The organism is Streptomyces sp. NPDC107562, from assembly GCF_055657325.1.
Genome location: NZ_JBVKBE010000005.1, coordinates 172,225 through 267,645, shown reverse-complemented (window position 1 = coordinate 267,645; position 95,421 = coordinate 172,225). Strand labels below are relative to the sequence as shown.

Genomic DNA, 95,421 nt, shown 5'->3' with positions numbered 1-95,421 from the left:
ACATGGTCCCACCCCCACCCCTAATCCAGAGGGGGGAGGGTAACCAAGAGCTCCCGGGGAGTGGGCACAAGAAAGAAAAGGTGGGAAAACTGTTGTTGGGGTGGGCCTTTTTCTTCCCCCCCCCCCCACGCCCGGGTCCCGCGGGGCGACGGATCAGCGCCGCTCGGGCAGGTCGCGCTCGGCCGGAAGCGACTGCGTGTCCCGCGCCGGCGCGGTGGCGGTGCGCGCGGACGGCGCGGGCGCCGACCGCTTCCCGCAGAACGCGGCCTCCAGCGTGTCACCCAGCGCCGTGTTGGCCTCGCCGCGGTTGGAGGTGTTCGCCGTCGCCGACAGGCTGCGACGGCCGTCGCGGGTCGAGAAGGCGTAGGTGTAGTAGCCCTGCACGGTGCCGGTGTGGCCGTACACCCGCGTACCGCAGGACAGGTCGTAGCGGCGCAGACCGAGACCGTAGAAGCGGGTGTCGGTCGTGTCCGTCGGTGTCACCGTCGTCATGGCCTCCAGCGTGGCCCGGGACAGCAGCCGGCCGCGCATGAGCGCGCTGGTGAAGGTGTTGAGGTCGGCGGGGCTGGAGATGACGGCGCCGGCCGACTGCGCCCAGGACACGGTCTGCTCGGTGGAGTCCACGAGCGGCGCGCCGGCCTCGTCGGGGTGCAGATAGCCCCGGACCCGCAGACCCTTGATACGCGTGTCGGGATGCACGTACGAGGTCTGACGCAGCCCCAGCGGCTTGATGACGCGGCGCTGGTAGGCGTCGGCCACCGGACGGCCCGTCAGCTTCTCGATGAGCATGCCGACGACCACGAAGTTGGTGTTCGAGTACTTGTACGCGGCGCCGGGTTCGGTGGTGGGCGGCTCGGCGAGGGACAGGTCGAGAAGCTCCTGGTAGCTGAAGACGCGGTGGCGGACGGCCTCGAAGCCGGGCACGGTGTGCTGGAACATGGCCTCGGTGTAGTCGGCCAGGCCGCTGCGGTGGGTGAGCAGGTGACGGACCGTGATCCGGTCGTCGGGCAGCAGCCCCGGCAGCACGTCGTTGACGGGCCGGTCCAGCTCCAGCCTGCCCTCCTCCACCAGTTGGAGCAGCACGACGGCGGAGAAGGTCTTGCTCACGCTGCCGATCCGGAAGCGCGCGTGGATGTCCATCGGCGCCCCCGATTCCCTGTCGCGGACTCCGACGGCGCGGCTGCGGACCCCGTCCGGCGCGCTGTAGCGCGCCATGGCGCCCGGAGCGCCCTTGGCCATCGCCGCGTTCAGGGCCGCGACGACCCCGTCCATGTCCGGTGCGGGGGAGACGGGCGCCCCGGCGACGGTACGGGCCGCCGGAGCGGCCGACGCGGTGGTGAGAGGAGCGATTCCCCCGACGAGGGCGGTGATCACGGTGACGCCGACGGTCAGACGTCGGCGTGGCGACAGCAACACGATGAATCCTCGTTTTCTTCCTCGGTTGATGCGGTGGATGCCGCTGTTTCGGCTGTGTGCCGCGCGCACGAGGTGGTCGGCCACGCGCACGCATGGGTCAGGAGTGCCTGAACTCGGCCTCCGGTTGCAGAAACGCGACGCGACCTTGAAAGGACACTCGGCACCACCGGACCGGTGCCGTGGCGGCGCCTGGAGCGGACGACATGACGCCCCGTCAGTGGCCGACGGCGCCTCACATGGGCCGCATCCGACCCATTGACCCCCTGTGAAGCCGGAACCTACGCTGTGCGACGTATCCCAGAAAGCGCTTTCTAGATCACGGTCCGCATACCAGCACCGGGAGCGCACATTGAGCAGTCATCACACCCGGCTCCGCCGAAGAGTCCTCTTTCCCGCCACCGTCGCCACGGCGCTTCTCGCGCTTCTCGTCGGATTAGGGCTCGCCGCGCCCCCACGGGCGGAAGCGGCCGCGGCCTACCGGGTCCTGGTCTTCTCCAAGGTCACCAACTTCACCCATGACTCCATCCCCGCGGGGATCGAGGCCATCGAGAAACTGGGCAGCGAGAACGGCTTCGAGGTCGAGGCCACCGACGACGCCGCCGCCTTCACCGACGCGAACCTCGCGCGCTTCCAGGCGATCGTCTTCAACAACACCAACTCCACGCCGGAGTCCGGCGATCTGCTCGACGCCGCGCAGCGTGCCGCGCTCCAGAAGTACGTCCGTGGCGGTGGGGGCTGGGTCGGGCTGCACGCCGCCTCGGCCAGCGAGCGCGACTGGACCTGGTACGAGGGACTCGTCGGCGCCATCTTCGACAAGCACCCCGCCGTCCAGACCGGGCGGGTCAAGGTCCTCGACCAGGCGCACCCCTCCACCAAGGGCCTGCCCGAACTCTGGGAGCGCTCCGAGGAGTGGTACAACTGGCGCACCAACCCCACCGGCAAGGTCCACACGCTCGCCCAGATCAAGGTGCGCGACGGCATCACCGGGCTGGACGAGGGCGTCGACCATCCGTGGTCCTGGTGCCAGAACTACGACGGCGGGCGCTCCTGGTTCACCGCCGGCGGCCACGACAAGGCGGCGTTCACCGAGGAGCCGTTCCTGAGGCATCTGCTCGGCGGCATCCAGTGGGCCGCGGGCGACAAGCCCGGAGACTGCACCGCCACCAAGACCGGCGCCTTCCAGCGCACCCCGCTGGCCACCAGCGATCTCGCCGACCCCTTCGAACTGGCCGTGGCGCCCGACCGGCGCGTGTTCTTCATCCAGCGCACCGGCAAGGTCAAGGTGATCGACCAGCAGACGCTCAAGGTCACCACCGCCCTGGACTTCGCCTACACGCCCGAGATGACGAGCCAGTCCGACGGCCTTCTCGGCCTGGCTCTGGATCCGGACTTCGCCGAGAACCACTGGCTGTATCTCCTGAACTCCGACAAGACCGAGAAGCAGATCAACCTGTCGCGGTTCACGGTGACCGGCAACACGATCGACCCCGCCTCGGAGAAGCGGCTGCTCGCGATCCCCACCCTGCGCGGCGAGGGCAGGGCCAACTCCCACATGGCCGGCTCGCTGACCTTCGACAAGCACGGCGACCTCTACATCGCGACCGGGGACAACACCGACCCCTTCGCCTCGGACGGCTTCACGCCCATCGACGAGGGCGCGGGCCGTCGCGCGTGGGACGCCCAGGGCACCTCGGGCAACACCAACGACCTGCGCGGCAAGATCCTGCGCATCACCCCGCAGGACGACGGGACCTACCGGATCCCCGAGGGCAACCTCTTCGCGCCGGGGACGGACAGGACCCGCCCCGAGGTCTACGCCATGGGCATGCGCAACCCCTTCCGGATCACGACCGACCCGCACAGCGGCGCGCTGATGGTGGCGGACTACGGTCCCGACGCCCGCGAGGCCAAGGCGGACCGCGGCCCGGAGGGCACGGTCGAGTACACCCGCATCACCAAGGCAGGGAACTTCGGCTGGCCGTACTGCATCGGCAACAACACCCCGTTCAACGACTACGACTTCACGACGAAGACGTCGGGTCCGAAGTTCGACTGCGCCGCCCCGGTCAACAACTCGCCCAACAACACCGGGCTCACCCGGTTGCCGCCCGCCCAGCCGGCCACCGTCTGGTACGCCTACTCCGCCTCGCCCGAGTTCCCCGAAGTGGGCACGGGCGGCGGCGGGCCGATGAGCGGTCCGGTCTACGACTACGACCCGGAGAACACCTACCGCACCAAGTTCCCGGAGTACTTCGACGGGAAGTGGCTCAACTACGAGCTCACCCGGACCTGGTTCAAGGCGTTCTCGTTCCAGCAGAAGGACCAGACGTTCACCGATCCCCGCTTCGCCCCCGTGAAGGCCGGTGATCTGCATTCCATCAACGGGATCTTCGGCGACATGAAGTGGAACCAGCCCTTCGACGCCGACTTCGGGCCCGACGGCGCCCTCTACGTCATCGACTTCGGTCTGGGCAGCGGCACCGGCCGCGGCGGCAGCAACGAAGGGTCGGGCATCTACCGCATCGACCATGTCGGCGACGACCGGCTGCCGGACGCCAAGGTGAGCGCCACGCCCGACAGTGGCAAGGCGCCGCTGAAGGTCCAGTTCTCCAGCGCCGGTTCGGGCCTGCCGAGCGGCACACCCATGACGTACGCCTGGGACTTCGACGGCAACGGCACCACCGACTCGACGGTCGCCAACCCGACCCATGTCTACCGGACCGTGGGCCGCTTCACCGCCCGGCTGACGGTCACGGCCCCCGGAGACCTCAGCGCTCTCGCCGTCACCGACATCACCGTCGGCAACTCCCGGCCCGAGGTGACCATCCAGCAGCCGCCCAACGGCGGGATGTTCAGCTTCGGCGACACCATCCCGTTCAAGGTCAAGGTGAAGGACCGGGAGGACGGGGAGATCGACTGCTCGCGGGTGGTCGTCCAGTCCCAGCTCGGCCATGACTCGCATCTGCATCCGCTGGACAACTACACCGGTTGCGCCGGCGAGATCCGCACGGACGCCGGCGACAGCCACGGCCCCGGCCAGAACCTCTACTACGGCATCACCGCCCAGTACGAGGACAAGGGCGCGCCCGGGGCGCCGGCGCTCACCGGTTCCACCTCGCTCACCCTGCGCCCCGCGCTGCGCGAGGCGGAGCACCACACCTCCACGGGCGGCGCCCACGAGGGCGTGGTGGTGGCCGACCGCGCCGACGCCTCCGGCGGCAAGCGGCTGACGGAGATCGAGGACGGCGACTGGATCCGCTTCGATCCCGTGCACCTCAAGGGCATCGACTCGGTGACCGTCGGCGCGGCCTCGGGCGGCCTCGGCGGAACCGTCGAGTTCCGCTCCGGCTCACCCACCGGCTCGCTGCTCGGCAGCGTGAACGTGCCCAACACCGGGGGCTGGGGCAACGTCGTCTCGCCGACGACACCCCTGAAGTTCGCGGGGATCACCGCCCCGTTGTACGTGGTCTTCTCCCACCCGCAGTGGGCCGCCGACAAGCCGGACCTGCTCGCCCTGGACTGGCTGCACTTCAACGGGCGTGGCGTCGAGAAGCACCCGGGCACCAAGGTCACCGTGAAGGCGGCTCCGGCCTCCGGCGCGGCCCCCCTCGCGGTCCAGCTGACCAGCACCGTGAAGCCGCTCGCCGACCGCACCGTCGCCTCGTACCACTGGGACTTCGGTGACAACACCAGGCCCACCGGCCCCGAGGGCGCGACAGCCACGCACAGCTACGCGAGGCCCGGCACGTACACGGCACATCTGACCGTCACCGACGACAAGGGCGACACCACCAGCGCCTTCGCCCGCGTCACCGTGAGCTGAGGCAGGAACGGACATGAGAGCAGCTGACATGAACGGCACACGACGCGCCTTCCTCGCCACCGCACTGGGCGCGGCCTCGGCGACCGCCCTCGGCGCACCCGCCCAGGCCGCCGAGACGGGCCGGTGCCGACGGCGCATACCGCCGTCCGGCATCGGGATGCACCTCTACACCATGCGCACCCCGCTGGCGACGGACTTCAAGGGCACCCTCGCCCGGCTAGCGGACATGGGCTATGCGACGGTCGGCGTGAGCGGCCGGCACGGCAACAGCGCGGCCGCGATCCGGAGGATGCTGGACGAGACCCGCCTCAAGGCGGTGCTCGAACACGTCGGGTACGACATCGTCCGCGGCAGCGGCCTGCCGCAGGCCTTGGAGGACATCCACACCCTCGGCGCCAAATGGATCGTCGTCCCGAGCCTGCCCAGCGCCATGCACACCCCGGCCGGGTTCCGCGAAGCCGCCCGGGAGTTCAACAAGGCCGGTCTCGCCGCCCGCGAGGCCGGTCTCGGACCGCTCCTGTTCCACAACCACGGCCTGGACCACGAGGTCGTCGAGGGCGAGAACCTCTACGACATCCTGTTGAAGGAGACCGACCCGCACCTGGTCGGATTCGAACTCGACGTGTACTGGGCCGCCAAGGGCGGGGCGGATCCCCGGTCGCTGTTCCTGCGCCACCGCCGGCGCTTCCCCGCGCTGCACGTCAAGGACATGGCCGTGAACGGTGACTTCGCCGACGTCGGTTCCGGTGTCCTCGACTTCCCGTCGATGTTCGAGACGGCGGACAGCGGCGGCGTGCGGCAGTGGCTGGTGGAGCACGACGCGCCGGCGGACCCGTTCGCCACCGCGCTGAACAGCTACCGGTACCTCTCCCGTCTGCGGTACTGACGGCACTTGTACGCCACTGGGCCTCGCACCCTGGCAAGGAGGGGTGCGAGGCCCAGTGGCGTGAAAGGGTGCGCCGACCCGAGGACCCGCGTCAGTCCGCGGCGGAGGCCGCCCCCAGCAGATGCCGGACACGGGCGGTGGCCTCGCGGAACTCCGGGCGTCCCATCGTCTCGGTGTAGTCGCGCTCGGCCGGCAGCCCCACCTCGATGATCTCCGTGACCGTGCCCGGCCGCGGGCTCATGACCACCACCCGGTCGGCCAGGTAGCAGGCTTCGGAGATGGAGTGCGTGACGAGCAGCACGGTGGTGCCCGTCTCCCGCCAGATCCGGTTGAGTTCCATGTTCATCTGCTCACGGGTCAGCGCGTCGAGGGCGCCGAACGGCTCGTCCATCAGCAGCACCGGGGGCTCGTGCAGCAGCGCCCGGCACAGCGCCACCCGCTGCTGCATACCGCCGGACAACTCGTGCGGATAGGCGTCCTCGAAGCCGTCGAGACCGGTCATGGCGATCAGCTCGTCGACCCGACGCCGGGCGGCGGCGCCCGGCATCCCGCGCATCTCGGCCTGGAGCAGGATGTTGCGGCGCGCCGACCGCCACTCCAGCAGGGCCGCGCGCTGGAAGACGTAGCCGATGTCGTGGCGCGGGCCGCGTACCTGCTCACCCGCCAGCCGAACGTCCCCGGCGGACGGCCTCAGCAGGCCCGCGACCAGCTTCAGCAGGGTGGACTTCCCGCAGCCCGAGGGGCCCACGAGGGCGACGAACTCGCCGGGTGCGACATCGAGGGAGACGCGCTCCAGCGCGGTGACGTCCCGGTTCTTCGTCCGGAAGCGGACCGCCACGTCGGAGAGTCCGACCGCCGGCCGCCGCTCGTCCTTGTCCAACTGCACAGCGGGCTCCCGCACCGTCGTCTCTCTCGCCATCGTCATCCCTTCATCGCGGTGGCGCTGTCCCAGTACTCCGCCACGGCCTTGGGGCTCTGGACCAGGCCGGCCTCGGCGAAGACGTCGATCGTCTGCTGCCAGTCGGCCTCGGTGTTCACGCCCGGTGCCTTGCCCTCGGTCGCCGGGGTGTGCAGCAGCGTCAGGGTCGTCCTGAACTGCTCGGACAGCACCTCCTTGGGCGGGAGTTGTTCGCTGGCGCCCTCCATCGCGGCGACGGCCGGGTCGGGGGACTTCTCGGCGGCGGCGAAGGACTCGCTGACCGCCTTGGCCATCCGGGCGGCGACGTCCTTCTCGGTGGTCAGGAAGCGCTGACCGGCGATGAGGCCGTTGGAGTAGAAGTTGAGCCCGTGCTCGGAGAAGCGCAGATACGCGACCGGCTTGTTCGCCTTGTTCTGCATGGTGGGGCCCTGGTCGCTGGCGTAGCCGAGCAGCCCGTCCGTCTTGCCGGAGATCACCGCGGCGATCTTGCCCGCCGGGTCGGTGTTCTGGACCTTGACGTCCGACTCCGCGAGGCCGTTCTTCTCCAGGAAGATCGGGAACGTCTTCGAGAGCGCGTCGCCCGCGGTGCCCGCGATGGTCCTGCCCTTGAGGTCGGCGGGGGACTCGATGCCCTGCGACGCGAAGAACTGCACGGAGGACGGAGTGGTCTGCAGGAAGACGCCGAGGCTCTTCACCTTGACGCCCGAGTCGACGCCGGAGAGCACCGCGGGGGTGTCGGCCCAGCCGAAGTCGGTCTGGCCGGCGCCCGTGGCCTGGACGGTCTTCTGGGAGCCCTGGCCGGCCTGGATGGTGAGGTCGATGCCGTGCTTCTCGAAGATCTTCTGCTGCTTGCCGTAGTAGAACGGGGCGTGTTCGCCGTAGGGATACCAGTTGAGGGTCAGGGTGACCTTGTCGAGCTTCTCGCCCGACTCGCTGGTGCTCTGGTCCGAGCCGTCCTCACCGCAGGCCGTGGCGACCAGGAGCAGCGGAACGAGGCCGATCAGAAGTCTGCGCGCAGTCATGGCTGGTCCTTCTCGTCAGCGTGGGTCGTGCGGGGTCAGTAGGCGGTGGTGACACCGGAGTCCCGGCGGCTGGCGTGCCACGGGAGGAGCAACTTCTCGGCGATCTCGACGAGGATGAACAGGACCACGCCGATCAGCGACATCACGAGCAGTCCCGCGAAGAGCATCGGGGTGTCGAGGTTGCCGTTGGCCTGGAGGATGACGTAGCCGAGCCCCTCGTTCGCGCCGACGAACTCGCCGACGACGGCGCCGGTCACGGCGAGGGTGACCGCGACCTTGAGGCCGGAGAAGAGGTGGGGGAGCGAGGCGGGGAAGCGGATCTTGACGAAGGTCTGCCAGGAGTTGGCGCCCATCGTCGACGAGAGCTGGAGCATCTCCGGGTCGACCGCCTTGAGTCCGGTGACCATCGAGATCACCACGGGGAAGAAGGCGATCAGCACGGCGATGAGGATCTTCGGGGCGATGCCGAAGCCGAGCCAGACCACGAACAGCGGGGCGATGGCGATCTTGGGGACGACCTGGGCGAAGAGCAGGATCGGGTAGAGCGTCTTCTCGACGGTCGACGAGTAGACCATGATCACCGCGGCGGCCACACCGACGGCGACGGCGATGAGGAAGCCCAGCAGCGTCTCGTAGGTGGTCACCCAGGTGTGCTGCCAGAGGTAGTCGCTCTTGCCGGTCAGGACGTCGAGTGTCGCGCCCGGTGAGGGGACGAGATAGGGCTCGACCAGTTCGGCCGCCGCGATCACCCACCAGGCGCCGAAGCAGGCCAGCAGCAGCGCGAACGGGCGCCAACTTCGCTCCAGGGCCCGGGTGATCCGCTCTGCGGCTCCCGGCTTGTTCCGCTCGGCAACCCCCGTCGCCTTACCGGGTGTTGCGTTCATGACGCTCTGGCTCACGGGTCGATTCCTCCGGTTTCCGGAGCGGTGGGGAGGAGCTGTGGTCCGGGATGGTCGGAAAACGCTTTCAGAAAGCGCTTTCTGATAAGGTGTGGCCACGCTAATGACTGCCTGTGCGCACGGTCAATAGGTCGTCCCGAAGTTTCGGGGGTGCGGTGAGAGAACGGCATGCAACACCCGTCCATGTGACGCTCGACGTCGTCGCGCGTGAGGCCGGCGTCTCCCTGGCCACGGCCTCCAGAGTGCTCAACGGGACCACGCGGGTCCGTGAGGACCTGCGCCAGCGGGTGCGCGCGGCCGCCGACCTGCTGGGCTACATCCCCAACGCCCATGCCCAGGCGCTGGCCAGCGCCTCCAGCAACACCGTCGGGCTGATCTGCCACGACGTCGGCGACCCGTACTTCGCCGCGATAGCCGCCGGAGTGATGCGGGCCGCCGCCGAGCAGGACCTCCTCGTCATGCTCGCCAGTACCTTCCGCGAACCCGAGCGGGAGATCGCGTACGTCTCCACGCTCCGCGCGCAGCGGGCCCGCGCGATCCTGCTCATCGGCTCGGGCATCCAGGACCGCGCCTGGGAGCGGGCCCTCGCGGCCGAACTCGCGCCGTACGTCCGCGCGGGCGGCCGGGTCGCCGTGGTGAGCCGGCACCGCAGCCTGCGGGTCGACGCCGTACTGCCCGAGAACCGCGCCGGCGCGGCGGCGCTCGCGCGGGCCCTGCTGGACCTCGGTCACCGGGAGTTCGCCGTGCTCAGCGGACCACCCGAACTGACCACCGTCTGCGACCGGCTGACGGGGTTCCGCGAGGGCCTCGCCGCGGCCGGCGTCAGGCTGCCCCGGGAGCGTGTCGTGGAGGGCGCCTTCACCCGCGACGGCGGATACGCGGCCGCGCGCGAGCTGCTCACCCGCTCCGGCCGGCCGACCTGCGTCTTCGCCGTGACCGACGTGATGGCGGTCGGGGCACTCGCCGCGTTCCGGGAGCAGGGCGTCCGGGTGCCCGAGGACATGTCGCTGGCCGGTTTCGACGACATCCCCCTCGTGCGGGAGCTCTCACCGCCCCTGACCACCGTCGCCCTGCCCCTCGCCGCGATGGGGCAGCAGGTCATGGCCCTCGCCCTGCGCGAGCCGTCCGGCCCGCGCTCGCGCGTCCTGCGGGCCGGCGGCGAGGTCGTACTGAGGGCCAGCACGGCGCCACCGCCTGTCGACTCCGCGCGGGAGAGGGCGGGTTGAGCACCGCGGGCGCCGCCTGACCTGGGCTGCTGCGTTCTGCGGGTCAGCATGGTGTCATCGGTCCTCGATGCCCTGCGGGAGAGGGCGTGTTGAGCATCGCGCGTGCCGCCTGACCTGGGCTGCTGCGTTCTGCGGGTCAGCATGGTGTCATCGGTCCTCGATGCCCCGTGGGCGAGGGCGGGTTGAGCACCGCGCGTGCCGCCCGGGCCGCGCTTGCGCGTGCTGCGGGCCGGCACGGCGCCGGCGTCCGTCGATCCCCCTTGAGACAGGGCGTTGTGCGCATCGGGCGAACCGGCCGGCGTGCGCCGTCGGTGCTCCCGGGCTCGGTGGGCGCGTCCGTGGCAGCGTGGCGCGAGCCGTGCCGTCGCGCAGTCGATCGATCCCGCCATGCCCTGCCTCCAAGTCGTCGCATCGCGCCGGACTTTGAACACATCGATGACAAAGTATGGACATGACAAGCAGAAGTCTCCTACCTTTGCGGCGCAACCGCAGGCTCCGCCACGGAAGAAGACCGGAACGACATCCGGCACGGTCCGGTCCCCAGCCCAGGAGGACCAATGCGCCCACGCCTGTTCCCCGTCGTCCGAAGACACCTAATTCCGCTGCTGACGTCGGCCGTCCTTGCCACCGGTGCCCTGGCCGCCCCGGCGGCCGTCGCCGCTCCCGCGGACATCCCGCCGCAGGAACCAGGGGTCACCCTGCGCGTGTTCGACGTGCAGACCCCGCTCAGCGAGTTGTGCGCCCTCAAGCCGGGACAGACCCCCAACCACGACAAACTCATGCCGACGGTCGACTGGTCCACGTCCGACGACTTCGGCGGGCTCGACGACCGGTTCGTCGCGGAGGCGACCGGCTACCTGGTGGCGCCGAGCGACGGTTCGTACGTCTTCCGCCTCACCAGTGACGACGGCTCACGTCTCTCGCTCGACGGCGAAACCGTCATCGACCACGACGGGCTCCACGGGGCCGAGCCCAAGGACGGCGTCGTCCATCTGACCGCCGGTTCGCACCCGCTGCGCATCGAGCACTTCGAGCGCGACGGCGGGCAGCGACTGCAGCTCTCCTGGAAGCCCCCGGGCGCCGCCGACTTCACCGTCGTGCCCCAGGAGGCCCTGAGCACCGACGCCGGGGTGGTCCGCGTGACCGCGCCCGGCCGCAAGGAGTGCGAAGGGAACGGGGACACCCCCGGCGACGGCCTGCCGCTCACGTCCGTGCGGCCCGACCTCACCCTCACCGACCTGCGCCCTGAAGGGTTCGAACCCCAGGTCAGCGGCATGGACTGGCTGCCCGACGGACGCCTGGCGATCAGCACCTGGGGCGGCAGCAACAACGTGGCCGGCGAGGTGTACCTGCTGGACAACGTCACCGGCGCCACGAGCCGTGACAAGGTCACCGTCGAGAAGGTCGCGACCGGGCTGCGCGAGCCCATGGGGATCAAGTACGTCGACGGTTCCCTGTACGTCTCGCAGAAGCACGAGCTGACCCGGCTGGTGGACCGGGACGGCGACGACGTGACCGACGAGTACCGCACGGTGGCCACCTGGCCCTACGGAGGCAACTTCCACGAGTTCGCCTTCGGCCTGCTCTACCGCGACGGCTACTTCTACGTGAACCTCTCCGTCGCCATCGACTACGGCGGCGCGACGACCACCCCGCAGCCGGCGCCGGGCCGGGGGACCACGTACAAGGTGAGCCGGAAGACCGGCAGGATCAGCCCGGTGGCCGGGGGCCTGCGCACACCCAACGGCATCGGATGGGGGCCGGACGGCGGTCTGTTCACCACCGACAACCAGGGTGGTTGGCTGCCTTCCTCGAAGCTGGTCCAGATCAAGCAGGACCGCTTCTTCAACCACTACACCGAGCCCGCCGGTCCCTTCGAGGACTCGCCCGTGACCGCGCCGGTGCTCTGGCTGCCGCAGAACGAGATCGCCAACTCGCCCTCCACGCCGCTGTATCTGAGCAAGGGCCGGTTCGCCGGGCAGATGCTCATCGGCGACGTCACCTACGGCGGACTCCAGCGTGCCTACCTGGAGAAGGTGAAGGGGCAGTACCAGGGCGCCGTCTTCCGCTACACCCAGGGCCTGGAAGCAGGCGTCAACCGGATCAGCCTCGGTCCCGACGGGGCGATCTACGCCGGCGGTCTCGGTGCCGACGGCAACTGGGGCCAGGAGGGCAAGCTCAGGTTCGGTCTGCAGAAACTGACGCCCAACGGCGGCAACACCTTCGACGTCAAGACCATGCGCGCCGTGCCCGGCGGCTTCGACCTCACGTACACGCAGCCGCTCTCCACCGAGACGGCCGCCCAGCTCGCCGAGCACTACCGGGCCGAGCAGTGGCGCTACACCCCGACCTCCGACTACGGCGGCCCGAAGATCGGTGAGGAACGGCTCGCCGTACGCTCGGCGACGCTGTCCGAGGACGGCCGCACCGTCCGCCTGCGGCTGGACGGCCTGGAGTCCGGTCATGTCGTGCATGTGCGTTCCCCGCGGCCCTTCACCTCGGCGTCCGGCGAGTCCCTGTGGAGCACCGAGGCCTGGTACACACTCAACGAGATCCCCGGAGAGCAGCCGCCGCCCGCGACCATGTACGAGGCGGAGGAGGCCCGCCTGACCGGCAAGGCCGGCATCAACACCGACCACGTGGGCTACTCCGGCAGCGGGTTCGTCGACCGCTACGCCACCGAGGGCAAGGTCGGGACGGCCTTCGACGTCACGGTCCCCACGTCGGGCTCCTACGACGTGAACCTGCGCTACTCCAACGGCCCCAACCCCTTCCAGGGCACCAAGTCCCTCTCCCTGTACGCCAACGGCGAGAAGGTGCGGCAGACCGAACTCCCCTCCACCGGTGACTGGGACTCCTGGTCCACCCGGACGGAACGCCTCACCCTGCGCGCCGGCCGCAACGAGATCGCCTACCGGTACGACGCGGGCGACACCGGTCACGTCAATCTCGACCTGCTCACCGTGCGGCCGCACGGTGCCCCGGTCACCCTCTTCGACGGGACCGCCGCCTCGCAGGCGCAGTGGCTGCACCCCGACGGCCGCCGGACGGCGTGGCCGCTGACCGACGAGAAGGCGATGGAGGTGTGCTGCGGGGACCTCCGGACCAAGGACGCCTACCAGGACTTCGCGCTGCACGTGGAGTTCCGGGTCCCGTTGCTGCCGCCGGACGTGACCGGCCAGGACCGGGGGAACAGCGGCATCTACCTCCAGGACCGCTACGAGCTCCAGATCCTCGACTCCTACGGTGACACCACGCTGGACACCAACGAGGCAGGCGCGTTCTACCTGAAGAAGGCGCCCGACGTGAACGCGGCGACGGCACCGGAGACTTGGCAGACCTACGACATCGTCTTCCGTGCGGCGCGCTACGACGACAGCGGCCGCAAGATCGCCGACGCCCGGGCGACGGTCGTGTGGAACGGCAAGAAGGTGCACGACGACGTCGTGATCGACGGTCCCACCGGCTCGGGCCGGCCGGAGACGCCCGCGGCGGGGCCGATCCGGTTGCAGGACCACGGGAACAAGGTGCGGTTCCGCAACATCCGGGTGCAGCCCCTGGGGTGACCCGCGGCCGCCCTTCGAGGCGCCCGGGGCCGGCGGCAGCCACCGGCCCCGGGCGCCGAGCCGCGCGCGCCGCGGTCAGGCGCGGGCGCCGCCCCCGGTGTCCGTGGAGTGCAGCAGGCGCAGGAACGCCTTGACCCCGGCGATGATCTCCTGGTCGTCGGTGAGACGGTGCACGGTGGCCTCGAACTCCCGGGCCAGCGAGGCAAGTCCGCGCTCGGTCTCCTCGGCACGCTCGTAGGTGCTGACCGCCAGCGCGTCCACCGTGCGGCGCACCTCGGCCAGGGCCCGGTACTGTTCCTCGGCCTTCTCCTCCAGGACCCGCGTCCCGGCCTCGGCGCGGTCCAGCCGGCCGCGCAGTTCCACCACGTCGTCCCGCGGATGGGTGACGTCCTTGAGGAGAGTGCCCAGACGCCGCCGGAGCTGGCCGAAGTAGGCGCCCGCCGGCCGGAAGAAGGTGCTCAGCAGGAAGAACGCGGCGAACCAGTACCCCGTGAACTCGCCCGTGGCCCAGGTGACCGCGAGGACGACCGCCGCCGTCAGCAGATGGCCCGCGACGGCCGTCCGGAGCATCGCACGGGCGATGCGGCCGGCCTCGGCGTCCCGGGCGGGGGAGACCTCGATGCCCTTCTCACGGCTCACCCTGATCTCGGCCAGCACCGCGTGGGCACGGAAGTACAGATTCCACGGCAAGGTGAGAAGGAGCAGCAGCCACAGAAGACTCAGCACGCCCGCCCCGACCGCGAACACCACCTTCGGCGGCGCCCCCGCCAGATGGGCGAGGACCAGTGCACCGACTGCCGCCCCGACTGCCGTCACCGCCGCAAGAAATCTGCCCACGCCCACGCCCCCGCCTCCTGGCCGCCGCCCCCGCCGCCTTCCGGACTCCGGCTTCCGCGCCGGAGTCCATGGAGCCATCGTCGCGGACCCGGCGCCGGCCGGCATGAGTAGCCGTACTCAGGACGTCCCGGGCCGAGGGGCCCGCCTGTCCTTGCGCTGCTCCAGCTCCTCGTCGTCGACCAGGACGAGCATCGGCTTGTCGGGCTCGCACATCATCGTGACGACGAACCGGCTCGGCATGTCGTCGCGGTTGTTGCCGTCCTGGTAATGGATCACGTCGCCGCCGGGCTCCCAGAACGTCTCCCCGGCCCGGACCACCCGTTCGGGCTCACCCTCCAGTTCGAACAGCATCTCGCCCTCCAGGACATAGCCGAAGGCCGGTCCGAAGTGGCGGTGCGGGGGTGTGCCGGGGTCTCCCGGGGGAAACTCGACGAGCAGCGTCATGACGTGTGCGCCGTCCGGAATCGAAGGCGGTTTCGCTTCCTGGATGACGGTCACCGCGGTCTTCCAGGCCTCGGATCGCTGCCCCTGGCTCCCTGGAGTGTGTGCATCCGGTCCATTGTTCGGCATCACGCGACCTCCTCTCCGCACTGCACAGCGCGGGTGGGACATATCACCACAGACTACTATTTTTCTGTATAGCCTAGCCATCAGAAGGGTGTGGTCATGAAGTTCACCGTCCTCGGGGGAAGCGGCCTGATCGGCTCGCAGGTGGGGCAGCGGCTGGGGGAGGGAGGCCACGAGGTGGTCTCGGCCTCGCTGTCCAGCGGAGTCGACGTGATCAGCGGAAAGGGCCTGGACGAGGCGTTGCAGGGCGCCGACGTGGTCGTGAACCTGACGAATTCCCCGGCCTTCGACGACACCTCCATCGCCTTCTTCGAAACGTCGATGGGCAACGTCCTGTCTGCCGCCGAGGCAGCAGACGTCCGCCACTTCGTGATCCTCTCGATCGTCGGTGTGGATCAAGTGCCCCAACTCGACTACTACCGGGCCAAGACCGTCCAGGAGAACCTGCTGAAGGAAGGGCGCACGCCCTACTCGATCGTGCGGGCCACGCAGTTCTACGAATTCGTCGACGCGATCATGTCCTGGACGGCCGAAGGCGACTCCGTCCGTCTCCCGTCCACTCCCGTGCAGCCGATGGCCTCCGCGGACGTCGCGGCGGCGGTCGCACGGGCCGCGTCCGAGGCTCCCTTGCGGGGCACGCGCAGCGTCGCGGGCCCCACGGTCTACCCCCTCGACGAACTGGGGCGCATCACGCTGGCGGCGCACTCCGACGAGCGTCAGGTGGTCACCGACGAGCAGGCCGGCATGTTCGCCGTGGTGGAAGGAGACGTGCTGACGGCACCGGAGGGCGCCGACCTGGCCGCCACGACCTACGAGGACTGGATGCAGCGGCAGCAGCAGCGGTAGGGGTACCGCAACCGCATCCGTCCGTACCTGCCAACAGGGTCACACGGTGGTAACACCCTGCGCACTGGTTGTCTCGCGAGCCATGAGGACCTCGCGGACGTCGGCAACGAGGCCGCGCGCGGCCTGACCGACACCGGCGACACTCCTGACCTCCCGAGGGCGTCTCGCCGCTACGAGCGCCTGGCGCGGTAGAGACCCCGGCCCGTCCGGCGGATACGGGAGGTGCCGACGAGACGGTCAAGGGTGCTGCGGACCGCGTTGATGCTCCCGCTGTCGGTGTCGCGTCCGAGCGCCGCGGCGACGTCGCGGGCCCGTACGTCCGCCTGCCCGACCGTGGCGAAGTACTCGAGGATCTGCTCGGTGAGCTGGCCGTACTTCCGCTGCCCGTCGGCGTCGGCACCGGCACCGGCGTCCGCGTCGGAGCCGGCCCCGGTGGAGATGTCCGGGCGGACGGACTCCTCGGCGGCGGTCAGGTCCGGCTGCGCCTTCGTGGGCGCCGGCGCCACCTCCGCCGAGTCCCGCATCACGGCCTCGATCGCGCTGAGCGCGCGCTGGACGGAGCCGAGGTGCGCCACGACCGCGGCCAACTCCCGCTCCAGGGCCTGCTTCTGCAACTCCAGGCGGGCCAGGTCCTTGGTGAGGCTTTCAGCGGTGACCGCGATGGGGTGCGGCGCGCGGGTGCCGGAGACCATGTGTTCCTCTCATTCCCGACCCATTGTGTCGCGTCCCTGATGACTCGTCCTGCGGTGCTGCTCGGCCGTGCACCGCAATGGGCTTCTTCATCATAGGCAATACGGCACCTCGGAAGACAGACGATGCGCGCGCACGCACGACACGGTGCCGCGCCCACGGGGGCCTCACCCCGCTGACGCCCACTTGGTGGGAAAACGTTGTCACAAAAAGTGCATGTGCCTGGTCAAAGATGCAGACGTGACGGATCGGCCATGGCTGGGGCCGATCCAGGCCAGGAACGGAGACAGCAGGACGATGCACCTCGAGACGTCCCCCGAGGAAGGTTCCCTGGAGGAGGCCGTTTCCGTCTTCGTGCACTGCCGTCCCCGCCTGTTCGGCATCGCCTATCGGCTGCTGGGAAGCGCGGTCGAGGCGGAGGACGTCGTACAGGAGGTATGGCTGCGGTGGCAGCGGACCGACCGGGCGGCGGTGGTCAGCCCCGTGGCGTTCCTGTCGACCACGACCACGCGGCTGGCCATCAACGTGGCCCAGTCCGCGCGCGTGCGCCGCGAGACCTACATCGGACCGTGGCTGCCCGAGCCCATCGACACGAGTGGCGATCCGCTGCTGGGCGCCGAGCGGGCCGAGGCTCTCGAACTCGCGCTGCTTCTGGTCCTGGAGAAACTGAATCCCACCGAGCGCGCCGCGTATGTGCTGCGTGAGGCGTTCGACTACTCCTACGAGGAGATCGCCGAGGTCCTTCAGCTCACACGTGTCAACGTACGCAAGATCGTGAGCAGGGCGCGCAGGCATCTCGCGGCCGAGGGGCGCAGGACCGTCGGCAGAGAGGAACACCGACGGTTCCTCGAGGCCTTCGTCTCCGCGTCGGAATCCGGGGACGTCGCCGGGCTGGAGGCGTTCCTGGTGCCGGATGCCGCCCGCCCCGACCTCGACACCCCGACGCCGCCCCCTCGGCGCTCCCGTCGCGGCTTGCGCACATGACGTCCGCGCGGCGGCTCAGCGCGTCGCCTCGCCGTCGGGATCACGCCAGGTCCGTAGCTTGTCCGGATTGAGGATGACGTAGAGCTGCTGGATCCGGCGTCCCGCGACGTCGAGGCTGATGACGGCGGCGACCTGCCGGTCGGAAAGGACCACGAGCCCGGTCCGTCCGTTGATCGCCCGGGTCTGCAGACCGGTGCGCGGGCAGCGGGGCAGCAGCGTCATCAGGGTGCGTGCCACCTGCCGAGCGCCGTGCACCGGTGTGACCAGGGCCCTGACCTTGCCGCCCCCGTCGAAGACGGCCGTGCAGTCCGGCGTCAGCACGGCCACGAGGAGCACCTCGTCCCCCCTGAGACAGGCCCGCAGGAGCGTGCGGGCCACCTCGTCGTGCCGGTCCGCGGACGAGGGCGGGGAGCGTCGGCCGCTGGGGCCCCCGGACGCCAGGCCGGCCGGGACGGTGCGCCGCGGCTGCGCGGCGGTGCCGGTCGGCGCGTCCGGCGCCACTCCGAAGACCTCGTCGAGCAGGAGCGCCGCCCGCTCGGCCGGGGCGAAGGACCCGAGCGCACGGCGCATCACGGCACCCACCTCCTGCCCGGACGTCTTCTCCGACGGTGCCGCCGGCCCCTCCCCGGGCCCGGGCCCGGTCCCGGTCCCGGTCAGCCGCGCGCGGCAGATGCCTTCCGCGACGTCGGCGAGCCACGAACCGGGCGCCTCGATCCGCGCACGCGCCGGACCGGGCAGCTCGTACCACCGCCGATAGGTCTCGTCGATGACGCTCTCGGCAGCACCGGTGCTCCCCAGCACGCGGTAGGCGAGCTCCAGCAGCCGCCGTCGCTCGTCGAGCAGCTCCACGATCGTCATCGCCTCGTTGATGCGGTCCATTCGGCATCCTCCCTCTCTCGTACGGCGCTACGCCGCAGCCGGGAGTCCATGGAGACTCGGTCGGCAACATGCTCGTCCCACAGGGGAGACCGGACGCCCGCGACCCTTGTGACATCCGCGCGAGTCACACGGTGGAAGATGCCAGGAGAATCAGGTGTCACACCTTCTGGGGATGATCTGTCCCCTTGCACGGAAGCAACGCGCGGGTGCGGACCCCCAAGGCCCGCACGGCACGCTGCGGCACACGCCCCGAAAGGCCCGTCATGAGCAAGCAGTCCCGCTATCGACACGTCCGTGTTCCGCTCGCCCTGGTGACCACGGCGACCGTCGCCGCCGCGCTGGTCACCACGGCCGACGACGCACCCCCGAGGCCCTTGCCGGGCAGCGGCAAGCCGACCGTGGTGCTGGTCCACGGAGCGTTCGCCGACTCCAGCAGCTGGAACGGCGTCGTGGAGAGGCTGCGGCGCGAGGGGTATCCGGTGGTGGCGGCGTCGAACCCGCTGCGCAGCCTGAGCGGCGACGCCAGATATGTGCGGGAGCTGCTCGCCGGCATCGAGGGACCGGTCGTGCTCGCCGGGCACTCCTACGGTGGGGCGGTCATCAGCAATGCCGCCGTGGGTGCCGACAACGTCAAGGCACTGGTGTACATCGCGGCCTTCGCCCCGGACGAGGGGGAGAGCGCGTTCGGCCTGGGCACCGAGTTCCACAGCACGTTCACCGACGCGCTGCGCCCGCCCGTGCCGGTCACCCTGCCCGACGGGTCCCAGGGCGTCGACCTGTACATCGACCAGGACAAGTTCCCCGAGCGGTTCGCCGCGGACGTTCCGGAGCGCACCGCCACGCTGATGGCGCTCACCCAGCGGCCCGCGACCGACGTCGCCCTTCAGGAGCGGGCGGACCGGCCCGCTTGGAGGACCATCCCCTCCTGGTACCTGGTGGCCACCGAGGACCGCAGCATGCCGCACGCCGCCCAGACCTTCATGGCGAAGCGTGCCAAGGCGCGCACCCTGGAAGTGCGCGCGTCGCACGCGGTGAACGTCTCCCGCCCGGACGACGTCGTCCGCGTCATCCGGGACGCGGCGCGCTCGGTGCGCTGACGCCGGGGCGGCGGGGAAGGAGTGACACGGTGTCACGCACCCCCGCCGCCCGCGCGTCTCATTCCTCGACGGCGGGCGGTTCGGCCCCGGAGCGGGCCAGTCGGTGCAGTGCGTCGGACACGGACAGCATCTGGTCGTTGATCTCCGCGATCGCTCGGTGCAGCTCGTTGACCCGGGTCTCGAGTTCGGCGGCCTTGGCGGTCAGCGCCTCGATCGTGGCCGTGAGCGCGATGCGGTTCTCGCGGGACGTGGGTATCACTCCGTGGCCTCCTGGACGCCGCGGGCCGGGGGTGGCCCCCGCCGCCGGGCGGGGGCCACCGCTGAGGACGCCTCTACCGCTGCTGCGCCAGCCAGTCGGCGAACCGGGTCTCGGCGATCTGCGCGTCCGGGCCGGGAAGCAGGCTCGTCTCCTCCAGCTCGGAACCGAAGTACGGGGCGTGTACGTCCGCCTCGACCTTGCGGGGGTCGCTGTGGGGAGCGAGTCCCTGCTCGAGGAACTCCTTGAAGCCGAAGGCCTCGGGGCCGGCGATCTCCACCGTGCCGTTCAGCGGCGCCCCGGCGGCCGTGCGGGCCACGGCGGTGGCGACGTCGTCGGAGTACATCGGCTGGATCTTGGCGGCCGGGCAGCGCACCGTGTCGCCCTCCGTCATCGAGTCCGCGATGGCCGTCACGAACTCGAAGAACTGCGTGGCGTGGACGATGGAGTACGCGATCCCCGACGCCTTGATGAGCCCCTCCTGCGCCAGCTTGGCGCGGAAGTAGCCGTTCTCCTCCAGCCGTTCGGTGCCCACGATGGAGAGCGCGACGTGGTGGGTCACTCCGGCCTCCGCCTCCGCCACCAGGAGGTTCGCGGTGGACGTGCGGAAGAACTCCATGACGGCGTCGGGCTCGAACGAGGGGGAGTTCGACACGTCGACGACGACCGAGGCGCCCTTCAGGACGTCCGCCAGACCCTCGCCCGTCAGCGTGTTGACGCCGGTGTTGGGGGAGGCGGCCACTGCCTCGTGACCGTGGTCGTTGAGCTTGCCGACGACCTTGGAGCCGATGAGGCCGGTCCCGCCAATCACTACAACCTTCATGTAATTACCTCGAAAATGCTTGATGGTGTGTGCACATGGACTGCGCGTGCGGCACGCCCACGCGCTCCGTACAGGGGAAGGACAGCGCACCGACCGTGTTTGTGACAGGTCGGCCGAACCGGCCGTCTACTCGACGAGCTTGCCGTGGGTCGAGACCTCGTGCATCAGGGCGGAGATCTCGTCCGGGACGGCGGGGATGGCCTCGCGGGTGACGCCCGTGCTCGGCGACCACACCAGGTTGACCCGCATCTCGGGGTCCATGTCCGGGTAGTCGCTGCGGTTGTGGCAGCCGCGGGTCTCGCGGCGCTCCAGCGCCGCCTCCAGGGTGGCCCGCGCGGCCAGCGCCGCGGCCTTGAGGTCGAAGGCGTGCGCGAGGTCCTGGAAGCCGGCGATGTCGGGATGGACACCGATGTCGTCCATCCGCTTCTCGATCGCGCTCAGCTCGGCCAGCCCGGTCCGCAGCCCCTGCTCGTCGCGCACGACGCCGGCGTGCTCGGTCATCGTGTTGCGCAGGGCGCGCTGGAGCGCGCGGACGTTCTCGTGCCCGTCCGCCGCGAGGAGGCCGTCGACCTCGGCACGGGCCTCGGCCACCGCGGCCGCCGACCGGGGCTGCGCCGTCAGGGAATCCGAGTACGCGGCGGCCGCCTGACCGGTGATCCGGCCGAAGACCAGCAGTTCGATCAGGCTGTTGCCGCCGAGGCGGTTGGCGCCGTGCAGTCCGCTGGAGGCCTCGCCGATGGCGTACAGACCACGGACGTCGGTGCTGTGGTCCTCGGGCCGGACCCAGACCCCGCCCATCGAGTAGTGCGCCGTGGGCGCGACCTCGATCGGCTCGCGGGTGATGTCCAGCATCTGCAGGTCCAGGAGCGTCTGATAGACCCGCGGGAGCCGGTTCATGATGGTCTGCCGGGGGAGGTGGGAGACGTCGAGCCACACTCCGCCCTTCTCCGTGCCGCGACCCTCCTTGATCTCCGTGTAGGACGCGAGGGCCACGCGGTCGCGGGTGGAGAGTTCCATGCGCTCGGGGTCGTAGCGGTCCATGTACCGCTCGCCGAGCGCGTTGCGCAGGATGCCGCCCTCGCCGCGCGCCGCCTCGCTGACCAGCGTGCCGGCCGCGTTCTCCGGCTCGATGATCCCGGAGGGGTGGAACTGCACCAGCTCCGGGTCGCGCAGCCGCGCCCCGGCCTCGACCGCGAGCCGGAAGGAGTCACCGGTGTTCTCGTCGCGCCGCGAGGAGGTGCGCCGCCAGATGCGGGTGTGGCCGCCGGCCGCGAGGATCACCGCGTCGGCGTGGATCAGGTAGCGCTTCCCGTTCGTCAGGTCGAACCCGTACGCCCCGAAGACGGCCCCGTCGTGGACCAGCAGCCGGGTGATGTACACGCTGTCCAGCATGGGCACCTTGAGCTGGGCGGCCCGCGCGACGAGCGTGCGCTGGATCTCCAGGCCGGTGTAGTCGCCGGCGAACGCGGTGCGGCGGAACTTGTGCGCGCCGAAGAAGCGCTGCGAGATGCGGCCGTCCTCCTCCCGGGCGAAGGCCATGCCGTAGCGCTCCAGGTCGTCGATGCCGCGGGCGGCACCCTGGGTCACGATCTCGACCGTGCGGGGGTCGGCGAGGAGGTAGCTCTCCTTGAGGGTGTCGGCGGCGTGCTGCTGCCACGTGTCCCCGGGGTCCATGGTGGCAAGGGCCGCGTTGATGCCACCGGCCGCGAGGGCCGTGTGCGCGTCCTCCTTGGGGCGCTTGCCGACGGCGAGGACGTCGACACCGGCCTCGGCCAGCTCGATGGCCGCCCGCAGGCCGGCTCCGCCGGTGCCGATCACCAGCACCATGGTGGAGAGACGTTGTTCGGTGAGAGACACGATTGCTCCGATCGGCTTGTTGGTCACCCTGTACGACCGGACGATCGGCGAATCTGTGACAGTCGAGCGGACGTCCGGCGCGCGGGCCGGAGGGCCAACGGCCGTCAGCCGACGAGAGCGTCCAGCGGGACACCGGGGTCGCGGAGGCGGGCGTCGTCGACATCGGCCCGGGAGAGCACCAGGTCGCGGATGTCGTCGATGACGTCCCACACATTGACGTTCATACCCGCCAGCACCCGGTTCCCCGACATCCAGAAGGCGACGAATTCCCGTGCCGCGGTGTCGCCCCGGAAGACGACGCGGTCGTAGCCACCGGGTGCGACGTAGCCCGTGTACTCCATGCCGAGGTCGTACTGGTCGGTGTAGAAGTACGGCAGCCTGTCGTACACGGCGTCCTTGCCGAGCATGCTCTGCGCGGCCGTCGCCGGCTGGTTCAGGGCGTTGGCCCAGTGCTCCACGCGCAGGTGGCGGTCCAGCACGGGGTGGTAGGCGTTGGCGACGTCGCCGGCGGCGTAGATGCCGGCCTCCGAGGTCCGCAGGTGGGCGTCGGTGACGATGCCGTCGCGCACCTCCAGGCCCGCTTCCTGCGCGAGGCGCACGTTGGGGGTGATGCCGATGCCCACGACCACCGCGTCGGCGGCGAGGTGGGTGCCGTCGGCGAGCCGGACGCCGTCCACCCGGCCGTCGGACCCGGTGAGCCGCTCGACCTCCGCGTGCGGGAGCAGGCGTACGCCGTGGTCCCGGTGCAGCGCGGCGAACACCTCGGCGGCCTCCCGCCCGAGCACCTTCAGCAGCGGCAGCTCCGAGTGTTCGAGCACCGTCACCTCCGCCCCGGCGGTCCGGGCGGCCGCGGCGGTCTCCAGCCCGATCCATCCGCCGCCGATCACGACGATCCTCGCCCCCTTGGTGAAGGCGGCCTTGAGGCGCTCGCTGTCCCCGACGCGCCGCAGGTACAGCACGTTGTCGAGGTCGGCACCGGGCACGGACAGCCGGCGCGGGGACGAGCCGGTCGCCAGGAGCAGCCCGTCGTATCCCAGCCGGCGCCCGCCGTCCAGCTCCACCTCCTTGGCGCGCGGATCCACCGCTCGCGCGTGCGTGCCCAGCAGCAGCTCGACGTCGTGCTCCGTGTACCAGTCCTCGGAGTGCACGAAGATCGAGTCCCGTTCCTCCTTGCCCAGCAGATAGCCCTTGGACAGCGGGGGCCGGACGTACGGCCGCTCCCGCTCGTCGGCGACGACGAGGAGCGGGCCGTCGTGGCCCTCCTTCCGCAGCGCCTCCGCCGCCTTGCCCGCGGCGAGGCCACCGCCGACGATCACGAAAGTGTGCGCAGGGGACATGATGTTCCTTCGTCTCAGTTCCGCGTGGTTGATGCGTGTCGCTGCGAGCCGTAGCTGTGAGAATCATCCGTGAGACAGCCTCGGCGCGCCCCCTGTGACCGGTCGTCCGTCATGGCGTCCGGTCCTCGGTGGCGGTCTGCGGTGCGCGGACCGTCGGCACGGTGACCACCGAGACGTCCCCGGTCAGCAGCCGGTGCACCGGGCACCGGCCGGCCACCGCGAGCAGCCGTTCCGTCTGCCGGGGATCCAGGTCGCCGGTGAGCGTGACGCTCTTGACGATCTGCCCGGCCGCGTCGAACCGCACGTCGAGGTCGACCCGGTCGAGAGGCCACCCCTGGCGGTCCGCGAAGGCGCGCACCGCCATGGAGGTGCACGACCCGAGCGCGCCGAGGAGGACCTCCATCGGAGTGGGCCCCGTGTCCGCGCTCAAGGGCTCGGGCTCGTCGGCCGTCAGGCTGTGGGGCCCGATCGCGAGGGAACGGGCGAGACGCCGGCCCTCACGGACCGACACGGGGCGTCCGGACATCAGTCCGCCTCTCGGGGTGGGGGTGCACCGCTCGGGTCGGTGAGCACCGCGGAGGACGGCGAGGGCGCGGGGAGGCGGCCGGCTCGCCACCAGTAGGACAGCTCAGACGCCGCCCGTGTGACAGCGCCGGGTGCCGCGCGGCGGCGGAAGGAGCCCTGAGACGTCACGCCGCGGCGTTGCACGAAGGGGGCGGCGATGTCGTTTCCCGGGCATCCGGTGGCCGCGCGTCCGCCCGGACCGAACACGGGGGAGCGGTGGCTCACCGGGCGCGCGGGGTGACTTCCTGTACGTACCGCTGGGCGGCCCGCGCGCGTTCCGGAACGCGCGCCCCGCGAGGAGTGCGACGAGACGCCCGCCCGGCCGCGACCGGGCGGGCGTCTCGCCGCCGTCAGACGGAGGGGGTCCCCGTCACGCGCGCCATGACCTCCGTCGTGCCCGACGGGACTTGAAGGAGCGTGCCGAGTTCCGTCGGCTCGGCGGACGCCGTCGACCCGGCGTCGAGCCGTGCCTGCGCGCCGACCAGCAGGACCCGCCAGGACCCCGGGGCGCCCTCGGCCGCGACGTGGACCACGTCACCGTCGCGGCGGACACGGAACACTGCGTCCGCCCTGCCGTCGGAGGCCGGGACGGTGGTGACGGTCGTGACGCCGTCGGCCGGCACGTGGACGCGCAGGGTCACACCGTCCGCCCAGTCGTAGACCGCCGAGTCGTCGCTCGCGCCGAAGGGGATCACCGAGCCGGGGCGGGCGAGGAGGGGCAGGCTGTCGAAGCCGTACCGCTCGCGTCGCCACCCGGGGCCCTCGATCCGCTCACCCGACAGCACATGGGTCCAGGTGCCGGCCGGCACGTAGTACTCGACCTCGCCGTCGGGCGAGAAGACGGGCGCGACGAGCAGGTCGCCGCCCAGCATGTACTGCCGGTCCAGGGTGTGGCAGGCGGGGTCGTCGGGGAACTCCAGCACCATGGCGCGCATCATCGGGGTGCCGTGTTCGGCGGCCTGCCGTGCCGTGCCGAACAGGTACGGCATCAACCGGTGCTTCAGACGCGTGAAGTCGCGCGTGACCGCGACCGCCTCGTCGTCGTAGTCCCACGGCACCCGGTACGACTTGCTGCCGTGCAGCCGGCTGTGCGACGACAGCAGCCCGAACTGCACCCACCGCTTGAACACCTCGGGTGTCGGCGTGCCCTCGAAGCCGCCGATGTCATGGCTCCAGAAGCCGAAACCGGACAGTCCCAGCGAGAGTCCGCCGCGCAGCGACTCGGCCATCGCGCCGAAGTGGGACTCGCAGTCGCCGCCCCAGTGCACGGGGAACTGCTGGCCCCCGGCCGTGGCGGAGCGGGCGAACAGCACGGCCTCGCCCGCGCCCCGGGCCTCGGTGAGCACGTCGAAGACGGTCTGGTTGTAGAGCTGCGTGTAGTAGTTGTGCATCCGCTCCGGGTCGGAGCCGTCGTGCCAGACCACGTCGGTCGGGATGCGCTCGCCGAAGTCGGTCTTGAAGCAGTCGACGCCCTGTGCGAGAAGCACCCGCAGCTTGTCGGCGTACCACTCGCGCGCGTCGGGACTGGTGAAGTCGACCAGGGCCATGCCCGCCTGCCACAGGTCCCACTGCCACACGTCGCCGCCCGGCCTGCGCACCAGGTGGCCGAGGCGCTTGGCCTCCGCGAAGAGCGGGGACTTCTGGGCGATGTAGGGGTTGATCCACACGGAGACGCGCAGATCGTGCTCCTCCTTCAGACGCCGCAGCATGCCCTCCGGGTCCGGGAAGACGTCCGGGTCCCAGACGAAGTCGCACCACTGGTACTCGCGCATCCAGAAGCAGTCGAAGTGGAAGACGCCGAGCGGGATGTCGCGTTCGGCCATGCCGCGCACGAAGCGGTTCACCGTCTCCTCGTCGTACGAGGTCGTGAACGACGTCGACAGCCACAGGCCGAACGACCAGGCGGGCGGCAGGGCAGGGCGGCCGGTCAGCGCCGTGTAGCGGTCGAGGATCTCCTTCGGCGTCGGGCCGTGCACGACGAAGTACTCCAGCGACTGGTCCTCGACGCTGAACTGCACCCGCCCGACGGCCTCGGAGCCGATCTCGTAGCTGACCTTGCCCGGGTGGTTGACGAAGACGCCGTAGCCCCGGTTGGTGAGGTGGAAGGGGACGTTCTTGTAGGCCTGCTCGCTGGCGGTGCCGCCGTCCGCCTGCCAGACGTCCACGGTCTGGCCGTTCCTGACGAACGGTGTGAAGCGCTCGCCGAGCCCGTAGACCAGCTCGCCGACGCCGAGCGAGAGCTGGGCCAGCGAGTGGTGCGCGCCGTCACCGGTGACGGCGAAACCGGTGCCACGGGCCTCGGCGGAGGTGAGGACCCGCCCGTCCGCGACGAAGTCGAGCCGCCAGGGGGCGGAGGTGTCCACGCGCAGGGACAGCTCGCCGGCGCTCAGTTCCAGCAGCGCGCCGTCCCGCGTGACCTTGGCCGCGTGACCGGGTTCGGCGTGCAGCGCGAAGTCGGGGCCGCGCTCGGCGGCGCCCGCGTGATGGGTGGCGCGGACGCCGATGACGCCCTCGGTCGGCGACCAGCACTCGACGGTCAGCAGGGGGCTGTTGAGGGTGTGGCCGCGATCGGTCACATGGCGTACGGGTGCGTAGAGGGTGAACCGGTCGTCGGTGGCGTGGACGTCGGCGACCTCCGCCGCGTACGACGCGCGCACGCCGTCACGCATCAGCCAGTAGCCGTCGGTGAACTTCATCAGGTGTTCCTCGTGGTGGCGGTGTCAGGGGCGCCGGTGCGGGCGCGGTGCGCGGCGATCAGCTGCCGGTACCAGTGGTAGCTGTCCTTGGGGATGCGCCGCAGCGTGTCGTAGTCGACACGGACGATGCCGAAGCGCTGGTCGTAGCCGCGGGCCCACTCGAAGTTGTCGAGCAGCGACCACACGTAGTAGCCGCGGACGTCCACGCCGGCGCGCAGGGCGGCCGCGAGAGCCTCCAGGTGGCTGCGCAGGTACGCGACCCGGTCGTGGTCGCGGACACGGCCCTCGGCGTCGACGGTGTCGGCCTCCGCGGACCCGTTCTCCGTGATCAGCAGGGGCGGCAGCGCCGGATAGCGCTCCGCCAGGTCGACCAGCAGGTCCGTGAAGGTGTGCGGGACGACGGGCCAGCCCATCGTGGTGTGCCGCACGTCCTCGCGCCACGTCTCCCTCGCCCGGACGTCGACGGCCGTCCGCGTGGCCGGGTCCGGGTCCTTGTAGGGGGCGTCGGCGACGGTGATGGGCCGGTAGTAGTTGATGCCGACGAAGTCGAGCGGTGCGCCGACGAGGTCGAGGTCGCCCTCCTGCCGAAACGATTCGCCCGACTCCAGGAGCTCCCCCCAGGTCTCGGCCTCGTGCGCCGGATAGCGCCCGGCGAACAGCGGCTCGAACCACACGTCGTTGTGCAGCGTCCCGACACGGCGTACGGCGGCCAGGTCGGCCGGCGTATCGGTGGCGGGCAGCAGCCGGTCGGGGTTGAGCGTGATCCCGACCTCCTTGACGCCCGCCGCACGCAGCGCGCGCACCGCGAGCCCATGGCCGACGAGGAGATGGTGGGCCGCGGCGAGCGCGCCACGGCCCTCGCGGGCACCCGGCGCGTGGCCGCCCGCCGCGTAGCCGACGAAGGCGCTGCAGAACGGCTCGTTGAGGGTGATCCAGCGGTCCACCCGGTCGCCGAGCCGGTCCGCCACGACGGCCGTGTACGCGGCGAAGCGCTCCGCGGTCTCGCGCACCCGCCAGCCGCCCCGGTCCTCCAGGGCCTGCGGCAGGTCCCAGTGGTAGAGCGTGGCGGCCGGGGAGATCCCGGCGGCGAGCAGTTCGTCGACGAGCCGGTCGTAGAAGTCCAGTCCCGCCGCGTTCACCGGGCCCGAGCCGGTGGGCTGGACGCGCGGCCAGGCGAGGGAGAAGCGGTAGCTGTCCACGCCCAGCTCGCGCAGCAGGGCGACGTCCTCGCGGTAGCGGTGGTAGTGGTCGCAGGCGACGTCGCCGGTGGCGCCCCCGGCGACACGGCCGGGTTCGCGGCTGAAGGTGTCCCAGATGGACGGGCCCCTGCCGTCCTCGTCGTACGCGCCCTCGATCTGGTAGCTGGCCGTGGCCGCGCCGAAGAGGAAGCCGTCGGGGAAGCCGGGGAAGCCCGAGAACTCGGGCGACTCGGGCGACTCGGAAATACTCAAGGGAGGAACCGTCCTACTTGACCGACCCGCCGGTGATGCCGGCGGCGATGTACTTCTGGGCGACGACGAGCAGTACCGCGGCCGGTACGGCCGAGAGCACGGCGGTCGCCATCACCGCGCCCCAGTCGCTGACGTGCGCGCCGACGAACTGGTAGATGCCGAGCGTGATCGGCTTCACGTCGTCCGTGGTGTTGAGCGTCAGCGCGAAGATGAAGTCCGACCAGGCGAACAGGAAGGTGAACAGGCCCGCCGTGATCAGGGAGTTGCGGCTCATCGGCAGCACGACGCGGACGAACGCGGTGAAGCGGTTCGCCCCGTCCACCATCGCGGCCTCCACCACCTCGGTGGGGATCGAGACCATGAACGCCCGCAGCAGCACGATCGCGAACGGCAGCCCCAGCGAGGCGTCCGCGAGGATCAGCCCGAGGTACGAGTTGACCAGCCCCAGCTCCGCGTACGCGCTGTACATGGCGTTGGCGATGACGATGCCCGGCACCATCTGGGTGATGAGCGTGGTGAAGACGATGCCCTGGCCGCCCCGCAGACCGAACTGGGCGAGGCCGTACGCGGCGGGCGCGGCCAGCGCCAGGCACACGACGACGGCGCCCAGCGCCACCCCGAGGCTGGTGAGCAGCGATCCGCCCTGGGTGCTGAGGGCGGTGTCGAAGTTGCCGAAGCTCGGCGACGTGGGGAACCACCGCGTGGCGGCGATGCTCGACTCCGGCTGGAGCGCGGTGTTCAGCATCCAGTACACCGGGAAGAGCAGCACGGCGAGGATCAGCAGCGCCGCGGTGGTGTTCCAGGCGGAGCGCAGCCGGACGGAGCGGGTGGGCCGGTTCTCCGGCGCGGTCGTGGATCGCTTCATGTCGGTCACTTCCCCTTGCCGAAGTCGGCGCGGTTGGCCCGCAGGTACAGCACGGCGAAGACCGCGCTGATGAGGATCAGGACATTGCCGACGACGGCGCCCTGGCCGAAGTCGAGCTGAAGGAAGGACAGCTGGTAGGTGACCGTGCCCAGGGTCTGCGTGGAGTCGGCGGGACCGCCCGAGGTGAGTGCCAGGATCAGGTCGAGGATCTTGACCGTCGACATGAAGCCCAGCACCAGCACCACGGTGATCACCGGCCGCAGCATCGGCAGGGTGATGCTGCGGAACGTCCGCCAGGGGCCGGAGCCGTCCAGCGACGCGGCCTCGTACAGGTCGCGCGGTATCTCCTGGAGTCCGCCGTAGAGGATCACCATGTTGAACGGGATGCCGATCCAGATGTTGACCAGGACGGCCGACAGCAGCGCCACACTCGGACTGCTGAGCCACGGGACACCCTCCGCGGGCACCAGACCGACGGCGTGCAGCACGGTGTTGAGCATGCCGTGCTCCTGGTCGAGGATGCGGCGCCACACCACGGCCGAGACCACCATGGGCACGAGCCACGGCAGCAGCAGCACGGCACGGACGAGCCCCGAGAGCCTGAAGCGCCGGGAGAAGAAGACGGCGAGGGCCAGGCCGATGGTGAACTGGCCGAGCAGCGAGCCGACGGTGAAGAGCAAGGTGTGCCACAGGGCGTCGCCGAACAGCTCGTTGGCGAAGACGGCCCGCCAGTTGTCGAGGCCGTTGAAGGGGGCCTCGCCGGTGAAGTACGTCTTGGGTGTGTAGTGCTGGAAGCTCATCACGATGTTGTTGACGAGCGGATAGCCGAAGAACAGCGCCATGTAGGCGAGGGCCGGCGCGACGAACAGCCAGCGCAGCAGCGACCGGTGCCGGGGAGCCCGGCGCGGACGCGTGCGTGTCCTGCCGGTGGCCTCGGCGGGCGCGATCGAGGTGATGGTGGTCATGGCCTGCTCCTCACTTCCCCGCCGAGGCCTGCTGCTGCGCCCGGTGCAGGGCCTGCTCCGGACTGGTGCGCCCGGTCAGCACGGACTGGAAGGCGCCGGCCAGCGCGTCACCGACGACGGGCCATCCGGTCCCCACCTGCGCGGTGCGGGACCGGGCCGTGGTCACCAGATCGGCGAAGGCGGCGAGCTTCGGGTTCTGCGCCGCGTACGCCCGGGCGGCCGCCGCGCGGGTGGGCACGTTGTTCACGGACTCGCCCCACTGGAGCTGGTTCTGCTCGGAGTTGAGGCAGTTCAGCAGCGCGCCCGCCCTGTTCTCGCGGTCCGGGTCGTCCTCGTTCTTCGGCACGGCCATGACGGTTCCGCCGATGGGCGGGACGGCGGCCTTGCCCGCCTCGGGCACGGGGATGCTCGCGACCGCCCAGTCCACGTTCTTCTGGGCGCTGAGGACCGGCACCTGCCAGGGGCCGTTGATCATCATGGCGGCGCGGCCCGCCACGAACTGGTCGTTGACGTCCTGCTGGTTCCAGTTGACCACCGACCGCGAGGCGGAGCCGTCCGTCACGAGGTCCTTCCAGAGCTGGAGCGCGGCCTCGCCCCTGCCGTTGTCGAGCTTCGCCTCGTCGCCGCCGGCGGACCAGAAGAAGGGCAGGAACTGGTACACGCCGTCCGCGTTGGGGCTCGCGCTGAAGGCCATGCCGTACGTGTCGCCGGCGGTCAGCTTCTTCGCGGTCTCCCGCAGCTCGGCCCACGTACGGGGCGGCTTCAGCCCCGCGTCCTTCAGGAGCTCGGTGTTGTAGATCAGGGCGAGCGAGTTGACCGATCGGGCGACGCCGTACTGCACTCCGTCGTACGAGCCGAGGGAGGTCGCGCTCGCGGAGAATCCCGACGTGTCGACGCCGGCCTCCTTCAGCGGGCGCAGCCCCTCGGTCTGCGCGAACTGCGGCAGCTCCGAGCCGTCGAGCTCCAGGATGTCGGTCAGGGAGTCGGAGGACGCCATGCGCAGCGCCTTCGAGGCGATCTGGTCGGCGGGCACACTGACCTGCTCCACCTTCACGCCCAGGGGCTTGGCGCAGCGGTCGAAGAACTGCTGGTTGGCGGTGTGCTCGGCGGTGTCGGTCGCCGAGTTGAGCACGGTGACGGTGCCCGGGTCGGGCTCCGCGGCGCAGCCGGTCAGGCCGAGCGCGGCGGTGGCGCACGCGAGCGTCGCGGCGAGCGCGGGGACGCGCGCGCCTCCGGCTCTCACGGCTCGTGCTCCGATGCGTCCTGCTGGGGACGGCATGGTCGTGTCTCCCTTACATGTGCGGCTCTGGACATGCAGTGCTCCGGCGTGGGCCGGTCGGGTAGGCCGCCCCGTCGGTGCGGGACGGCCCGCCCCCTCAGCCGGTGGCCGGCGGGGCGATGGCGGGTCCGGCCATACGCGGCTGGATCCGGTGGTACGGCGCTTCGCGCGACGGGTTCGGGGCGGCTGCCTCGTCCCTGTCACGTGTCGTCGTGGGGAGCGGGTCCGGGGGCGGCGTCGTGGTGGCGGAGCGGAGCTCGACCGCTTCGACGGCGAGTCGGGCCACGGCCGCGGACATCTCGGCGACAGGGAGGTCGATCCGGGGCAGATGCCGTAGGCCCAGCTCGTCGGGGAGGCTGCCGACGAGGACGACGGACAGGTCGTCGGGGATGTGCCGCCCGGCCGAGGCCACCGCGTCCAGCAGGTGGGGGAGGAGGATCAGGTGCTGGACGACGAGCGCGGTCGGCGCGGGAGTGGCGAGGAGCGCCTCGCGCAGTCGGCGCCCGAGGACGTCCGGATCGCGGTGCGAGGAGACCACGCGCACCTCGGCGCCCGTCTCGCGGGCCGCGCGCCGGGCGCCGTCGAGGCCGTGCAGCGCGTAGCCGCGCCGGGCGGCGATCTCGTGTTCGGCGGACGACAGGAAGACGATCCGCCGGTGGCCGGCCGCCGCCGTCTCCCGCAACGCGAGGGCGACGGCGGCCTCCCAGTCGAGATCCGTCCACGGCAGTCCGGCGTGGCCGTCATGGCCGAGCAGCGCGGCGGGGAAGCCCAGTTCGCGCAGGACCTCCATGCGGGGGTCGCGCTCCTCGACCGCCATCAGCACCGCGGCGTCCGCCAGCCCGCTGCGGGCCACCCGGCGCAGGCCGCCGACGCCGTCCTCGTCGGTGATGAGCAGCACGTCGTGGTCGTGACCCCGGGCGGCGTCGGTGACGTCGACGGCGAACCGGCCGTCGATCGCCCGGTACTCACCGGGGACGCGGGGCACGGCGAGCGCCAGCACGCGGGTACGGGCACTGCGCAGCGTGCGGGCGCTGGCACGCGGGTGATAGCCGAGCTCGTCGATGGCGGCCTGGACCGCCCGCCGGGTGTCCTCGGAGATCTTGCGTGAGCCGCTCAGCACGTAGGAGACGGTGCTCGGTGCGACACCCGCCCGTTCGGCGACGTCCTTGATCGTGGCCATGTCCCGCCCCTGTCCACCCGTACAGCTCTGTCGGGTTCGGATTGTCGAATCGATTCGACAGCGGAGCGCACGGAGTACGTCGAATCGATTCGAGGATGGGCGAGACTGTAGGCGGGGGGTGCGGGCGAAGGCAATACCTTGCCGCGCACATCACGTTTAGTCTGCTTTGCCGGAACTTGCCGCGTGTGAGGGTGTCAGGGTGAGACGCCGAGCAGGTCGAGGGCGCCGAGGACGGCGCGTTCGAAGGGCTCGACGGACTGCTCGGCGCGGGCCAGCGCGTAACCGCCCTGGACGACCGCCGCCAGCGCGGCGGCGGTCCGCTCCGGTCGCAGGCTCGCGTCCAGTTCGCCCGCGGCCTGTGCCTCGGTGATGGCCCGGGTCAGGTGGTCGCCGAGGACGCCGAAGGTCTCCCGGACGGGTTCGCGCAGCGTCTCGTCCGCGACGATCTCGGGATCTCCCGCCAGCCGCCCGACACTGCATCCCCGCAGCACGTCCCGTTCCAGCAGCAGGTAGGCGACGATCCGCTCCAGTCCGGTGCCCTCCCCGGTGAAGACCGCGCGGATCTGGGTCTGCATCAGCTCGGCGCTTCTGCGTTCGGCGGCCAGCACGAGGTCGGGTTTGCCGCTGAAGTGGTGGTACATGCTGCCCTGCCCGACGCCGGAGCGCCGCAGGATCGCGGTCGGGCTGGTGCCCAGGTAGCCGCGGTCCCAGAGCAGTTGACGGGTGCCTTCGACGAGGCGGTCCCTGGCGTTCGGGGTCTTCTCCACGAGCCCACCATACATACATGTATGTATGGTGGGCGATGGCGAGGCTGTTCGGCCCGCCGGACCACCGGGAGGACACATGGCGCGCGGGAATTCGGTCGAGATCGTGGAGGCGTTCTGGGAGCAGGTGTGGAACGCCCACGATCCGGACAAGGTGGACGACTTCGTCGTCGAGGACTTCGTGATCACCAACGCCGGCGTGGACATCCGAGGGCGCGAGAACTTCAAGGCGTGGATCAGGGCCTTCCTCGGCCAGGTCGACGACCTCCGGCTGGAGGTGACCGAGACCTTCCAGAACGAGGACGGCAGCAGGGTCGCCTCCCGCTGGCGGCTGCACGGGCGGAACAACGGCGTGCTGGGCTCCGAGCCGGACGGGCGACCGATCTCCTTCACCGGCACCGCCGTGTGGGCCGTGCGCGAGGACGGCAAGCTTCTGCACAACTGGGTGGAACGCGCGAGCTGGGAACTGTTCCAGGACCTCACGGCGAAGCGGCCCTGAGGTGCCCTGCGGCGACCTAGCGTGCGCGAAGGCTCCCGAGGACGGCGACGCGTCCTCGGGAGCCTTCAGGCACTGAGCGGGCCGGGAGAGGTCAGGGGAACTGGACGATCTTGGACGGAACGGTGTCCGTCCCCGAGGTCCCCGCTCCCGTGTCGTTGATCACGTGACGGTACTGGCCCTTGCCGCCGAGCGAGATCACCATCAGGTGGCGCATCCTGATGCCCGGCTTCACCGGCACCTGGAAACCGTGGTGCTGCACGATCGTGTCGTCGGACGTGTAGTTGCAGTAGCTGCCGAGAGCCCAGGCCTCGTGCTCGTTCACCGTGTCGGCGACCTTGTAGGCCGCGTAGCCGACGATGCCGTCGTGGGTGATGGCGGCCTCGTCGGGGGCGTCGTACGCCTTCTCGTTCTGGAAGAAGATCGTGCGGCCGCGCTCGCCGTTCCAGAGCACGTCGTACTTGTTGAAGTGCTCGACGAACAGGCCGGTGGTCAGCACGTCGTCGCCGTTGACGCGCAGGCCGTAGTCCGCGCGGTTCGTCTCCCAGCCGACGCCCTCCCCGTGGTCGGCGCGCCAGATCCAGGTGTGGTCGATCAGGACGTCGTCGCTGTTGACCACCACGGAGTTGGTGGCGAGGCCCGGACCCGCGCCGCCGATGCGGACGAACACGTCCTGCATCGTGGTGGGGTCGGCGGAGTGGTCCGCCGACGAACCGGCGGGGCCGATCTGCAGCAGCGTGTCCGAGTTCCGCGCGCCGGCGTCGATCAGGAAGCCGGCCAGCCGGACCCCGTCGACGTCCGCGACGTGCATGGCGTCGATGCCGCCGTCCGGGATGATCGTGGCCAGACCGAGGCCCAGCACCACGGTGTCGGCGCGGTCGATCTGGATGGTCCGGTCGATGTGGTAGACGCCCGGCGTGAACAGCAGATGCAGCCCCTGGGCGAGCGCGGCGTTGATGGTCGCGGCCGTGGCGCCGGGCTTGACCACGTAGAACTGGTCCAGCGGCAGGGAGGTGCCACCGGCGTTCGCCGGCCAGGACACACCGCGCGAATTGGTGCGCTTGGCGGGCACGAAGACCTTGTAGGTGCTGCCGTCCAGGTACAGGAACGGCTTCTCCCGCGAGATCGGGGTGGTGTCGAACGTGGTGTAGGGCCCACTGGCGAAGTCGGTCGCGGGTGCGCCCTCGACGCCGGTGAACGTCATGTTCCACACGCCGTTGGTCCAGCCGCCGACGGAGCTGTCGCGCGTGTACCACTGCTGCTGCGAGTAGGGGCCGACGGTGCCGTCGATCTTCGAATCGGCGATGTAGCCGCCGGAGGCCCAGCCGTAGCCGTTCGGGGCGAGGTTGAGGCCGCCCTTGACGTGGATCCGGCGGAAGGGGGCCGCCTGGGCGACCGCCCACCGGTTGGTGCCGCTGACCGGGTTGATGGCGAGGTTCTCGGCCGAACGCCAGAAGTTCTGGGTGGCGTTGCCGTTGAACCAGCCCGCGTCCACGGTGATGTCGCCGTTGATCTGGACGTCGTCAGGGTTGAGCCCGAGCCCGGAGACCGAGGTGTAGAAGCCCAGTTGGGCGTTGATGCCGTTGTAGGTGCCCGGCTTCAGCAGGAACTGGTAGCGGCCGCTGCCGAACTGGCTCTCCTCCTGCTGCGCGAAGACCTGGTCGAACTTCTGCTGCAGACCGGGGGTCGAGGGGTCCACCACGATGACGTTGGGGCCGAGGTCACCGCCGCCCTGGATGGGTCCGGTGCCTCCGGAGGCGGTGTGCACCCCCACGTCCCACAGGGAGTAGCCGTAGCCGGTCGCGCGGGCCGCGCCGAGGATGCGCACGTAGCGGCCGGAGCCGTTCACCTCGTACGAGGTCTGCCCGCCGGTCGCGCCGGTGACCTCCTTCAGCGTCGTCCAGTCCTGCCCGTTCGCGGAGGTCTGGATCCGGAAGTCCCTGGCGTACGCGGCCTCCCAGTTCAGGTCGACCTTGCACAGGTCGCGCACCGAGCCGAGGTCCACCTGGACCCACTGCGGGTCGGAGGACTGGCTCGACCAGCGGGTGCCGCCGTCACCGTCGAACGCGGCCGAGGCCGGCGTACCGGCGTTCTCGACGGAGGAGGCCGAGGCGGGCCTGCCACGGGCGGCGTCGGCGCTGTCGCAGGTCGCGGGCGGGGTGCCGTCCGTCGTACCGAACACCTGGAACTCCCACAGGGAGTAGCCCCAGGGGGTGGCTCGCGTGAGCCCCTGCATCCGTACGTAGCGGGCCTGACCCGAGACGTCCACCGTGTCGACGGCGCCGTCGCCGCCGGTCACCGTCCCGGCGTCTCGCCAGGCGGCACCGTCCTGGGACAGCTGGATCTTGTAGTCCTTGCCGTACGCGGCTTCCCAGTCGAGCACGACACGGCTGACGGAGGCCGTGACGCCGAGGTCCACCTGCAGCCACTGGTCGTCGCCCGGGGCGGAGGACCACCTGGTGCCCCGGTCGCCGTCCACGGCGTTGCGCGCGGGCGTTCCCGCGTTCTCGTCGGACGAGGACGTGACCGTCCTGCCCTGGGACAGCGGGGTCTCGGCGGCCGCGGCGGGCAGGTGGCCGGGGAGGGTGACGAGGGCCGCGGTCGCCATCAGCGCGACACCGAGTGACCTGCGTCTGAGGCGTCTCGTGCGAGTCGTGTGTCTCATGCGTCAGCTTTCTACGGGTGGCCGATACGGGGCGGTGCGGGTGCCGACGATCAGGTGCCCGCGGCGCGCGGTGCGCGCGGCGGTGCCCGGGCGAGATGCTGGTGAATCACTCGCCTGAGGGCATGCCGAAGAAGCAACGCGGCTGCGGGGCCTCTTAGTTCAGGCTTTGATTTAAGTGGTGAGGCAATGGGTCGGCAAGCCCCCGGACGTAAATCGCCGTGAGCTACGGGGGAATTGGCACGGCGCGTGCGTGCGGTCGGACCTCTGGGACCGTGCCGTGATGGCGTCGGCGTCAGACCTCGTGCGGGGCGAACAATTCGAGGTGGCCGCAGCGGGCGCAGCGGTAGGCGTCGATCTGGAAGCGCGGACGTCCCTAGCGCTTGGCTCCACCGAAGATCCCGCGCTCCAGCGGCCCCGGGATCCACCGCGAGAAGCCGCTCGCGTGGTCACCGCCGTCCTCGATGAACCCGGGTTGCAGATCGCCGGCCTGGCACTGGCTGCACTTGATCTCCACGCAGGCACTGTACGTCAGCCACCGGCGGACGCGACGGGCGGAGGCACCGGGTTCACGGCGCCTCCGCCCGTCATTCAACTGCCCTTACCGAGCAGGAGCGTTCAGCGCTCCAGACGGGTCAGGTAGTCCTCCCGCAGGGCGTCGAGGATGTCGGCGGCGTCGCCCAGGTCCGCCTGCCGGCAGCGGCGCGACGCCGCCGTCAGGCGGACCGTCGCGTCCTTGAACCGGCCCAGGCCGTTCCCCTCGATCAGGGCCGCGACACGGACCGCTTCGGCGCGCGGCACCTCGCCCTGCTCCCCGCCCCTCTCGTGCGCGGCGACGGCCGCCTCCGCCGCGGCCAGGGCCTCCGAAAAGCGCTCGGCCTCCGCCAGCACGCGGGCGCGCCGGTAGTGCACCGAGCCGCTCTCGTACCAGACGGCGACGCTCTCGTCGTCGTCGTCGAGGGCGTCCAGGACTACGTCGGCCCGCGTCAGGTGGTCCAGGGCCGTGTCCAGGCCGTCGGCGCCGCGGGCCGTCATGACCAGACGCGCGAACTCGCAGAACATGTGCAGGATCAGGGAGGGATTCGGCGCCTCGGCGTGCGCGGCGAGGGCGCGCCGGTACGCCGTGTCGGCCGCGTCCCAGCGGTCGGCCATCGCGAGCGTCACCGCCGTCTCCGCCGCCACCAGCGTATGGGTCGCGCGGTCCTCCTCCCATGTGGCGACGGTGTCCGCCAGACGCAGGAACTCCTCGGCGGAGGCCAGGTACTCCGCCAGCTCCCGCAGTCCGCGCGCCAGCGTCAGCCGGGCCTGGGCGTGCAGCCGTTCGTCCAGGGAAGCGGCCGCCTCGTCGGCGAGCACGGACTCCAGCACGGCGACGGCGTCGGCCTGCTGTCCACTGCGCGCCAGGACGTCGGCGAGCTGCAGCCGGATGTCGGCGGCCTCGTCGTGATCGCCCTTGTGGTCGTGGCGCGTGGCCGCCTCGGACAGATGGCGGACGGCGGCGCCGAAGTCCCCGGTGTGCGAGGCGGCGTGGCCGAGCAGCGCGTACGTCGCGGCCAGCGGGAACTCGACGTCGTCGTGGCGGACCGCGTCCCCGATCACCTGGTGCAGCAGCTCCGCGGCCGCCTCCGGCTCGTCCTTGCCGAGGAACAGCTGGGCGAGCAGGGCGCGCGGGCGCATGGCGCGCCAGGGCCGCCCGGAAGCGGCGATGTCCTCCAGAGCCGCCCGCAGTTCCGTCTCGGCGCGTGCGACGTCGCCCTGCCGCAGGGCGACGTCCGCGACGAACTGCCGCGCGTTGGCGACCTGGTGCGGCAGGGCCAGCCGCTCCGCCTCGGAGTGCAGTCTGCGCGTGCACTCCTCGAACCACTCCAGCGTGGAGTCGGGCACCTGCGGCAGCCGGCGCAGCACCTCCCCGTAGGCGGCGTAGGTGCAGGAGTGCAGCGTGGCGAGGTACTCCTGCGCACGCTCTGCCGCCGCGTCGGCTCCGTACGCGGCCTCCCCTTCCCCCCGTGGCTCGCCTGTCAACGGCGCCTCGGTCCGCAGCCGCTCCGCCTCGCCCAGCGCCTTGTCGACACCGGCCCGGACGGCGTCCGGGTCCGGCCGGCCGGTGCCGGGGGCCGCCTCGTCACCGTCCGACTCGGCGAGGGTCGACCTGGCGAGGGCGTGGGTGCGGGCGGACAGGGCCTGCCACGGCATCCCGAGCCGCTCGAAGAGCGCGGCGGCCTCCTCCAACGCGGCGACACTCTCCGCGTCGCGGTCCTCGTGCGAGAGGATGCGCGCCCGGTGCTCCGCCAGTTCCGCGTGCAGCAGGTCCCGCGGGCCGAGTACGTCCTCGTGCGTGGCGGTGCCGTCGGCCACGCGTTCCGCGATGCGGCTCCAGAGCCGGACGCCCCCGGGATGCCCCGTACTCGACTTGCGCCGTGCCTCGCGCACCAGGGAGGCGAAGTCCTCGGGAACGTCCGTCGTGGTCGCGGTCGGGACGGCGGCCGGTGACGCCGTGGACGGCGCGAGCGTGCGGGCGGTGGACGTCCGCAGACCCAGCGGCAGGGGCTCGTCGAGCAGCGGACGCCGGGCCAGGCGCAGCCCGCGGCGGTCAGCGGTGGCCGTGGTGCCGCCCCGCCCGTCGAAGGCGGCGGTGAGCCGGTCGGCCTCCGAGCGGACGTGCGTGAGGAGTTCGCCAGCCGTCCAGGTCCGTCCGGGCGGTCCGGCGACGGGCGTACCGGTGTGCCCGTCCTCGACGAGCCGGGCGAGCAGCACCTCGACACCGGTGAGGAAGCCCAGATGGTCCAGCGGCGCGCCGGTCGACTCGAACAGGGGGCGGTTCTCGGCGAGTATCTCCAGCCCGCGGCCCTCGTTGCGCGACAGCGCGCAGAACTCCACGTGCAGACCGACCTCGTACTGCATGCCGGTGTTGCCGCGGACCCGCCGGTAGCCGGTGAGGTGGTGGGAGCGGGCCTCGTCCGCGTGGCCGGCGCGCAGCAGCGGCAACAGGGCCCGCGCCTGGCTCATCTGCGGCTCCTCGGTGCAGCCCGCGGAGCCGGCGAGGACGGGACGCCAGGTCTCGAGCGCGGCCGCGTCGTCGCCCGCCCGCACCGCGTGTTCCGCGAGGTGGCGGATCTCGCAGGCCTCGCAGTCGCTGAGGTCGGTGCGCGGCCGGGTGACCCACAGGTCGTAGGCGTCGCTGACGCCGTCGCCGGTGTGGGCCGCGACGTGGTAGCGCATCGCCGCCACCGGCTGCATGTCGTGGTCCGCCGCCTCGTAGCGGTCGCGCATCCGGTCGATCCAGCCGTGGATGGTCTCCAGGGGCACGTCAGGGACCTGGAGCAGGGAGGTAGTCACCCACTTGAAGCGCCAGAAGACCTGGCGGGCCTCCCACTCGCTGAAGCACTCGGGGGCGGTGTCCCACAGCTTGAGCAGTCGGGCGAAGACCACGGGCGACTTGCGGTGTTCGCCGGTGAACTCGTACGCCGACATGAGCTCCAGCAGCGCCGTGACGAGGACGTCCGGCTTGTCGAAGGGCTCCGCCGCCTCGACGAGCTCCTCCGCGGTGATGGTGCGTGGCAGGCCGTGCGGCCGGTCGTGGTTGTCGCGCAGCGCCTCGACCACGGCCTCGGGGGTGTCCAGCATCTACAGTTCCTTCCGGGGCTCGGAGCCGGGTGCCGCCGTGCCGGGGTGGTGCATGGCGTGGGTGAGCAGGCCGATGAAGGCCCGGTTGAGCAGGGCGCTCTCGCTCGCCCGCAGCGGGCGGCGGCTGAGCAGCAGGGCCTGGCCGTACAGGGCCTCGGCGGTGGTGACCGCCAGGCCGTGCTCGTTGATCGTGATGGCCTGGCGGACCAACGGGTTGAGGTGGTTGAGGACGAGCTGGGCGCGCGGCGTGTCCTGGCGCAGCGAGCCCAGGATGTCCGCCCACAGCCCGTCGCTGTCGGAGGCGAGACTCGACCTGCTCCGCTCGTGGCGCGCCTCCCGGTTGTCCAGGAGCAGCGCGGGCGCGGTGACGGGCTGGAAGTCGCGCAGGACGACGTCGCAGTCGTGCACGCCGATCGTCTCCCTGGCGATCGCGAGGAAGGCCGCCGCCCGCAGTTCGGCGCCCGGGTCCACGGCGTCGAGGTGGGCCGTGACGGTGGCCGGATCGAGGTCGGTGACGGCCGTGCCGGGCCGGATCTCCGGGAGCCGGTGCACCAGATCGCGGTCGTAGGTGTAGCCGCCGTTGACCACGCCGAGTCCGGCGGCCGAGGCGATGGGGGCGACCTGACGGAACTCCTCGACGCTGCGCGTGACCAGCAGCGTCGGATGCGTCCGCGCGAACTCCTCCAGCGTGACGTTGCCGTCGGTGGTCTCGAACGGCAGCCAGGGCAGCACGATGCGCAGCAGCTCGTCGTCGTAGCGGGCCAGCGCCTTGACCGCGAGGTGGTGGGTGTCGATGAAGCGGTGCAGCAGCGACGGGTCGCTCGCGGCGAGGCCGGTGAGCCAGTCGCGGATCCGCTCGCCCAGCGCGTCCCGTACGGCGGACAGGGTGCCGTCCTCGTACAGCGCCTCACGGGAGGCGGTCGGGCGCAGACTGGTCGTGTCGACGACGCAGCGCACGAAGAACGCCCAGTCCGGCAGCAGTTCGGGCGCCTGGTCGCTGAGCAGCATGCCCTTGAGGTGCACCCGGTGACCCGCGCGCTGCGCCGGGTTCACGGCGGTGGGCAGGACGTAGGCGACGCCGCGCAGCCCCGCCGCCGGGAGGTCGAGCTCGATGGTGTCGAGCGGGGTGAAGTCGAAGAGGGTGCGGCAGTACGCGGTGAGTGCCTCGCGGCGGGCCAGGGGGGAGCGGTGGTCCTGCTCCCACGGCGGCGTCTCGTTGACCCGGTGGGTCTCGCCGCGCGGTCCGACGACGGTGACCTCGTGGCGCAGCAGGGACCCGTAGTGCCGTGCCAGGGCGACGACCCGTTCGGGGCTGGTCCACTCGGCGTTGTCCGCGCGTGGCGTGAGCCGCACGGTGGTGCCCGGCTCGGGCACGGCCGAGGCGGGCAGGGCACGGATCGTGTAGCGGCCGTCGGAGTGGCCACGCCACTCGACCGCGGGCGCCGAGGGGTCGGAGGCCGTCCGGCTGACGACGCTGATCTCGTCGGCGATGACGAAACAGGCGAGCAGCCCGATGCCGAACTGGCCGATGAAATCGCCCCGGGCGGCGTCGAGTCCGGCACCGTCGAGGGAACCGTCCGGGGTCCGCTTGGAACTGCGCCCGATGGTGGCCAGGAACCGGTGGACGTCGGCCTCGGTCAGACCGATGCCGGTGTCCGTGACGGTGATCGTGTCACCGGTGCGCACGGTGATGGCACCGGGCGCACCGGGGTCGGCGGCCTGCCGGGCGGTGATGGCGTCGACGGCGTTCTGCAGCAGCTCGCGCAGATAGACGCGAGGGCTCGAGTAGAGGTGGTGGGACAGAAGGTCGACCAGGCCGCGCAGGTCGACCTGGAAGGTGTGAGCGGTCTCGGACTGAGGCACCTGAGGACGTCTTTCGATGGGCGCGTCGGCGCCGTGCGGGCGCGGACGCGGACGAGTGGGGTACGGCGAAGCGGTGCGGTGGGCGGCCGGGGCGGCCCGGAGTGAAGTGCCGTCGCGCGCGCGGCGGTACGGGCGTGCCCGGATCTCTCCGCACGCGCCCGCGGTCCACCGGGCGCGTGCCCGGCGCTCGCCGGGCTCGCGCGCGGATCTCACCGTGCGCGGCGGCGGGCGGGAGCCCCTCCCTCAGCGCCCGACCGCCGCACGTTGCTTCCGGTAGGCCGAGGCAGGGTCGGAGCCGTGCAGGTAGCTCCAGGGGAACTCGGTGACCCGGCCGTCGGTCGCCGCGAAGCACTCGCGCGCGCCGACGCGGTCCCCGGCCAGCGAGAAGGCCATCGCGAAGGCGTTCAGAACCTGGTTCCAGCTGCCGCGGCGTACGAAGTCCGGGTGCCGGTACGAGTGGCCGGCGGCCTCGCGCAGGGACAGCACCACCTCGGGCCGGCGCATGTAGGCGGCGTCCGGACCCGCATCGAGGGACAGCCACTGCTCGATGTGCGCGACCGGGACGAGCAGCCCCAGCAGCGTGCCGCCGGGCGCGCCGAACACGGACGCGCGCGCGAACGCGTGCATCTCCTCGTGGGAGCCGCCCCACTTCTCGCAGATCTGCTGCAACTGCTGTTGGTGGGCGCCCAGATGCTCCGGATCGCGTCGTACCGTCGCCTCGAACCGGCGGCGCGCGAGGACCTGGCCGACCTGAAGGCCGCGGCCGGTGATCTGGAGGCCGTACCAGGGCGAGACCCACCGCGGCTCGCGCTCGGCCACCTCGTACAGCCACTGCTCGGCCGTGCGCAGCCGGGCGTGGAACACCTCGAACTGCTCACGGGAGACGTCTGCCGCCCGGGCCGCCGTCCGTGCCTCCCAAGCCCAGCTGATGTGGCGGATCCCCGCCACGAGCCGGGCGAGGGTCGCCTCGGACTCCGTCTCCGCGTCCAGCGCCTTCGTGATCCACTGCTCCACGCCCGCGGTGTCGGCCACGGCCCACAGCAGCTCGGTCCGTCCCTCGCTCTCAGATCGTGCTGCGAGCACCTGGCGCACCGAGGCCCAGTCCGCCGCTTCAGCGGCCTGGCGCACGCGCGCGACGTCCGGGTCGCCGGAGTCCTTCTGCAGCTGTGCGCCGGGCCGCCCCGCCCATTTCCCCAGCGTGAGCCCCAAGTCCCGGAGCAACGCCATGTCCCCACCCCTTGCTCTGTCCTGACACGGGGGGTTGATGATCACCGCCCGTGGACGTAGTGATTATCACGTGCCACGGACATTCGTACATCCGTTTCCCTCGGGGTGATCGGGCTCCTGAACCGCCCACCCGTCCCGCTGGGCGGACACGCTGTCCAGGAGCATCTCCAGGGCGGTCGGGTACGCGCTGGTGTTCATGCGGACGGCCAGAAAGGGCGCCGCCTCGGCGATGCGAGGGTAGGCGGTCGCGGGCAGGGTCGCGTACGTCGAGCGCCACATGCCCTCGTCGGAGCGCAGCGACTGCTGCGGCAGGGCGAGCGACGCGGCGTCGAGGGCGGCGAAGGCCAGGGTCTGGTCGATGAACGCGTGGTAGATGCGCACCGTGTCCGGCGAGGGGAAGCCGGCCGTGCGCAGGATGTCCAGGATCGCTTCGTCGGCGGCCAGTTCGTTGGCCCGCCCCGAGACACGGCCGGCGGTGAGCTGGGCGGCCTGGGGATGGGCGGTGTACGCGGCGTGGATACGAAGCCCCACGTCGCGCAGATCCGCCCGCCACCGCCCGGTGGGCCTCCAGCCGTCCAGCGCCTGCCCGATGAGCCGGTCGCCGATGGCGAGGACCAGCTCGTCCATGCCCCGGAAGTAGCGGTACAGCGCGCTCGGGTCGCAGTCGAGGACCAGACCCAGACGGCGGGCGGTGAGCCCCCCGCTGCCGTGTTCGCGCAGCAGAAGCAGGGCGGCATCGACGAACAGGGTGTCGGACAGCAGGGTGCCGCTCCTGGTGGGGCGGCGCCGCCTGCGGTGTTCCTCGCGGACGACGAGCTTCGGCACCTCGGCTCCTCCGGGCGTCTCTTATGCCAACGTGGTTGACCTTACGTGTTCGCAGCGCCTTTGATTCCGGCCGGGGGCCCCTCCGTACCGATGGATGCTCGACTGAGAGGCGAAACTGATCATGCGCGTACTTCTCGTGGGAGCCGGTGGCGTGGGCACGGCGATCACCCGGATCGCGGCCCGGCGGCCGTTCCTCGACACCATGATCGTGGCCGACTACGACCGCGCACGCGCCGAGGCGGCCGTCGCGTCCCTGGGGGAGCGGGGCGGCCGCTTCCGTGCCGAACAGGTGGACGCGCAGGACGAACAGGCCGTCACGGCACTGCTGCGCCGCCACGGGTGCGACGTCCTGCTCAACGCCACGGACCCGCGCTTCGTGATGCCGCTGTTCCAGGCGGCGCTCGCGGCCGGCGTCACCTATCTGGACATGGCGATGTCGCTGTCCAGGCCGCATCCCGAGCGCCCCTACGAGGAGTGCGGCGTGAAGCTCGGCGACGCGCAGTTCGCCCAGGCCGACGAGTGGGTGGAGCACGGCGCGCTGGCGCTGGTCGGCATGGGCGTCGAGCCGGGCCTGTCCGACGTCTTCGCCCGCCACGCGGCCGACGAACTCTTCGACCGGATCGAGGAGATCGGCATCCGCGACGGGGCCGACCTCACGGTCGACGGACTCGCCTTCGCCCCGTCCTTCAGCATCTGGACGACGATCGAGGAATGCCTCAACCCGCCGGTGGTCTACGAGGCGGAGCGGGGCTGGTTCACGACCGAGCCGTTCAGCGAACCCGAGGTGTTCGACTTCCCCGAGGGCATCGGACCCGTCGAGTGCGTGAACGTCGAGCACGAGGAGGTCCTCCTCGTCCCACGGTGGATCGACGCCCGGCGCGTCACCTTCAAGTACGGCTTGGGCAGCGAGTTCATCGACACCTTGAAGACCTTGCACCTGCTGGGGCTCGACCGCACGGAACCCGTCACCGTGCCCGGCCCCGGGGGTGCGGTCGCCGTCTCGCCCCGGGACGTCGTCGCGGCGTGCCTGCCCGACCCGGCCACCCTGGGCGAACGCATGCGGGGCAAGACCTGCGCCGGCACCCTGGTGCGCGGCCTGAAGGACGGCGAGCGGCGCGAGGTGTACCTGTACCACGTCGTCGACAACGAGTGGTCCATGGCCGAGTACGGCTGCCAGGCCGTGGTGTGGCAGACGGCGATCAACCCGGTCGTCGCCCTGGAACTCCTCGCGTCGGGCGCCTGGACCGGCAAGGGCGTCCTCGGCCCCGAGGCCTTCCCCGCCCGCCCCTTCCTGGACCTGCTCACCGAGTACGGGTCCCCGTGGGGCATGCGGGAACAGTGAGGGCCCGCGCCTTGCTCGCGCCTCTGTCCGACCACGGAACACCAGGATGTTCCTCTTGCCGTGGCGCTGACGGTGAGCGATCCTCGGCCGGTGGCGGGACAGCGGAAGAGGCGTGAACGGCAGGGGAGAGGGCGGTGGGCCGCCGACGGTCCGGCGCCCGGGGCCGGTCGCTGGGAGGTGCTGCTCGAGACCCAGGACGAGGCGCGATGGCGGGATCACCTGCGTGGCCTGCGTGCCGCCGGAGGCCGGATCGACTGGTCCATGACGCGGATCGACGTGTGGTGCGGTCGGCAGGTCCGGCCGACCACCTACCGGCTGAGCCTGTTCGTGCCGCGCACCGTGCGCGAAACCCGTAGTTCCGTGAGGTAGCGCTTGGTGACGCGGCCCTCGTGGCGGCGGTCGATCAGCGCGGCGACGCACTCCAGCAGGCCCTCCCGGGCGGCGGGTGGGAGGGCCCGGTGGCCGGAGTAGGTGCGCAGGACGTCCAGGTACTGGGCCGTCGTGTACGTCGACTCCCATGTGTGGCGCCGGGTGTCGACGGGACCGAAACGGCCGCTTCGCGCGACCTCCTCCGCGTGGGACGAGGTGTCGACGTCCTGTGCGGCGGGAAGCCGCAGCCCGGGTGGTGTGGCCGGGTCGAAGCGCTCGTAGCAGTGCTGGACCTCGGCGAAGAACTCCTCGCTGCCGCCGGCCACATGCTGCGTCGCCACCACGGCGAGCGCACCTCCGGGCCGCAGCGCGTCGGCCGACCTCACCATCCGGACCGCCGGATCGATCCAGTGGAAGGCGGTCGCCGAGACGACCGCGTCGAACCGCTCGGCCGGCAGGGGCCAGGTCTCGAAGTCCGCGGTCACGATCTCCACCGAGTCGAACCGGGCCAGGTGGCGCCGGGCCACCGCGGCCATGCCCGCGCCCAGTTCGACCGCGGTGACCCGGCACCCGCGCTCGGCGAGCGGCAAGGTCGCCTTGCCGGTGCCCGCCCCCACCTCCAGGACGCGGCAGCCGGGGCCGACGCCGGCCAGTTCGGCGAGGTCGTCGAACACCTCCCGGGGATACCCGGGCCTGGCCCGGTCGTACAGCTCCGCGTCCTCGTCGAAGGTACGGCTCAGCCGGACCCGGCGCGTCTCGTCAGGCGTGTCGTCGCGCATGCCAGGCACGGTAGATCCTCCGGGAGCAAGGAGAGCCCCACCGACGCCCTCCACACGCCACTCGGCACCACGCGCCAAGGGGCCCGCCCCCCGGAGGGCCGAGCCCCGGAGGGCCGAGAGCCAAGCCCCGGGGGGACTCTTGCCGGATGGCGAACCTGCGGACAGCCAAGCCCCCGGAGGGCCAAGCCCTGGGGGCTCCAGCGCGGTCGGCACCGAGCGCGCCGGAGGGCCGACCGCCGGAGAGTCAAGCCCCCGGGAGGGCCGAGCCCCGGGAGGGTCGAGCCCCGGGAGGGCCGAGCCCTGGAGGGCCGAGAGTCGGTAGAGCCGAGCCCCGGAGGGCCAAGCCTCGGGGGGCTCCAGCGCGGCCGGCACCAAGCGCGCCGGAGGGCCGACCGTCGGAGAGTCAAGTCGCGGAGGGTCGAGCCCCGGAGGGCCAAGCCCCCGGAGGGGCAAGCGCCGGAGGCCTGAGAGCCGAGCCCTGGAGGGCCGAGCCCTTGGAGGGCCGAGCCCTGGAGGGCCGAGAGTCGGTAGAGCCGAGCCCCGGAAGGCCAAGCCTCGGGGGGATCCAGCGCGCCCGGCACCAAGCGCGCCCGAGGGCCGACCGTCGGAAAGTCAAGCCGCGGAAGGTCGAGCCCCGGAGGGGCAAGCCCCCGGAGGGGCAAGCCCCCGGAGGGGCAAGCGCCGGAGGCCCGAGAGCCGAGCCCTGGAGGGACGGACTCTTGCCGGAAGGCGAAGCTCCGGAGAGCCAAGCCCCGGGAGGGCCGGGTCCCGGAGGGCCGACTGTCGGAGGGTCGTAAGATCGAGAGCCGTGCCCGGGAGGGCCTTTCGCCCCGAGGCGAAGCCCCGGAGAGCCGAGCCCGGAAGGGCCGTGCCCCGAGAGAGCCGAGCCCCCGGAGGGGCTGGTGTCAAAGGGCCCCGCCTTACGCCGCGATGACGGCGACGCCCGTCCTGCCTCCGTCGACGTCGACCACGGTCCCGTGCACGAAGGCCGCCTCCTCGCTGGCCAGCCAGACCACGGCCCGCGCCACGGCGTCCGGAGTGCCCACGCCACCGGCGGGGGTCCCCTTCATCATGATCTCGCCCGCGTGGGGCTCGCTGCCCGGGGGAGCCGGAGGCAGGATCACACCGGGCGAGACGGCGTTCACGCGCACGCCCGCCGGCCCGAACTCCGCCGCCCACGCCCGGGTGAGCGTCTCCATGGCGCCCTTGGTGGAGCTGTAGAGGGCGCCGAGCGGAACGCCCAGCCGCGCGATCCACGACCCCAGATTGACGATCACCCCGCCGCCGGCCTCCCGCATCCCCGGGACGACGGCGGCGGTCAGGAAGAACGGCGCCTTCACGTTGACCGCGTAGACCTTGTCGAAGGTGTCCTCGTCGGTGGCCACGGTGCCGGGTGCCGGATAGATTCCGGCGTTGTTCACCAGGATGTCGATCCGCCCGCCCAGGGTTTCCCGCGCGCGGTCGGCCAGGTCCTGCGAGGCCCGCCTGCTGCCGTCGAGGTCCGCGGCGAGGAAGTCCGCGCGGCCACCGGCGGCGCGGATCCTGTCGGCCGCCTGGGTCCCTCGTTCCTGATTCCGCCCGGACACGATGACGTGGGCCCCTTCTGCGGCGAACGCCTCGGCGATCGCCAGCCCGATGTTGCTGGTCGACCCCGTGACCAGCGCTGTCCTGTCCCTCAGCCGTTCGCTCATGACGCCCGTCTCCTTCTCGTTCCTCGACGTGCGGACCACGGTGCCTCGCGAAAAATGGACCGGCAAGTCCAGACGCGGCGGGCATAAAATGGACCTTCTGGTCCAGATGGGCAGGCGAGAGGAAGCAAGATGCCGCACGCACCGACCGCGAAAGGACGGGCCACCCGGGCCCGCATCGTCGAGGGGGCTGCCGAGGTCCTGCGCGAACAGGGTGTCGCCTTCACGACGCTGGACGACATCCGTGGCCGCACCGGCACCAGCAAGAGCCAGCTCTTCCACTACTTCCCCGAGGGCAAGGACGAGCTGCTGCTGGCGGTGGCCCAGTTCGAGGCGGACCGTGTCCTTGAGGACCAGCAGCCCCATCTCGGACGGCTGGACTCCTGGGAGTCCTGGCACCAGTGGCGGGACCTGGTGGTGGAACGTTACGAACGCCAGGGCGACCACTGCCCCTTGGGGTCACTCTTCCTGCAGGTCGGGCGATCCCGCCCCGGAGCCCGCGCGATCGTCACGGAGCTCATGCGTCAATGGCAGCGGCAACTCGCCCGCGGCATGCGGGTCATGCAGGCGAACGGCCTGGTGTCGCCCGTCCTCGACGTGGACCGTTCGGCCGCCGCGCTGCTGGCGGGCATCCAGGGAGGGGTGACCATCATGATGTCCACGGGCGACTCCACCCACCTCAAGGCCGCGCTCGACACCGGCATCGCACACCTGCGGGCGGCGGGTTCCGGACAGGGCGACCGGTGGTAGCTGCAAGATCATCTGACATCGCAGATGTTCGCCGCTACGCTCACATCACGACCAAACTCTGCACCGAACTCATTCTGAAATGATCAGTTAGTGATCGTCTAGCGATTCATCGTACTGTTCCTGGCAGTTCGCAGAGACAGGGAGTTGACCCCCATGCACAACCAGGACGCGGCCTCGCCCGACGCGGGTGGCGAGCGGCTCGTCGCCGGGCGGTACCGACTGCTGTCCGTCCTCGGTGAGGGCGGCATGGGCACCGTGTGGCGCGCCCGCGACGAGGTGCTCCATCGTGAGGTCGCGGTCAAGGAGGTGCGTGCCGCGGTCGAACTCCCCGCCGAGCGCACCGCGCGGATGTACACCCGGCTGGAGCGGGAGGCGTGGGCGGCGGCGCGGGTCAACGCCCGCGGCGTGGTGACCGTCTACGACGTGGCCACCTTCGACGGCCGGCCCTGGATCGTGATGGAACTGGTCCGGGGCCGCTCCCTGGCCGATGTGATCGCCGCCGAGGGCGCCATGGCGCCGAAGGAGGCCGCGCGCATCGGTGTCGAGGTGCTGGCGGCGCTGCGCGCGGCGCACGGCGCGGGCGTGCTGCACCGTGACGTGAAGCCCGCCAACGTCCTGCTCGGTGACGAGGGCCGGGTCGTGCTGACCGACTTCGGGATAGCCACCGTGGAGGGGGACACGGCGCTGACGCTGACCGGCGAGGTCGTCGGATCGCCCGAATACCTGGCGCCGGAGCGGGCGTTGGGACGGACGCCGGGCACGGCTTCCGACCTGTGGTCGCTGGGCGCGCTGCTCTACACGGCCGTGCAGGGCCGTTCGCCGTTCCGCCGCACGACGGCACTGGCGACGCTGCGCGCCGTGGTGGACGACGAACTTCCGCCGCCGCACCGGGCGGGAGCGCTCACACCGGTCATCGAGGGCCTCATGCGCAAGGACCCCGAGGCGCGCATGACCGCGGAGCAGGCCGCGCGGGAACTGCACCTGGCCGCGGGGGAGCCGGCGCTCCCCCCGGAGCCGGACGCCACCACCGACGCGGCCGTCGCCACGACCACCGCCGTCGCGACGAGTTCGGCCACGGCCGCCGTCACGGCCGGGGTGACGGCGGCGGTCACGGCGGCGCAGGAACTGCCGACCGCCGTGTCCGCCACCGGAGAGACCGTGCCGATCCCGGCCGCCGAGGACACGACGGCCACGGTCGCCGCGAGCGGCACGACGGCGGTCACCCCCGCGACGGGGCGTCCCACTTCGGCGCAGGAACTCCCGACCGCCGTGTCCGCCACCGGGGGGACCGTGCCGACCCCGGCCGCCGAGGACACGACGGCCGTCACCCCCGCGACGGGGCCCTCGGCGACGGGGCATTCGGCACCGGGTCGGCCCACGTCGGAGGAGCGTACGGCGGTGTCGGCCGCCGCACCCGGCGGGACGGCGACCGCGCCGGTGCCAGGGGTCTCGGCGGCGCCCGCCGCGGCCGTGCCGTCGCCGATGCCCTCGTTCGGGCCGCCGCCCGCCGGGGCGGGGTTCGGGCCGGTGATCCCGCCGCCGGGCCCCGGCTTCGGGCACGGCACCGGCGGCGCGCCGGCCCCCGCGCGGCGCAACCGTCGTACCGCGTACCTGATCGGTGCCGGAGCCGCCGCGCTCGTCCTGCTCGGCGGCGGCCTGACCTACGCCCTCATGGGCGACGGTGACGGGGACGCGGACGGCGGGAAGGGGGGCAGCGCCTCGCAGCCCGTGTCGGTGACAGTGGCGGGCAACGCGACCACGTACGACGGGAGTTGCCCGCCGGGCGACGGCCAGGAGCCCTGGTTCACCGCGACGTTCACCACCACCCGGCCTCCCGTCCAGTTCTCGTACCGGTGGGTCTCGGAGAACGGCTCGGTGGTCGACCGGCAGTGGCGGACGCTGACGATCCGGGAGGGCGAGCCGACGACCCGGCAGGAGACGGTGCGGCTGTCGACGTATGCGCAGGAGGGGACGCTGCAGAGCGCGATGGCGGTGGAGATCCGGTCGCCGTTCGACGCGAAGTCCAACTCCGTCCCCTTCTCGGTGACCTGTCGGCCCGACGGCGCGTGACCTCGCGCGGCGACATGTCGCACATACTTCAACCAACCTGGCTTTTCCCTAAGGAGTTTCCGTGTTGTCGGTCATCGTGGGACGCACCGGTCCCTTCGCCGGTCAGAGCGTGGTCCTCGGCGACGCATCGCTGACGTTCGGGCGCAAGAGTGACAACGACGTCATCATCGTCAGCGTCAGTGCCTCCCGCCTGCATGCCGAGATCGTCACGGAGAACGGCGCCTACGTGCTGCTGGACCGCGACAGCAGGAACGGCACCTATGTCAACGACAAGCGCGTCACCCGGCACGAGCTGACGCCCGGCGACACCATACGCATCGGCGACGAGACCTTCCTGTTCGAGACGCAGGAGGCCGTGGAGACGGTCATGGACCTCTCCCAGCTCGCCCTGCCCCGCGCCGGCGCCGCCGTGGACCCCGGCGTGCTGCGGGTCACGGTGAGCGGCGGCGGCCCGGTCGGCCTCGCCTTCGCCCTGCTGCTGGAGGAGGCACTTCGCGGGCGGGTCTCGGTCACGGTCTACGACGGCCGGTGGATCCGCAGCGGCACCGACGTGGTCTGGAAGGACGAGACGCACGGCAACGTCCGCCGCCAGCAGGTCGTCACCGTCCAGAGCCGGCAGTACCTCGCGCTGACGGAGGAGATGGGGGAGGCGCTGTTCGGGGACGGCCACTTCTCCGAGATGTGGCCGCTGGGGCCCGACTCCGTGAACGGGCGGCCGCCGCGCAACATCCGCATCGCCCACGTCGAGGACCGGCTGCTGGAACTGGCCAACACCAAGTCCGCGATCCGGCTGGTCCCCAAGCGGTTCGACCCGGCCGAGCACGAGCACCTCGTCGCCCGCGACCATGTGCTGGTGATCTGCGAGGGCGGGCGCTCCCGCACCCGTGAGCACTTCGCGGACCGCTTCGGCGCCGCCGACGCCTCCATCTACTCCCTGGACGGGGAGCACCTCCAGGACGTGGTGCTGGGACTGCGGGTCAAGTCCCGCCTCACGGACCCGATGAGCGTCCTGCTGACGGTGGCGCAGAACCGCTTCCTGCTCAACTCGCTGCGCGGCGAGGGCTTCCTCAACATGCGGCTGACCCGCGAGGAGGCGCGCAACGTCATCGGAATCGACCCGGTGCGCCAGGTCTTCGAGGAGTGCATCGCGGCCCGGCCGTGCGTGATGAGCCGTCAGGAGGACAACGAGTTCGTCTGTCCGACCCACGGCACGCTGTTCCTGCCCGCACTGCTGCGCAGCTCCCCGCTGTGGAAGCGGATCCAGGAGGGGCTCCGGCTCTTCGGTGTCGCCGAGGACGACCTCAGCGCGGTCACCTCGTTCCGGCTCGACATGGTGCAGCGGCCGCGGTTCACCGCCCAGCTCACCCGTCCGGCCGCCGACCGCCCCGGGACGTACGGCTTCCTGCTGGGCGACGCGGCCAACGCCATCCACTTCTGGCCCGGCCGCGGCCTGAACAGCGGTCTGGCCTCGGCCCTCTCGCTGGCCCGTTCCCTCAGCCGCGTCTGGCAGGGCCGCCCGCTGCGCGACGCGGACTTCATCCGCCACGAGGCGGCGATGTCGATGCTCCAGTACCGCCACAAGAGTCGCGCGTGGAACGCGATGGTCACGACGGACGAGCGAGGCGTCACCCGAGCGATCAAGGACATCATCGACGGCAGCATGGACGGTGCGCAGGGCCCGGTGGCCGGCGTCGCGGGACCTGCCGCCGGGACTCCCGGGGGCGCCGTGCCCACGGGACCGGCGGAGCAGGACCTGGAGCTCCTGCTGGACCGGTTGCGGGCGATCAGGGACCGCCTCGCCGCGCGTCTGCCGGGCCTGCCCGACGACGAGGAACTGCGGGCCCACCTCTCCGTGCTTGCGCCCGCGACCCTGCGCACGCTCCAGCAGAGCGGTGCGTGGGACACGCTGATCGTCGGCGGTGAGGAGGCGGACATCGACATCTTCTACCAGCAGGACGCCCCGGTCTTCGTCCCCGCCACCCCCGCGGCGACCGACCAGCTCCTGGACCCCCGCACACCGGCCTGACGACCTGCCCCTGCCCCGTGACCGGTGCCGCGCGCTCCGGCGCGCGCCCACGGGGCGGGCGGGCTCCGGCTGATCACGGGGCCGGCGGGCGCGGCGACGATCAGGCGGGCGAGGAGCGCGTTCGCGGATCGCTGTCCGGAGCGCGGCCGGACGCCCCCTGCGCGCTCAGCGCCGGCCCGCGTGCCGGCTCGAAGTCGCCACGGTCCTGGTGGAAGAGCGGCAGTTCCACCCGCAGGGTGGTGCCCGCGGAGCGCGGACTGTCGACGCTCATCCGGCCGCCGAGCGCCTCCACCCGGTCCTTGAGCCCGACCAGGCCCGTACCCCCGTCGAAGTCGGCACCCCCGACACCGTCGTCGCGGACCGCCAGGTGCAGCACCGTCTCGTCCTCCGCGACCGTGACCGTGACGGCCGTGGCGCGGGAGTGTTTGACCACGTTGGTGAGCGCCTCCGATATGACGTAGTAGCCGCTCACCTGGACCTGCTTGGGGAGGTTCCCCACGGTGTGGACCGCGAGGTCGACCGGTATGGGGCAGCGTCGCGCCAGCGCTTTGAGCGCCGAGACGAGACCACCGGTCGCGAGGACCGAGGGGTGGATGCCGCGCGCCATCTCGCGCAGTTCCTCCGACGCGCCCGTCAGGCCGTCTCCCACGTCACGCAGCCGCGCCCGCAGCTCTTCCAGTTCCGGCGGCACCATGTCCTGCGTGGAGCCCACGAGCAGCACCAGCGACACCAGACGCTGCTGGACGCCGTCGTGGAGGTCACGCTCGATGCGTCGGCGCGCCTCGTCGGCGGCGTTGACGATCCTGGCCCGCGAGGCCGACAGCTCGGCGCGTGCCTCGGCGTTCTCCACGGCGGTCGCGACGAGTTCGGTGAAGCTCGCGATCTTCGCCTCGGTGTCCCCGGGAAAGGGCTTGTCCTTGGTCGTGGACGCGGCGATGACCCCCCACAGCCGCCCGCCGACGGTGACCGGGCAGCCCACCGAGGAGCGGATGCCCTTGGCGCGGGCCTCCTGCGCGATCGGCCCCGTGGCCCCCGCGAAGCTCTCGATCCGCACCGGCCGGCCGCTGTGGCGCACATTGCGGGCGACGCTCAGCCCGCTCAGGTCGAACCGGGTGCCCACCCGCAGCGGATCGGACTGCCGGTTGCGGCTCCAGGCGGCGACGCCCGTGACGGTTCCGTCCGCCTCGTAGCGCTCCATGCGGGCCACGTCGGCTCCGCAGAGCAGACCGACCTCGCGGGTGACGGCCTCGAAGACCTCCGAAGGGGGACACGAGCGGGCGACCAGGGTCGCGACCTGGCGCAGCGCCGCATGCTCCTCCGTCAGGCGCTGCGCCGCCCGCAGGGCCCGCCGCATCCGGGCCGCCAGATGCCCCACGACCAGCGCGGTCAGGACGAAGACGATCAGGGCGACGATGTCCTCGGAGTTGGCGACCGGGAACGCCTGGAACGGAGGGACGAACAGGTATCCGTAGACGAGGACGCACAGGACCGACGTGATCAGCGCCAGTCCCGTCCCCCAGACGACGGCCACGGGGAGGACGACCAGCAGATAGAGCACCGAGAGGTGCAGTGAGGCAGTGTGCGGCCGGAGAAGTGCGATGAACCCTGTCATCGCGGCCACCATGATCACGCTGGCGAACAGCCGGTTCGACCACCGTAGACCCGGCGAGCGGATCCAACGCCGTCCCATCCGATCGCTTCCCTGGCCGACAAGAACTGACGTAATTACCCAAAGTATGACATACGCGGGTAATCCCAAGTCGGCCGGTGCGGGACGGGAGGCGTCACCATGCGTAGGCGATGTCCGCCCAGTGGACGGCGCGTCCCGCTTCGCGGCGGTCGCCGTGGGCGGCGGCGAGCTGATCGATGATCAACAGCCCTCGGCCGTGCTCGTCGTCGGCGAGGTTCGCCGCCCAGTCGTCGCAGGCAGGACCTCCGTCCGAGACCTCGACGTGCACGCGTCCGGTGTCGTGGTTGCAGCCGAGCCCCATGCACAGCGGCGGTTGCGCGTGCTGTACGGCATTGGCGACCAGTTCCGAGACGGTCAGCAGGACGGAGTCCGCGACGTCGCCGACGACGCCCCACCCGCTCAGCAGTTCCTGGGCGATCGTCCGCGCCTCCCCGGCGGCCTCCGGAAGGTGGGCCAGGGCCCAGGGGCGGGCCGACGTCTTTCCGCTGTGGTCGTGCGTCACTGCCATCACCTCCTTCCTTCGACGGCGCCGCCCGGCTCGGAGGTGCCGTCCGTGCCATGTGTTCCCATGGTCACTTCCGCCACCCCCGGATGTCTTCCAGGCCAGCGCCCAACGTGTGTACCGGTCAGCGGGAAGGGCGTGGCGCGGCGCACACGAATGCGGCGCGAACGGCTGTGAATACAGCTAGCAGGGATGCCGCCGAGGTACCGCCCTGGGATTCTGTACGCATGCTGCGCTGCCTGATCGTCGACGACAACGACTACTTCCTGAGTGCCGCTCGCTGCCTGCTGGAGCGCCAGGGAGTCAGCGTCGTGGCCGTGGCGTCCGACGGCGCCCAGGCAGTGCGGCTCGCGGAGCGGCTCAGGCCGGACGTGGCGCTCGTGGACATCAACCTCGGCGCCGAGTGCGGCTTCGACCTGGCCGTGCGGCTGCAGGGCGAGGCCGGACCGGCGGCCCTGGTGGTGATCCTGATCTCCAGCCACTCCGAGGACGACTACGCGGACCTGATCGAGGCGAGCCCCGCGGTGGGCTTCCTGAGCAAGACGGCGCTGTCCGGCGACGCGATCGGAGCGCTGCTCGCCGGCGCGCACGACAGTCATCGGCGCGGCCCGGTCAACGGGCCTCCAGGAAGGTGATCACCGCTCGGACACGACGGTGGTCGTCGTCGGTCTCCGGCAGGTTCAGCTTGGCCAGAATGCTGCGCACGTGCTTCTCCACGGTGCCCTCGGTGACCCACAGCCGCCGGCCGATCCCGGCGTTGGACCGGCCCTCGGCCATGAGCTCCAGCACCTCCCGCTCGCGGGCGCTGAGCACGTCCAGCGGATCCGACCGGCGACGCACGGACACCAGCTCCTGCACCAGTGCGGGGTCCACCACCGAGCCGCCCCTGGCGATCCGCTGCAGCGCGTCGAGGAACTCCCCCACGTCACGCACGCGGCTCTTGAGCAGATAGCCGATGCTGCGGCCGCTGGCCAGCAGCTCCATCGCGTGCTCCACCTCGGCGTGCGCCGACAGGACGAGGATGCCCATGGTGGGGAACTCGTGCCGGATGGTGCGTGCCGCCTCCAGCCCCTCGGTGCTCTGCCCCGGCGGCATCCGGATGTCCACCACCACCAGTTCCGGTGTCACCTGCCGGACCACGTCGAGCAGCTGCGGCGCGTCGGCGGCCTGACCCACCACCGTGCAGCCCGAACGCTGCAACAGGCTGGCCAGCCCTTCCCGCAGCAGTACGTCGTCGTCGGCGAGGACGACCCGCAGATCCGCCGCGGCCGGTCCGTCCTCGGACGGCCCGTCCCCGGCGCTGGTGGCTCCTGGCGTCATAACCACATTGTCGGCGAGCCTCGGCGGGTGGGCACGCGGCGAGGCGCCGAGCCGCACGCGTGAACGCGCCGGGACACGACTCAGGGCCGGTCGGTGGAACCGACCGGCCCTGACGGGAGAGCGGGACCCTCACCCGCCCTTGGATGCGCTCAGTGGCCGCCGCCGCCGTGGCCGCCGCCCCCGTGGCCGCCACCGCCGTGACCTCCGCCGTGACCTCCGCCGTGACCGCCGCCATGGCCGCCACCGTGGCCTCCGCCGTAACCACCGTGGCCACCGCCGTAGCCGCCGTGGCCACCGCCGTAACCCCCGTAGCCACCATGACCGCCGTAGCCGTAGCCGTCGTGCCCGTAGCCGCCACGGTCGTGGTGGTAGCCACCGTCGTAGCTGCTGTTCCACCAGTTGCCGTCGCCGTCGTCGTGGAAGTGACGGTTCGTGGTGACGGAGGCGCTGTGCGCCTCCGAGGGGACACTGGCGGCACTGGCGGCTCCGACCCCTGCGAAGCTCAGGGCTGCCACGGCGACAGGAACGGAAGCCAGGCGCGCGATCTTGGATGCCTTTGCGTTCATGATGAGTCCTTCCAGAAACGGAACAGTCTGTGCTGCGGGTCGTTTCTTCGGGCGCCGTGGCGCAGCCGCAGCAGCACGTGATGCTGAGCCTGCGGTGGCGGCTACTTCACCGCCTCCGCGGTCGGCAACCGAACTGCCTCCAGCTTTGCGCTCGCAGGGAGAGGTGTCTTTGAAGCCAGCGGTGGTTCTCGCCTACCGCTAGCAGGAACCGCCCGCGCGCGGGCGGACGCGCAGCACGCCGGTCAGCAGAGGCAGGGTGAACTCGCCGCGGGCGGTCTCCGGCCTGCTCGCGAGGAAGGCGCGGATCCGGCCCAGCGTGGCGTTCCGTTCCTCGTCCGGCATGACCAGCAGCCCGGCGCGCGTCCCGAGGGTCGCGACCAGGGAGTCGGCGGTACGGAGCTGCCCGTGCGGGAACTCGGCCCGCTCCGGCGAGCCGAACCGGGCGGCCCCGGTGGTCTTCGGAAGGTGTGCCTCGGCCGTCTCCGCGCGCCAACTCGACGGCGTGTCACGCGCTCCCACGACCGCGCTCCCGCCGATTCTCGCGAGCCCGGCGACCCAGTCGACCCGGTCGTCCATGAGGTTCCACAGGCCGGCCAGGACGCCGCCGGGTGAGAGGACCCGGGCGATCTCGGGTCCCGCGACGGCCATGTCGAACCAGTGCATGGCGTTGCCGGCCAGCACGGCGTCGACGGACCCGTCCGGCAGGGGGATCGCCTCGGCACTGCCCGGAAGGGCCCGGACGGCGGGGAGCGAGCGGCGCAGCGCGGTGAGCATCTCCGGGTCGGGTTCGACCGCGACCACCTCGGCGCCCGCGGCGGCGAGCGTGGCGGTCAGTTTGCCGGTCCCGGCGCCGAGGTCGAGGACACGGGGGCCGGGCGCGGGTGCGAGTGCCCAACTCACCGCTGACCGGGCGTAGTCCGGACGGTGCGCGGCGTAGGCGCCCGCCGCCGCGCCGAACGACGAGGCGTGCAGCAGCCGCTCCTCCTGATCCACGCGGCAACGCTACCGACGCCACCGCGGGTCGACCAGGGCACGCACCCAAGTCCGTGGGCGTCGGCGGACGTTGACCGTCTCAGGCCTCCAGCAGCGGTAGATCGGGAAGCAGCTTCTCGATGGTGATGGGGAAGTCGCGGACACGGATCCCGGTCGCGTTGAACACCGCGTTCGCGACCGACGCGCCGGCCCCGCAGATGCCCACCTCACCGACGCCCTTCGCGCCCAGCGGGTTGGCCTTGTCGTCGTACCCGTCCAGGACGACCGCGTCGACGCCGGGGATGTCGGCGTGCACCGGCACCAGGTAGCCGGCGAAGTCGCGGTTCACGAAGGCGCCCGAGCGGGGGTCGACCACGGCCTCCTCCTCCAGGGCCGCGCCGACGCCCCAGATCATGCCGCCGATCAGCTGCGAACGGGTCGTGATCGGATTGAACACGCGGCCCACCGAGAACACGCCGAGCATCCGCCGCAGCCTGATCTCGGCGGTGTCCGCGTCGACGCCCACCTCGGCGAAATGCGCCCCGTAGGTGTTGATCGAGTACTCGGAGTAGTTCGGGTCGTCGCCCATGAAGCGGACCTGGCCCTCCGCCTCGAACCCTTCGGGACCGCTGCGCGCGACGATCTCGCCCAGGTCGTCGAGGGCCCCGCCGATGCGCACGCCGCCGCCGTGGAACTCCGCGCCCGTCGGATCCAGGCCGTGCAGGGGGGAACGCTCGTCACCACACGCCGCCTCCACCAGCTTCGTACGCAGTGCCGCGCACGCCCGGTCCGCCGCGGTGCACGAGTTGGTGGCGCCCCACGAGCCTCCGGACCCCCAGCTGGTGGGGAAGTCGGAGCGCCCCAGTTCCACGCGCACCCGCTCCAGCGGGAGTCCGAGCCCCTCGGCGGCCACCTGGGTCAGGATCGTGTAGGTGCCCGTCCCGATGTCGGTCATGTCCGTGAGGACGACCGCCTTGCCGTCGGCATCCAACCGGACGCGCACGGTCGTCGGCCCCTGGAAGTGGCCGCGGATGGCGGCCGACATGCCGTACCCGATCAGCCAGCGCCCCTCACGGCGGCCGGCCGGCGTCTCCGGCCGGTCCTCCCAGCCGAACCGGCGCGCCCCCTCGCGCATGCACTCGACCAGATGCCGGTCGCTGTAGGGCACGTCCCGCTCGGGATCGACGGCCGGTTCGTTGCGGATCCGCAACTCCACCGGGTCGATCCCGAGCGTGTGGGCCAGCTCGTCCATCGCCGACTCCACCGCCAGCATGCCCGGCGCCTCGCCCGGCGCCCGGACGTCCGTCCCCCGCGGCAGGTCCAGTGCCGCCAGCCGGTGGCTGGTCAGCCGGTGCGGCGCGGCGTAGAGGCTGCGGGTGGTGGCGGCCGTCTGCTCGGCGTACTCGACGTCCGGGTTGGTGTGCATGGTCACGTCGTGGGCGATCGCCGTCAGCCGACCGTCGCGCTCGGCGCCCAGCCGGACCCGCTGGCTCGACGTCGGGCGCATGCCGACGAGCTGGAACACCTGCTGACGCGTCATCGCGATCTTGACCGGGCGGCCCAGCTCGCGGGCGGCGATCGCCGCGAGGATGGTCTCGGAATGGATGCCCAGCTTGGAACCGAACCCGCCGCCGACGAAGGGCGTGACGACGTGCACGCGCGCCGGGTCCATCCGCAGCGTGGCGGCCACCGAGGCCTGCGCCGCGTCGACGATCTGGGAGCTGACGTAGACGATCAGGTCCTCGCCGTCCGGGGCGGCCATGCACGAGTTGGGCTCGATCGGCAGCGAGAACTCGTAGGGCGTCGTGTACTGCTGGTCGAGCTGGACCTCCGCGGCGGCGAACCCGGTGTCGAAGTCACCCACCGCGGTGTCCGTGGGGATGCCCGCGTTCACCACCTTGGGGATGTACACGTCGTCCTCGAACTCACCGAAGTCGAAACGCCCGCGGCCGGTGCTGTAGGTGACGTCGACGAGATCGGCCGCGGCCCGGGCCTGCTCGAAGGTCGTCGCGACCACCAGGGCAACCGGTTCGCCGTGGTAGTGGATGTCGGCGCCGGTCATCACCGGCTGGGCGCGCCAGTACTCGAAGGGGATCGACTCGTCGCGCGGGCCCTGGACCGGCGCGTTGAGGTACGTCATCACCCACAGCACGCCCGGCGCGCGCTCGGCGTCCTCGGTGTCGATCCGGCTGATGCGGCCCTTGCCGATCGTCGAGCCGACGATGAAACCGTAGAGCGGTTGGCCGGCCTCCCAGTGCTCGTAGGCGTAGGTGGCCCTGCCGGTGGCCTTCAACGGTCCGTCGACGCGGTGCACGGCGTGCCCGATCATGTCGCCTCCTCAGCTCGCCCCGGCCACCTGCGCCAGCGTGCGGCACAGTGTGCGTCCGGCCAGGTCGATCTTGAAGTCGTTGTGTCCCCGCCCCACCGCGTCGCGCATCGCCTCCGCGGCCGCCGCGCGATACGTCGCCATCGTCGCCGGACGGCCGATCAGCGCGGCCTCCGCCTCGGGGGAGCGCCACGGCTTGTGCGCCACACCGCCGAACGCCACGCGCGCCTCACTGATCATTCCCTGATCGGTGGTCGACATCAGGGCCGCGACGGAGACCAGCGCGAACTCGTACGACGCCCGGTCGCGCACCTTGCGGTACTTCTGCCGCCCAGGTGGGGGCGGGGGCAGGACGACGGCCGTGATCATCTCACCGGGCCGCAGCTCGTTCTCGATGTGCGGCGTCTCGCCGGGCAGCCGGTAGAAGTCCCCGATGGCGACACGGCGTACCGCCTGCTCGGCGTCGACCAGTTCGATCTCGGCGTCCAGCGCGGCCATCGCGACGGCCATGTCCGACGGATGGGTGGCGATGCAGGAGTCGCCGGCGCCGAGGATCGCGTGGCTGCGGTTGAACCCGCCGATCGCCGAGCACCCCGATCCGGGATCGCGCTTGTTGCAGCCGGCGGCGGTGTCGTAGAAGAACGGGCAGCGTGTGCGCTGCAGCAGATTGCCGCCGGTGGAGGCCTTGTTGCGCAACTGACCCGACGCGCCCGCGACCAGCGCCTCCGACAGCATGGGGTAGCGGGCGCGCACGCGCGGATCCCCGGCCACCACCGAGTTGACCGCCTGCGAGCCGATGCGCATCGTGCCGTCCGGGAGATCCTCGATCTCCCGCAGCGGCAGCCGGCTGATGTCGACCAGATGACTGGGCGTCTCGATGCCGAGCTTCATCAGGTCGAGCAGGTTGGTGCCGCCGCTGATGTACTTCGCGCCGTTGCCGGACACCGAGGCGACGGCGGACGGTACGTCCGTCGCGCGCTCGTAGGTGAAGGACCTCATCGCGGGCCACCTCCCGCCGTGCTGCGGATGGCCGCGACGATGTTCGGATAGGCGGCGCACCGGCAGATGTTGCCGCTCATCCGCTCGCGGATCTCCTCGTCGGTCAGGGCGACCTCCGGCGCGGCCACGTCGGCGGTGGCATGGCTGGGCCACCCCGCCTCGACCTCGGAGAGCATGCCGACGGCCGAACAGATCTGGCCCGGTGTGCAGTAGCCGCACTGGAACCCGTCGTTCTCCACGAAGGCGCGCTGCATGGGGTGCATGGCCTCCGGGTCGCCCAGACCCTCGACCGTGACGACCTCGTCGTCCTCGTGCATGACGACGAGCGACAGGCAGGAGTTGACGCGCCGGCCGTTGACCAGCACGGTGCAGGCACCGCACTGCCCGTGGTCGCACCCCTTCTTGGTCCCGCTCAGGTGCAGATGCTCGCGCAGCGCGTCGAGCAGCGTGGTGCGCGGATCCACCTCCAGTTCCCGCACTTCGTGGTTGACGCTCAGCCTGACCGCCGAGACGGGGACCGAACCGGCCCGGTTCGGTCCCGTGGCGTCCATGTCCGCTTCGCTCATCGCGGCCCGCCTTCCTCACTAGGTGCGGGTGTGTGCTGGACGGTGCCGCCGCTCCTGGCAGCGCTCGAGGCGGCCCGGCGCCGGCGCCGGGCACGGTCCTCCGTCCCAGGCTCTCGCGAAACTCACCGCGCCGCGCGTCGGGGCCGACGCGTCGCTCGACGGTGGGTCGCGGCCGGGGACCCGAACGGTCCCGCGACGAGTTCCGGCCGGGGCCCGTCGCCGCGATGAGTTTCGGCCGGAGCACCGGTCTGTTCCGGTGACCGTCGCGGATCGCCGTACGGCGCTGCCTGGCACGAGAGACCACGGAGGACACCATGACGACCCCGCCGGACGCCCCGGACACCCCCCTGCCCGGCCACCCGCCCGTCGTCGACCTGGCCACGTGGCAGGCCGCCCGTGACGAGCTTCTGGTCCGCGAGAAGGCCCACACCCGGGAGGGCGACGCCCTCGCGGCGGCCCGCCGCCGGCTGCCGATGGTGGAGCTCGACGGGAAGGTGGAGGTGGTCGGCCCCGACGGCCCGGTGCCGTTCCTGGACCTCTTCCAGGGCCGCGAGGAGCTCGTGGTCTACCAGCACATGTGGTACGACGGCGCGCCGCACCAGGGGCAGTGCGAGGGCTGCACCACCACCGCCTGGCATCTGAAGGACGCCGTCTACCTCAACGCCCGCGGCGTCTCGTTCGCCGTGCTGACCACGGGCCGCTGGGAGGAGGTGGCGCCCTATGTCGCGTTCATGGGCTACACCCAGCCCTGGTACTCGGTGCGCGACGTGGAGGGGCCGGTCGGCGGGCCCATGGGCCACCTCACCAGCTTCCTGCGTGTGGGGGAGCGCGTGTTCCTCACCTACTCCACGACCGGACGAGGCAACGAGCGGGTCAACGGGTCACTGGGCCTGCTCGACATGACGCCCCACGGCCGCGGTGAGCGTTGGGAGGACAACCCCGAAGGCCGGCCCGAAGGGCAGGCCCCGTGCTGGTCCTGGCGCTCCGACGCGGACGGCGACGCCACGTGGGGCCCGACCAGCCGCCCCGTGCCGCAGTGGACCCGCCCCGGAGCGACTCCGGTCGAGAGCCTGGGCAGGCAGGGCCGTTGTCACTGACACCCGCCCATGCGGGCGGGCCCGGTCGTGCGACCGGGCCCGGGTGCGCGCGTCGGTGCCGCTGTGGTCAGCCGAACTGGCCGGGCTGGTAGCTGCCGGCGGGCTGCTGGTTGATGACGTTGATGCGGTTGTAGGCGTTGATGACGGCGATGAGGGAGATGAGGGCGGCGAGTTGGTCCTCGTCGTAGTGCTTGGCGGCGTTGTGCCAGGCTTCGTCGGTGACGCCGCCGGCGGCGTCGGCGATGCGGGTGCCTTGTTCGGTGAGTTCGAGGGCGGCGCGTTCGGCGTCGGTGAAGACGGTGGCTTCGCGCCAGGTGGCGACGAGGTTGAGGCGTTGCTGGGTTTCGCCGGCGTGGGTGGCGTCCTTGGTGTGCATGTCGGTGCAGAAGCCGCAGCCGTTGATCTGGCTGGCGCGGATCTTGACGAGTTCCTGGGTGGTGGTCGGCAGGGTGGATTCCGTGACGACCTTGTTGGCGGTGTTGATGTGGCGGAGCACCTTGCCGGCGAAGGCGTTGCCGAAGAAGTTCAGACGCGGTTCCATGGGGATCTCCTGGTCGGGTACCGGGTACGCAGTTCAGACAGGGCAGCCCCACCGCCTGTGACGACACGAACTGTGGTGTGCGTCACGTGCTCGACGAAGTCCCCGTGCTCGCCCGGACTCACTGGGTCTGATCCACCGGCCGGACCAGGATCTCGTTCACGGCGACGTGTTCGGGCTGGGTGACGGCGTACAGGACCGCGGCGGCGATGTCCTCGGACCGCAGGGTGCGCATGGACGCCGCCATGTCCCTGGCCATGGCCCGCATCGTCTCGTCGGTGATGTGGCCGGTCAGCTCCGTCGAGACGAATCCCGGCTCGATCACGACGACGCGTACGCCCTCCTTCGTGACCTCCTGGCGCAACGCCTCGGAGAAGGCGTTCACGCCGAACTTGGTCGCCGAGTACACGCCGCCCGCGGGGGACGCCGTGCGGCCCGACGTCGAGGAGACCTGCACCACCGTCCCCTTGGAGCGCAGCAGGTGGGGCAGCGCCGCGTGGACCACGTACATCGAGCCGAGCAGGTTGGTCTCCACCATGCGCGTCCACTCCCTGGTGTCCGCGCCGAGGATCATGCCGCTGAGCATGAGGCCCGCGTTGTTCACCACGACGTCGAGCGCGCCGAATCGCCCGACGGCTTCCGTGACCGCGTCCTGCACCGACCCCTGGTCGGTGACGTCGAGCGCGAGCGGCAGCAGCTCACCGGGGGCCTCCTTCGCCAGCGTCTCCAGCCGGTCGGTCCTGCGCGCCCCGGCGACCACCTTGGCGCCCGCCTCCGACAGAGCGAGGGCCGTCGCCCGGCCGATGCCCGACGAAGCGCCGGTGACCAGGGCGACTTTTCCTGTGAGTGTGCTCATTTCGACCTCCGAGATACGTGGCTGCGCCGGGCGCTCCGAAGGAGGGCCACGGGCGGCGCGGCAGAAGATGACCGATGGGTCATGTTGAGCGTAGCACCCAAGATGACCCGTCGGTCACCTTGCTGGTAGGCTTCTGCGCACGGAGGAGGAGGACATGACCGGAGCCACGACGCCTGCCAACCCGAGGTCGGACATGGTGCGTAACCGGCGCCTGCTGCTGGCCGCCGCCACGTCGGCGTTCGCCGAGCGGGGGATGGACGTGTCGATGGGTGAGATCGCCCAGCGCGCCGGTGTCGCCAAGGGCACCGTCTTCCGGCACTTCGCATCGAAGGACGACCTGCTCGCGGCGATCATGCTCCAGGTGCTCGACCAGCTGCTCGACGCGGCGGAGCGGCTCGGCTCGGCCGACGACGCGGGGGAGGCGCTGCGGGAGTTCATGACCGTGGGAGTGGAGACGCTCGCCGCCGACCGGGCGTTCTGCGAAGTGATCGGACGGCCGTCGTTGCAGCATGCCGAGGTGCGGGACGCCATCGGCCGCCTCTGCGGCGTGGTGGAGACGCTCACCGTCCGCGCCCGGGAGCAGGGGGCGATCCGCGACGACGTCACGGGAACGGACATCGTCCTGCTCCTCGGTGGCATTCACCAGACGGCGGAGCCCCTGCTGGCCACGCAGCCACAGGCCTGGCGCCGCTACCTGGCGCTGGCCTTCGACGGCCTGAGCGCCGCCGGCGCGCGCACCCTGCCGCACCCGCCCCCGGGGCGCCTCGACCTCGGCGATTCCCCCTCCGCCCCCGCGAGGTGACGGACTCCGCCCCCGCGAAGTGACGGACGGCGTCCGCCGAGTCGCGCCGCCCGTCCGGAGTCGGCCCCGCGGCCCGCCGCAGGCCGTCGCTCAGAGGTCGAGGACGACCTCGGTGGTCGGTGCGCTGCAGCAGACCAGGACGGTCCCGGGCTCGGGGAGTTCGAGCGGTGGGGTGGTGTAGGTGACGTCGCCCGCCACGAGCGGGGTGACGCAGGTGTGGCACACACCGGTGCGGCAGGACCAGCGGGTCGGGATGTCGCAGGCCTCGGCGAGGTCCAGCAGCGAGGTGCGAGCGGCCGACCAGGGTGCGGTGATCCCGCTGCGGGCGAAGGTGACGAGGGGGCCGGCGCCCGGGGGGCCGGCGGGCTGATGCGGACGGGTCGCGGCGGTGGCGGTGACACCGGGATTGACGGCGGTCAGGGCGCTGAACAGTTCCGAGTGGATCCGCTCGGGGCGCAGGCCGTGGTCGCGCAGGAGGCCGCTGAGGCCGTCCATGAAGGAGGTCGGCCCGCAGAGGTAGGCGTCGGCGTCGGCCGGAACGCCGAGGGCCGTGAGCGAGGCGGCGGTCGGGCGACCGAAGGAGATGTCCGCTTCCCCGTCCCGGCGGCTCTCGGCGGTGTAGAAGACGTGCTCGTGCGCGTCGGGGAGTTCTGCCAGCAGCCCGCGGGCCTCCTGCGCGAAGGCGTGCTGGGCCCGGTCGCGGGCGACGTGGATCCACCACACGGGCCGCGGGTCCCGTGCGGCGGCGAGGTGGTGCAGCATGGCGAGCACAGGAGTGACACCGATTCCCGCGGAGGCGAGGACGACCGGCCGGTCGCTCCCTTCGAGCACGAACGTGCCGCGCGGACTCGCGACGTCCACGAAGTCACCCGGGTGAAGCGCGGCATGAAGGTAACCGCTGACCTTCCCGTGCGGCTCGTGCTTCACGCTGATGCGGTAGGTGCTGGTCGTGGGCACCGAGGACAAGGAGTAACTGCGCACCTCAGGGGCGGCGCCGCCGACCGGGAGCCGGAGGGACAGGTACTGTCCCGGGCGGGCCTCGGGCAGGGGCGGGCCGTCGCTGCCGTCGGTGCTGTCGAGGTAGATGGACGAGACGGTGGGGGTCTCGGGGACGATACGGGCCACGCGCATGGTCCTGAACCCGGGCCATCCCGGCGGCTGTCCCGACTGCCCGGCCTGCCCGGACTGTCCGGCGGCGGCCAGCTCGCGGAACGACTGCTGCCAACCGGGGCTGAGGGCGGGGATGTTCAGTGCTCTGCGCAGCGTCTCGGGATCACGGCCTGGCAGGTAGAGCAGCGCGTCCGTGTCGGCGACGCTGAGTTCTTCGGGACCCCTGCGGGTCAGGGTGACGGCGTCGCCGGCCTGCACGCGGCCTTCTGTGATCACCCGCAGATAGAAGCCGGGCCGGTGGTGGGCGACCAGCAAGGAGGCCATGGCCGGTTCGCCCAGCCGCATGCCGACGCGGTAGCAGGTCACCCGGGGCTGGGTGACCTCGAACTCGGCCTCACCGATGCGGTACCGGTCGCCGATGCACACCTCTTCGTCGGGCAGGCCGTCGACGGTGAAGTTCTCGCCGAAGCTCCCGAACGTCAGATCGTCGCGGCCCAGTTGCTTCCGCCAGTACTCATAGGACTGAAGCTGGTAGACGAGCACGGCCCGGATCTCGCCGCCGTGCCCGGCCAGGTCGCCTTGACCGTCGCCCTCGACGTTCAGGCGGCGGACCATGCGCGGCCCCTGGACGGGTGCTTTCCACGCCCCGGTGCGGACGGTCCTTCCCTGCCAGGAAACGTCCTGGGGCATCCCTACGTTCACGGACAGCAGCGTTGCCATCGCGGACCTCCTGCGGGGTGGTCGGCCGGGGTCTGCTCCCGGGCGTGAACTGCTAGTCGGGCACGGCCCCCTTGGTGCGCTGATAGTGGCGTCGGGCCTTCATGCGGTTGCCGCAGACCGCCATGGAGCACCAGCGGGCCATGTTCGTCTTGCTGCGGTCGATCAGGAAGAGACGGCACTCCGGATTGGCGCACGGCCGCAGCCGGTCGGGCTGGGTCTGCCGCGTCTCGTTCCACGCCAGCACGGCCTCGGCGGCCAGCCGCCGCTCGGCGGGGGCGTCCAGCTGCCACGACACCCCGTCGGAGGACACGTGCGGGCGGGAGACGACGCCCTTCAGGAGCGGCGCCAGCGAGGTCGCCGGGAGACTGCCGCGCACCACGTCCTGGAGGGTCTCGCGCGCCCGCAGCAGGTGGCGCAGCTCGTCCACGGTTCCGGTGCCGCCGTGGGCCCGCTGCCATCGCTCGGCCGCGTCCGGGTCCGCCAGCGCGTCCCGTACGACGCCGCCGATCAACGGCGTGCTGTTGAGGAGCTCCAGCAGGGTCTCCTGCTGCTCGGGGTCGGCCACCGCCATATCTCCTAACCAATCACATCTACTGAGCAGGTTACATGACCACACCACGGTAGACACCTTGTGGGCCTAACCTCTGTGACCATCTTGACAGGTTAGGTCGGGTGTGCTGCACTGAAAAACATAACCACCGAAGCGCGAGAAAAAGGTTAGAGACATGATCTCACCGGTTCACCACCGCACCGCCACCGTCGACGGTCTCGACGTCTTCTACCGCGAGGCAGGCGACCCGGGAGCGCCGGTCGTGGTGCTCCTCCACGGCTTCCCGACCAGCTCACACATGTTCCGCCGGCTGATCCCGGAGCTCGCCGACCGCTACCGCGTGATCGCTCCCGACCACATCGGGTTCGGACAGTCCGCGATGCCCACCCTGGAGGACTTCCCCTACACCTTCGAGGCCCTCACCGACGTCACCGACGGACTGCTCCAGCAACTCGGTGTCGACCGCTTCGCGATGTACGTGCAGGACTACGGCGCCCCCATCGGCTGGCGGCTGGCCCTGCGGTCCCCGGAGCGCGTCACGGCGATCATCACCCAGAACGGCAACGCGTACGAGGCGGGCTTCGTCAAGCCCTTCTGGGACGGCGCCTTCGCCTACGCCCAGGCCCCCGGCCCGGACACAGAGGGACCCATGCGGGCCGCCCTGACCCCCGAGATCACCCGCTGGCAGTACCTGAACGGTGTCGCCGACCCCAGTCTGGTCAGCCCCGACAACTGGGTGCACGACCAGGCGCTCCTGGACCGTCCCGGCAACGACGAGATCCAGCTCAAGCTCTTCCGCGACTACCCGACCAACGTGGACCTCTACTCGCGGATCCACCAGTACTTCCGCGACTCCCAGGTCCCGCTCCTGGCGGTCTGGGGCGCGGGCGACGAGATCTTCGGCCCCGCCGGCGCGGAGGCGTTCCGCGACGATCTCCCCGATGCCGAGGTCCGTCTGCTGGAGTCCGGGCACTTCGCCCTGGAGAGCCATCTCGAGACCATCACCGAGCACATCCGCGACTTCCTCGCACGCGCCCTCGTGTGACGTACCGGGCATGAGGGCGGTTCGCGGACGCCTCGGGGCACCGGACCTCGCGCACCCCCCCTGCCGCCCCTTTCGCCCCCGACACCCCAAGGAGCACGCCATGGGACTGTCCTGGCAGCAAGGCCCCCTCGCCCCGGGGACCGTCGGGCACTTCCTGACCCCGGCCCCTCTGCCCGAACGCCTCCTGTTCGCCGAGCGGTTGCGCCGCCGCATGCGCGTCAGGTTCAACGACATCTGGATCGCCGACAGCGAGCAGGTGACGCTGCTCCACGAACCGGGCCGCTACCCCGTCGCCTACTTCCCCCACGCGGACGTCGGGGCGGAGGCTCTGGTCGCGAGCGGCAAGGTCACCCGGCACCGGGACCTCGGCGACACCACCTGGTACGCGGTGCGCGCCGGTGACCGTACGACCGAGCGCGCCGCCTGGGAGTTCACGGGGCTGCCCCCGCACGCGGCCGTCCTCCAGGGTCATGTCGCGTTCGCCTGGCGGGCGATGGACGCCTTCCACGAGGAGGACGACCGCATCCTGGGACATGCCGCGGACCCCTACCACCGCATCGACATCCGCAACACCTCCCGCGTCCTCGAGGTCCGTCTCGGCGACACCGTGATCGCCCGCTCCGAACACCCCCTGGTGCTCTTCGAGTCGGGGTTCGCCCCACGCTGGTACGTCCCGCGCGCCGACATCGACGAGAGCCGGTTGCGCGCCGTCGGCGGCCGGACCTTCTGCCCCTACAAGGGCCTGTGCGACTACTACGACATCGGCGAGGCGCGCCGCGCCGCGTGGACGTACCGCACCGCGTACCGGGAGGTCGACCGGATCGGCGACCTGGTGTCCTTCGAACCGGACAAGGTGGAGGTCTCGCTCGACGGCAGGCCGCTGCTTCTCGAACCCGGTCAGCACGTCGTCCCGCACGGCATCGACCGAGGCCTGGACGTCGACGAGGCCGGCTGAGGCCCGCCGCCCCGACGGCCGGCCGGATCCCCTGGGAGCCACCTCCCGTGCGCCTTTCGTGCAACGGCACGCCCCGAACGTGCAGGAGTTCACGCGCCCGTAACCCGCACACTCGGTGGCCAGGCACAACCGTGATCCGACCGACACGCGGAGGCGATGGACCATGCGGGCGTTCGTGCACACTTCCCATCCGGCACGGGTGATCTTCGGTCCCGGTACCGTCGGGGCACTCGCCGAGGAGGTACGCCGCCTCGGCGGTACCCGGGTGCTGCTGCTCTCGGGCCCGGCGCTCGCGGACGCGTCGGCGCGCGTCCGGGCCGGCCTCGGCGGTCTGCTGGCCGCCGAGTTCGACGGCGCGGCCATGCACACGCCGACCGACGTGACGGAAGCGGCGCTCGCCGTGCTGAGGGAGGCGGACGCGGACTGCCTCGTGTCCGTCGGCGGCGGCTCGACCACCGGCCTGTCCAAGGCGCTCGCCGTGCGCACCGGGCTGCCCCAGGTGGTCGTACCGACCACGTACGCCGGATCCGAGGTCACCCCCGTGCTGGGGGAGACGCGCGACGGCCACAAGGTCACCCGCTCCTCGCCCGCGATCCTGCCGGAGACCGTCGTCTACGACGTGGACCTCACGCTCTCCCTGCCTCTGCCCCTGTCGATCACCAGCGGTGTGAACGCGCTGGCGCACGCCGTGGAGGCGCTCTACTCCGCCGACGCCGACCCGGTCACCGACCGACGGGCCCTCGACGCGATCTCCCTCATCGGGCGGTCCCTGCCCCGGCTCGCCGCCGACCCCGGGGACCAGGAGGCGAGGGCCGACCTGCTGCAGGCCGCCTGGCTCGCCGGCACCTGCCTCGCCACGGTGGGCATGGGCCTGCACCACAAGCTCTGCCACACCCTCGGCGGCAGCTTCGGGCTTCCGCACGCCGAGACGCACACCGTGATCCTGCCGCACGCCATGGCCTACAACGCGCCCGCCGCCCCGGAGGCCATGCGCCGCATCGCCCGGGCACTGGACGTGCCCGACGCTCCGAGCGGCGTGTACGACCTGATCGCCTCGCTCGGCGGACCGGCCTCGCTGCGTGAGCTGGGCATGCCCGAGTCCGAGCTGGGCCGCGCCGCCGAGCTCGCGGCCGCGACGCCGTACCCCAACCCCCGGGAACTGACGGCCGCAGGACTGGAGAGCCTGCTGTCCGACGCCTGGCACGGCCGTCGGCCCCAGGAGTCCCACACCACCGACGTCACGACGGCCCGGCTCACCGAGCAGGTCGTGGCGAGCTTCGCCGGCGCGCCCGACGCCCGGGTCCGCACCCTGCTGACCGGCCTCGTACGGCACTTGCACAGCTTCGTGTCCGAGCAGGACGTCACGGACGCGGAGTGGCAGTACGCGATCGACTTCCTGACCCGGACGGGCGAGCTGTGCGGCCCGACCCGGCAGGAGTTCGTGCTGCTCTCGGACGTGCTGGGCGTCTCCAGCGCCGTGGACCTGCTGACCAACTCCCGCACCCCGGACACCACCCCGTCCGCGGTCCTCGGCCCCTTCTACGTGGAGGGACCGCCCGAGGCCGCGCACGGCAGCGACATCTCCGGCGGCCTGCCCGGCACCCCGCTGTGGGCGGACGTCCGCATCACCGACACGGCCGGTGTCCCGGTCAAGGACGCCGTCGTCGACGTCTGGCAGTCCAACGAGGACGGCTTCTACGACGTGCAGCTGCCGGACCTGGACGGCCCCGTGCTCCGGGCGCGGCTGCGCAGCGACGCCGAGGGGCGACTGACCTTCTGGTCGATCCTGCCCTCGGAGTACCCGATCCCGCAGGACGGGCCCGTGGGACAGATGCTCGCCGCGGTGGGCCGCCACCCCTACCGGGCGCCGCACCTGCACTTCATGATCGACGCACCCGGCCACCGCCGGCTCGTCACCCAGCTGTTCGTGGCCGGCGGCGCCTACCTCGACGGCGACACCGTGTTCGGCGTGAAGGACCAGCTCGTCGTCGACTTCGCCCCGCAGACCGGGCCCACCCCGGACGGCCGCGCCGTCGACGGGGAGTGGCGCCGCCTGGACCACGCCTTCCGCATCGCTCCCCTTACCGACTGAACGAGGAGACGGCCACCCATGACCCGCACGGACACCTACGACACCGACGTCCTCGTCGTCGGCAGCGGCCCCGCCGGAGGCTCGGCCGCCCTGATGCTGGCCACCTACGGCATCCGTACCCTCCTCGTCACCAAGTACGGCTGGCTCGCCAACACTCCCCGGGCGCACATCACCAATCAGCGGACCATGGAGGTCCTGCGCGATCTGGGCGTCGAGTCCGAGGCACTGGCGCACGGCAGCCCGTCCCACCTCATGGGGGACACGGTGCTGTGCACCGCGCTCACGGGCGAGGAGATCGGCCGGATCCGCAGCTGGGGCACCGGGCCCGGCTCCCTGACCGAGTACGCGTCGACCAGCCCGTGCGAGATGATCGACCTGCCGCAGACCTACCTGGAGCCGATCCTCACCACCAACGCGGCGGCCCGCGGCGCCAAGGTCCGCTTCGACACCGAGTTCCTGAGCCTCACCCAGGACGAGGACGGCGTCACGGCCCTGCTGCGCGACCGGGTGCGCGGCGACGAGTTCACCGTACGGGCCCGCTACGTGATCGGCGCCGACGGCGGACGCAGTACCGTCGCCGAGCAGATCGGCCTCCCCATGGACGGGCGCATGGGCAAGGCCGGCAGCATGAACATCGTCTTCAAGGCCGACCTCGCCCAGTACTGCGCCCACCGTCCCAGCGTCCTGTACTGGGTGCTGCGCCCCGGCGCGGCGACCGGCGGCATCGGCATGGGCCTGGTCCGCATGGTGCGGCCGTGGAACGAGTGGCTGCTGGTGTGGGGTTACGACATCGAGCAGCCGCCGCCCTCGGTGGACGAGGAGGAGGCGCGCCGGATCGTACGCGATCTGATCGGCGTCCCCGACCTGCCCGTGGAGATCACGTCCACCTCCCTGTGGACCGTCAACCACACCTACGCCTCGGCCTATTCGTCCGGGCGGGTGTTCTGCATGGGCGACGCCGTGCACCGTCACCCGCCGTCCAACGGACTCGGCTCCAACACCTCGGTCCAGGACGCGTACAACCTGGCCTGGAAGCTGGCCATGGTGGTCCGCGGCGAGGCGGAGCCGGAACTGCTGGACAGCTACTCGGCCGAACGCGCCCCCGTGGGGCGGCAGATCGTGGAACGCGCGAACCTCAGCCGCGACCAGTTCGGACCGGTCTTCGACACGCTCGGCGTCGGCGCGGACAGCGACGAGCAGGGCATCGCCGAGGGAATCGCCACCCTGCGCGCGGGCACGGCCGAGGGCGCCAAGCGCCGCCGCCTGCTGGAGGACGCCATCCAGCTCAAGAACTACGAGTTCAACGCGCACGGCGTCGAGATGAACCAGCGTTACGTCTCCGGCGCGGTCCTCGCCGACGACGCGGCCGCCGCCGAGCACTGGGAGGACGACCCGGAGCTGGTGTCCCGTCCCACGACCTGCCCGGGTGCCAAACTCCCGCACGCCTGGCTCGTGGACGGCGAGGGCGAGCGGCTCTCCACCCTCGACGCCGTCGGCAAGGGCGAGTTCACCGTGCTGACCGGGCTGTCGGGCGGGGTCTGGGAGGCGGCGGCGGACGCCTGCCGCGACGAACTCGGCATACCCCTGCGCCTCGTACGCATCGGCGACGACGACTCCCGTGACGCCTACGGCGAATGGAGCAGGGTGAGCGAGATCGCCGAGGACGGGGTGCTGCTGGTGAGACCGGACGGCTATGTGGCCTGGCGCCGCGGCGCCGCGCCGGGGGCCGCCCCGGAGGCACGGGACGAGCTGCGTGACGCGCTGCGCCGGATCCTGGGGCGGTGACCATGGACAAGCAGGTGGCCACGGCCGCGCAGGCGCTGGCCGACGTCACGGACGGACAGTCCTTCGCCGTCGGTGGGTTCGGACTGAGCGGTGTCCCGGAGGTACTCGTCGGCGCGCTGTACGAGTCCGGAGCGCGCGACCTCACCGTCGTGTCGAACAACTGCGGCGTCGACGGCCGCGGCCTCGGCGTGCTGCTCGCGGCACGTCGCATCAGCCGCGTCACCGGCTCCTACATCGGCGACAACAAGGAGTTCGCCCGCCAGTACCTGGCCGGTGAACTGGAGGTGGAGCTGATCCCGCAGGGCACGCTCGCCGAGCGCATGCGGGCGGGCGGCAGCGGCATCCCGGCGTTCTTCACACCCGCGGGCGTCGGCACCCCGGTGGCGGACGGCGGCCTGCCGTGGCGCTACGCCCCCGACGGCTCCGTCGCGGTCGCCTCACCGCCCAAGGAGGTGCGCGTGTTCGACGGCGTCGAGCACGTCCTGGAACACGCCGTCACCACCGACTACGCCCTCGTCCGCGCCGCCCGCGGCGACCGGCACGGCAATCTCGTCTTCCACCGGGCGGCCCGCAACTTCAACCCGCTGGCCGCCATGGCCGGCCGGATCACGGTGGCCGAGGTGGAGGAACTGGTCGAGCCGGGCGAACTCGACCCCGACGAGGTGCACCTGCCCGGCGTCTTCGTCCAGCGTGTCGTCGCGCTGACCCCGCAGCAGGCGGCCGACAAGGGCATCGAGAAGAGGACGGTACGCGAGCGATGAGCTGGAGCAGACAGGAGATGGCGGCACGCGCCGCACGCGAACTGCGCGACGGCGCCTACGTGAACCTCGGCATCGGGCTGCCCACGCTGGTGGCGGACTTCCTGCCGCCGGGCGTGGACGTCGTCCTGCACTCCGAGAACGGGCTGCTCGGTGTCGGGCCCTACCCGGCGCCGGACGAGGTCGACCCCGACCTGATCAACGCCGGCAAGGAGACCGTGACGGTACGGCCGGGAGCGTCGTTCTTCGACTCCGCGCTGTCCTTCGGCATGATCCGCGGCGGCCACATCGACACCGCCGTCCTCGGCGCGCTCCAGGTCTCGGCCCGCGGCGACCTGGCCAACTGGGCCGTCCCGGGAAAGATGATCCGGGGCATGGGCGGCGCCATGGACCTCGTGCACGGCGTGGGACGGGTCGTCGTGCTGATGGAGCACTGCGCCAAGGACGGCAGCTCCAAGATCGTCGAGGAGTGCACGCTCCCGCTGACCGGACGGGCCTGCGTCGACCGTGTCATCACCGACCTGTGCGTCCTCGACGTCACCCCCGAGGGACTCGTACTCGTCGAGACCGCCCCGGGCGTGACGACGGACCAGGTCGTCGACCGCACGTCCGCATCCCTCATCGTCAGGAGCCCCCAATGATCGAACGACCGCGTGATGTGTACATCGTCGACGCCGTGCGCACCCCCTTCGGCCGGTACGGCGGCGCACTGTCCGGCGTACGCCCCGACGACCTGGCCGCCGGCGTGCTGCGCGCCCTCGTGGAACGCAGCCCCGGCCTGGACCCGGCCCGCATCGACGACGTGCTGTTCGGCAACGCCAACGGCGCCGGCGAGGACAACCGGAACGTGGCCCGGATGGCCGTCCTGCTGGCAGGCCTGCCGGTCGGCGTGCCCGGCGCGACCGTCAACCGCCTGTGCGGTTCCGGTATGGAGGCCGTCGTCCAGGCAGCCCGCGCCATCGCCCTCGGGGACGCCTCGGTCGCCGTGGCCGGCGGCGTCGAGTCGATGAGCCGGGCCCCGTGGGTGCTGCCGAAGCCGGACCGGGCCTTCCCGGCGAAGGACCAGCAGCTCCACTCCACCACCCTGGGCTGGCGCATGGTCAACCCGAGGATGCCCCAGGAGTGGACGATTCCGCTCGGCGAGAGCGCCGAACTGGTGGGCGCCAAGTACGGCGTGACGCGCGCGGAGCAGGACGCCTTCGCCCTGGCCAGCCACCGCAACGCCGCCGCCGCGTGGCGCGAGGGCCGCTACGAGCGCGAGGTCGTGGCCGTCGACGGCGTGGACCTGCCGCGCGACGAGAACATCCGCGACACCACCTCCCTGGAGGCACTGGCCAAGCTGAAGCCGGCCTTCCTGCCCGAGGGCACCATCACCGCGGGCAATGCCTCGCCGCTGAACGACGGCGCGTCCGCCCTGCTCCTCGCCGACGAGGAGGGGCTCGCCGCGATCGGCCGCGAACCGTTGGCCCGGGTACGCGCGGCGGCGGTCACGGGCATCGAGCCGCAGTACTTCGGCTTGGGCCCGGTGGACGCCATCCGCAAGGTGCTCGCCAAGGCGCGGGTCGACGCGTCCGACCTGCGCACCGTCGAACTGAACGAGGCCTACGCGGCCCAGGTGCTGTCCTGCCTGGCGGCGCTCCCCGAACTCGACAGGTCCGTCGTCAATCCGCGGGGCGGCGCCATCGCCATCGGACATCCGCTGGGCGCCTCCGGGGCCCGAGTGGCGGGTGCGGTCGCCCACCAGCTGGCCGCGGCCGGCACGGGCACCGGTCTGGCGGCGCTCTGCATCGGAGTGGGTCAGGCGCTGGCGCTGGTGCTGGAACGCTGAGCGGGGGAGGGCGGTCCTCGCCGCCCTCTCACCCCTGGCGGCGCACCACGGCCGGGGTGGTGTCCATGCGCGCGCGCATCACCCGGGTCAGGTGCTCCTGATGGGAGAACCCGCACTCGATGGCCACCTGCCCGATGGGCGCCGACCCGGTGCGCAGCAGCCGGCACGCGTGTTCCAGGCGAAGGCCGAGCACGTACTGGTGCGGGGACTGCCCGGTGCTGGCGCGGAACTGGCGGGTGAACTGACTGACGCTGAGCGACGCGACGGCGGCCAGATCCGCGATCGGCAGCGGCTCGGCGAGGCGCTCCCCGATGAGGTCTTGCACGGCGGCGAGCTGCCGGGCGGAGAGCCCGGAGCGTACGGGGACCCGCGCCGCCGGGCGGGCGGCGTGCCGCCGGGCGAGCTGCGCGGCGAGCATGCCGGTCAGGTGGTCCACGTAGGTGCGGGCCGACGGCTCCCAGCGGCGCACCGCGACGTCCAGCGCGATCACGAGCTGCTCGGCGAGCGGATCGGTGGCGCCGAGTTCCTCGGACAGCTCGACGGTCCGCCCCTCATTGGCGTCGCGCAGGGCCTGGTCCGTCAGATAGGCGTGCACCGTGTCCAGGGGGCCGCCCAGCTCGACGCTGAGCTCCCGGCCGACCGGCTGCAAGAACAGCCCACCGGCCGGAACGGTCCGCGACCGGGCCGCGCCGCCCTCGCCCCGGCGCACCGTGACCGGCCCGCTGAGGTGCAGGATCAGCAGATGCGTGGGAGCGGGCGCGAACGTAGCCCGGTAGGACTGCTCCGTCTGGGCGGAGAGGTAGAGGTGTTCCCACCCGAGCCCCGCGCTGCTGTACCGGGGCCGCACACCGGGCAGGCGCAGCATCCCCACCGTGTCGGCCAGGCCGAGCTCTGCCACGGTGCGACCTCCTCGGGCACCCACAAGCTTGTTGAATGATGAAGTATAGCGCCGCCCGGTCGGAGCGATCGCGCAGAGCCTCCCGTACTGGATCAAACTGGACAGAACATCCGGCGACACAGCGGAGGCGCGGCGATGCGCGGCGACGACGAGTACGACGACGAGTACGGCGACGACGAGTACGAGGAGTCGCAGCCGTACGAGGAGTCCGAGCCGTACGACGGCGCACGGGGGGCGGCCGACGCGGAGCCCGACGTCTTCCTCGACGTCCCCGTGCTGAAGGTCGAGGAGATCGACCTGGACGTCGACGATCTGCGGGCGCGGGTCTCGCTGCAGGCCGAGGTACTGGACCTGCTGAAGCTGAACGTGGGCGCCGACGTCTCGCTCGGCCGGGTGCACCTCGGCATCTCGGGCGTCGAGGCGCAGGCCCAGCTCAGGGTGCGTCTGGACAACGTCGCGACGATCATCAACCGGGTGCTCACCACCCTCGACCGCAACCCGGAGCTCCTGCGTGAGCTGGCGCGAGGAGTCGGGTCGGCCGTGCAGGACGTCGGTGGCGGGGCCCGGCAGGCCGTGGGCGAGCTGGGCACGGGTGCCGGACGGGCCGTTCAGGACGTGGGGCAGGGCGCCGGTGCCGCCGTCCAGGACGTGGGCCGGGGTGCCGGGGGCGCCGTACGGGACGTGGGCCAGGGTGTCGGCTCGGTGGCGAAGGACGTCGGCGAGGGGGCCGGAAGGACCCTCGGCGAGGTGGGCGGCGCGGCGGGGCGCGCGGTGGAGGACGTCGGTCAGGAGGCGGGCGGGACCGTCGGAAGGGCGGGCGAGGAGGTGCGCGACACCGCCGAAGGCGCGGTGGAGAGCGCCACGGGCCTGACGGACACCGCGGACGAGGCCGGCCGCGAACGGAGCACCTCGCGCAGAGCGGCGCAGGACCGAGGTGGCGTCACCCGGAGTCAGGGCGGCGCACGTCCGCGCAGGGTGCGCGGCGAGGACGGGAAGCTGCCGCCGCGGACCAGTCGCCGCCGCACCGCCGACGACAGCGAGGAACCGCCCTGAACGGCGAGCGCGCGGCCGGAGCGAGGGGCGGAGGACATCTCGTTCCGGTCGGCAATCCACGCGGAGCGGCTCCGCTTCACGGCGGAGCCCCGCACCTCCGTCCGTTTCCCGGGCACCGGGGAACGGGAGTCGACGAGCCGCAGTGACCGGACGAACCTCCCCGAGAGGGTCGTCCCCGGTCAGGAGTACGAAGGCGTCACTGTCGCCTACCACCTCGCGACCCGGCTGACCGGTGAGCAGAGGCGAGGCACCGGCGGCCCCTCCGGTTGAGCGGCCGCACCGGCCACCGGAACCGTCCACGGTTCACACGCGGGGGCGCACCTCGACAGCCGCCTGGTCGTAGGCGTGGTACGAGAGCGGGTCGGGCTCGATCAGCAGCACCACCCAGGAACCGCCGCGCTCCCACACCTCGTACCTCTCGGCGCCGTCGGGCCGGTACGAGGGTTCCGCGAGGGGCTCGCCCAGCCGCGCCCGCAGCAGCTCACCCGCCCGCAGGTACTCGGCCTCGAAGTCCGCCGCCGATGCCTGCGGCAGGCAGTCGGCGCGGGCGAAGAACGGGCCCTGTTCGCGCTCCCACTGCTCGGGGTCGCCGGGGTCCGCGAAGAACGCGAACGGCAGGAGCACGAAGCAGTCCGCGCGGCAGGCGGGGTGCTCGCACGCGACGTCGGGCCCCTCCTCGCAGCCCGGCCACTCCCCGAGCAGCAGCCACCAGTCGTCCACCCCCTCGTCCCCGGCGACCGGCCACGCGTCCAGCCATCCGATGACGATCTCGCCGTCCTCCTCCATGTGCCAGCCGTTGCGGACGAAGGCCTCCTCGTACGCCCGACGGCTCCACGGCAGGTCCGCGAGCGAGATCATGCGTTCCACCAGGTCGCCGTCGAGCGGCCGTCGCGTCATCGCCATGGCGACGAACGTACTGGAGCGGCTCCCGGGCGCCCCAGGCACCCCTTGCGAACCGCCCACAGGCTTCACATAAGGTAAGGCTCGCCTAATTGTTCAAAGCTGAATCACAGCAAGGAGCGCCCCATGTCCCGTCGACGCCGCGGCCCAGCGGTCGTTGCCCTCGCCCTCGCGGCCGCGCTCTCCCTCACGGCGTGCGGCAGCGGTGCGTCCGGGAAGGACGACGGCACGTCCGCCGCCGCCGGATCCGGCACGAAGGACTCGAAGTCGGTCGCCATGGGCGGCGAGGACTTCGCCGACGCGGCGCGGAAGACCGCCGAACTCGGCACCGACGCCAAGCCCGGCGAGTGGCCGCGCACCCTCACCCACGCCATGGGCACCACCGAGATCAAGGCCCGGCCCGAGCGCGTGGTCGTCCTGGACGTCGGCGAGCTGGACAACGTTGTCTCGCTCGGCATCAAGCCCGTCGGCCTGGCGCCGAGCGAAGGCTCCCCGGAACTGCCCGCGTACCTCAAGAAGGACGCCGGGACCCCGGCGAACATCGGCACCATCAACAGCCTCAACCTGGAGGCGATCGCGGCCCTGAAGCCCGATCTGATCCTGGGCAGCCAGCTGCGCGCCGCCGCCTCCTACGACGAGCTGTCGCAGATCGCGCCGACGGTCTTCTCGATCCGCCCCGGCTTCCCGTGGAAGGAGAACTACCTCCTGAACGCCGCCGCGCTGGACCGCACGGCGCAGGCCGAGGCGAACCTCGCCGCGTACGACAAGCGCGTGAAGGCCCTCGCCGCCGAACTGGGCCCCGACAAGCCGACCGTCTCGATGGTCCGGTACATGCCCGACGGAGTGGTCCGGCTCTACGCCAACAGCTCGTTCATCGGCACGATCCTGAAGGACCTCGGCATTCCGCGGCCCGAGAACCAGGACATCGAGGACCTTGCCGCCGAGGTCAGCGCCGAGAACATCGATCAGGCGGACGCCGACTGGATCTTCAGCGGCGTCTACGGCGACCCGAAGGCCACGGACAAGAGCAAGGCCCAGGGCAACCCGCTGTGGAAGAACCTCACGGCGGTCAAGGCGGGTCACGCCTACGACGTGCCGGACGAGACCTGGTACCTGGGGCTCGGCGTCACCGCCGCCGACGCGGTGCTCGACGACCTCCAGAAGTACCTGGCCGGCTGACCGACCCGCGCACGAGAGAGTGAGCCCGGCGGATGTCGCCACCCACCCCCACCCGTCGCCGGGCCGCCTGGCTGCTGGCCGGTGCCGCGATGCTGCTGCTCGCCGTGCTGCTGAGCCTCGCCGTCGGCAGCCGCCAGATCGCGCCCGGTGAGGTGCTCCAGGCACTGCTGCACGGCGGCGGCAGCGACGACGCCCAGGTCGTGCGGGCGTTGCGGGCCCCCCGCACGGTCGTGGGCGTGCTCGCGGGCGTCGCCCTCGGGCTCGCCGGCACGGTGATGCAGGGCCTCACCCGCAACCCCATCGCCGAACCGGGCATCCTCGGTGTCAGCCAGGGCGCCGCGGTGGGGGTGGTGTGCGCGATCGCCTTCTGCGGCGTGCACACGATCAACGGCTACGTCTGGTTCGCGTTCGCGGGCGCCGCGCTGGCCGCGGTGGGCGTGTACGCCGTCGCCAGTGGCGGACGCGACGGGGTGTCACCGGTCAAGCTCGCGCTGGCGGGCGCCGCGATGAACGCCTTCCTCGCCGCCCTCGTCTCCGGGATCGCCACCACCAACGCCCGTGTCCTCGACGAGTTCCGCTTCTGGCAGATCGGGTCGATCAGCGGGCGCGGCAGCGAGGTCGCCGGCCAGCTCTGGCCGTTTCTGCTGGCCGGCCTGCTGCTGGTCGCGGTGATGGCCCGGGGACTGGACGCCCTCGCCCTCGGAGACGATGCCGCGAAGGCCCTCGGGCACGACGTGGCGCTGACGCGCCTGCTCGGGGCGCTGGGCGCGACCGTGCTCACGGGTGCCGCGGTGGCCGCGGTCGGCCCGATCGCGTTCGTCGGCCTCGCCGTGCCGCACATCGCGCGGGCGCTGGTCGGCACGGCGCACCGCTGGGTGCTGCCCATGGCGGCGCTGCTCGGGCCGGTGATGATCCTGGGGTCGGACGTCCTCGGCCGCGTCGTCTTCCCGCCCTCGGAGGTTCCGGCGGCCGTCATGACCGCCCTGATCGGGGTGCCGTTCCTCATCGCGCTGGTCCGGCGCCGGACGGTGGTGGCCGCATGAGCCGCACCGAGGTCGACGCCGGGCTCCCCGGACATCCCGGGACGCGCCCCAGCGGGCCCGTGGTCCGCCCGGCCGGGCACGCCGTGCTGCGCGGTGGCCGCGCCAGCTTCCTGCTCCATCGACGGGCGGTCGTCGTCGCCGCGGCGCTGTCGGTCCTGCTCGCCGGCGCGGTGGTGGCGTACCTGTGCGTCGGCGAGTCCTTCGTGCCGCCCGCCGAGGTGGTCCGCGTGCTGTTCGGGCGGTCGAGCCCCGACGAACTGGTGGTGGGGACGCTGCGCCTGCCGCGGCTGGTGGTCGGGCTCCTCGCCGGAGCCGCGTTCGGCCTGGCAGGCGCGCTCGTGCAGACCGTCGCCCGCAATCCGCTCGCCAGCCCCGACGTCATCGGCGTCACGCACGGCGCCGGAGCGGCGACCGTCGCCGCACTGGCCTTCAACGCCGTCGCCGCCGACGCCCTTCCGTACGTGTCCGTCGCGGGTGGCGTCGTCGCCGCCGTGCTGGTCTACGCCTTCGCATGGCGGCGCGGGCTCCAGTCCTCCCGCTTCGTGCTGGTCGGCATCGGTGTGTCGGTGGCCCTCGGCTCGTTGACGCAGCTCTTCCTCACCAAGGGCGACTACCTGGTGGCCCAGCAGGCGAAGGTCTGGCTGACCGGCTCCCTCAACAGCCGCGGTTACGAGGAAGCAGCCCCGCTCGCGCTGGTCATGGCGCTCGCGGTCCCCGCCGTCCTGTGGGCGGCTCGGGCCCAGCGCGGCGCCTCGTTCGACGACGACACGGCGACCGCCCTGGGCGTGCGTCTGAACCGGGTGCGGCTCGGACTGACCGCGCTCGGTGTCGTCCTGGCGTCGGTGGCGACCGGAGCGGTCGGCCCCGTCGACTTCGTGGCCCTGCTGGCCCCGCAGATCGCGCGCCGGCTCACTCGCACGGCCCAGATCCCGCTGCTGTCCTCGGCGTTGACCGGCTCGCTGATCGTCGTGGTCGCCGATCTGCTGGGCCGCCGTATGTTCTCCCCGATCGAGCTGCCGGTCGGCGTCCTCACCGCCGCGGTGGGCGCTCCGTACCTGATGTGGCTGATCGTCCGCACCCGTAGCCGTTCCGGAGGCACCTCCTCATGAGCCGTCCGCCCGTCAGCCGCCTCTCGGCGCGCGATCTGACCCTGGCGTACGAGGACCGCACCGTGGTCGAGGGCCTCGACCTGGACATACCCGACGGCAAGGTCACCGTCGTCGTCGGTCCCAACGCCTGCGGCAAGTCCACCGTCCTGCGCGCGCTGGGCCGGCTTCTGAAACCCCGTGGGGGCTCGGTCCTGCTGGACGGCGCCGAGATCGCCGAGGTCCCCGGCAGGCGGATCGCGCGGACCATCGGTGTCCTGCCGCAGTCCCCGACCCCGCCGGACGGCATCACCGTCGCCGACCTCGTCTCCCGTGGCCGCCAGCCGCACCAGAAGTGGTGGCAGCAGTGGTCGGAGGCGGACGAGCGGGCCGTCGCCGAGGCGCTGGCCCGTACGGACACCGCCGACCTCTCCGACCGTCCGGTGGACGAACTGTCCGGCGGCCAGCGGCAGCGCGTGTGGATAGCCATGGCCCTGGCGCAGGACACGGAGCTCCTGCTGCTGGACGAACCCACGACCTATCTGGACATCGCCCATCAGGTGGAGGTCCTGGACCTGGTCCGCCGGCTCAACCACGAGCGCGGCCGTACCGTCGTCGCCGTCCTGCACGATCTCAACCAGGCCGCCCGTTACGCCGACCACCTCGTCGCCATGAAGGCCGGCCGGATCGTCGCCCAGGGGCCGCCGGACGAGGTCGTCACCGCCGAGCTCGTCGAAGACGTCTTCGGCCTCTCCTCGGTCGTGGTGCCCGACCCCGTCACGGGCGGCCCGCTGGTCGTGCCCACCCGCACCTGGCAGCCCGCGTCCGCGGGCTGATCGCCCGCCCCTCGGGGAAGCCCGCGCCGCGCGGCCCTACCCGCCCCCACCCTCGTCGGACGCCGCGATCGCCGCATCGATCAGCGCCACGGCGATGGCGCGCGCGTGGGCCGCGGGTTCGGTGCTGTTGAGGGCGGTGCCCCGCGCCGCCGCGCCGTCGTAGAGGAGCGCGAGCTGCTCGCCGAGTTCCTCCGGCGCACGGGCGCCGGCCCGGCGTGCGAGGTCGGCGAGCCGCCGGGCGAACTCGCTCTTGTAGGCGGCCGCGAGCCGGTGGGCCGGGTGCTCCGGGTCGGGGATCTCGACGGCCGCGCCCAGGAAGGGACAGCCGCGCAGCGGCTTGCCCGACACGTCGGGTCGGTGGTCGAAGACGGCGAGGAGCTGTTCGCGCGGACTCGGGCCGCCCTGCGCCGAGGACGAGCCGTCGGGCAGCAGCGCGTCCTGGAGACCGCTCAGGTAGGCGTGGACCAGGTCGTCCTTGCCCGCGAAGTGCGCGTACAGCGTGCGCTTGGAGACGTTGGCGACCGTGCACAGCTGGTCCATGCCGGTCGCGTTGACCCCTTGGGCGATGAAGAGATCGGTGGCCGCCTTCAGGATCCGCTCCCGGGCGCCGCGGCCACGGCGGCGTGCGGGGGAGGGTGCAGTGCTCATGCTTCGAGGATACCGATCGTTTTACTTAAGCGGAGTCCTCCGCTAGGGTCGGAGGCTCAAGTAGACCGATCGGTGTGCTTAAGGGCGGATGCGCCCGTGCGGCACCTCCGTGTTCTGGAGCAGCAGTCATGACCTCACCCCCACCGGCGGCACGGGCCGCGGAATCGGCGACGCGGCCTCAGGTCCCCGGACTCCGCGACCGCCGGACGCCGTCCGCGGGACTCGTGCTCGCGGTGCTGGCGACCTCGGTGTTCCTGTCCGCCCTGGACGCCTTCGTCGTCAACGTCGCGCTGGCGCCCATCGGCCAGGGGGTGGGGGAGACGTCGCTGTCCCGGCTGAGCTGGATCCTCAACGGATACGCGATCGTCTACGCCGCCCTGCTGGTGCCCGCCGGCCGCATGGTGGACCGCTACGGGCAGAAGGCCGGCTTCCTGCTCGGCCTGGGCGTCTTCACCGCGGCCGGCCTGGGCGCGGCCCTCAGCGGCAACCTGTGGGTGCTGGTCGCCTTCCGCTTCCTGCAGGCGGCCGGAGCGGCCGTCCTCACGCCGGCGAGCCTCGGCCTCGTCCTCGCCACGGCGCCACCCGGCAAGGCCACCCGGCACGTGCAGATCTGGGCGGCCAGTGGATCGCTGGCCGCGGCGGCCGGCCCCGTGGTCGGCGGCCTGCTCGTCCAGGCGGCCTGGCAGTGGATCTTCCTACTGAACCTGCCGATCGGGATCGTCGCCCTGGTCATGGCCGCGCGGTTGCTGCCCGCCGGACACCGGGGGGCCGACGGGCGCCTGCCGGACCTGCTCGGCGGGGCGCTTCTCGTGGTCGCGATCGGTGCGCTGGCGCTGGGCCTCGTCCAAGGTCCCGAGTGGGGCTGGGGCGCGGGCGCCACCCTTGCCGCCTTCGCGGTGTCCGCGAGCGCGCTCACGCTGTGCCTGCGCAGGTCCGCCCGTCATGCCGTACCCGTCGTCGATCTGCACCTGCTGCGCGACCGCGCGTTCGCCTGGGCGAACATCGCCGTCCTGCTCTTCTACGCCGCCTTCGCCATGCAGCTCCTCGGTATCACCCTGTGGTTGCAGCAGGTGTGGCACTGGTCGGCGATCGAGACCGGCCTCGGTGTGGCCCCCGGCCCGGCGATGGTGTTCGTGGCCGCCCTGCTCGGCCGGCGCCTCGCCCGGCACATGCCGACGGGGATCGTCGCCGCCACGGGCGCGGCGCTCGTCGCCCTCGGCACGGCCTGGGTGGCCCTGCGCGCGAGCGCCTCCCTGGCCTACGCCACCGATGTCCTGCCCGGCTGGCTGGTGGCCGGCGTCGGCGTGGGCCTCGCCCTGCCCACCCTGATCTCCTCCGCCACCTCCCACCTGCCCAAGGACCGGGGCGCCACCGGCAGCGCGATCGTCACCATGGCGGGACAGGTCGGCACCGTCCTCGGTGTCAGTGTCCTGGTGGTCGTCCTCGCCGCCACCGGATCGGGTGGCCCGGCCCACTCCTTCTCCCTGGCCTGGTGGACCTCCGCCGCGGTGATGACCGTGAGCGGCCTCGCGGCCCTGGGGATGACACCTCGCCGTCGGCACACACCCTGATCGGCGAATCCCGGGCCCGACGGTGCGAACACGGGGGGCTCACCCGTCGGTGAAGAGCAGCTCGAAGACGCCTTCCAGGCGCCGGGCCAGTTCCTCCTCGTCGGCCCGCACCAGTGCCGTGTCGCCGATGACCTTGCGCATCAGCCAGACCCCGGCGATCACCGACAGGGCCAGTCCGGCGCGTTCCCGGACGTCCTGGCCGTCCAGTCGCTCCGCCAGCCGCCGCCCGACGTGGCGCTCGATGCCCTGCCGCATGATGTCCGCGCTGCGCTCGTTGGGCGCGGACAGCAGCATCAGCAGGAACGGGTCGAGGTGCTCGGCCCCGGGTGCCGTCCGTTCCACCAGCGCCCGGGCCACGTGCTCGCTCATCGCGCCCGGGTCGTCCGTGACGACGGTGGGCGGCGCGAAGGACGCCTCCACCACCTCGGTGAAGAGCTGCTCCTTGGAACCGAAGTAGCGGTTGACCAGCATGGCCGTCACCCCCGCGGCGGCCGCGATCTCCCGCACGCCGACACCGTCGTAGCCGTGCCGGGAGAACGCCTCCGTGGCGGAGCGGAGAATGGCCTCACGAGTGGCGGCGGAGTTCCGGGGCCGCCTGGCGGCCGGGCCGCCGACGGGCGTCGCGGGCCGTTCCTGTTCCATGCTGCGCAGTCTAACCAGGCGGGTGAGCCATGGTCTACAAGCGTATACATCATGCCCGCGGCGATGCTCAGACCGCGGAGCGGACGGTGCCGCCGTCCACGCGGATCGTGGCGCCGCTGATGTAGTCGGCGTACGGGCCGGCGAGGTAGGCGACGACACCGGCGATCTCCTCCGGGCGGCCGAAGCGGCCGATGTCGTTCGGAACGACCTCGCCGGAGGCGTTGTGCTCGATCTCCTCCCACGACTCGCCCCAGCCGTGCTCCGGCGCGAGCGTGGTGAGCAACTCCTGCACCGCGTCGACGAGGATCGCGCCGGGGGCCACCACGTTGGACGTCACTCCGGTGTCCTTGAGCTCCCGCGCCAGGGAGACGGCCAGGTTGTGTCGTGCGGCGAGAGTGGCGTTGTAGTGCGGCAGGGCCGCGGTCGGCTGGGTGGCGAGGCCCCCGCCGATCTGGATCACCCGCCCCCAGCCGCGCTCCCGCATACCCGGCACCAGCCGCCCGATCATCCGGACCGCGGACACCACGTTCACCTCGTAGGCGCGGATCCAGTGTGCCGAGGTGGCCTCGGCCCAGCCGATGTGCTCGTACGCCCCGGCGTTGTTGACCAGGATGTCGACCTCGCCCGCCGCCGCGGCCACGGCGTCCGCGCCCTCGTCCGTGGCGAGGTCGCCGATCGCGACGGCGACCGCGCCGGTCTGCCGTGCCACCTTCCGGGTCCGGGCCTCGTCGCGTCCGTGCACGACGACGTCGGCGCCCTCCGCCGCGAGCAGTCGCGCGATCGCCTCGCCCAGCCCTGAACTGGAGCCCGTGACCAGGGCCCGCCGGCCGGTCAGATTCAGGTTCATGATCCTGCCCTTCTGTCCTGTCTACGACTGTAGACATTGTAAGTCTACATCCGTATACAACGTGGCGAAGGCTCCGCCGGGCTCACCCCCGGGCGAGCTCGGCGAGTGCGTCGCGCCGGGCGGGTGCCCAGCCCAGCTCGCGCCGGGCCCGGGCGCCGGTGAGCCGCTGGTCGAGCGCGAAGGCCTCGGCAATGGGCCCCATCCGCCGGACGGCCTCCTCGACAGAGAGGGATGCGACCTTGCCCGGACATCCGGCGGCCCTGCTGAGGGCGAGGGCGATCTCCGCCAGCCGGTGGTGCGCGCCGTCGTCGACCCCGGCGTAGACGGAACCGGGACGGGCGTCGAGCGCCAGGACGTACAGCTCGGCGATGTCCTCGACATGGACCAGAGCCCAGTGGTTGGAGCCGTCCCCGATACAGGGCACGGCGCCGGCGGCGCGCCCCGGCTCGACGAAGAACGACTGGGCGAGCCCGCCCGAACGCCCGTACACCAGGCCCGGCATGACGACCACCGGACGCCCCCCGGTGGCGGCCCGGGCCAGCACGCGCTTCTCGTTCTCCAGCCGCCAGGCGGTGAGGGGCGGCGGACGCAGCGGGGCGTCCTCGTCGACCACCCCGTCGGTGTCGCCGTACACCCACACCCCGCCGGTGTGCACGTAGGGGCGGCTCCCCGCGCCGTCCTGGAGTGCCTCCGCCGCCGCGCGGTCGACGTCGGCGGTGCCCTCGGCGTAGTCGGCCCCCAGGTGGATCACTCCGTCGGCCCGGCGGGCGGCATCCCTCAGGACGTCGAAGTCCGTGAGCGTCCCCGCGACCGGCGTGGCGCCGAGGTCCGCGACGGTACGCGCGGAGTGCTCGCTGCGCGCCAGAGCCGTCACCTCGATGCCGTGCCGGACCAGCGCCTGAACGGTGAAGCGGCCGATGTAGCCGGAGCCGCCCGTGATGAATACCTGCATCGTCCTCACGGTCCCTTCGCGAAACGGCGGGATTTCCGCCGCTCGTCCATGCTCGGACCGTGTCGTGGACGGCGTCCAAGACCTATTCCGTCAGCGGTGATGCCCTCAGGGCATCAGTACTGGGCCGCGGCGACGTCCGCGAACTCGGGCAACAGCGCGGAGCGCCGTCCGGCGCTCCAGGCGAGGCAGACCTCGCCCGGGCCGATGTCGTCGATGGGGACGTGGACGACATCGGCGTGCGTGTAGTAGGTGGCGGTCGACAGGGGAAGGACCACGACACCCCCCGAGGTCGCGACGTGCTCCAGTTTCTCCTCGACGCTGCGGAAGAGCGGCCGTGATCCGGGCGCCACCTCGGCGCCGGTCCGCTCGGGAAGGTCGCGCCACTCGGGGACGGCGTCGGGATCCTGCAGCAGGCGCTCGGCCGCCAGCTCCGCGACGCCGATGGACTCCTTGCCCGCCAGGCGATGCCGCGCCGGCAGGACGGCCACGCGGGGCTCCCGGAAGAGCGGGCGCAGCGTCAGGCCCCGATGCTCCACCGGGAGCCTCACGTAGCTCACGTCGACCGAGCCCTCGTGCACCGTCCGGACCTGCGTGTCCCAGGACGTCCGCACCACCTGCACACTCAGCTCGGGGTGCCTGGCGGCGAAGGCGCGCACCGCGCCGGTCACGGTGATCCCCGGCATGAAACCGACGGTGAACGTCGACGCGCCCTGCGCGGCCCGCCGCACGCGCAGGCCCAGCGCCTGGGCATGCGCCAGCAACGGCCGGGCATCCTCCAGGAGCTGGTGCCCGGCGGCCGTCAGTTCGGTGGACTGCTTGTTCCTCGCGAACAGCTGTGCGTGCAGTTCGCGTTCCAGGGCCCGGATCTGCCGGGAGAGCACCGGTTGCGTGATGTGCAGACGCTCGGCGGCGCGTCCGAAGTGCAGTTCCTCGGCGACCACCACGAAGTAGCGCAGCTTGCGCAGATCGACATCCACTGCCACTCCTACCGTGCGGACGCCATGCCCCCAGGCTAGTCCCCGCTCGTGGTCGCCTCGGGTCCGGGCGCGTGCGAGCATGACCGAACGGGGTCTGGGGGGGGTCGGCCGCGACCTGGGCGCAGGAGCAGGTCGCCGCGGTCCGTGACGATCCGGCGACGCGCATCGCCCTCGTGGGGCGTTGCCACCACGGCCCGTTCGGCAACGCCCCGCGGCATCTGCCGTACCGCCGGGCGGCGATGTCCTTCATGCGGTGGCAGACCCGGCGGGGACTGCTCCGGCCCCCGACGAGCGAGCGCCCGGCAGTTCCTGGTGGCACCGTGAACGGCATGTTCCGTGACGGCTGTGAGGCCGTGGCCGTGAGCGGGGCATGTCCGGGCCGGCCTCGTCCCGGGCGCACGACGGCAGCGTGGCGGACCTGGCGCACTCGGGGAGCGCTTCTCCATGAACGTCGGCTCCGCCGGGTCCTGCGCACCCACGCCCTCGTGGCGGCCACGCATGGTCGTTCGAGGACCTCGGTGTCCGGCGACCACCGCGTTCCTTCCTCGTTCGCACGGCTCGTAGGGTGCTGCCGCCGGAGCGCCACGGGTGAGCCGGTCGGAGTCCGGACGACCCGTCACCGGCCTCCGTTACGCCTCTCGGTACAAGGAGACACAGGTGGAAGACGAGACGCCGAGCATGGACGTGACCCTGTGGGCCACGCTGGACGAACAGGCCGTCGTCCCCGGCGGAGATCTCGTCGTCCAGTGGTTCCGCACGGCGCTGGACCGTCTGGTCCCCTCGGAAGGGAACGTCGACTCGCACGGGCTGGTGACGGAGTCGATCGGCGGTGGCCGCGAACTCCGGGTCCAGGACGTCCGGGCCGACTGGCCCGTGTTCGCCGAGGCGTTGCGGCCGCTGCCGTTCTACGCGTCGGCAGGCTTCCACGTGCCTGCCGAGGACGAGGGCGTCTGGATCGACGACGTCGCCCGCGTCGGCGCCGTCCAGGTGGACCGCGGCAGTCGCACCGAACTGTCCGCTGCGCTCCGGGCCGGTGAGAGGATCGACGACCCAGCGTTCTGCGCCGGCCTCGTCGACTTCCTGGCCGTGGCGCTCGACGGAGCCGATCCGGCCTTCGTCCGGGTGGACCACCTCAACTTCCACGAGAGCACCGATCTGGAGGCCGCGCTGAGCCGCTCCCGGCGCAGGTCCCGCAGGGAGTCCCGCAGCCTGCTGCGCGGCTACTCCTGGGTCACGGGAGTCCCCGGAGAACTGGCCGCACGGCTCGGAGGCGCAGCGGCCCTGCGGGCGACGGGCGCGTTCCACACCGTGCGGGAGCTGCGCGGCGGCGGCGTGCTGCTCCAGGCCTGCGAGACGCTCGCCGGCTACGACGCGCACCGTATACGGGCGGTGTTCCGCGCCCTGGCACGGGTGCTCCCGCCGGGAATGCCGCTCGCGGACCCTGCCCGGCCCGGCATGCGGGTGGCATTCGAGGACGCGCGCGCATACTGAGCTCCGGCCCGGTCCCCCCGGGTGCCGCAGCAATCCTGGTGGCCGCCCCGGGCCCTCGCGGTCGTCGGACGGGCTCGTCACGTGGTCGTGCGCGGCTTCGTTCCCCAGGCGGTGAGCAGGCCGGCCGACAGGGCGGCGCATTCGTCGCAGCCCAGGTACCGGACCGCGGCATCGACGTCCGCGTCGTTGACCAGGCCGGTGGCGAGCATCGCCTCCCTGCTCCGCTCCCAGGTCTCCGCCCAGAAGCGGCTGATGGGGCTGCCCGGGAGCAGCGGGGGCACATGGATCTCGGCGGCGACCGGCATGAGCCCCGTACCGCGCAGCAACCGCGGATACGACGGCACCCACGAGACATCGGTGCCGATGGTGGACCGCAGCCCCTGCCACATCGCGCGCATCACCGTCGTGTACGGCGTGCCGGGCGTCCGCTCGCTCGTCAGGTCGACCGCGTCGCTCAGCACCAGCACCCCGCCCGGCTCGACAAGGCGGGACAGCGCCGCGATCAGGCGCTCGTGCTCCGGCAGGTGCATCAGCACGAAGCGCGCGTGCACGAGGTGGAACCGGCCGGGATCGAAGTCGCCGGCGGTGACGTCGGCCTCCAGCACGTCGAGTCCGGGCACCGGTCGCTCGGTGAGGAAACGCACGTCGCGGTCCACGGCGAGCACGCTCGTCACCCCCGCCTCGTCCAACAGTCGCCGCGAGATCGTGCCTGTGCCGGCACCCACGTCGAGGCAGCGCCATCCCGGGCCGGCTCCGAGTGCCCGCAGCCGCGCCATGGTGACGTCGTCGTAGGTCAGGGCGCCGAGGTCGATGCGCTCGCCCTCGCCCGCCCGCTCGGGAGGGAAGACGGTCTCGCCGTAACGAGCGCCGTGTCGCGCGTCGTCACCCGGGGCAGGGGTCACGCCGCCGCCCGTGTGACAGGAAAGGTGGCTGCGCACCGGGCGTACCGAGGCCGCGCGTCTACGGGAGGTTTCATGGCCGGATCTCTTCCTCGAGTGAGGCGGTGCCGCGCGGGCGTCCGCAGGCCGCCGGCCCGCCGCATCCTCCACCGCGGGCCGCCCCCACGGCCGAGACGCGCCGCGCCGGAGCCGATCTTCAGCACGGCGCGCCGATTCGCTTCCTCCCCTCGGCGGACCGCGACGGTTCAGGACCGTGCCCGAAGCGGCCCCCCCCGGAAGTCGGGCGTGTCCGCGGCGGCGACCGCCATTCCAGGAGCCCTGAGCGCGCGCGGTGTGCTCAGTGGGCCGGCTGGACCCGGTAGCTGACCGCCCCGAAGCCGAACTCACCGGTGTGCAGGCTTCCGAGCCGGTAGAAGGTGTCGCCGCTGCTTCCCGGCAGTCCGGCCCGGCAGTCGGGGCGGTAGAACACGTCGATGTCGTGCGCGGAGACGTTCACGCCGGACCGGACCGCTTGCGCCAGGTTGTGGCAGGTCCCCACGTCTCCGAGGTCCACAGGGATCTCCGTGCCCGTCAGGCGTGGACCGGTGTGCAGTGCGGCGGCGGGGCTGCCGAGGGCCGCGGCCGAGGGAGATCCGGCCGACAGGGCCAGAAGTGCGGCGGCGAGCGAGGCAACGGCGGAAGCGGTTCTCGTACGGCGCGTGATCACGGGACGTCCCTTTCTGAGCGGGTGTGCGGGCGGCGATGCCCGGCTGACGGCGATCGATCAGCCGGTGAAGATGGTTACAGCTTCAACAAGGTGCCGGAAGTGGAGAACCCGCCACCCCTTCGGCCGGTAGGCGTCTTCGGCCGCAGCGGGACGCCGCATCATATTTGAGTGAACATTCCAGAATCGGTTATGGTGGGGTGCATGGCACGTAACCGGGAGTTCGACGTCGACGCGGCCCTCGAGCGGGCGATGGACCTGTTCTGGCGGCGCGGCTACGCCGCGACGTCCCTGCAGGACCTGCTCGGGGAGATGTCGATCGGGAGCGGAAGCCTGTACGCGGCATTCGGCTCCAAGGAGAAGCTCTACGCCCGTGCGCTGGAGCGCTACTGCTCCGTGTACACGCGAGGCTTCTCGGAGCGGCTGGAGGGGGACGCCGACGTCCGGACCGCCGTGCGCGGCGTCCTGCTCGACATGGTCGAGGCCGATCTCGCCGCCCCGGAGCGTGGGTGCCTCGTGGTCAACGCCGCCACGGAGCGCGGCGACGACCCGGCCACGACCGACCGGGTGGGGGCCGCGCTGCGGCTCGCGGAATCGGCGCTCGCCGGCGCGCTGGAGCGTGCGAAGGCCCGCGGCGAGTTGGCGCCGGACAAGGATCCGGCCGAGCTCGCCCGCTTTCTGACCACCTTCGTCCAGGGGCTGCGCGTGGTGGGCAAGGCCCGCCTTGGCCGGGCCTTCGTCGAGGATGCCGTGTCGACCGCCCTGCGCGCCCTGGACTGATCGACCCGATCGGTCGGGCCGGCTCGGCCGGCCGGGCGAAGGGCCGGGTCACCGGTTCGGTGGCGCCCCGGTGGCGTCGGTCCTGAGCTGTGCCTACCTTCATTGTGTATCAACCAATCCAGAAAAAGGTCATTCATGGAGCTCCACCTCAAGGGCAAGGTCGCCGTCGTCACCGGAGCCGGCAAGGGCATCGGGCTGGCGACCGTCGAGGCGCTGGGACGCGAGGGCGTCCGCGTGGTCGCCGGCAGCCGAAGTGCCACGCCCGAACTCACCGCGCTCGGTGACAAGTACGACGTCACGTTCGTGCCCGTCGACCTCGCGACGCCGGACGGGGCGGACGCCCTCGTGCGGTATGCCGTCGACGCACACGGCAGGCTGGACATCCTCGTCAACAACCTCGGCGCGACCGACTCCCGGGGCGGCTTCCTGGAGGTGGACGACGGCGAGTGGCAACGCGTCTTCGACGTCACCTTCTTCAGCGCCGTACGGGCCAGCCGCGCGGCCCTGCCCCACCTGCTGGAAGCGGGGGACGCCGCCATCGTGAACATCAGCTCCATCAACGCCCGGCTGCCCTACCCCATGGTCGTGGACTACTCCGCGGCGAAGGCGGCACTGACGAACCTGACCAAGGCGCTGTCCGAGGAGTTCGCACCGCGCGGTGTGCGCGTCAACGCCGTCGCCCCCGGCCCGGTCCGCACCCCCTTCTGGACCGCGCCGGGCGGCTTCGCCGAGGTCATGGCGGCCTCCGCGGGTACCACCCCGCAGGAGGCCATCGACGTGGTGGCACCCCGGACCATGGGCATCTCGACCGGCCGCGTCACCGAGCCGCAGGAAGTCGCCGACCTGGTCCTCTTCCTCGCGTCACCCGTCGCGGGCAACGTCACCGGCACGGAGTTCCTCATCGACGGGGGCCAGGCCAAGACCATCTGAGCCGCCCGGACGCCACGAGTGGGGTCTCAAGCGGGCGGCGCGGTGGCCCGACGGCCGGTGTCCGGCCGCCGGTAGGCGCCGGGGCTCACGCCGAACTCCCGCTTGAAGGCGCGGTTGAAGGCGAACTCCGAGTGGTATCCGACCCTCTCGGCGACGGCCTGGAGCGGCGCGTCGTCGTCGCGCAGGATCCGACCGGCGGTCGTCATCCGCCACCAGGTCAGGTACGCCATCGGCGGCCGCCCGACGAGTTCGGTGAAGCGGCGGGCGAACGCGGACCGCGACACACCTGCCCGACGGCTCAGCCCCTCGACCGTCCAGGCGGCCGCGGGCTCGGCGTGCATGTCCTGCAGCGCCGACCCGATCGTCGGGTCGGCGAGCGCCGCGGCCCAGCCTCCCGTCTCCCGCGGGGCGTGGTCCTGGTACCAGGCGCGCAGGATGTACAGCAGCATCGTGTCGAGCAGCGCGGGAATCGCCGCGTCGGTCCCGGGTCTGCGCCGGTCGAGCTCGTCCCCGAGCAGGTCGACGACCGCGTGGAGCGCCCCACGGCTTCCCACCCGCCGGGGCAGGTGCATGAACGCGGGGAGCTCGGCGAGCAACGGGTGCGCGCCCGCCCGGTCGAGCTGGTACGAGCCGCACATCAGGAGAGTGAGGTCGCCGACGGCATCCGCCGTGCCGGGCGGCCTCACCCATGTGTCGTCCATGTCGGGTGCGACGTCGACGAGGTCCCTGCCGGGCGAGTCGGCGAGGGCCATCTCCTGGCCGTGCGGCACCAGCACGACGTCTCCGGCCCCCAGCGGCACCGGCTCCCGCCCCTCGGACAGGAGCCAGCACCTGCCCTGGAGGACGACATGGAAGCCGACCTCTCGGCCGGCCGGGAAACGCAGCCCCCACGGCGCCGAGCGGCGGGTGCGCGCGGCGTGCGGCCTGCCGGTACGGATGACGGAGACCGCGTCACTGACGACGTCCATGCTCCGATCGTACCGATCACACCGGAAGCAAAGACGGACGGACAAAAAATCGGCGTTCTCGGTCATGGATCATCCACAACGATCTTCATAGGGTCATGAGAGCAATGTCCACCCGAAGAAGAGAGCCATCATGACGGCCACCGCGCCCCGGATCATCCGGCGCTACTTCGCACTCGCTCCCGCACCGGACACCGAGGCGTACTTCGCCCTGTTCGCCGACGACGCGCTCGTCGAGGACGAGGGCAAGGAGTACGCCGGCATCGACGCCATCCGTGCCTGGCGCACCGAGGTCCCCCTCGTCCGGTACACGATCACCGACCTCGAACCGGCCGGCACCGGCCTGGTCGTGACCTGCACGGTCGCGGGGGACTTCCCGGGAAGCCCCGTCACAGGCCTGAAGTTCCACTTCGAGGAGTTCGACGAGGACCAGGTGAAGACCCTGCGCATCCGTCCCTGAAGAGCCCCTACCGCTTCACCCGGCCGCGCACGGCGAGGGCGGCGAGTCCGAGCAGGGCGGGTTCGACGAT

General features: G+C 71.7%; 81 protein-coding genes and 2 pseudogenes (1 of these 83 only partly in view). 32 read left to right on the top strand and 51 right to left on the bottom strand.

What is annotated here, in order from left to right:
• Window positions 1-153: 153 nt before the first annotated feature.
• A complete protein-coding gene (locus ACZ7LV_RS17590; protein WP_471940260.1) occupies window positions 154-1,416 on the bottom strand; it encodes a serine hydrolase domain-containing protein in 1,263 nt (420 codons plus the stop codon).
• Window positions 1,417-1,765: 349 nt separating this feature from the next.
• Here ACZ7LV_RS17590 and ACZ7LV_RS17585 point away from each other — a divergent pair, with 349 nt between their 5' ends.
• Both ACZ7LV_RS17585 and ACZ7LV_RS17580 read left to right on the top strand, forming a co-directional pair.
• Entirely contained in the window at window positions 1,766-5,239 is a 3,474-nt protein-coding gene (locus ACZ7LV_RS17585) for a ThuA domain-containing protein (RefSeq protein ID WP_471940258.1), read from the top strand.
• Between the two features lie 13 nt (window positions 5,240-5,252).
• The gene (locus tag ACZ7LV_RS17580) at window positions 5,253-6,125 is read left to right on the top strand and encodes a sugar phosphate isomerase/epimerase family protein (RefSeq protein ID WP_471940257.1); all 873 of its coding nucleotides are present in this window, start codon (window positions 5,253-5,255) and stop codon (window positions 6,123-6,125) included.
• A 91-nt stretch (window positions 6,126-6,216) separates the two neighbouring features.
• Here ACZ7LV_RS17580 and ACZ7LV_RS17575 read toward each other — a convergent pair whose 3' ends face one another.
• From ACZ7LV_RS17575 to ACZ7LV_RS17565, 3 genes are read right to left on the bottom strand one after another with little or no spacing between them, the layout of a single operon-like run.
• Window positions 6,217-7,050 carry an ABC transporter ATP-binding protein gene (locus tag ACZ7LV_RS17575; RefSeq protein ID WP_471940256.1) on the bottom strand — a complete coding sequence of 278 codons (834 nt, stop codon included), beginning with the start codon at window positions 7,048-7,050 and terminating at the stop codon, window positions 6,217-6,219.
• Window positions 7,047-8,066, bottom strand: a complete 1,020-nt coding sequence (locus ACZ7LV_RS17570; protein ID WP_471940254.1) for an ABC transporter substrate-binding protein — start codon at window positions 8,064-8,066, stop codon at window positions 7,047-7,049. Before ACZ7LV_RS17570 ends, ACZ7LV_RS17575 begins: the two co-directional genes overlap by 4 nt.
• A gap of 35 nt (window positions 8,067-8,101) precedes the next feature.
• Window positions 8,102-8,950, bottom strand: a complete 849-nt coding sequence (locus tag ACZ7LV_RS17565; RefSeq protein ID WP_471940487.1) for an ABC transporter permease — start codon at window positions 8,948-8,950, stop codon at window positions 8,102-8,104.
• A 200-nt stretch (window positions 8,951-9,150) separates the two neighbouring features.
• Here ACZ7LV_RS17565 and ACZ7LV_RS17560 point away from each other — a divergent pair, with 200 nt between their 5' ends.
• The gene (locus tag ACZ7LV_RS17560) at window positions 9,151-10,191 is read left to right on the top strand and encodes a LacI family DNA-binding transcriptional regulator (RefSeq protein ID WP_471940252.1); all 1,041 of its coding nucleotides are present in this window, start codon (window positions 9,151-9,153) and stop codon (window positions 10,189-10,191) included.
• A 557-nt stretch (window positions 10,192-10,748) separates the two neighbouring features.
• Window positions 10,749-13,757 carry a 3-keto-alpha-glucoside-1,2-lyase-like domain-containing protein gene (locus ACZ7LV_RS17555; protein WP_471940251.1) on the top strand — a complete coding sequence of 1,003 codons (3,009 nt, stop codon included), beginning with the start codon at window positions 10,749-10,751 and terminating at the stop codon, window positions 13,755-13,757.
• 75 nt (window positions 13,758-13,832) lie between these two features.
• Here ACZ7LV_RS17555 and ACZ7LV_RS17550 read toward each other — a convergent pair whose 3' ends face one another.
• Entirely contained in the window at window positions 13,833-14,594 is a 762-nt protein-coding gene (locus tag ACZ7LV_RS17550) for a hypothetical protein (RefSeq protein ID WP_471940249.1), read from the bottom strand.
• Window positions 14,595-14,711: 117 nt separating this feature from the next.
• Window positions 14,712-15,164: a cupin domain-containing protein gene (locus ACZ7LV_RS17545; protein WP_471940248.1), complete on the bottom strand. Its 453-nt coding sequence runs from the start codon at window positions 15,162-15,164 to the stop codon at window positions 14,712-14,714.
• 96 nt (window positions 15,165-15,260) lie between these two features.
• On the opposite strand from ACZ7LV_RS17545, the gene ACZ7LV_RS17540 reads away from it, so the two are divergent.
• The gene (locus tag ACZ7LV_RS17540) at window positions 15,261-16,007 is read left to right on the top strand and encodes an SDR family oxidoreductase (protein ID WP_471940246.1); all 747 of its coding nucleotides are present in this window, start codon (window positions 15,261-15,263) and stop codon (window positions 16,005-16,007) included.
• 170 nt (window positions 16,008-16,177) lie between these two features.
• Here ACZ7LV_RS17540 and ACZ7LV_RS17535 read toward each other — a convergent pair whose 3' ends face one another.
• The gene (locus tag ACZ7LV_RS17535; RefSeq protein ID WP_471940245.1) at window positions 16,178-16,699 is read right to left on the bottom strand and encodes a hypothetical protein; all 522 of its coding nucleotides are present in this window, start codon (window positions 16,697-16,699) and stop codon (window positions 16,178-16,180) included.
• Window positions 16,700-16,994: 295 nt separating this feature from the next.
• On the opposite strand from ACZ7LV_RS17535, the pseudogene ACZ7LV_RS17530 reads away from it, so the two are divergent.
• A pseudogene (locus tag ACZ7LV_RS17530) lies at window positions 16,995-17,615 on the top strand (sigma-70 family RNA polymerase sigma factor); the annotation flags it as partial.
• Between the two features lie 81 nt (window positions 17,616-17,696).
• Here ACZ7LV_RS17530 and ACZ7LV_RS17525 read toward each other — a convergent pair.
• Window positions 17,697-18,560 (bottom strand): sigma-70 family RNA polymerase sigma factor family protein, encoded by an 864-nt coding sequence (locus ACZ7LV_RS17525; protein WP_471940243.1) that lies wholly within the window; start codon window positions 18,558-18,560, stop codon window positions 17,697-17,699.
• 263 nt (window positions 18,561-18,823) lie between these two features.
• On the opposite strand from ACZ7LV_RS17525, the gene ACZ7LV_RS17520 reads away from it, so the two are divergent.
• Window positions 18,824-19,657, top strand: a complete 834-nt coding sequence (locus tag ACZ7LV_RS17520) for an alpha/beta fold hydrolase (protein WP_471940242.1) — start codon at window positions 18,824-18,826, stop codon at window positions 19,655-19,657.
• A gap of 58 nt (window positions 19,658-19,715) precedes the next feature.
• On the opposite strand, the gene ACZ7LV_RS17515 is transcribed toward ACZ7LV_RS17520, so the two are convergent.
• The 12 genes from ACZ7LV_RS17515 to ACZ7LV_RS17460 all read right to left on the bottom strand — a co-directional run bounded on the left by ACZ7LV_RS17515 (window position 19,716) and on the right by ACZ7LV_RS17460 (window position 33,712).
• Window positions 19,716-19,916: a hypothetical protein gene (locus ACZ7LV_RS17515; RefSeq protein ID WP_471940241.1), complete on the bottom strand. Its 201-nt coding sequence runs from the start codon at window positions 19,914-19,916 to the stop codon at window positions 19,716-19,718.
• Between the two features lie 73 nt (window positions 19,917-19,989).
• On the bottom strand, window positions 19,990-20,736 hold the full coding sequence (locus tag ACZ7LV_RS17510; RefSeq protein WP_471940239.1) for an SDR family oxidoreductase: 747 nt from the start codon (window positions 20,734-20,736) through the stop codon (window positions 19,990-19,992).
• Window positions 20,737-20,862: 126 nt separating this feature from the next.
• Entirely contained in the window at window positions 20,863-22,563 is a 1,701-nt protein-coding gene (locus ACZ7LV_RS17505; RefSeq protein ID WP_471940486.1) for an FAD-binding protein, read from the bottom strand.
• Window positions 22,564-22,697: 134 nt separating this feature from the next.
• Complete coding sequence (locus ACZ7LV_RS17500; RefSeq protein WP_471940237.1) at window positions 22,698-23,930, bottom strand: NAD(P)/FAD-dependent oxidoreductase; 1,233 nt, start codon at window positions 23,928-23,930, stop codon at window positions 22,698-22,700.
• 109 nt (window positions 23,931-24,039) lie between these two features.
• Complete coding sequence (locus ACZ7LV_RS17495) at window positions 24,040-24,456, bottom strand: OsmC family protein (protein WP_471940235.1); 417 nt, start codon at window positions 24,454-24,456, stop codon at window positions 24,040-24,042.
• Window positions 24,457-24,844: 388 nt separating this feature from the next.
• Window positions 24,845-27,190, bottom strand: coding sequence for an alpha-xylosidase (gene yicI, locus ACZ7LV_RS17490; RefSeq protein ID WP_471940233.1), 2,346 nt, complete (start codon window positions 27,188-27,190; stop codon window positions 24,845-24,847).
• Window positions 27,190-28,641, bottom strand: a complete 1,452-nt coding sequence (locus ACZ7LV_RS17485; RefSeq protein WP_471940231.1) for a GH1 family beta-glucosidase — start codon at window positions 28,639-28,641, stop codon at window positions 27,190-27,192. Before ACZ7LV_RS17485 ends, yicI begins: the two co-directional genes overlap by 1 nt.
• Window positions 28,642-28,654: 13 nt before the next feature.
• Window positions 28,655-29,506 (bottom strand): carbohydrate ABC transporter permease, encoded by an 852-nt coding sequence (locus tag ACZ7LV_RS17480; protein ID WP_471940229.1) that lies wholly within the window; start codon window positions 29,504-29,506, stop codon window positions 28,655-28,657.
• 5 nt (window positions 29,507-29,511) lie between these two features.
• Window positions 29,512-30,471 carry a carbohydrate ABC transporter permease gene (locus ACZ7LV_RS17475; RefSeq protein WP_471940227.1) on the bottom strand — a complete coding sequence of 320 codons (960 nt, stop codon included), beginning with the start codon at window positions 30,469-30,471 and terminating at the stop codon, window positions 29,512-29,514.
• A gap of 10 nt (window positions 30,472-30,481) precedes the next feature.
• Entirely contained in the window at window positions 30,482-31,750 is a 1,269-nt protein-coding gene (locus ACZ7LV_RS17470; protein ID WP_471940226.1) for an ABC transporter substrate-binding protein, read from the bottom strand.
• A 97-nt stretch (window positions 31,751-31,847) separates the two neighbouring features.
• Complete coding sequence (locus ACZ7LV_RS17465; protein ID WP_471940224.1) at window positions 31,848-32,930, bottom strand: LacI family DNA-binding transcriptional regulator; 1,083 nt, start codon at window positions 32,928-32,930, stop codon at window positions 31,848-31,850.
• Window positions 32,931-33,124: 194 nt separating this feature from the next.
• A complete protein-coding gene (locus ACZ7LV_RS17460) occupies window positions 33,125-33,712 on the bottom strand; it encodes a TetR/AcrR family transcriptional regulator (protein ID WP_471940222.1) in 588 nt (195 codons plus the stop codon).
• Window positions 33,713-33,773: 61 nt separating this feature from the next.
• Here ACZ7LV_RS17460 and ACZ7LV_RS17455 point away from each other — a divergent pair, with 61 nt between their 5' ends.
• Complete coding sequence (locus ACZ7LV_RS17455) at window positions 33,774-34,193, top strand: ester cyclase (protein WP_471940221.1); 420 nt, start codon at window positions 33,774-33,776, stop codon at window positions 34,191-34,193.
• Window positions 34,194-34,284: 91 nt separating this feature from the next.
• On the opposite strand, the gene ACZ7LV_RS17450 is transcribed toward ACZ7LV_RS17455, so the two are convergent.
• From ACZ7LV_RS17450 to ACZ7LV_RS17425, 6 genes and pseudogenes are all read right to left on the bottom strand, one after another.
• Entirely contained in the window at window positions 34,285-36,855 is a 2,571-nt protein-coding gene (locus ACZ7LV_RS17450; protein WP_471940220.1) for a discoidin domain-containing protein, read from the bottom strand.
• Window positions 36,856-37,147: 292 nt separating this feature from the next.
• Window positions 37,148-37,363 (bottom strand): annotated as a pseudogene (locus ACZ7LV_RS17445) (hypothetical protein).
• Between the two features lie 107 nt (window positions 37,364-37,470).
• Window positions 37,471-40,476 carry a tetratricopeptide repeat protein gene (locus ACZ7LV_RS17440; RefSeq protein WP_471940219.1) on the bottom strand — a complete coding sequence of 1,002 codons (3,006 nt, stop codon included), beginning with the start codon at window positions 40,474-40,476 and terminating at the stop codon, window positions 37,471-37,473.
• Window positions 40,477-42,339, bottom strand: a complete 1,863-nt coding sequence (locus ACZ7LV_RS17435; protein ID WP_471940217.1) for an HSP90 family protein — start codon at window positions 42,337-42,339, stop codon at window positions 40,477-40,479.
• A gap of 243 nt (window positions 42,340-42,582) precedes the next feature.
• Entirely contained in the window at window positions 42,583-43,566 is a 984-nt protein-coding gene (locus tag ACZ7LV_RS17430) for a hypothetical protein (protein ID WP_471940216.1), read from the bottom strand.
• Between the two features lie 66 nt (window positions 43,567-43,632).
• Window positions 43,633-44,391, bottom strand: coding sequence for a TetR/AcrR family transcriptional regulator (locus ACZ7LV_RS17425; RefSeq protein WP_471940215.1), 759 nt, complete (start codon window positions 44,389-44,391; stop codon window positions 43,633-43,635).
• Between the two features lie 121 nt (window positions 44,392-44,512).
• Between ACZ7LV_RS17425 and ACZ7LV_RS17420 the strand changes: the two genes are divergently transcribed.
• On the top strand, window positions 44,513-45,733 hold the full coding sequence (locus ACZ7LV_RS17420; protein ID WP_471940213.1) for a saccharopine dehydrogenase family protein: 1,221 nt from the start codon (window positions 44,513-44,515) through the stop codon (window positions 45,731-45,733).
• 308 nt (window positions 45,734-46,041) lie between these two features.
• Here the strand turns inward: ACZ7LV_RS17420 and ACZ7LV_RS17415 are convergent, their stop codons facing one another.
• Together ACZ7LV_RS17415 and ACZ7LV_RS17410 are read right to left on the bottom strand one after the other, a co-directional pair.
• Entirely contained in the window at window positions 46,042-46,881 is an 840-nt protein-coding gene (locus ACZ7LV_RS17415) for a class I SAM-dependent methyltransferase (RefSeq protein WP_471940212.1), read from the bottom strand.
• A gap of 920 nt (window positions 46,882-47,801) precedes the next feature.
• Window positions 47,802-48,572, bottom strand: a complete 771-nt coding sequence (locus tag ACZ7LV_RS17410; RefSeq protein WP_471940210.1) for an SDR family NAD(P)-dependent oxidoreductase — start codon at window positions 48,570-48,572, stop codon at window positions 47,802-47,804.
• 129 nt (window positions 48,573-48,701) lie between these two features.
• On the opposite strand from ACZ7LV_RS17410, the gene ACZ7LV_RS17405 reads away from it, so the two are divergent.
• The 3 genes from ACZ7LV_RS17405 (at window position 48,702) to ACZ7LV_RS17395 (ending at window position 53,415) form a co-directional block, all read left to right on the top strand.
• Window positions 48,702-49,319: a TetR/AcrR family transcriptional regulator gene (locus ACZ7LV_RS17405; RefSeq protein ID WP_471940208.1), complete on the top strand. Its 618-nt coding sequence runs from the start codon at window positions 48,702-48,704 to the stop codon at window positions 49,317-49,319.
• 153 nt (window positions 49,320-49,472) lie between these two features.
• On the top strand, window positions 49,473-51,389 hold the full coding sequence (locus ACZ7LV_RS17400) for a serine/threonine-protein kinase (protein WP_471940206.1): 1,917 nt from the start codon (window positions 49,473-49,475) through the stop codon (window positions 51,387-51,389).
• 61 nt (window positions 51,390-51,450) lie between these two features.
• Window positions 51,451-53,415, top strand: coding sequence for an FHA domain-containing protein (locus ACZ7LV_RS17395; RefSeq protein WP_471940205.1), 1,965 nt, complete (start codon window positions 51,451-51,453; stop codon window positions 53,413-53,415).
• A 100-nt stretch (window positions 53,416-53,515) separates the two neighbouring features.
• Here the strand turns inward: ACZ7LV_RS17395 and ACZ7LV_RS17390 are convergent, their stop codons facing one another.
• Complete coding sequence (locus ACZ7LV_RS17390) at window positions 53,516-55,039, bottom strand: sensor histidine kinase (protein WP_471940485.1); 1,524 nt, start codon at window positions 55,037-55,039, stop codon at window positions 53,516-53,518.
• Window positions 55,040-55,199: 160 nt separating this feature from the next.
• Complete coding sequence (locus ACZ7LV_RS17385; RefSeq protein WP_401670309.1) at window positions 55,200-55,613, bottom strand: ATP-binding protein; 414 nt, start codon at window positions 55,611-55,613, stop codon at window positions 55,200-55,202.
• A gap of 221 nt (window positions 55,614-55,834) precedes the next feature.
• Here ACZ7LV_RS17385 and ACZ7LV_RS17380 point away from each other — a divergent pair, with 221 nt between their 5' ends.
• Window positions 55,835-56,242 carry a response regulator gene (locus tag ACZ7LV_RS17380; protein WP_471940203.1) on the top strand — a complete coding sequence of 136 codons (408 nt, stop codon included), beginning with the start codon at window positions 55,835-55,837 and terminating at the stop codon, window positions 56,240-56,242.
• Here ACZ7LV_RS17380 and ACZ7LV_RS17375 read toward each other — a convergent pair.
• From ACZ7LV_RS17375 to ACZ7LV_RS17350, 6 genes are all read right to left on the bottom strand, one after another.
• Complete coding sequence (locus tag ACZ7LV_RS17375; protein ID WP_471940202.1) at window positions 56,220-56,927, bottom strand: response regulator; 708 nt, start codon at window positions 56,925-56,927, stop codon at window positions 56,220-56,222. The genes ACZ7LV_RS17380 and ACZ7LV_RS17375 overlap by 23 nt on opposite strands.
• Window positions 56,928-57,076: 149 nt before the next feature.
• Window positions 57,077-57,493, bottom strand: a complete 417-nt coding sequence (locus ACZ7LV_RS17370) for a hypothetical protein (protein ID WP_471940200.1) — start codon at window positions 57,491-57,493, stop codon at window positions 57,077-57,079.
• A 198-nt stretch (window positions 57,494-57,691) separates the two neighbouring features.
• On the bottom strand, window positions 57,692-58,486 hold the full coding sequence (locus ACZ7LV_RS17365; protein ID WP_471940199.1) for a class I SAM-dependent methyltransferase: 795 nt from the start codon (window positions 58,484-58,486) through the stop codon (window positions 57,692-57,694).
• 79 nt (window positions 58,487-58,565) lie between these two features.
• Entirely contained in the window at window positions 58,566-60,794 is a 2,229-nt protein-coding gene (locus ACZ7LV_RS17360; protein ID WP_471940198.1) for a molybdopterin cofactor-binding domain-containing protein, read from the bottom strand.
• Between the two features lie 9 nt (window positions 60,795-60,803).
• A complete protein-coding gene (locus ACZ7LV_RS17355) occupies window positions 60,804-61,790 on the bottom strand; it encodes an FAD binding domain-containing protein (protein WP_471940196.1) in 987 nt (328 codons plus the stop codon).
• Window positions 61,787-62,356 carry a 2Fe-2S iron-sulfur cluster-binding protein gene (locus ACZ7LV_RS17350; protein ID WP_471940195.1) on the bottom strand — a complete coding sequence of 190 codons (570 nt, stop codon included), beginning with the start codon at window positions 62,354-62,356 and terminating at the stop codon, window positions 61,787-61,789. Before ACZ7LV_RS17350 ends, ACZ7LV_RS17355 begins: the two co-directional genes overlap by 4 nt.
• Window positions 62,357-62,670: 314 nt before the next feature.
• On the opposite strand from ACZ7LV_RS17350, the gene ACZ7LV_RS17345 reads away from it, so the two are divergent.
• Window positions 62,671-63,453, top strand: a complete 783-nt coding sequence (locus tag ACZ7LV_RS17345) for a DUF899 family protein (protein ID WP_471940193.1) — start codon at window positions 62,671-62,673, stop codon at window positions 63,451-63,453.
• 67 nt (window positions 63,454-63,520) lie between these two features.
• Here the strand turns inward: ACZ7LV_RS17345 and ACZ7LV_RS17340 are convergent, their stop codons facing one another.
• Together ACZ7LV_RS17340 and ACZ7LV_RS17335 are read right to left on the bottom strand one after the other, a co-directional pair.
• Window positions 63,521-63,994: a carboxymuconolactone decarboxylase family protein gene (locus ACZ7LV_RS17340; protein ID WP_471940191.1), complete on the bottom strand. Its 474-nt coding sequence runs from the start codon at window positions 63,992-63,994 to the stop codon at window positions 63,521-63,523.
• Between the two features lie 118 nt (window positions 63,995-64,112).
• The gene (locus tag ACZ7LV_RS17335) at window positions 64,113-64,847 is read right to left on the bottom strand and encodes an SDR family NAD(P)-dependent oxidoreductase (protein ID WP_471940189.1); all 735 of its coding nucleotides are present in this window, start codon (window positions 64,845-64,847) and stop codon (window positions 64,113-64,115) included.
• A gap of 154 nt (window positions 64,848-65,001) precedes the next feature.
• On the opposite strand from ACZ7LV_RS17335, the gene ACZ7LV_RS17330 reads away from it, so the two are divergent.
• The gene (locus ACZ7LV_RS17330) at window positions 65,002-65,649 is read left to right on the top strand and encodes a TetR/AcrR family transcriptional regulator (RefSeq protein ID WP_471940187.1); all 648 of its coding nucleotides are present in this window, start codon (window positions 65,002-65,004) and stop codon (window positions 65,647-65,649) included.
• A 90-nt stretch (window positions 65,650-65,739) separates the two neighbouring features.
• On the opposite strand, the gene ACZ7LV_RS17325 is transcribed toward ACZ7LV_RS17330, so the two are convergent.
• A complete protein-coding gene (locus ACZ7LV_RS17325; RefSeq protein WP_471940185.1) occupies window positions 65,740-67,479 on the bottom strand; it encodes an MOSC domain-containing protein in 1,740 nt (579 codons plus the stop codon).
• 52 nt (window positions 67,480-67,531) lie between these two features.
• A complete protein-coding gene (locus ACZ7LV_RS17320; RefSeq protein ID WP_471940184.1) occupies window positions 67,532-68,050 on the bottom strand; it encodes a CGNR zinc finger domain-containing protein in 519 nt (172 codons plus the stop codon).
• A gap of 154 nt (window positions 68,051-68,204) precedes the next feature.
• Here ACZ7LV_RS17320 and ACZ7LV_RS17315 point away from each other — a divergent pair, with 154 nt between their 5' ends.
• The 7 genes from ACZ7LV_RS17315 to ACZ7LV_RS17285 all read left to right on the top strand — a co-directional run bounded on the left by ACZ7LV_RS17315 (window position 68,205) and on the right by ACZ7LV_RS17285 (window position 76,492).
• A complete protein-coding gene (locus ACZ7LV_RS17315; protein WP_471940182.1) occupies window positions 68,205-69,074 on the top strand; it encodes an alpha/beta fold hydrolase in 870 nt (289 codons plus the stop codon).
• Window positions 69,075-69,174: 100 nt separating this feature from the next.
• On the top strand, window positions 69,175-70,029 hold the full coding sequence (locus ACZ7LV_RS17310; protein ID WP_471940181.1) for a DUF427 domain-containing protein: 855 nt from the start codon (window positions 69,175-69,177) through the stop codon (window positions 70,027-70,029).
• A gap of 175 nt (window positions 70,030-70,204) precedes the next feature.
• On the top strand, window positions 70,205-72,121 hold the full coding sequence (locus tag ACZ7LV_RS17305; protein ID WP_471940179.1) for a maleylacetate reductase and hydroxyquinol 1,2-dioxygenase domain-containing protein: 1,917 nt from the start codon (window positions 70,205-70,207) through the stop codon (window positions 72,119-72,121).
• Window positions 72,122-72,139: 18 nt separating this feature from the next.
• Window positions 72,140-73,906, top strand: coding sequence for an FAD-dependent oxidoreductase (locus ACZ7LV_RS17300; RefSeq protein ID WP_471940177.1), 1,767 nt, complete (start codon window positions 72,140-72,142; stop codon window positions 73,904-73,906).
• Between the two features lie 2 nt (window positions 73,907-73,908).
• Window positions 73,909-74,667: a CoA transferase subunit A gene (locus tag ACZ7LV_RS17295; protein WP_471940483.1), complete on the top strand. Its 759-nt coding sequence runs from the start codon at window positions 73,909-73,911 to the stop codon at window positions 74,665-74,667.
• Window positions 74,664-75,305 carry a CoA transferase subunit B gene (locus ACZ7LV_RS17290; protein ID WP_471940175.1) on the top strand — a complete coding sequence of 214 codons (642 nt, stop codon included), beginning with the start codon at window positions 74,664-74,666 and terminating at the stop codon, window positions 75,303-75,305. Before ACZ7LV_RS17295 ends, ACZ7LV_RS17290 begins: the two co-directional genes overlap by 4 nt.
• Complete coding sequence (locus ACZ7LV_RS17285) at window positions 75,302-76,492, top strand: thiolase family protein (protein WP_471940173.1); 1,191 nt, start codon at window positions 75,302-75,304, stop codon at window positions 76,490-76,492. The genes ACZ7LV_RS17290 and ACZ7LV_RS17285 overlap by 4 nt, the downstream gene beginning before the upstream one ends.
• Window positions 76,493-76,520: 28 nt before the next feature.
• Here ACZ7LV_RS17285 and ACZ7LV_RS17280 read toward each other — a convergent pair whose 3' ends face one another.
• Complete coding sequence (locus ACZ7LV_RS17280; protein WP_471940171.1) at window positions 76,521-77,390, bottom strand: helix-turn-helix domain-containing protein; 870 nt, start codon at window positions 77,388-77,390, stop codon at window positions 76,521-76,523.
• 135 nt (window positions 77,391-77,525) lie between these two features.
• On the opposite strand from ACZ7LV_RS17280, the gene ACZ7LV_RS17275 reads away from it, so the two are divergent.
• Window positions 77,526-78,443, top strand: a complete 918-nt coding sequence (locus tag ACZ7LV_RS17275; protein ID WP_471940170.1) for a hypothetical protein — start codon at window positions 77,526-77,528, stop codon at window positions 78,441-78,443.
• A 303-nt stretch (window positions 78,444-78,746) separates the two neighbouring features.
• Here ACZ7LV_RS17275 and ACZ7LV_RS17270 read toward each other — a convergent pair whose 3' ends face one another.
• Window positions 78,747-79,346, bottom strand: a complete 600-nt coding sequence (locus tag ACZ7LV_RS17270; RefSeq protein ID WP_471940168.1) for a hypothetical protein — start codon at window positions 79,344-79,346, stop codon at window positions 78,747-78,749.
• 123 nt (window positions 79,347-79,469) lie between these two features.
• Here ACZ7LV_RS17270 and ACZ7LV_RS17265 point away from each other — a divergent pair, with 123 nt between their 5' ends.
• From ACZ7LV_RS17265 to ACZ7LV_RS17250, 4 genes are read left to right on the top strand one after another with little or no spacing between them, the layout of a single operon-like run.
• A complete protein-coding gene (locus tag ACZ7LV_RS17265; RefSeq protein WP_471940166.1) occupies window positions 79,470-80,522 on the top strand; it encodes an ABC transporter substrate-binding protein in 1,053 nt (350 codons plus the stop codon).
• Between the two features lie 32 nt (window positions 80,523-80,554).
• Window positions 80,555-81,565: a FecCD family ABC transporter permease gene (locus tag ACZ7LV_RS17260; RefSeq protein ID WP_471940164.1), complete on the top strand. Its 1,011-nt coding sequence runs from the start codon at window positions 80,555-80,557 to the stop codon at window positions 81,563-81,565.
• Entirely contained in the window at window positions 81,562-82,674 is a 1,113-nt protein-coding gene (locus tag ACZ7LV_RS17255) for a FecCD family ABC transporter permease (protein ID WP_471940162.1), read from the top strand. The genes ACZ7LV_RS17260 and ACZ7LV_RS17255 overlap by 4 nt, the downstream gene beginning before the upstream one ends.
• Window positions 82,671-83,486: an ABC transporter ATP-binding protein gene (locus ACZ7LV_RS17250; protein WP_471940161.1), complete on the top strand. Its 816-nt coding sequence runs from the start codon at window positions 82,671-82,673 to the stop codon at window positions 83,484-83,486. The genes ACZ7LV_RS17255 and ACZ7LV_RS17250 overlap by 4 nt, the downstream gene beginning before the upstream one ends.
• A 36-nt stretch (window positions 83,487-83,522) precedes the next feature.
• Here ACZ7LV_RS17250 and ACZ7LV_RS17245 read toward each other — a convergent pair whose 3' ends face one another.
• Window positions 83,523-84,134, bottom strand: coding sequence for a TetR/AcrR family transcriptional regulator (locus ACZ7LV_RS17245; protein ID WP_471940160.1), 612 nt, complete (start codon window positions 84,132-84,134; stop codon window positions 83,523-83,525).
• A gap of 128 nt (window positions 84,135-84,262) precedes the next feature.
• On the opposite strand from ACZ7LV_RS17245, the gene ACZ7LV_RS17240 reads away from it, so the two are divergent.
• Window positions 84,263-85,705 carry an MFS transporter gene (locus ACZ7LV_RS17240; RefSeq protein ID WP_471940159.1) on the top strand — a complete coding sequence of 481 codons (1,443 nt, stop codon included), beginning with the start codon at window positions 84,263-84,265 and terminating at the stop codon, window positions 85,703-85,705.
• Window positions 85,706-85,744: 39 nt separating this feature from the next.
• Here ACZ7LV_RS17240 and ACZ7LV_RS17235 read toward each other — a convergent pair whose 3' ends face one another.
• From ACZ7LV_RS17235 to ACZ7LV_RS17220, 4 genes are all read right to left on the bottom strand, one after another.
• A complete protein-coding gene (locus ACZ7LV_RS17235) occupies window positions 85,745-86,347 on the bottom strand; it encodes a TetR/AcrR family transcriptional regulator (protein WP_471940157.1) in 603 nt (200 codons plus the stop codon).
• Between the two features lie 67 nt (window positions 86,348-86,414).
• Window positions 86,415-87,194: an SDR family NAD(P)-dependent oxidoreductase gene (locus ACZ7LV_RS17230; protein WP_471940156.1), complete on the bottom strand. Its 780-nt coding sequence runs from the start codon at window positions 87,192-87,194 to the stop codon at window positions 86,415-86,417.
• An 82-nt stretch (window positions 87,195-87,276) separates the two neighbouring features.
• On the bottom strand, window positions 87,277-88,146 hold the full coding sequence (locus ACZ7LV_RS17225; RefSeq protein WP_471940154.1) for an NAD-dependent epimerase/dehydratase family protein: 870 nt from the start codon (window positions 88,144-88,146) through the stop codon (window positions 87,277-87,279).
• A gap of 113 nt (window positions 88,147-88,259) precedes the next feature.
• The gene (locus tag ACZ7LV_RS17220; RefSeq protein WP_471940153.1) at window positions 88,260-89,123 is read right to left on the bottom strand and encodes a LysR family transcriptional regulator; all 864 of its coding nucleotides are present in this window, start codon (window positions 89,121-89,123) and stop codon (window positions 88,260-88,262) included.
• Window positions 89,124-89,780: 657 nt separating this feature from the next.
• Between ACZ7LV_RS17220 and ACZ7LV_RS17215 the strand changes: the two genes are divergently transcribed.
• Window positions 89,781-90,614: a hypothetical protein gene (locus ACZ7LV_RS17215; RefSeq protein WP_471940151.1), complete on the top strand. Its 834-nt coding sequence runs from the start codon at window positions 89,781-89,783 to the stop codon at window positions 90,612-90,614.
• 77 nt (window positions 90,615-90,691) lie between these two features.
• Here the strand turns inward: ACZ7LV_RS17215 and ACZ7LV_RS17210 are convergent, their stop codons facing one another.
• Window positions 90,692-91,516, bottom strand: a complete 825-nt coding sequence (locus ACZ7LV_RS17210; protein WP_471940149.1) for a class I SAM-dependent methyltransferase — start codon at window positions 91,514-91,516, stop codon at window positions 90,692-90,694.
• Window positions 91,517-91,850: 334 nt separating this feature from the next.
• Window positions 91,851-92,219, bottom strand: coding sequence for a hypothetical protein (locus ACZ7LV_RS17205; protein WP_471940147.1), 369 nt, complete (start codon window positions 92,217-92,219; stop codon window positions 91,851-91,853).
• Window positions 92,220-92,420: 201 nt separating this feature from the next.
• Between ACZ7LV_RS17205 and ACZ7LV_RS17200 the strand changes: the two genes are divergently transcribed.
• Both ACZ7LV_RS17200 and ACZ7LV_RS17195 read left to right on the top strand, forming a co-directional pair.
• Window positions 92,421-92,996, top strand: coding sequence for a TetR/AcrR family transcriptional regulator (locus tag ACZ7LV_RS17200; protein ID WP_471940145.1), 576 nt, complete (start codon window positions 92,421-92,423; stop codon window positions 92,994-92,996).
• Between the two features lie 135 nt (window positions 92,997-93,131).
• Window positions 93,132-93,926, top strand: coding sequence for an SDR family NAD(P)-dependent oxidoreductase (locus ACZ7LV_RS17195; RefSeq protein WP_471940143.1), 795 nt, complete (start codon window positions 93,132-93,134; stop codon window positions 93,924-93,926).
• A 26-nt stretch (window positions 93,927-93,952) separates the two neighbouring features.
• On the opposite strand, the gene ACZ7LV_RS17190 is transcribed toward ACZ7LV_RS17195, so the two are convergent.
• Complete coding sequence (locus ACZ7LV_RS17190; protein ID WP_471940141.1) at window positions 93,953-94,894, bottom strand: AraC family transcriptional regulator; 942 nt, start codon at window positions 94,892-94,894, stop codon at window positions 93,953-93,955.
• Window positions 94,895-95,024: 130 nt separating this feature from the next.
• On the opposite strand from ACZ7LV_RS17190, the gene ACZ7LV_RS17185 reads away from it, so the two are divergent.
• Window positions 95,025-95,351: a nuclear transport factor 2 family protein gene (locus tag ACZ7LV_RS17185; RefSeq protein ID WP_471940140.1), complete on the top strand. Its 327-nt coding sequence runs from the start codon at window positions 95,025-95,027 to the stop codon at window positions 95,349-95,351.
• Between the two features lie 7 nt (window positions 95,352-95,358).
• Here the strand turns inward: ACZ7LV_RS17185 and ACZ7LV_RS17180 are convergent, their stop codons facing one another.
• A protein-coding gene (locus ACZ7LV_RS17180) for a pentapeptide repeat-containing protein (RefSeq protein ID WP_471940138.1) crosses the window boundary here: on the bottom strand, window positions 95,359-95,421 show its 3' end. The gene runs 1,767 nt beyond the window's last position; 63 of the gene's 1,830 nt are visible here — the last part of the coding sequence; its start codon lies off the right edge, out of view; its stop codon occupies window positions 95,359-95,361.

What these genes read in the sequence shown, in the direction of transcription:
- ACZ7LV_RS17580 (WP_471940257.1), top strand. Translation starts at nt 5,253, where the DNA reads ATGAGAGCAGCTGACATGAACGGCACACGACGCGCCTTCCTCGCCACC.
- ACZ7LV_RS17575 (WP_471940256.1), bottom strand. Translation starts at nt 7,050, where the DNA reads ATGACGATGGCGAGAGAGACGACGGTGCGGGAGCCCGCTGTGCAGTTG.
- ACZ7LV_RS17570 (WP_471940254.1), bottom strand. Translation starts at nt 8,066, where the DNA reads ATGACTGCGCGCAGACTTCTGATCGGCCTCGTTCCGCTGCTCCTGGTC.
- ACZ7LV_RS17565 (WP_471940487.1), bottom strand. Translation starts at nt 8,950, where the DNA reads ATGAACGCAACACCCGGTAAGGCGACGGGGGTTGCCGAGCGGAACAAG.
- ACZ7LV_RS17555 (WP_471940251.1), top strand. Translation starts at nt 10,749, where the DNA reads ATGCGCCCACGCCTGTTCCCCGTCGTCCGAAGACACCTAATTCCGCTG.
- ACZ7LV_RS17545 (WP_471940248.1), bottom strand. Translation starts at nt 15,164, where the DNA reads ATGCCGAACAATGGACCGGATGCACACACTCCAGGGAGCCAGGGGCAG.
- ACZ7LV_RS17540 (WP_471940246.1), top strand. Translation starts at nt 15,261, where the DNA reads ATGAAGTTCACCGTCCTCGGGGGAAGCGGCCTGATCGGCTCGCAGGTG.
- ACZ7LV_RS17535 (WP_471940245.1), bottom strand. Translation starts at nt 16,699, where the DNA reads ATGGTCTCCGGCACCCGCGCGCCGCACCCCATCGCGGTCACCGCTGAA.
- ACZ7LV_RS17525 (WP_471940243.1), bottom strand. Translation starts at nt 18,560, where the DNA reads ATGGACCGCATCAACGAGGCGATGACGATCGTGGAGCTGCTCGACGAG.
- ACZ7LV_RS17520 (WP_471940242.1), top strand. Translation starts at nt 18,824, where the DNA reads ATGAGCAAGCAGTCCCGCTATCGACACGTCCGTGTTCCGCTCGCCCTG.
- ACZ7LV_RS17510 (WP_471940239.1), bottom strand. Translation starts at nt 20,736, where the DNA reads ATGAAGGTTGTAGTGATTGGCGGGACCGGCCTCATCGGCTCCAAGGTC.
- ACZ7LV_RS17505 (WP_471940486.1), bottom strand. Translation starts at nt 22,563, where the DNA reads ATGGTGCTGGTGATCGGCACCGGCGGAGCCGGCCTGCGGGCGGCCATC.
- ACZ7LV_RS17500 (WP_471940237.1), bottom strand. Translation starts at nt 23,930, where the DNA reads ATGTCCCCTGCGCACACTTTCGTGATCGTCGGCGGTGGCCTCGCCGCG.
- ACZ7LV_RS17495 (WP_471940235.1), bottom strand. Translation starts at nt 24,456, where the DNA reads ATGTCCGGACGCCCCGTGTCGGTCCGTGAGGGCCGGCGTCTCGCCCGT.
- yicI (WP_471940233.1), bottom strand. Translation starts at nt 27,190, where the DNA reads ATGAAGTTCACCGACGGCTACTGGCTGATGCGTGACGGCGTGCGCGCG.
- ACZ7LV_RS17480 (WP_471940229.1), bottom strand. Translation starts at nt 29,506, where the DNA reads ATGAAGCGATCCACGACCGCGCCGGAGAACCGGCCCACCCGCTCCGTC.
- ACZ7LV_RS17475 (WP_471940227.1), bottom strand. Translation starts at nt 30,471, where the DNA reads ATGACCACCATCACCTCGATCGCGCCCGCCGAGGCCACCGGCAGGACA.
- ACZ7LV_RS17470 (WP_471940226.1), bottom strand. Translation starts at nt 31,750, where the DNA reads ATGCCGTCCCCAGCAGGACGCATCGGAGCACGAGCCGTGAGAGCCGGA.
- ACZ7LV_RS17465 (WP_471940224.1), bottom strand. Translation starts at nt 32,930, where the DNA reads ATGGCCACGATCAAGGACGTCGCCGAACGGGCGGGTGTCGCACCGAGC.
- ACZ7LV_RS17460 (WP_471940222.1), bottom strand. Translation starts at nt 33,712, where the DNA reads ATGTATGGTGGGCTCGTGGAGAAGACCCCGAACGCCAGGGACCGCCTC.
- ACZ7LV_RS17455 (WP_471940221.1), top strand. Translation starts at nt 33,774, where the DNA reads ATGGCGCGCGGGAATTCGGTCGAGATCGTGGAGGCGTTCTGGGAGCAG.
- ACZ7LV_RS17450 (WP_471940220.1), bottom strand. Translation starts at nt 36,855, where the DNA reads ATGAGACACACGACTCGCACGAGACGCCTCAGACGCAGGTCACTCGGT.
- ACZ7LV_RS17440 (WP_471940219.1), bottom strand. Translation starts at nt 40,476, where the DNA reads ATGCTGGACACCCCCGAGGCCGTGGTCGAGGCGCTGCGCGACAACCAC.
- ACZ7LV_RS17430 (WP_471940216.1), bottom strand. Translation starts at nt 43,566, where the DNA reads ATGGCGTTGCTCCGGGACTTGGGGCTCACGCTGGGGAAATGGGCGGGG.
- ACZ7LV_RS17420 (WP_471940213.1), top strand. Translation starts at nt 44,513, where the DNA reads ATGCGCGTACTTCTCGTGGGAGCCGGTGGCGTGGGCACGGCGATCACC.
- ACZ7LV_RS17415 (WP_471940212.1), bottom strand. Translation starts at nt 46,881, where the DNA reads ATGCGCGACGACACGCCTGACGAGACGCGCCGGGTCCGGCTGAGCCGT.
- ACZ7LV_RS17410 (WP_471940210.1), bottom strand. Translation starts at nt 48,572, where the DNA reads ATGAGCGAACGGCTGAGGGACAGGACAGCGCTGGTCACGGGGTCGACC.
- ACZ7LV_RS17405 (WP_471940208.1), top strand. Translation starts at nt 48,702, where the DNA reads ATGCCGCACGCACCGACCGCGAAAGGACGGGCCACCCGGGCCCGCATC.
- ACZ7LV_RS17400 (WP_471940206.1), top strand. Translation starts at nt 49,473, where the DNA reads ATGCACAACCAGGACGCGGCCTCGCCCGACGCGGGTGGCGAGCGGCTC.
- ACZ7LV_RS17390 (WP_471940485.1), bottom strand. Translation starts at nt 55,039, where the DNA reads ATGGTGGCCGCGATGACAGGGTTCATCGCACTTCTCCGGCCGCACACT.
- ACZ7LV_RS17385 (WP_401670309.1), bottom strand. Translation starts at nt 55,613, where the DNA reads ATGGCAGTGACGCACGACCACAGCGGAAAGACGTCGGCCCGCCCCTGG.
- ACZ7LV_RS17380 (WP_471940203.1), top strand. Translation starts at nt 55,835, where the DNA reads ATGCTGCGCTGCCTGATCGTCGACGACAACGACTACTTCCTGAGTGCC.
- ACZ7LV_RS17375 (WP_471940202.1), bottom strand. Translation starts at nt 56,927, where the DNA reads ATGACGCCAGGAGCCACCAGCGCCGGGGACGGGCCGTCCGAGGACGGA.
- ACZ7LV_RS17370 (WP_471940200.1), bottom strand. Translation starts at nt 57,493, where the DNA reads ATGAACGCAAAGGCATCCAAGATCGCGCGCCTGGCTTCCGTTCCTGTC.
- ACZ7LV_RS17360 (WP_471940198.1), bottom strand. Translation starts at nt 60,794, where the DNA reads ATGATCGGGCACGCCGTGCACCGCGTCGACGGACCGTTGAAGGCCACC.
- ACZ7LV_RS17355 (WP_471940196.1), bottom strand. Translation starts at nt 61,790, where the DNA reads ATGAGGTCCTTCACCTACGAGCGCGCGACGGACGTACCGTCCGCCGTC.
- ACZ7LV_RS17350 (WP_471940195.1), bottom strand. Translation starts at nt 62,356, where the DNA reads ATGAGCGAAGCGGACATGGACGCCACGGGACCGAACCGGGCCGGTTCG.
- ACZ7LV_RS17345 (WP_471940193.1), top strand. Translation starts at nt 62,671, where the DNA reads ATGACGACCCCGCCGGACGCCCCGGACACCCCCCTGCCCGGCCACCCG.
- ACZ7LV_RS17340 (WP_471940191.1), bottom strand. Translation starts at nt 63,994, where the DNA reads ATGGAACCGCGTCTGAACTTCTTCGGCAACGCCTTCGCCGGCAAGGTG.
- ACZ7LV_RS17335 (WP_471940189.1), bottom strand. Translation starts at nt 64,847, where the DNA reads ATGAGCACACTCACAGGAAAAGTCGCCCTGGTCACCGGCGCTTCGTCG.
- ACZ7LV_RS17330 (WP_471940187.1), top strand. Translation starts at nt 65,002, where the DNA reads ATGACCGGAGCCACGACGCCTGCCAACCCGAGGTCGGACATGGTGCGT.
- ACZ7LV_RS17325 (WP_471940185.1), bottom strand. Translation starts at nt 67,479, where the DNA reads ATGGCAACGCTGCTGTCCGTGAACGTAGGGATGCCCCAGGACGTTTCC.
- ACZ7LV_RS17320 (WP_471940184.1), bottom strand. Translation starts at nt 68,050, where the DNA reads ATGGCGGTGGCCGACCCCGAGCAGCAGGAGACCCTGCTGGAGCTCCTC.
- ACZ7LV_RS17315 (WP_471940182.1), top strand. Translation starts at nt 68,205, where the DNA reads ATGATCTCACCGGTTCACCACCGCACCGCCACCGTCGACGGTCTCGAC.
- ACZ7LV_RS17310 (WP_471940181.1), top strand. Translation starts at nt 69,175, where the DNA reads ATGGGACTGTCCTGGCAGCAAGGCCCCCTCGCCCCGGGGACCGTCGGG.
- ACZ7LV_RS17300 (WP_471940177.1), top strand. Translation starts at nt 72,140, where the DNA reads ATGACCCGCACGGACACCTACGACACCGACGTCCTCGTCGTCGGCAGC.
- ACZ7LV_RS17295 (WP_471940483.1), top strand. Translation starts at nt 73,909, where the DNA reads ATGGACAAGCAGGTGGCCACGGCCGCGCAGGCGCTGGCCGACGTCACG.
- ACZ7LV_RS17290 (WP_471940175.1), top strand. Translation starts at nt 74,664, where the DNA reads ATGAGCTGGAGCAGACAGGAGATGGCGGCACGCGCCGCACGCGAACTG.
- ACZ7LV_RS17285 (WP_471940173.1), top strand. Translation starts at nt 75,302, where the DNA reads ATGATCGAACGACCGCGTGATGTGTACATCGTCGACGCCGTGCGCACC.
- ACZ7LV_RS17275 (WP_471940170.1), top strand. Translation starts at nt 77,526, where the DNA reads ATGCGCGGCGACGACGAGTACGACGACGAGTACGGCGACGACGAGTAC.
- ACZ7LV_RS17270 (WP_471940168.1), bottom strand. Translation starts at nt 79,346, where the DNA reads ATGGCGATGACGCGACGGCCGCTCGACGGCGACCTGGTGGAACGCATG.
- ACZ7LV_RS17265 (WP_471940166.1), top strand. Translation starts at nt 79,470, where the DNA reads ATGTCCCGTCGACGCCGCGGCCCAGCGGTCGTTGCCCTCGCCCTCGCG.
- ACZ7LV_RS17260 (WP_471940164.1), top strand. Translation starts at nt 80,555, where the DNA reads ATGTCGCCACCCACCCCCACCCGTCGCCGGGCCGCCTGGCTGCTGGCC.
- ACZ7LV_RS17255 (WP_471940162.1), top strand. Translation starts at nt 81,562, where the DNA reads ATGAGCCGCACCGAGGTCGACGCCGGGCTCCCCGGACATCCCGGGACG.
- ACZ7LV_RS17250 (WP_471940161.1), top strand. Translation starts at nt 82,671, where the DNA reads ATGAGCCGTCCGCCCGTCAGCCGCCTCTCGGCGCGCGATCTGACCCTG.
- ACZ7LV_RS17245 (WP_471940160.1), bottom strand. Translation starts at nt 84,134, where the DNA reads ATGAGCACTGCACCCTCCCCCGCACGCCGCCGTGGCCGCGGCGCCCGG.
- ACZ7LV_RS17240 (WP_471940159.1), top strand. Translation starts at nt 84,263, where the DNA reads ATGACCTCACCCCCACCGGCGGCACGGGCCGCGGAATCGGCGACGCGG.
- ACZ7LV_RS17235 (WP_471940157.1), bottom strand. Translation starts at nt 86,347, where the DNA reads ATGGAACAGGAACGGCCCGCGACGCCCGTCGGCGGCCCGGCCGCCAGG.
- ACZ7LV_RS17230 (WP_471940156.1), bottom strand. Translation starts at nt 87,194, where the DNA reads ATGAACCTGAATCTGACCGGCCGGCGGGCCCTGGTCACGGGCTCCAGT.
- ACZ7LV_RS17225 (WP_471940154.1), bottom strand. Translation starts at nt 88,146, where the DNA reads ATGCAGGTATTCATCACGGGCGGCTCCGGCTACATCGGCCGCTTCACC.
- ACZ7LV_RS17200 (WP_471940145.1), top strand. Translation starts at nt 92,421, where the DNA reads ATGGCACGTAACCGGGAGTTCGACGTCGACGCGGCCCTCGAGCGGGCG.
- ACZ7LV_RS17195 (WP_471940143.1), top strand. Translation starts at nt 93,132, where the DNA reads ATGGAGCTCCACCTCAAGGGCAAGGTCGCCGTCGTCACCGGAGCCGGC.
- ACZ7LV_RS17190 (WP_471940141.1), bottom strand. Translation starts at nt 94,894, where the DNA reads ATGGACGTCGTCAGTGACGCGGTCTCCGTCATCCGTACCGGCAGGCCG.
- ACZ7LV_RS17185 (WP_471940140.1), top strand. Translation starts at nt 95,025, where the DNA reads ATGACGGCCACCGCGCCCCGGATCATCCGGCGCTACTTCGCACTCGCT.